Below are 96,673 nucleotides of genomic sequence, written 5' to 3'. Positions count from 1 at the left end.
GTCGTCGTCTCCTCGCAGCACGCGTCCGACATCGACCTGGACTCGCTGCTCGCGCCCGACATCCGCGAGTTCGTCGTCGAGCACGTCCTCAAGCAGCTCGTCGAGGACGGCATCAAGCTGGACACCGAGGGCTACCGCCTCCTGGTGAACCCGACCGGCCGCTTCGAGATCGGCGGCCCGATGGGCGACGCCGGCCTCACCGGCCGCAAGATCATCATCGACACGTACGGCGGCATGGCCCGTCACGGCGGCGGCGCCTTCTCGGGCAAGGACCCGTCCAAGGTCGACCGCTCGGCCGCGTACGCGATGCGCTGGGTCGCCAAGAATGTCGTGGCCGCCGGTCTCGCGGCCCGCTGCGAGGTCCAGGTCGCGTACGCGATCGGCAAGGCCGAGCCGGTCGGTCTCTTCGTCGAGACCTTCGGCACCGCCACCATCGACACCGACCGGATCGAGCACGCCATCGCCGAGGTCTTCGACCTCCGCCCGGCCGCGATCATCCGCGACCTCGACCTGCTGCGCCCGATCTACGCGCAGACCGCCGCGTACGGCCACTTCGGCCGTGAGCTGCCCGACTTCACGTGGGAGCGCACGGACCGCGTGGAGGCCCTGAAGAAGGCCGCGGGCCTGTAGAGCCTCACAGTCCTCGCTTGCGCGACGGCCCCGGACCGCTGGAACGCGGTGCGGGGCCGTCGCGCTTTTCCGTACGTACGCAAAAGCCGTGGGCGGACGGTCAGTCGGGCCCTAGGCTGGGCGCAGCCCGGTGCGCAGACGAGCGGATACTTCTTGGGCGCAAGCCCTCGCGGGTTCGAATCCCGCCGCCGGTTCCTTCGGGGCCGGTGTGGCCGAGTGGACCAAGGCACGAGACGCCCTGCGGGGCGTGAGCCGCTTGTCGCTCGGATCTCGGGCGTTTCCCGAAGTGGAGGGAACCTGATTCATTTCGTGCCGGCGATACGGCGAATTCGGGCGGTGCGGGGCAGGCTCGGACAGGTCGGTTGTCAGAGGGGGGTGGTAACTATGGGGCTGTGAGCAGCAACGACGAGCAGGAGCAGGAGCAGAGTCCGGTGGAGGGGCCGCCCGAGCAGCTTGCGCTGATGCGGGAGTTCCTTCGGCACGAGAAGCAGGTGCCGAAGGCCAAGCCGAGGACCTGGCGGGGGGCGCCGCTGGCCAAGGAGCTGCCCGTCGCGCGGGTCATGGTGAACAAGGGTGTGCTGCATCTCGACCGGTACTTCGACTACGCCGTGACCGAGGAGCTGGACGCCGAGGCGCAGCCAGGGGTGCGGGTGCGGGTGCGGTTCGGGGCCGGGGCGCACCGGGTGCGGGACGGGCGCAGGGAGGGCGGGGGGCTCATCGACGGGTTCATCGTCGAGCGGGTCGCCGAGTCGGACTACCACGGGCCGTTGGCCGCGCTCGCGCAGGTGGTGTCGCCGGAGCCGGTGCTGAGCGCGGAGCTGCTGGGGCTGGCGCGGGCGGTCGCCGACCGGTACGCGGGGAGCCTGGCGGATGTGCTGCAGTTGGCGATTCCGCCGAGGAACGCGAAGGCGGAGAAGAAGGAGCTTCCGGCGCCGCTGACCCCGCCCGGGGTGCCTGAGGCGGGGAGTTGGGGGCGGTACGAGCAGGGGGCGGCCTTTCTGGACGCGCTGGCCCGTGGGGGCGCGCCCCGGGCCGTGTGGACGGCGTTGCCGGGGCCGTTGTGGGCCGAGGAGATCGCGCGGGCGGTCGGGGCGACGCTTGCTTCCGGGCGGGGGGCTGTTGTCGTCGTGCCGGACGGGCGGAGTGTGGAGCGGGTGGACGCCGCGCTCCGTGGAGTGCTCGGGGAGGGGCGCCATGCGGTACTCACCGCCGATGCCGGGCCGGAGAAGCGGTACCGGGAGTGGCTCGCCGTACGACGCGGGGCCGTGCGGGCGGTGGTGGGGACCAGGTCGGCGATGTTCGCGCCGGTCCGGGACCTGGGGCTGGTCGTGGTGTGGGACGACGGGGATTCCAATTTGAGCGAGCTGCATGCTCCGCTGCCGCATGCGCGGGAAGTGCTGGAGCTGCGGGCGACGCTCGACAAGTGCGCGTTCCTGCTGGGGAGTACGAGCTGCACGGTCGAGGCCGCGCAGCTGGTGGCCGGCGGGTGGGCGCGGCCGTTGGCGGCCTCCCGGGAGCAGGTGCGCAGGGCTGCTCCGCTCGTACGGACCGTGGGCGACCAGGAGTTGGCGCGCGACGAGGCGGCGCGGGCCGCGCGGCTGCCGAGCCTGGCCTGGCAGACCGTGCGGGAGGGGCTGAAAACCGGTCCCGTGCTGGTGCAGGTGCCGAGGCGTGGGTATGTCCCGAGGTTGGCGTGCGAGCGGTGCCGGACGCCCGCCCGGTGCCGGCACTGTGCCGGGCCCCTGGAGGCCCCGGACGCGCGGGACTTGCAGTGCGGGTGGTGCGGGCGGACCGAGAGCGAGTGGCGGTGCGTGGAGTGCGGGTTCAACCGGCTGCGGGCGCAGATCGTCGGGGCGCGGAGGACGGCCGAGGAGCTGGGACGGGCGTTTCCGGCGGTGCCGGTGCGGACCTCGGGGCGGGATCACGTGCTGGACGTGGTGCCGGGGGCTCCGGCGCTGGTCGTGAGCACGCCGGGGGCCGAACCGGTGGCCGAGGGCGGGTACGCGGCGGCGCTGCTGCTCGACGGGTGGGCCATGCTCGGGCGGCCCGACCTGCGGGCCGGGGAGGACGCGCTGCGGCGGTGGATCGCGGCGGCCTCTCTGGTGCGGGGGCAGGAGGCGGGCGGGGTCGTGGTCGTCGTCGCCGAGCCGACGCTGCGGCCCGTGCAGGCGCTGGTGCGGTGGGACCCCGTGGGCAACGCACAGCGGGAGTTGGCTGAGCGGGCCGAGCTGGGGTTTCCGCCGGTGTCGCGGATGGCGGCGGTCAGCGGGCGCGCGGAGGACCTGGAGGAGTTCCTGCGGGTCGCGGAACTGCCCGTGGAGGCGGAGGTGTTGGGGCCGATCCCGCTGCCGGTGACGGAGGCGGGGAGGCCGCGGCGGGCGCAGGATCCGCCGGTGGGGGAGCGGTGGGAGAGGGCGCTGGTGAGGGTGCCGCAGGGGAAGGGGGCGGCGTTGGCGGGGGCGTTGAAGGTGGCGCAGGCGGCGCGGATGGCGAAGGGGGGTGGGGGAGAGGGGGTGCGGATCAGGGTGGATCCGCCGGACATCGGGTGAGGGGTGGGGCGGTGGGCCGGTGGCCGGGGGTGCGGGCCCTCGGGCCGGGAGGGGGCGGGCCGGTACCGGGGGGTGCGGGCCCGGGCCGGTGGCGAGAGGGCCGGAACGGGGCTGGGCCCGGATCGGGCGTACCGCCCCCTTGCCCGCCCGTTCCGCCCCCGGGGGGGGGCGGCCCCGCCGCCCAAGGGGGCTAGGGGGAGGGAAGGGGGGCGGCTTCACAGCCAGGGGCAGGGGGCCCCTGCCGGGAGGGAGCAGGGGGAAGGCCCCTGCCGGGAGGGGGCAGGGAGAAGGCCCCCGCCGGGGGTGGGCGGGGGCCTTGGAGGGGAGGAGGGGGGTCAGCCGTTGCGGGGGCTGGGGAAGGGGGGTGGCGTGGGCCGGGACTCCTCGCGGAGCGACTGGCTGGAGGCCGTCGGCTGCGGCGGCATCGACCGAGCAGCGGGAACCGCCGGAAGCATCCCCGGCATCGTCCGCGTCACCGTCGGAGCCGGCGCGGTCGTGACCGCCCCGTTCGACGCCGCCGCGGGGGAGGCGGGGGAGATCGAGCCCCCGGAGGACGCGGTGTCCGCGCTGGTCGGGTCCTGGGTGGCCCCGGCCGCGGACTGTGCGGTCGCCCGGCGCGCACCGTACCGGCGGTGCACCGCCTGCTTGGTGACCCCGAGCGCCGAACCCACCGCGTCCCACGAGAATCCGAGCGAGCGGTCGAAGTCCACGGCGGCGGTCACCAGGGTCTCGACGCTGTCCCGCAGTTCCTGCGCGAGGCGGACGGTCGGGGCAGGGGCCCGCCCGTACACGACGAAGCCCGTGGAGGGACCCGATCGGCGCGGGCGGTAGACGTTGCCCAGCTGGGCGGTGAGGGTACGCAGTGCGTCCACCTGCCGGCGGACCCGCTCGATGTCCCGTACCAACAGGTGCAGGCTGGCCCGCGCTTGGGCGTCATGGGTTGCGTGGTCGGCCATGAAAAAGCCTCTCGAACCGGCGTTGAATGAAGAAGGACGAAGAAGGACGGGGCCGTCAGGTCGACGACCCGTTTCGGTCAATCTCTTTTGACCAACGCGCCACCCGGTGTTGTGGTCACGCTCCAGGGGCGTGTCCGCATATGCGCGGGGCGCACGGACATGCGTACGCCCCCGGCCGCCGGAGCGTTCGAAGCCGCCGGGGCGCGGGTGGGTCCGCTGCCGTTGACGCCCGCCGGGGCGGTCCGGGGGACACGCCCATAGACTGGTGCGCTGCCCGCGTCCGCACCGCCGCCGGGCCGTTCATTCGCCCGAACGAGAGGCTCGTACCCCCATGAAGCTCGTCTTCGCCGGCACCCCCGAGGTCGCCGTCCCCGCTCTGGACGCCCTGATCGCCTCGCGGCACGAGGTGGTCGCCGTCGTCACCCGGCCCGACGCCCCGGCCGGGCGCGGTCGGCGCCTCGTCGCGAGCCCCGTCGCGGAGCGTGCGCAGGAGGCGGGCATCGAGGTGCTCAAGCCGGTGAAGCCGCGCGACGAGGAGTTCCAGGCGCGGCTGCGCGAGATCGGCCCGGACTGCTGCCCGGTCGTCGCGTACGGCGCGCTGCTGCCCAAGTCCGCGCTGGAGATCCCCACGCACGGCTGGGTCAACCTGCACTTCTCGCTGCTGCCCGCCTGGCGCGGCGCGGCCCCGGTCCAGCACTCGGTGATGGCGGGCGACGAGGTGACGGGCGCTTCCACCTTCCAGATCGAGCAGGGGCTCGACTCCGGTCCCGTGTACGGGGTCATCACGGAAGACGTACGGCCGACGGACACCAGCGGTGACCTGCTGACGCGCCTCGCCTTCGCCGGGTCGGGGCTGCTCGTGGCCACCATGGACGGCATCGAGGACGGCTCGCTCAAGCCCGTTCCGCAGCCCGCCGACGGCATCACGCTCGCCCCGAAGATCACCGTCGAGGACGCACAGGTGGACTGGGCGGCGCCCGCACTGCGCGTCGACCGCATCGTGCGCGGCTGCACGCCCGCGCCCGGTGCGTGGACCGTCTTCCGGAACGAGCGGCTGAAGCTGGTGCAGACGGGACTGGTCACCGACCGCGCCGACCTCGCCCCCGGCGAGCTGTCCGCGGGCAAGAACAACGTGTACGTCGGCACCGGCTCGCACGCCGTCGAGCTGCTCTGGGTGCAGCCGCAGGGCAAGAAGCCGATGAAGGCCGCCGACTGGGCGCGCGGCGTACGCATCACCGCGGGCGAGCTCCTGACCAGGGCCGCGACCGCCTGACCAGGGCCGGGGCCGCCTGACCAGGGCCGGGGCCGCGACCGAGCGGGCCGCCCGCCGAGACAGACGTAACCTGAGGGGGAACCACCCTTCACCTAAGCGGAGCACCTTTTGAGCGACCAGAAGTCCCAGCAGAACCGTCCCCGCAAGCAGGGCGGGCCGGGCAAGCAAGGCCACCAGGGCGGGCCGGGCAAACAGCCCTACAAGCCGCACCGCAAGCCCGACAAGGATCCCGTGCGCTTCCTCGCCTTCGAGGCGCTGCGGGCCGTCGACGAGCGGGACGCGTACGCGAACCTGGTGCTGCCGCCGCTGCTGAAGAAGGCCCGCGAGAAGTACGAGGGCTTCGACGGACGCGACGCCGCCCTCGCCACCGAGCTCGTCTACGGCACCCTGCGCCGCCAGGGCACGTACGACGCGATCATCGCGGCCTGCATCGACCGGCCGCTGCGCGAGGTCGACCCGCCCGTCCTCGACGTGCTCGCCCTCGGCGCGCACCAGCTCCTGGGCACCCGCATCCCCACCCACGCCGCCGTCTCGGCCAGCGTGGACCTGGCGCGGCTGGTGCTCGGCGAGGGCCGGGCGAAGTTCGTCAACGCGGTGCTGCGGAAGATCTCCCGGCAGGACCTGGACACGTGGGTGGAGCAGGTCGCCCCGCCGTACGACGAGGACGCCGAGCAGCACCTCGCCGTCGTGCACTCCCACCCGCGCTGGATCGTCTCCGCGCTCTGGGACTCCCTCGGCGGCGGCCGGGCGGGCATCGAGGACCTCCTGGAGGCCGACAACGAGCGGCCCGAGGTGACGCTCGTCGCCCGTCCCGGCAGGTCCACCACCGACGAGCTGCTGGACGTGCTGGGCGAGGAGTCCGGGCTGCCCGGCCGCTGGTCCCCGTACGCCGTACGGATGGCCGAGGGCGGCGAACCGGGCGCGCTGGAAGCCGTACGGGAAGGGCGGGCCGGAGTACAGGACGAAGGCAGCCAGCTCGTCGCGGCTGCCCTCGCGAACGCGCCCGTCGAGGGCCGCGACGAGCGCTGGCTCGACGGCTGCGCGGGCCCCGGCGGCAAGGCGGCGCTGCTCGCGGCGCTCGCCTCCGAGCGGGGTGCGGTGCTGCTGGCGTCGGAGAAGCAGCCGCACCGGGCGCGGCTCGTCGAGCAGGCGCTCGCCGGGAATCCGGGCCCGTACCAGGTCATCGCCGCCGACGGCACGCGCCCGCCGTGGCTGCCGGGGACCTTCGACCGCGTCCTGATGGACGTGCCGTGCTCGGGTCTCGGCGCGCTGCGGCGCCGTCCCGAGGCGCGGTGGCGGCGTCGGCCGGAGGACCTGGAGGGCTTCGCTCCGCTCCAGCGGGGGCTGCTGCGGGAGGCCTTGAAGGCCGTACGGATCGGAGGCGTGGTCGGGTACGCGACGTGCTCGCCGCACCTCGCGGAGACGCGGACCGTCGTCGACGACGTGATCCGGGGGCGGGGTGCGGGGAACGCGCCCTTCGAGGTGGAGTGGGTGGACGCCCGGCCGCTCATGCCGGGGGTGGCGGCGCTGGGCGACGGCCCTGACGTGCAGCTGTGGCCGCATGTGCACGGGACGGACGCGATGTACCTGGCGGTGCTGAGGCGTCTGGCGTAGGGAGCTCTTCCGCTGCCGCGAGCGGGAGTTCCGGCCCCGCACGGTCCCGGGAGGAACCACCTCCCCGGGACCTGCGGGACGGGTCCGTGCATCCGGGGCCCCGCCCCGTCCGTGAAGTGGTGGGCGGCATGGCAGTCTTGGGGCATGGCAGCGCAGATCAACCCCAGCATCCTGTCCGCGGACTTCGCCCGGCTCGCCGACGAGGCCAAAGCCGTCGAGGGCGCCGACTGGCTCCATGTCGACGTCATGGACAACCACTTCGTCCCGAACCTCACCCTCGGGGTTCCGATCGTGGAGTCGCTCAGCAGGGCCACGGACATCCCGTTGGACTGCCACCTGATGATCGAGGACCCGGACCGGTGGGCTCCGCAGTACGTGGAGGCGGGTGCCGGGTCGGTGACCTTCCACGCGGAGGCGGCGGCCGCCCCGGTGCGCACCGCCCGCGAGATCCGCGCCAAGGGCGCCCGCGCGTCCATGGCGCTCAAGCCGGCCACGCCCATCGAGCCGTACGAGGACCTGCTTCCCGAGCTCGACATGCTGTTGATCATGACGGTTGAGCCGGGGTTCGGGGGGCAGTCGTTCCTGGACATCATGCTGCCGAAGATCCGCCGTACCCGGCAGCTGATCGCCAAGCACGGGCTCGAGCTGTGGCTCCAGGTGGACGGCGGGGTTTCCGCGTCCACCATCGAGCGTTGTGCGGAGGCGGGTGCGGATGTCTTCGTGGCGGGTTCGGCCGTGTACAACACGGACGACCCGGCGGCCGCCGTGCGCATGCTGCGGCACCAGGCCGACGAGGCCACCGCGAAGGCTCCCTGGGCCTGCGCCCACTGAGCGTCGCCGCAGCGTCGGGGCGGCCACAGTAATAAGACGGCAAAATGAACGTGGGCCCACAGGGCTGATCAAGGTCCGTCGCATCTGACAGGATGAACGACGAACCATTGTGTGAAAGTGAACCAAGGTTAAGGAGATCGCGGTGTCTGCGATGTCAGCGGGCCGGTCGGCCATGCGGATGGGACCCGCTGAACTGGTGCAGGCGGCGGCCATGGCCCGCCGCTTCTACCTGGAGGGCAAGTCCAAGATCCAGATCGCCGAGGAGTTCGGCGTCAGCCGCTTCAAGGTGGCCCGGGTGCTGGAGACCGCCCTGGAGCGCGATCTCGTACGGATCGAGATCCGCGTCCCCGCCGAACTGGACGCGGAGCGTTCCGACGCCCTGCGCGCCCGGTACGGTCTGCGGCACGCGGTCGTCGTGGAGTCCCCGGCGGATGCCGCCGAGGACGCCCCCGATCCGGAGAACCTGGGCGAGGTCGCGGCCGACCTGCTGGGCGAGCTGGTGAACGAGGGGGATGTCCTCGGGCTGGCGTGGGGGCGCTCGACCATTCACATGGCTGCCGCCCTGCACCACCTGCCGCCGTGCACGGTCGTACAGCTCACCGGTGTGTACGACGCGGGGACCGCCGAGCGTGGCTCGGTGGAGGCGGTCCGGCGGGCCGCCCAGGTGTCGGGCGGTGAGGCGCACCCCATCTACGCGCCGATGCTGCTGCCCGATCCGGCGACGGCCGCCGCCCTGCGCAACCAGACGGGCATCGCCCGGGCCTTCGAGTACTTCGACAAGGTGACGGTGGCGTGCGTGTCCATCGGGTCGTGGGAGCCGGGGATTTCCACGGTGCACGACATGCTGACGGACGAGGAGCGGGCGCACTACGCCTCGCTCGGTGTCGCCGCCGAGACGTCCGCGCATCTCTTCGACGCGCAGGGGCGCCGGGTCGGCCGTGACCTCGGCGAGCGCTGCATCACCGTCGAGGCCGACCGGCTCCGCCGCATACCCGAGGTCGTCGCCATCGCGGGCGGGCTGCGCAAAGCGGCGGCCATCGACGCGGTGCTCCGCTCCGGACTCGTGACCAGCCTCGTCACGGACACCGCTGCCGCCGACTACCTGCTGAGCGCGGGCGGCCCGCCGCCGCGGCCGGCCCTGGACCGGGCCGACCCGGACGACTGAGGTACGGCGTGCAGTAGCGGGAAGGGGCGACCGGCATGATGCCGGTCGCCCCTTTTGTGTACCCAGTAATGATCGATGATCGATCATTACTGGGCGGTAACCGTTGACCGGGTCCCGGGCCGCCCCCTACGTTCGTTGGGCAGCGGAAAACAACTTCCGTTGAGTGGAAATCGCGTACAGGCGGCGGGAGTTGCCGCCTGATCGGGTCGGCCCATCCTGATGCCGCCCGAACGTCCGAGCCCCAGTGGCATCGCCCCATCGGGCGGCGTCCCGGCTCCACCCCGGAACGTGAAAGGGGATCACTCGTGTTCCGAGAGAACCTTCCCAGCCAGCTGGACCAGCTTCCCGACCAGGACCCCGCCGAGCTCGCCGAATGGCGTGAATCCCTCGATGCGGCAACGGAGTTCGGCGGTCCGCACCGTGCCGCCCACCTGGTCCGCCGGGTCGCCGGGCACGCACGGGCGACCGGCCTGGACGTGCCGGAGTTCCTGGAGACTCCGTACGTCAATACGATTCCCACCGCCGCCGAGCCCGACTTCCCCGGTGACGAGGCGCTGGAGGCCCGCATCACCGCGTGGAACCGGTGGAACGCCGCCGCCATGGTCACCCGGGGCAACCAGCGGGGCGGCCTCGGCGGGCACATGGCCACCTACGCCTCGGCGGCCTGGCTGTACGAGGTCGGCTTCCAGCACTTCTTCCGGGGGAAGGAGGGCGACGGGAGCGGGGACCAGCTGTATGTGCAGGGGCACGCCTCGCCCGGCGTGTACGCGCGGGCCTTCCTCGAAGGGCGCATCGGGGAGGGGCAGTTGGACCTCTTCCGGCAGGAGGCCGGAGGGAAGGGGCTGCCGTCGTACCCGCATCCGCGGCGGTTGCCGTGGCTGTGGGAGTTCCCGACCGTGTCGATGGGGCTCGGGCCGCTGTCGGCCGTCTACCAGGCCCGTTTCAACCGGTACTTGCATGCGCGGGGGATCAAGGACACGTCCGGGTCCCGGGTGTGGGCCTTCCTCGGGGACGGGGAGATGGACGAGCCCGAGGCCACGGCGGCGCTCGCGCTGGCGGCCCGGGAGCGGCTCGACAACCTCACCTTCGTGGTCAACTGCAACCTCCAGCGCCTTGACGGCCCGGTCCGCGGCAACTTCAAGATCGTGCAGGAGCTGGAGCGGCAGTTCCGGGCCGCCGGCTGGAACGTCGTCAAGTCGCTGTGGGGCGGCGCCTGGGACGAGCTGATCGCCCGGGACGTCGACGGGGCGCTCGTCCGCAGGCTCGGCGAGGTGCCGGACGGGCAGTTCCAGACGTACGCCGCGAGGGACGGGGCGTACGTACGGGAGCACTTCTTCGGTGCGGATCCGGCGCTGCGGGCCATGGCGGAGGGGCTGAGTGACGCGCGTATCCAGGAGATCTTCGGGACGTCGCGCGCCGGGCACGAACCGCGCAAGGTGTACGCCGCCTACCGTGCCGCCGTGGAGCACGAGGGGGCGCCGACCGTGGTGCTCGTGCAGACCGTGAAGGGGTGGACGCTGGGGCCCGGCTTCGAGTCGCGCAATGCCAACCACCAGATGAAGAAGCTGTCGGGCAAGGAGTTCCGGGCGATGCGGGACCTGCTCGAACTCCCCATCCCCGACAGTGCGTTGAGCGGGGACGAGGTGCCGTACTGGCATCCCGGCAACGACTCGCCCGAGGCGCGGTACCTGCGGGACCGGCGGCATGTCCTCGGCGGGCCCGCACCCGCCCGCAGGGTGGTGGGCAGGCCGCTGCCCGCGCCCGCGGACAAGCCCTTCGAGCTGCTGAAGAAGGGGTCGGGGAACCAGGAGATCGCCACGACCATGGCCTTCGTCCGGCTGGTCAAGGACCTGATGCGGGACAAGGAGACGGGGCGGCGCTGGGTGCCGATCGTGCCGGACGAGGCGCGGACCTTCGGCATGGAGTCGCTGTTCCCGACGGCCGGGATCTACTCGCCGCTGGGGCAGACGTACGACCCGGTGGACCGCGACCAGCTGCTGTACTACAAGGAGTCGGGTGACGGGCAGATCCTCAACGAGGGGATCACCGAGGCCGGTTCGCTGGCCTCGCTGACGGCGGCGGCGACCTCGTACGCCACGCACGGCGAGCCGATGATCCCCTTCTATATCTTCTACTCGATGTTCGGGTGGCAGCGGACGGCCGATCAATTCTGGGCGCTGGGCGACCAGTTGGGGCGTGGGTTCGTGGTCGGGGCCACCGCCGGGCGGACGACGATGACGGGGGAGGGGCTGCAGCACGCCGACGGGCACTCGCACCTCATCGCGTCGACGAATCCGGCGGCGATCTCGTACGACCCGGCGTTCGCGTACGAGGTCGGGGTGATCGTCAAGGACGGGCTGCGGAGGATGTTCGGGCCGGACGCCGAGGACGTCTTCTACTACCTGACCGTCTACAACGAGACCGTGAAGCAGCCGCCGATGCCGGAGGGCGTCGAGGAAGGCATCCTGCGGGGGCTGTACCGGTGCAAGGAGGCGGAGAGCGGAGGGGCGCCGGTGCAGCTGCTGGCGTCCGGGACCGCCATCCACTGGGTGCTGCGGGCGCAGCAACTGCTCGCCGAGGAGTGGGGGGTCGCCGCCGACGTGTGGTCCGCGCCGTCGTGGACGGAGCTGCGGCGCGAGGCGATGGACTGCGACGCGGCGAACCTGCGGGCGGTCATGGCCGGGGACGGCGGCGAGCGGCGGATGCCGTACGTGACGCGGGCCCTGGCCGGGGTGCCCGGACCCGTGGTCGCGGTCAGCGACTGGATGCGGGCCGTGCCGGACCAGATCAGGCCGTGGGTCGAGCAGGAGTGGTTCTCGGTGGGCACGGACGGCTTCGGCCTCTCCGACAGCCGGGAGAACGTACGGCGGTACTTCGGCGTCGACGCGGAGTCGGTGGTGGTCGCTGTGCTCGGGGTGCTGGCGGGGCGCGGGGAGATCGACGCGGGGGTCGTACGGGAGGCGGCGGCCGGGTACGGGCTGCTCGACGGGTCCGGCGCTGCGGCTCCCGCTTCCGCCCCCGCTCCTGAGGAGATCTACGCCTCCCCGCTGGTGCGCAGGCTGGCGGCGGCGGAGGGGGTCGACCTCGGGCGGGTCCGGGGGACGGGGGTCGGAGGGCGCGTCCGGCGGGAGGACGTGCGGGCGTCGGCCGGCTGATACGGGGGCGCCCGGAGGGGAAGGCGGGTTGCCTGTCCGGGGCTCCTGGCGGAGGCTGCGCCTCCCGGATCCGGGTGCCCGCCAGGGGGCTCCTGACTGCTGGGCTCCGGGGCCCTGGCAGAGGTCGCGCCTTCCGGGCCTCCGGCAGGGGATGCGCCCTCGGGCTCCGGGGTCCGGCAGAAGGCGCGCCCTGCCAGGGGCCGGGCGCTGGTCCCGTGCCCGGGCAGCCTCCAGGACCGGCAGTCCGCGCCGTTGTGCCCGGGCGTCCTCTGGCCCCGGGTGCCGCCCTCAGCCCCGAGGACCCGCCTCGGCCGGGCAGCCCGCGCCCCCCGGCCCGCCCGGACCCGTACGCGCTCTTGGAGCATCGGCCAGGAGGAATTCGGTGCACCTGGAGGATCCCCCCAGGGCACAAACCCGGACACTCGTGGGACAATCAAGTACGTGCGTTTTCCCCCGGGCTGAAATGCCCCGGGGCCAACACCGAACGACTGGATGTTCCGCGCGTGCGTTTCCTCAACGATCTCAAGCCGCCGTACGACCTCACGTACGACGACGTCTTCATGGTGCCGAGCCGCTCCGCGGTCGGTTCCCGCCAGGGTGTGGACCTCTCCGCCCCCGACGGCACCGGCACCACGATCCCGCTGGTCGTCGCCAACATGACCGCCATCGCGGGCCGCCGCATGGCCGAGACGCTGGCCCGCCGCGGCGGGCTCGTCGTCATCCCGCAGGACATCCCGATCGAGGTCGTCACCGAGGTCGTGGCCTGGGTGAAGACCCGCCACCTCGTCCTCGACACGCCGATCGTGCTGGCCCCGACCCAGACCGTCGCCGACGCCCTGTCGCTGCTGCCCAAGCGGGCGCACAACGCCGGTGTCGTCGTGGACGGGGAGCAGCGGCCCATCGGTGTCGTGACCGACCAGGACCTCGCCGGGGTGGACCGCTTCACCCAGCTGTCCGAGGTCATGTCCAAGGACCTGGTGCTCCTCGACGCGGACATCGACCCGCGCGAGGCCTTCAACAAGCTGGACGCCGCCAACCGCCGCTACGCCCCGGCCGTGGACGCCGAGGGCCGCCTCGCAGGCATCCTGACCCGCAAGGGCGCGCTGCGCGCCACCCTCTACACCCCGGCCGTCGACGCCAACGGCAAGCTGCGCATCGCCGCCGCCGTCGGCATCAACGGCGACGTCGCCGGCAAGGCCAAGCAGCTCCTCGACGCCGGTGTCGACACCCTCGTCGTGGACACCGCGCACGGCCACCAGGAGTCGATGATCGCCGCGGTCAAGGCCGTGCGCGCCCTCGACCCGCAGGTCCCGATCGTGGCGGGCAACATCGTCGCCGCGGAGGGTGTCCGGGACCTCATCGAGGCCGGTGCCGACATCATCAAGGTGGGTGTGGGTCCGGGTGCCATGTGCACGACCCGCATGATGACCGGCGTCGGCCGGCCGCAGTTCTCCGCCGTCATGGAGTGCGCCGCCGAGGCCAAGAAGTTCGGCAAGCACGTGTGGGCCGACGGCGGTGTCCGTCACCCGCGCGACGTGGCGATGGCGCTGGCCGCCGGTGCGTCCAACGTGATGATCGGTTCCTGGTTCGCCGGTACGTACGAGTCCCCCGGCGACCTCCAGCAGAGCGCCGACGGCCGCTGGTACAAGGAGTCCTTCGGCATGGCCTCCGCCCGCGCGGTCAAGAACCGCACGAGTGAGGAGTCGGCCTACGACCGCGCTCGCAAGGCGATCTTCGAAGAGGGCATCTCGACGTCCAGGATGTTCCTGGACCCGGCCCGCCCGGGCGTCGAGGACCTGATCGACTCGATCGTCGCCGGTGTGCGGTCCTCCTGCACCTATGCCGGTGCGGCCTCCCTGGAGGAGTTCGCCGAGAAGGCGATCGTCGGTGTGCAGAGCGCCGCCGGTTACGCCGAGGGCAAGCCGCTGCACGCCAGCTGGAGCTAGTCCCCGTCCGTGCCGTACGGGCCCGCTTCCCCGCGACAGGGGAGGCGGGCCCGTTCCGTTTCCCGGGGGCGGGATAGCGTTCCCGGGAAACACGAGGACGGAAACGCGGGGGAGCCGAAGTGATCCGGGTGCTGCTGGCCGACGACGAAGCGATGATGCGGGCCGGAGTGCGGGCCATCCTCTCCTCGGCGGACGACATCGAGACCGTCGCCGAGGCCGGTGACGGGCACGAGGCCGTCGAGCTCGCCCTCAAGCACCGGCCCGACGTCTGTCTGCTCGACATCCGGATGCCCCGCCTCGACGGGCTCCGGGCCGCCGAGGAGCTGCGCACGCTCCTTCCGGAGACGGCCGTCGTGATGCTGACGACGTTCTCCGAGGACGAGTACATCGCGAGCGCGCTGGGCTCGGGCGCCGCCGGGTTCGTCCTCAAGTCCGGGGACCCGCGCGAACTGGTCTCCGGGGTGCGGGCCGTCGCCGAAGGCGGCGCGTACCTCTCCCCGACGGTCGCCCGCCGCGTCCTCACCCACTTCGGCACCGGACAGCTCGGCCGGCGGACCGCCGCCCGCACCCGCATCGCCGAACTCACCGCCCGGGAGCAGGAGGTGCTCGCCCTCGTCGGGGCGGGGCTCGCCAACGCCGAGATCGCCCGCAGGCTGCATGTCGTCGAGGGCACGGTGAAGGCGTACGTCAGCCAGATCCTCGCCCGGCTCGACGTCAAGAACCGTGTCCAGGCGGCGATCCTCGCGTACGAGGCGGGACTTGTCGGCGAGGAGTGATCCGCCCCCCGGCGAGGTGTGACCCGCCCCTCCGCGAGGAGTGACCCGCGCCGCCGTTCGTGGCACGCTGGGGGAAAGGCCGGTTTGGGGCGACTTGATGCGGGGAGGCGGTGGTAAATCCGCGATGTGAAGGTGGTGTTGAATAAATTAGCGGTGCGTGACCACGAATGGCTGGCTGCCCTCCGGGTACACGCGCCCTTGCGCTGATACACCGATGAAGGGGAGGACACCGTGTCCATGGCGACCGCAGTCCCGACGGGAACCACGCGGGGAGTGACCGAGACCGCACCGGCGGAGCAGGAACTCCCGTACGTGGCGAACCCGTCGGAGGTAGCCCCGAAGGACGCCCGTGAGCTGTCCAGGCTTTTCTTTGCCCGGCTCGCAGTCCTCGAAGAGGGCACGCACGAGTACCAGTACGCCCGCAACACCCTGATCGAGCTGAACCTGGCCCTGGTCAAGTACGCCGCGACCCGCTTCCGCAACCGCGCCGACCAGATGGAGGACATCGTCCAGGTCGGCACGATCGGCCTGATCAAGGCGATCGACCGGTTCGAGCTGACCCGCGAGGTCGAGTTCGCCACCTTCGCCATGCCGTGCATCGTCGGCGAGATCAAGCGGTTCTTCCGTGACACCAGCTGGTCGGTGCACGTGCCGCGGCGCCTCCAGGAGCTGCGGATAGACCTCGCGAAGGCGTCCGACGTGCTGTTCCAGCAGCTCGACCGGGCCCCCACGACCAGCGAGCTGGCCGCCTACCTCGACATGGAGGAGGACGAGATCGTCGAGGGTCTCGTCGCCTCCAACGGCTACACGGCGGGCTCCATCGACATCCCGCTCGACGACGGTGCGGACTCCGGTGCGCAGACCCTCGCGGACCGGCTCGGCGACACCGACGCCGACATGGAGATCGTCGAGAACATCCAGGCGCTCAAGCCCCTCATCGACGAACTGGACGAGCGCGACAAGCGCATCCTGAGCATGAGGTACGGCGCGGAGATGACGCAGTCGCAGATCGGAGCCGAACTGGGCGTGTCCCAGATGCAGGTGTCCCGGCTGCTGACGCGCATCACCAAGCGGCTGCGGGAAGGACTGCTCACCCAGGAGTGAGTGCAGGGGAAGGGCCCGGACTCCGTGGTGGGGTCCGGGCCCTTCTTGCGTCCCGCCCGGTTCGTCGCGTCCGGCCCGGTTCGGTACGGTCCCGGCTTCAGCAGGCCGCGTCCGCAGGCCGCGACCAGGTCGCCCGTACCCGCTTGCCGTCCGGCAGGGGACGTACCTCCACATGACCCGCGAGCCGCTGCACCATGTGCCAGCCGAAGCCGCCGCCGCCCGCGAAGTCCGGCTCCCGGGGGACGGGCGGCTCCCGGCTGGAGTCCTCCATGTCGACCACCAACTGGCCCGGGCCGACGCGCAGCCGCAGCCGCCACCAGCCGGAGGTGTGCCGCACGGCGTTGGTGACCAGCTCGCTCACCACCAGCAGCACCGCGTCGAGATCCGCCCAGGGACAGTGCTGGGCGAGATACACGGCGGCGGCGTCTCGGGCGGATGCGCTGTCTCCCTGCGCTCCTTGTGGCGAATCCAGGACAACCACGGGCGGCTCCTCAGTCATCAACCGCTCGCATACCCCGACATCCTCCTCTCATGGCCCCTGTCCTCGTTCAGTTGCGCACGCTGTCGGCGAACGCCGCTTCGGGGTCGGCGTAGGTGCGGAAGACCTCGTCCAGGCCGGTGATGCGGAATATCTTCGCCACCATCGGCGTGATCCCGGTGACGACGATCTCCGCGTCCGCGGCCTGCGCCACCTTGCGGGCGATGATCAGCATCGTCACGCCGCTGGAGTCGAAGAAGGTCACCTCGGCCAGGTCCATCACCATGAGGTCGCCGGGGTCGAGCGCGAGCCGGTTCAGCGCGGTGCGCAGCCGGGGCGAGTTGTCGAAGTCCAGGTCGCCCGCGACGGCCAGCACCACGCCGGCGTCACGGCTGCGGACGTCGACGGTCAGCTTCCGGGCGGGGGAGAGGTCGTGCCGGGGGGCGGGGTCGTGCGTGGGGGAGGGGCCGTGCGTGGGGGAGAGGTCACTGTTCATGCGCTGTCCTCGCGGGTTCTGCGTACGGTCAGGGCCACGGTGTCGTCGGGATGCAGGATCACCGTGTGCATGTCTGCGGCGATCGCGCCGGGGATCTTCTCTATGGGCAGGTGGCGGTGGGCGCGGGCGGCCTCCAGGAGGCGCTGCTCGCCCTCGCGGGGGTCCCGGCGGCTCTCGGTGAGGCCGTCGGTGTACAGGACCAGGAGGTCGCCGGGGGCCAGCTCGTCGTACAGGAGCTGTTCGCTGCCCGGCAGCGGGTAGCCGATGCCCCGGCCGCGCACCTCCCGGAACTCGGCGCTGCCGTCCTCGCGGACCAGCAGGGCGGGCGGATGGCTGCCGTTGGCGAGCGAGAAGGCGCCGCTCGCCGGGTCGATCCGCATCAGCAGGACGGTCGCCATCAGGTCCCGGTCGAAGGGCAGCAGGATCTCGTCCGTACGGGCCACGATCGACTCCAGCGGGTGGCCCTCCAGCGCCAGGGTGCGCACCGCGTGGGTGACGTTGAGGGCGCTGCGGGTGCTGGTGACGCCGTGGCCGAGCGCGTCGACGAGGGTGATGTGCACCCGGCCGTCGGGCAGCAGGAACCAGTCGTAGAGGTCGCCGCCGGTGGGCGCGTCGGTGCCGGCGGGTTCGTAGTGCACCGCCATCTCCAGCCCGGGCACCCGCACCGGCGAGGGCCGCAGGGCGTCCTCCAGCTCGCGCAGCATCTGGCCGTGCGCCCGTCTCAACTGCTCGTCCCGCTCCTCCAGTTGTACGTAGAGGGCGAGCACCCCGCTGTTGGTCTCGGCCAGTTCGTGCTTGAGCCGCTTGTGGTCCTCGGCGAGGGTGTCCGCGCGGGCGACGGCGGCGCGCAGCTCCTCCTCCAGGAGTTCCGTCGTCGCGGGCGTCCCCCCGGGCCGGGCCGGGAGCGGGGGCCCCGGGTGCGGCAGCCGCCACACCGCCGCCGAGCCCGGCAGCCGCTCGGCGGGCAGCGGGAGGTCCCGCAACGCCTGCATCGAGGGCGGGCGCGGGGCCAGCGGCGTGCGCAGCCGCACGGTGAGGACCTCCTCCCCGTCCTGCGGGTCGGCCTCCCGGGAGGCGTGCAGGGTGACCGAGCGGCCCGCGCCCAGCTCCCCCGCGGCCACCTGCGTCACCGCCAGCGCGAGCCGGGCGCGCTGCTCCACCGGCAGGTCCAGCTGGTGGGCGAGGCGGCGCAGGGTGGTGCGCAGCCCGGGCAGGGAGTGGTGGGTGGTGCTGTGGGGGATCATGCGTCTCTCTTCGGAGCGGCCGCGGGGCCGCTCGGCGGGGTCGGGGCACCGGTCGCGAGCACCGTGGCGTCGTCGCGGCTGCGCCGGAAGTCGTGGGCGAGCGCGGCCACCAGCAGCGGCGGCGGCAGGCGCAGCAGGAACGGCGACGGGTCGTGCGTCCAGCGCGGGTCGACGCCGTCGCTGTGCAGGACCAGCGTCGAGCCCGGCGGCACCGGAATCCGGCGCACCCGGGGCTGCGGCATGTTCCAGCCGACCACCCCCGGCTGCCCGGTGGCCCGGGAGTGCACCCCGTCGAAGCCGACCGTCTGGGCCCGTACGTTGCCCACCGAGCAGTGGTCGGCGTCCCCGTCGGGCCGCAGCCGCAGCAGCCCCACGGCCGCGCCCCGGGTGTGCCGCAGTGCCCGGTGCAGGGCCAACAGCAGCTCAGGAAGCGGCAGTTGAGGGTCGCGGTGGAAGGTGCGCAGTGCGGCGCCGGTGGCTTCGGCGGCGCTGTCGCCGTGCCCGAGACCGTCCACGACCGCCACCGTGCGCCGCCCGTCCCCGGTGTCGGCGACCGCCCAGCCGTCGCCGCAGTGCTGCTCGCTCTCCAGCGGCAGGCACAGGGCCGCCAGATCGGGGCCGGCGGGCGGCGGGGCCCCGGGGGCGAAGACACGGGCGCAGATCAAGGTGCCCGCGCCCGGCCTCGTACGCAGAGTGAACTCGGAGGCGATGCGGCGGGCCGCGCCGAGGCCCGCGCCGAGGGTTTTGGTGGTGGTCCAGCCGTCGGTGAGGGCGGCGTCCAGGTCAGGGATGCCGGGGCCGCGGTCGGCGGCGACGATCTCCACGCCGGGGCGCAGCGGCAGCGGCTGCACGAACACCGAACCGTCCCTCGCGTGCTTGGCTATGTTGGCGGCCAGTTCGCTGGCGAGGACCGCCGCCCGGTCGGGCAGCGCCCCCGGCAGTCCGCAGTCCACGGCGATCCGGCGGGCGGTGGTGGCGGCCAGGTGGACGGCGCTGTAGTGGTCGATCCGGATGCGGGTGGAGACGGGTGGCGTCGGCGTGCCCAGGGTCCCGGTCCCCTGGGGGGCCCGGGCGCCGGGTGTCCCCGCCTCGCCCCGCATCAGCGTCCGTTCCAGCGGGTGGCGACGACGGTGGTGCCCTCGCCGGCGTCACTGTCCACCGCGAACTCGTGCATCAGCCGCCGGGCCCCGCCCAGGCCGTGGCCCAGGCCCGCCCCGGTGGTGTAGCCGTCGGTGAGCGCCGCCTCCAGGTCCGGGATGCCGGGTCCCTCGTCGCGCATGGTGAGCCGCAGACCGGTGCGGGCGCCGTCGCGCACCAGCTCCACGGTGAGGCTGCCGCCGCCGCCGTGGATGTAGGCGTTGCGGGCCAGTTCGCTGGCGGCGGTGACGATGCGGGTCTGGTCGACCAGGCCGAAGCCCGCCTCGACGGTGGCCGACCGTACCGCATGACGGATCGTCAGAAGGTCTTCCTCGGTGACGACTTCGTACGTCGAGGCGCCGGGCGCCTCCGATCCCCGGGCGCCCGCGCCCCTGGTGAGCTGTTCATCGTAGAGAGACACGAGGGGCCTCCCCGGAAGGCTGGGGCATGCGCTGCCAGCCCAGCGCGACGAGACCCGCCTCCGCGTTGAGGGCGGTCTCCACGCCGGTCAGTCGCAGTCCGAGTTCGACCAAGGTGATCGCCACGGCCGGCCGCATGCCCGCCACGATCACCCGGGCGCCCAACAGCCGTGCCATGGTGGTGAGTTCCATCAGCGTACGGGCGACGAACGAGTCGATGAGTTCGAGCCGCGAGATGTCGATCAGCACGCCGCGCGCCGAGTCGGCGACGATCCGCTCCGTCAGCTCGTCGGTGAAGGCCACCGCCGACTTGTCGTCCAGCTCGTTCAGCAGACCCGTCACCAGCACGTCGCCGAGCCGCAGGATCGGCACCCCGCCGTCCCGGGGGTAGGGGGTACTCACGGACCCGCCGGTGCGTACGGCGTCGGGGCCGAGCTCTGGTCGGTGAGGCGGACCGCCGCGGCCAGCGCGTCGGCCAGCGTCGAGCGGGTCAGGATGGTGGACAGGTCGATGCCGAGCTGGGCGATGGTCTGCGCGATCGGCGGCCGGATGCCGGAGATGACGCAGTCCGCGCCCATCAGCCGTACCGCGTTGACGGTGTGCATCAGGTGCTGGGCGACGGCGGTGTCGACGGCCGGGACGCCGGTGATGTCGATGATGGCGACCTTGGCCTCGTTGTCCTGGATGGCCTGGAGGAGGTTCTCCATCACGACCTGGGTGCGGGCCGTGTCCAGGGTGCCGATCAGCGGGACCGCGAGCACGTCGTGCCACAGCCGCACGACCGGCGTGGACAGCTCCATCAGCTGCCGCGACTGCCGCTGGATGATCTCCTCGCGGCCCTCGACGTACGTCTCGAAGGAGAGCGCGCCCGCCGCGTCCAGCAGCCGGTTGACCAGTACCGCCGCCCGGAACAGCTCGCTCGCGTCCCGGGTGGTGTGCTGCACCGCCTCCAGGAGGGCCTCCTTGAGCGAGAGCACCGCGAGGGACGTCGCCGTGGGGGTGGCGCCCGCGCGGGCCCGGCGCAGCGACAGCTCTATGACCGTTCTGCGCAGCTCGTGCTGGGAGGCCACCAGCCGCTGCACGGGCACGTCACTGGCGAGGCCCGCGCCGAGGGCGGCGATCAGCAGGTCCGCCTCCTCGCGCAGTTCGTGCTCGCCCAGGTCGCCGCCCGGGTTCGACTGCTCCAGTTGAAGCCGGACCCAGCGATCCGCGATCTCCTGCTCCCGTTCGCGCAGGGCGTCCAGAAGGCGTTCCCGCACGGTGGTCTCGCTGGTACTCAACCCTCACCTCTCGCCGTTGGCATCGCTTGCCGGGCGGCAGCCTGCCGGAGGCTGCCCGCTGACCGGCCGTTCGGCCGAACGATGCTAGTCGCATCGGCCGAACGGCCCGAACCACGCAGCCCACGGGGCCCCGGTTACCCCGCCCGACGCGAACCATGCGTGCCGCGACGGCCCCGGAACGACGGGCTTCTCGCGTACGAACGAGATGCCGGTCACTCCAGCGCGCGCCCGGTGTCCACGACCGGCCTGAGCGCGCGCCCGGCGTCCCCCAGCAGTTTGGCCAGCGCCTCCGCCACCGCCGCCGCGATCAGCGCATGCCCCGTGTCGTCGGGGTGCAGTCCGTCGGCGAGGTGTTCGGGCCCGAGCAGGCCGAGGCCCGGCAGCAGGGCCAGCCGCCCGTCCCCGGCCGCCACTTCCTGCCGTACGACGTCCTCCATCGCGGCCCGCAGCGCGCCCAGCGTCGCGCCGGCCGCGTTCGGGGCGTCCTCGGCGGCGGGGCGCAGCACGGGGGAGACCACCAGGAGCGGAGTGTCCGGGTGGCCCCCGCGCACGAGCGCCAGGAAGGCGCGCACCGTCTCGCGCAGCAGCGGTACGTCGAAGGGGGCGCGCCCCCAGCAGTTGGTGCCGAACGCCAGCGTGAGGACGTCCGCCGGGAGTCCGGCGAGCTGCTGCGCCACCGCCAGCTCGGCCCGGCCCGCGCCCGCATGCCCCAGGTTCACCGGCTCCAGGCCGAGAAGGCGTCCGGCGGCGGCGGGCCAGGCGTGCGCGGGCCGCGTCGACCACCAGCCCTCGGTGATGGAGTCGCCGTGCACCACCCAGCGGGGGCGCGGCGGGGCGGGGGCGATGCGGCCGCCCCGGGCCCGTATCCCGAGCAGGCGAGGCGACTGCGTCTCGGGCGGATGGACGGTGAACGGGCCGTGCCCCGGCGGGAGTCGGAGGGTCACCGTGGCTTCGCCCGCGACCGGGTCGGTGAGCACCTCGGTGAGCTGCCCGCCGTCCGCCCAGAGCCCGAAGGCGTGAGGGACTTCTCCCGGTTCGGCCCGAAAACGTATCTCCACGGCCTTCGTCCCGTACGCGAGGAACTCCAGCGTGACGCCGACGGGCACCCGGGCGCGCTCCAGGACGTCCCAGGGGAGGCGGTCCAGATCGGCCGGGTTCGCCCGCAGCGGCAGGCCGTCCTCGTCGCGCCAGGCCACCCCGCGCAGAAAGGGTCCGGCGTCCAGCCAGGTCATCGGCGACTCCCCTCGACTCGTCCCCGACAACCTGCCCAGACAGGGACCCGAACATGAGTGCGCCCGTACCGGACAAAAGGGAAATCGAAAAAGCAGGCGCAACGAACTGCCGCGACCGGGCATTGCACGCAATGATCATCCGTCGATGCGCAAGGTTGCTGCATTACGACCGGGAACTGACACCTCATAGGCTTCACCGCTGTACGTGGAGTGGCGGGGACCGCCTGCTCGGCGGTCCCCGGGCTTTCGGCTGCTTCGCCGTGCCTTCGAGAGGGGCCGTCGCGGTCGCCCGCCGCCCGATGAGGCAGCAGAAGGAGCCACCCCCGTGTTGGACCAAGGCGCACCGCCAACCGCCGTACCCCCGGCGTCCCCCGGCAACCCGTTGTGGCGGCGCAAGCCCGTCGAGCGGCTGGTCAGCGAGGGTGGACAGGGTGAGGGCGGCACGCTGCGGCGCACGCTCTCCATGTGGCAGCTGACGATGATCAGCATCGGTGCCACGCTCGGCACCGGTATCTTCGTGGTGCTCGGCACGGCCGTCCCCAAGGCCGGTCCCGCCGTCACGATCTCGTTCGTGATCGCCGGTCTCACCGCGCTCTTCTCGGCCCTGTCCTACGCCGAACTCGCGGGCAGCATCCCGGTCTCCGGCTCCTCGTACTCGTATGCGTACGCAACGATGGGCGAATTCATCGCCTGGATCTGCGGCTGGTGCCTGGTCCTGGAGTACGGCGTCTCGGTGGCGGCGGTGGCCGTCGGCTGGGGCGAGTACCTCAACGAGTTCCTCGACGGGACGATCGGCGTCACCATCCCCGACGCCCTGTCCGCCCCGCCCGGCGACGGCGGCGTCTTCAACCTCCCCGCGCTGGTCGTCGTACTCCTCGCGATGGTCTTCCTGCTCGGCGGCGCCAAGGAGTCGGCCCGCGCCAACACGATCATGGTCGCGGTGAAGATCGGCGCGCTGCTGCTCTTCTGTGTGATCGGCTTCCTCGGTTTCAAGTCCGGCAACTACGCCGACTTCATGCCGCTCGGCATGGCGGGCGTCAGCGCCGCCGGCGCCTCGCTGTTCTTCTCCTACATCGGCTTCGACGCCGCCTCCACCGCCGGTGAGGAGGCGAAGAACCCGCAGCGCGACCTGCCGCGCGCGATCATGCTCTCGCTGCTCATCGTCACCGTGCTGTACGTCCTGGTCGCGGCCGTCGCCGTCGGCGCCCGCAACTGGAAGGGCTTCGAGGGCTCGGAAGCCGCGCTCGCCGGGATCATGAAGGACGTCACCGGGCAGGCCTTCTGGGGCACCCTGCTCGCCGCCGGTGCGGTCATCGCCATCGCGAGCGTCGTCCTGACCGTGCTGTACGGCCAGACCCGCGTGCTCTTCGCGATGTCCCGCGACGGTCTGGTCCCCAAGGCCTTCTCCAAGGTCAGCCCGAAGACCGGCACGCCGCGCGTCAACACGATCATCGTGTCCCTCTTCTGCGGGATCCTGGCCGCGGCGATTCCGCTCGGCAACCTCGTGGACGCCACCAGCATCGGCACGCTCTTCGCGTTCGGTCTGGTCAACATCGCGGTGATCATCCTGCGCCGGACCCGCCCGGACATGAACCGCACCTTCAAGGTGCCGCTCGGCCCGCTCTTCCCGATCCTGGGCTTCGGCTTCTGCGTCTACAACATGTTCGGGCTCGGAACCGCCACCTGGGTGTACTTCGGAATCTGGATGGCCGTCGGTCTCGTGTTCTACTTCGGATACGGCATTCGTCACTCGCGGCTGGCGAAGGACGCGCCGGAGAAGGTTTCCGCAGACGCGTAGAAAAGTGAACGACCCGCAGTGCGACTCAACGATCTCGACGAGCGAATCGTCCACGCCCTGGCGGCGGACGCCCGCCGTTCCTATGCCGACATCGGCTCCCTGGTCGGGCTCTCCGCTCCCGCAGTGAAGCGCAGGGTCGACCGGCTGCGCGCGGAAGGCGCCATCACGGGCTTCACCGTCCGGGTGGACCCGGCGGCGCTGGGCTGGGAGACCGAGGGCTTCATCGAGATCTACTGCCGTCGCAACACCTCGCCCGAGGCGATCAACCGAGGGCTGGAGCGGTACCCGGAGATCGCGTCCGCCTCCACCGTCACCGGTGAGGCGGACGCGATCGTCCAGGTCTTCGCCTCCGACATGCGGCACTTCGAGCGGGTCCTGGAGCGGATCGCGGGGGAGCCGTTCGTGGAGCGGACGAAGTCGGTGCTGGTGCTCTCCCCGCTGCTGCGGAGGTATTCGTCGGGGTCTCCCGCGTAGGCGTGATTCCTCGGGTCCCGGGGCGTCCCGCAGACGTCCAGAAGGCGTCCAGTCGGCGCTCCTAGCTTGGTGTCTCCACCACTCACGGGGAGAAAAAACACCATGGCCTTCTCGAACTTCCAGGTCGGCATCCAGCTCGTCGACCGCGGCGGAATCGCCGAACAGGGGCCGGTCGGCCGCACTCCGTTCCTCAGCGACGGCGGCGGCACCTCGCCCTTCACCAGCGACGCCAACTTCTTCGACCCGGACGGGGCCCGGCTGCTGCTCGCCTCCACCGGCCTGCCCGTCAACCTCGACTTCCGGATCGGCGGCCAGGCCTTCGACCGGCCCAACCGGGTGGGCCTCGTCGTCTACACCCCCTGGGCCAGCGACGGCGGCGGCAGGACGCCGCTGATCACCGACGACAACCGGTTCGACCCGGACGCCTTCCGCGTCATCCTCGAGGCCCGGGCCCTGCCGGCCGGCGCCCAGATCAACGACGTCCGGCTGAACATCACGGCCGTCGACAACAACGTCGCGGGCATCACCCAGTTCACCCCGTGGCTGAGCGGGGGCGGCGGGTTCAGCCCGTACGCCTTCGACGACAACAAGTTCGACCCGGACGGCTACATCATCGGCTTCGAGGTCCGCTAGCAGCAGCCGTCACGGGCCGGGCCACGGCCCGGACCACAGTCCGGATCACAGCCCGTCGACCACAGCGGTCCGGGGCTCCGCGGGAGGGGCCCCGGACCGCTGCACGTCCTGATCGGGTACGTCGTCCACGGGACCCGCACTCACCCGGCCGGCCGTACGCGCCGCATCCTGTGCCTGCTGCCGGGCGCGGACCGTGCCCGCGCGAGCCCTCGCCCGCTCCTCGTGGTCCCCGGTCGCGGCGGCTACCTCACCCGCCCGGACGTGGTGCCGCAGCCCCTCCTCGGCACGTCCGGCACCGCACAGCGCCTCGCCGAGCCCGTTGAGCGCCGCCGCCTCGCCGGAGCGCTCTCCCGTCGTACGGAACAGGCTCAGCGCCCGTCGGTGGTGGGCGACGGCCAGGTCGTACCGGCCCTGCCGCAGGCATACGTCGCCGAGTCCCGTCAGGGCGTTGGCCTCGCCGCCCCGGTGGCCGAGCGCGGCGAACAGGGCGACGGCCCGGCCCAGGTTCCCGGCGGCGGCCCCGGTGCGGCCCCGGCGCAGGTCGACGTTGCCGAGGAAGGTCAGGGTCCGGGCCCGGCCCAGCCGGTCCCCGGTGACGGCATGCAGGGCGAGCGCCCGGTGCTGGTGGTCGGCGGCGGTGTCCAGTTCCCCGCGCCGCATGCAGACATTGCCGAGGTTGGTGAGGGTCCGGGCCTGGCCCACGAGGTCACCGGCCTCCTCGTACAGGGCCAGCGCCCGCCGCTGGCAGGCGGCGGCCGAGGAGTGGCGGCCGAGCCGCCAGTGGACGTTGCCGAGGTTGGACAGCGTCCGGGCCTGCCCCGCCAGGTCACCGGTCTCCTCGTGCAGGGCGAGGGCCCGTTGCAGATACCGGTCCGCCGCCCCGTGCTCGCCGAGGCGCCAGTGCACCGCGCCCAGGTTGGTCACGGCGTGGGCCTGCCCGGCGAGGTCCCGGGTGCGCTCGGCGGCGCGCAGCGCGTGGGTGTGGAAGGACAGCGCCTCGGCGTGCCGCCCCCCGTCGAGGTGCCGGAAGAGCACGGCCGCGAGCCGGACCGCGTACTGCGGCCGGAGCCCGTCGGCCGCCGCGGCGCACAGACAGCCCAGCGACGGCAGCTCGGCGGCCAGCCAGGCGCGCGCGGTGGCGGGGTCGTGCACCGGGGCGGGGCCGGCCGGGCCGGGGGCGGCGGGCCGGTGGTGGCGCTCGGCCGGGTGGAGCTGGTCCATCGCGGCCGTCGCGCCCGCCAGGCAGTGGTCGAGCAGCCGGATGTGCGCCCGCAGCCGCCCCGCCTCCGCGTCGTGCTCGCGGGACAGCTCGTCGGCGTACGCCCGCAGCAGGTCGTGCATCGTGACGCGCCCCGGAGCCGTGCACTGCACCAGATGGGCCTGCGACAGAACGTCGAGCACCCCGGTCGCCTCGTCCACGCCCGCACCGAGCAGGGCGGCGGTGGCCGGGACGCCGACGTCGGGCCCCGGATGCAGCGACAGCAGCCGGAAGCCGCGGGCGGCGTCCGCCGGCAGATTCCGGTACGACCACGAGAACACCGACCGCACGGCGGCCCGCGGGTCCCCCGCCGCGTCCAGCCGCCGCAACCGCTGCCGCTGGTCCGCGAGGCCCGCCACCAGCTCCGCCAGGGGCACCCCGACCCTGGCCACGGCCAGCTCCGCCGCGACCCGCAGGGCCAGCGGCAGCCGTGCGCACTGCTCGGCGAGGGCGGCGCAGGCGGCCCGGTCGGCACGGGCCCGCTCGCCGATGAGCAGGCACAGCAGTGCGGTCGCCTCGCCGGCGGAGAGTGGGCCGAGGTCCATCCGGCGGGCCCCGTTGCGGGCCACGAGCCCGCCGAGGCTGTGGCGGCTGGTGACGACGACGGCACAGGACGCCGAGCCCGGCAGCAGCGGACGCACCTGCTCCGCCGACAGCGCGTTGTCCAGGACCAGGAGCATGTCCCGCCCCGCCGTCCGCGTACGGAACAGCGCGGCCCGCTCGTCCGGGTCGAGCGGAATGTTCGCCCCGTCGAGCCCGAGGGCACGCAGGAACCCGGCGAGCGCGTCGGCCCAGGGCATCGGCCGGCCGAGGTCGAAACCGCGCAGGTCGACGTACAGCTGCCCCTCGGGATAGCGCGCGCTGACGCGGTGCGCCCAGTGCACGGCAAACGCGGTCTTGCCGACCCCGGCGGTACCCGAGACCACGACGAGCGGCACGGTGCCGGGCGCCCCGCCCAACAGCCCGTCGAGCATCCGCAGATCGGCCGCACGCCCGCTGAACCCGTAGACTTCGGGGGGCAGTTGGGCGGGCGGGGCGGGTGCGGACGCGGGAGCGGGAGCGGACGGGAAGGGGGCAGGTGCCGATGAGGTGGTGGACGGCGAGGGCGCCGGTGCTGACGAGGGCGTGGACGGCGCGGGATTCCGGTCGGTCTCTTTCCGGCCTGCCCCCCCGCCCCTCCAGCAGCCCCTCGTACGCCGCCGTCAGTTCCGGGCCCGGGTCGACGCCCAGTTCCTCCACCAGCCTGCGGCGCGTGTCCAGGTAGGCGGCGAATGCCGCGTCCCGGCGGCCGACCGCCTCGTAGGCCCGTACGAGACGGGCCTGCGCGCCCTCGTCCAGCGGATGGCTGCCCGCGTCCTCCGCCAGCACGCGCAGCGCCCCCGCCGCCCCGCCCGCCGCCAGCATGGCCTCCCCGTAGGCGGCGATCGCCGTCCGCCGCTCCCCGGCCAGCGCGACCACCGCCGGGTGCACGGCCAGGGACGGCAGGTCGGCGAGCGGCGGGCCACGCCACAGCCGCAGCGCCTCGTCGAGCAGCACGGCGGCCCGCTGCGGGCCCTGCTCCCGGTGTGCGGCCTCCGCCCGTCCGGCGAGGCGGCGGAAGCGGGAGACGTCGACGCAGTCCTCGGGGACGTGCAGGGCGTACCCCTCGCCCACCCGGGGCAGCAGCACGCTCGCCCCGCGCGGCGGGCGGTCGGGTTCGAGGAGGAGCCGCAGCCGCTTCACGTACGTCTGGATCAGGTTGGCCACGCTGGGCGGCGGCCGGTCGCCCCACAGTGCGTCGGCCAGTTCCCCGCGCGACAGCGGGCGGCCGTCCGCGAGGAGCAGCAGGCCGAGGACGGTGCGCTGGTGCGGGGTGCCGAGGCCGACCCGTACCCCTTCGCGCCACCACCCCAGAGGCCCCAGCACCTGCACCCGCATCGCCCGTCCCCCTCCGGCCCGCCACCGGGCGCCGGGCCACTTCACAGCATGCTCAGGCCCGCCGGGGACGTCCAGCGCGAGGGTCCGTGCGCCGCCTCGCGGGCCGACCGGCCGGGCGCACTCCGCACCTGGCGCCCCGTACGCAACGAATCGCCGCCGCACCCCCCTCCCGCGCAATGGATCAGCCGCCGGTCCGCAACGCTCGCGCCTTGTCCGGGGCGAAGGCCGGACCGTACCGTCAAGGGGTCTTTCCCCCACCCTCCCCACCCGCCCGAGGTCCCCCATGCCGTCGTCCCTGCCCGCGCAGCCCCTGCGCATCGCCCTGCTCCAGAGCTCCGGGCGTCCCGGCTCCGTGGCCACGAACCTGAAGGTCCTCGACGAGGCCGCCGGGCGGGCCGCAGCGGCGGGTGCGGGGCTGCTGGTCTGCCCGGAGATGTTCCTGACCGGGTACGCGATCGGCCGCGACGAGGTGCACCGGCTGGCGGAGGCCGCCGACGGGGAGGGCGCCGACGCCGTCGCGGACATCGCCGTACGGCACGGCCTGGCGATCCACTACGGCTACCCCGAGCGCGACGGCGACGCGGTCTTCAACTCCGCCCAGCTCATCGACGCCACCGGCACCCGCCGCGCCAACTACCGCAAGACCCACCTCTTCGGCGGCTTCGAGCAGGAGGTCTTCACGGCCGGTGAACAGCCCGTCGTCCAGGCCGAGTTGGACGGCCTGAAGCTCGGCCTCATGATCTGCTACGACGTGGAGTTCCCGGAGAACGTCCGGGCGCACGCCCTCGCGGGCACCGACCTCCTCCTCGTGCCGACCGCCCAGATGCACCCCTTCGAGTTCGTCGCCGAGTCCCTCGTCCCGGTCCGCGCCTTCGAGAGCCAGATGTACATCGCGTACGTCAACAGGACCGGACCCGAGGGCGAGGGGGCCGCCGGGGACGCAGCCTTCGAGTTCGTCGGCCTGAGCTGCCTGGCGAGCCCCGACGGGGCCACCCGGGTCCGCGCCGGGCGCGGCGAGGAACTCGTCCTCGGCGAGGTGGACGCGGCCCTGCTGCACGCCTCCCGGGAGACCAACCCGTATCTGCGTGACCGCCGCCCCGGGCTGTACGGCTCGCTGAGCTGACCCTCCCCGTACGCCCGTCTTCTCTTCCCGTTCCACCCCCGCAAGGAGTCCGTACCCCATGACGTCCACGGTGCCCACCGCCGTCCAGCACACCGACGCGCAGCCGCCGATCACCATGTTCGGGCCGGACTTCCCGTACGCGTACGACGACTTCCTCGCCCACCCGGCGGGCCTCGGGCAGATACCCGCGGCCGAGCACGGGGCCGAGGTCGCGGTCATCGGCGGCGGTCTTTCGGGCATCGTGGCGGCGTACGAGCTGATGAAGATGGGCCTCAAGCCCGTCGTGTACGAGGCCGACCAGATCGGCGGCCGACTGCGCACGGTCGGCTTCGACGGGCCGAGCACCGAGGGCCTGACGGCCGAGATGGGCGCGATGCGCTTCCCGCCGTCCTCGACCGCGCTCCAGCACTACATCGACCTGGTGGGGCTCACCACCAAGCCGTTCCCGAACCCCCTCGCCCCGGAGACCCCCTCCACGGTCGTCGACCTCAAGGGCGAGTCGCACTACGCGGAGACCGTCGCCGACCTCCCGCAGGTCTACCGCGACGTCGCCGCCGCCTGGAACGCCTGTCTCGAAGAGGGCGCCGACTTCTCCGACATGAACCAGGCCATGCGCGAGCGCGACGTCCCGCGCATCCGCGAGATCTGGGCCAAGCTCGTCGAGAAGCTCGACAACCAGACCTTCTACGGCTTCCTCTGCGACTCCGAGGCCTTCAAGTCCTTCCGGCACCGCGAGATCTTCGGCCAGGTCGGCTTCGGCACGGGCGGCTGGGACACCGACTTCCCGAACTCCATCCTGGAGATCCTGCGCGTCGTCTACACCGAGGCCGACGACCACCACCGCGGCATCGAGGGCGGCAGCCAGCAGCTCCCGCTGCGCCTGTGGGAGCGCGAGCCGCAGAAGCTCGTGCACTGGCCGCTCGGCACCTCGCTGAAGTCGCTGCACGGCGGCTACCCGAAGCCCGCCGTGACCCGCCTCAACCGCACCGCGGGCAACGGCATCACCGTCACCGACTCCTCCGGCGACATTCGCACCTACCGGGCGGCGATCTTCACCGCCCAGTCCTGGCTGCTCCTGTCGAAGATCGACTGCGACGACTCGCTCTTCCCCATCGACCACTGGACGGCGATGGAGCGGACCCACTACATGGAGTCCTCGAAGCTCTTCGTGCCCGTGGACCGGCCGTTCTGGCTGGACAAGGACGAGGAGACCGGCCGGGACGTCATGTCGATGACGCTGACGGACCGCATGACGCGCGGCACGTACCTCCTGGACGACGGCCCGGACAAGCCCGCCACCATCTGCCTCTCCTACACCTGGTGCGACGACAGCCTGAAGTGGCTGCCGCTGACCGCGCAGGAGCGGATGGAGGTCATGCTGAAGTCGCTCGGCGAGATCTACCCGAAGGTCGACATCCGCAAGCACATCATCGGCAACCCGGTGACCGTGTCCTGGGAGAACGAGCCGTACTTCATGGGCGCGTTCAAGGCCAACCTGCCGGGCCACTACCGCTACCAGCGCCGCCTGTTCACCCACTTCATGCAGGACCGCCTGCCCGAGGACAAGCGCGGCATCTTCCTCGCGGGCGACGACATCTCCTGGACGGCGGGCTGGGCCGAGGGCGCCGTGCAGACCGCGCTGAACGCGGTCTGGGGCGTCATGCACCACTTCGGCGGCACGACGGACACGGCCAACCCGGGTCCGGGCGACGTGTACGACGAGATCGCGCCGGTGGAACTGCCGGAGGACTGATCCTCGTACGTCCCCTTGTATGTACTTGTATGTACGCGGGGACTCACCTCAGCGGGGTGAGCAGGCACCTCCCCACCAGCCCGACCCCCGCGTCCATCCGCTGCGTGAACTCCCGTGCCAGATCCGGGAGTTCACGCAGTCCCCAGAGCACCCGGGCCGCCGCCCACGCCGCCTCCCTGGCCCGCTCCAGGCTCCAGGTGCCGATCAGGTGGGTGAGCGGGTCCGCGATCTCCAGCAGGTCCGGGCCCGGCATCAGGTCCTCCCGGATCCGCTCCTCCAGCGCCACCAGCGTCTCGCCGACCCGGTCGAAGTCCGCCTCCACCTCGGCGGGCGCACACGCCAGCGCCTGGCAGGTGTCGACCACCGCCAGCGCCAGGTCGTGCCCGATGTGCGCGTTGATCCCCGCGAGCGCGAACTGCAGGGGCCGCACCCCCGGATGTCTGCGGTACTGGAACAGCGGCCGCCAGCACGCGGCCGGCCGCCGTCCCGCGGCCGTCGCGTCGACCGCCGCCAGATAACGTTCCGCGAACAACACGTCGAGAGCGGCCGCGGCGGCCGGATCGGGGAAGCGTCCGGCGTCGATCTGCCGGGAGACCTCCTCCGTCACTGTGAGATACACCCGGTTGAACACCGCGACCCCGTCGCTCTCGGGCCACTCTTCACGGACCGTCCGCATACGCTCCATCACGGAGTGCACGGAGCCCGTAAATCCCGGGGTTTTTGGGGCGGACCGTGCGGTGCGCGGGTGCGTGGGCCGTGTACGGTCCCTCTCAACTGTGAAGTGTGTGAAGTGCTCGATCTGTGACATGGGGGCAGCGTCCCAGTCGCGGAGCGTGCACGAGGCAGCCGGGCCGGGGCTTCCCCAGAACGAGGGAACGGAACGCCTCCGGCGCCGGGGGAAAGGGGGAGGGTCACGGTGTCAGGCATACCGGGCCAGCGCCGCAGGGGCCGTGCCGAAGGACGGCACGGGGCCCACGGCAGCAAGAGAGGCAGCGGTACCGACAGCAGCGGTACGAGCAGCCCGGCGGGCGAGGAGCCCGCAGGAGACCTCACGGAGGTGTCCGGGGCGTCCGGCGAGTCCGGTGTGCCCGACGCGTCCGGCGGTACGGAACCGTTGGTCACCGTCGGCCGGGCGGAGTCCCGCAGGGCCTCCCGGCGGGGCGTCCGGGGCTCCCACGGCTCCCGAGATGAAAAGCGTGTGAACTCCTCCGCGCTGCGCGGCGCCATGGCCGTCGTCGCCTCCGCGGTCGTCGCCGTCGGCGGCGTCACCGGAGTGGTCTCCGCGACCTCCGGCGAGGGCGAACGCTCCACCGCGATACCCGACGTGACACGGACGCCCGTAGTGCCGCCCCTGCCCGCGGTGCCCAGCCCGTCCGCCACCACGCCGTCGCCCTCGCCCAGCGCGTCGGCGACCAAGAAGGCGGAGAAGAAGCCGCCGAAGAAGGCCGAGCCGCCGCGCAGCCAGAGCTCCGCGGTCTCCGGCAGCCTCTACCTGCACCCGGAGTCGCAGGTGCTGGACTGGGTGCGCTCCAACCGGGGCGACCCGCGCCAGCAGCTCATCCAGTCGCGGATCGCCGCCCAGCCGGCGGCGGTCTGGTTCGCCGAGTACAACCCCGGCACCATCACCAGCAGGGTCCGCGCGGTGACCTCCGGCGCGGCGGCCGCCGGGCGCGTCCCGGTCGTCGTCCCGTACGCGATCCCCGAGCGGGACTGCGGCGGGGCCTCGCAGGGCGGTGCGCCGAGCTTCGGGGCGTACGACTCCTGGATAGCGAAGTTCGCCGCCGGGCTGGGCAAGGGCGACGTCATCGTCATCCTCGAACCCGACTCCATCGCCCAGACCGACTGCCTCGACGACGGCCAGCGGGCCAACCGCTTCGGGGCGCTGTCCCGGGCGGGCAAGGCCATCAAGGCGGCCAACCCCAACGCACGCGTGTACTTCGACGCGGGGCACTCGGGGTGGCACGCGCCGTCCAAGATGGCGGGCTTCCTGCGCCAGGCCGACGCAGCGACCAGCAGCGACGGCATCTTCACCAACGTCTCCAACTTCCACCGCACGGCCGACGAGGTCGCCTACGCGCGCCGCGTCCTCTCCGCCCTCGGCGGCCCCTCCTCGCTCGGCGCGGTGATCGACACCAGCCGCAACGGCAACGGCGCCCCGGCGGCGGGCCAGTGGTGCGACCCCTCGGGCCGGGCCCTGGGCCGCCCCCCGACGACGAAGACGGGGGAGTCCCGCATCGACGCCTACCTCTGGGTCAAGCTCCCCGGAGAGTCGGACGGCTGCAAGGGCGCGGCGGGCAGCTTCACCCCCGACTACGCGGTCGAACTGGCCCGCGGCTGAACGCGCTCGTTTCGTACGGGACAGGGGCCGCCCCCGGCACCGTTTGGCGTCGGGCGCGGCCCCTGCTGCGTTTCCGTCCCCGGTACCGGGGTGATTTCGCCCCGGCCCCGCCCCTTCACCTAAAGCGCTCGGCCGCGCGGCTGGGTGGGTGGCCGGCGTCTTGCGCAGTTCCCCGCGCCCCTTTTGGGGGCGCGGGGAACTGCGCGAGCAACCACAACGCACCCGCACAGAACCGGTCCCCGCCCCGCAGGGTTACGGGAAGGGGCGGGTAGGGGAGAAAACCGCCCCGGCACCGGGTGCCGATCCCACCACCGGCCCCGCGCAGCGGCCCGCCCCGCAGAGAGCTGAACCAACCCGGCCCCACCCCCTCGGCGGGAAGCCCTACCGCCCCGCCGCCCCCTCGTCGTACGACGACGTCCCCGCATCCAGCAGCGGCTCCCGCTCCCCAGCACCCCCGGAAGCCTCCTTCATGTGCGCCGGCGCCAAAGCCCTCAGCACGTGGTACCCGGTGATCACCACGATCGTCCCCAGCGCGATCCCGCTCAGCTCAAAGCTGTCCGTGAACTTCAGGCTCACCCCACCGACCCCGATGATGATCCCCGCGGCCGCCGGCACCAGGTTCAGCGGGTTCCGCAGATCCACCTTCGCGTTGATCCAGATCTGCGCACCGAGCAGCCCGATCATGCCGTACAGGATGACGGTGATCCCTCCGAGCACACCCCCGGGAATCGCCGCCACGACCGCCCCGAACTTCGGGCACAGCCCGAACAGCAACGCGAAGAACGCGGCAGCCCAGTAGGCCGCCGTCGAGTAGACCCGCGTCGCCGCCATCACCCCGATGTTCTCGGAGTACGTCGTGTTCGGCGGCCCGCCCACCGCCGTGGACAGCATCGAGGCCGCACCGTCCGCCGCGATCGCCGTGCCCAGCTTGTCGTCGATGTTGTCGCCGGTCATCTCCCCGACGGCCTTCACATGCCCCGCGTTCTCCGCGATGAGCGCGATCACCACGGGCAGCGCGACCAGGATCGCCGACCACTCGAAGCTCGGCCCGTGGAACGAGGGAAGCCCGATCCAGTCCGCCTTCGCCACACCCGACAGGTCCAGCCGCCAGTGATCAACGGCAGCACCCCCGCCGACCGGCGAATTGATCTTGCCGAAGACCTGGTCGAAGACCCACGAGATCCCGTACCCGAAAATGAGCCCCAGGAAGATCGCGATCCGCGACAGGAAACCGCGCAGCCCCACCACCGCCAAACCGGTGAAGAGCATCACCAGCAGCGCCGTCCACTGGTCCTGCGGCCAGTACGTGGAGGCCGTCACCGGCGCCAGGTTGAAGCCGATCAGCATCACCACCGCGCCCGTCACCACCGGCGGCATCGCCGCGTGGATGATCCGCGCCCCGAACCGCTGCACGGCCAGACCTGCCAGGAACAGCGCCGCACCGACCACGAACACCGCACCGGTGACCGTCGCACTGTCGCCGCCGGTCGCCCGGATCGCCGCCGCCACACCGACGAACGACAGCGAACAGCCGAGGTAGGAAGGGACCTTGCCCTTCGTCGCGAGGAGGAAGATCGCCGTCGCGACACCCGACATCATGATGGCGAGATTCGGGTCAAGACCCATCAAAACGGGCGCTACAAAACTCGCCCCGAACATGGCCACCACATGCTGCGCGCCCAGTCCCGCCGTCCTCGGCCACGACAGCCGTTCGTCGGGTCGGACGACGGCTCCGGGCGCGGGAGTGCGCCCGTCGCCGTGCAAGGTCCAGCGGACGCCGAGGCCCATGGGTGCTCCCGTTCAGCTCTGTTCTGCTCTGCAAGTGGTCCGGCTCGGTCGAGATCGATCGAGCCGGACCAAATGCTATGGCTGAAAAGGAGCGCTCACTTCCCGGCCGGCTCCAGCGTCGCCGCCTCCCGGCCCGCCCCGCGCAGCACCTGTGCCCCGACCACCAGGCCGAACGCCAGCACCGTGACCAGCCCGAACGACACCACCAGCGACGTCGCGTCCGCGACCGCGCCGATTGCCGAGGGGGCGATCAGTCCCGAGGTGTACGTGATCGTCGCGACGCCCGCGATCGCCTGACTGGGGTTCGGCCCACTGCGACCCGCCGCCGCGAACGCCAGCGGCACCACGACCGCCACCCCGAGCCCGATCAGCGCGAACCCGGCCAGCGCGAGCGGGACGTTGGGGGCGAAGACCACCAGCAGCCCGCCGACCGTCGCCGCCACACCGCCGACCCGTACCGTCGGCACCGGACCGAACCGGTCCACCACCTTGTCGCCCGCGATCCGTGCGATCGCCATCGTCAGCGCGAAGGCCGTCGTGGAGGCGGCCGCGATGCCGGGGTCCGTCGAGAGCACGTCCCGCAGGTAGACCGCCGACCAGTCCAGGCTCGCGCCCTCCGCGAACACCGCGCAGAAGCCCACTGCGCCGATGATCAGCGCCGACTTCGGCGGCAGCGTGAAGTGCGCCGGCGCCTCCGCGTCGGGAGCGCTGCGCAGGTCCAGTACGCCCTGGCAGGCGGCCAGGCCCAGTGCTGTGAGGACCAGCGCGGCCAGCAGGTGGTGCAGCCGGGCGTCACTGCCCAGGTGCGCGGCGAGCGTGCCGCCCGCCGAGCCGATCAGCGCGCCCAGGCTCCACATGCCGTGCAGCCCCGACATGATCGACTTCCCGAGCCGGTTCTCCACCTCCACACCCAGCGCGTTCATCGCCACGTCCGACATCCCGGCCGTCGCCCCGTACACGAACAGCGCCGCGCACAGCGTCCAGATGTTGGGCGCGAGGGAGGGCAGGATCAGGACCAGCGTCCACAGCGCGAGCAGCCCGCGCAGCGCGTTGCGCGCCCCGAACCGGTGCGTGATCGCCCCCGACACCGGCATGGCCACCGCGGCGCCGAGCGCCGGGAAGGCCAGCGCCAGACCGAGCTGGCCCGCGCTGATCGAGGCGTGGTCCTGGATCCACGGGATGCGGGTCGCGAAGCTGCCGGTCACCGCCCCGTGCACACAGAAGACGGCCGCGATGGCGTACCTCGCCCGCTTCACCCGTTCCGTACCGAATTCCATGATTCCCCTTCGCCCCCGGGCAGCCTTCGTCTCCGTATCGCGCCGTAAACTATCAGGAAGCCTGCCTGATAAATAGTGCGGAAAGCAGTCCGCGATCTGAAAGGATCTGGCACATGCCCGCCTCACCGAGCACCGCCCGCGCCATCAACGACCGGCGCGCCCTCCACCTGCTCCAGGAGGAGGGACCGCTCACGGCGGGGCAGCTGAAGTCGCTCACCGGGCTGTCCAGGCCCTCCGTCGCCGACCTCGTCGAGCGGCTCCAGGGCGCGGGCCTGATCGCCGTCGTCGGCGAGAGCGGCGCCGAGCGGCGCGGGCCCAACGCCCGGGTGTACGGGATCGTCGCCGACCGTGCCCATCTGGCCGCACTGGACGTCCGTACCGACAGCGTCGGCGTGGGCGTCGCCGACCTCCTCGGCAACCCCCTCGCCGAGAAGACCCTCGCGGTCGCCGAGGACCTGCCCACCGACCGCGCGGTCGAGGCGGCCGTCGCCCTGCTGGAGCGCACCGCGCGCGAGGCGGGCACCGCGCCGCTGCACACGGTCGTCATCGGCGCGCCCGGCCTCATCGACCCCGCCTCCGGCGACCTGCGGGATTCGGCCAAGCTGCCGCTCTGGCACCGAAGACTGGTCGCCGTCCTCCAGGAACGCCTGCCGGCCACCGTCCTCGTCGAGAACGAGACCAACCTCGCCGCCGTCGCCGAACAGCGCCTCGGCGCGGCCCGCTCCCACGACACCTTTGTCTTCCTGTGGCTGGGCGAGGGCGTCGGCGCCGCCGTCGTGCTCGACGGCAAGGTGCGGCGGGGGGCCTCGGGCGGCGCGGGCGAGGTCGGCTTCCTGCCCGTCCCCGGTACGGCCGGACTGCCCTCCGCCACCGGCTGCGACGGCGGCTTCCACTCGCTGGTGGGCGGCGGCGCGGTCTGCCGGCTCGCGGCGGAGCACGGCCTGCCGGGCGGCCCCGACGGGCCCGCGGTCATCGCCGCCGCCCTGGAGGCGGGCGAGCGGGCCGAGCCCTTCCTGGACGCCCTCGCCGAACGCCTCGCCCTCGGGGCCGCGGCCGTGGTGGCCGTCATCGACCCCGGCTGCGTCGTCCTCGGCGGCGACATGGGCCTCGCGGGCGGCAAGGCCCTCGCCGCCCGCGTCGAGGCCCGGCTCGCGGAACTGTCCCCGCTGCACACGGAGGTACGGGCCGGGGAACTCGGCGGCGGGGCGGTCCTCAGCGGCGCCCTGCTCATCGCCCGCGAGGCCGCGCAGGACGACCTGTTCGCACCCCGCTAGGCAGCACTTCGCCCCGGCTCCCCAGGAGGGGAGGAAGCCGGGGCGAAGGGTGGGGGCGCGGTCCGGTGCGCAGGACCTCAGGGCCTCAGCAGGCGCCCAGGTCCTGCCACACGCCCCATTCGCCGGTGGTGCCGGGCTCGGCGCCCTGCGTCCACCACTTGGCCTTCCACTGGTGCCCCTTGTGCGAGACGGTCGCCCCGCCGCTGTAGGCGGTGGCCGCCGCGTAGGCCGGAGCCGTGCACGCACCCGGGGTCGGCGTGGGGGTCGGCGTCGGGTCCGGGCCGGGGCCCGTGCCGGGCTCGACCGTCTCCGTGCCGCGCGCCAGGTCACCGGCGAGCGCGTAGGACGTACCGCCGATGTTCACCGTCCAGTTCCACGGCGTGGAGACCGGCAGGTAGTAGTTGAAGGACAGGTCCACCGACGCGCCGGGGGCCAGCGACTGCCAGGCCGGGAGCTTCAGCGAGGCCCGGTGGAAGTCGCCCTTCAGACCGCCGACGTTGCTGCCGGTGTGGTCGCTGCTGATCACCTTCGTACCGAAGCCCGACTGGTCGGACGCGTTGTTGGGAGCCGCCGTCGAGTAGTCGAACTGGAACTCCGTGCCGCCCGGCAGCGCCGTCTTCGTGTTGTTGGTGATCTTCAGCTTCGGGGTGATCGGGTAGTTGGAGTCGCCCAGCTTGAAGTCGCCGAACTCCACGCCGATGTTCACGGCCTTCTTCGGCAGCGCCTTGTTCGAGACCGCCGCGCCGTAGGGCTTGGCCGCCTTGAACTTGTCGTACATCAGCGAGGTCAGCGTGGACCCGGTCTCGTACTGGCCCTTGGCCGCGTTCCAGCCGTAGTCGCCCGCCAGCTCCCAGATCATCGTGCCGCCGATGCCCCGGTCGACCACGTAGTCGGCCTTGGCGCCGATGGACTGGTCGTCCTCGGTCGACAGGAAGACCTTCTTCTCGGCGTTCCACAGCCACGGCGCGACCAGCGAGGAGTCGTACTTGCGGACGTAGGTGCCGGTCAGCTTGGTACCGGCCGGGAAGCCATACTTGCCCACGTAGTCGCCGACGATCCCCTTCTCCAGGTTCTTCGCGTGCCACATCGGGTTGGAGCCCGCCGGGGACTCCTTGCCGTTGTCGTCCTTGTCGTGCCACAGGTTGTCGATGCCGACCGCGCCGTCACCGCACTTGGTCAGACCGGAACCGGCCGGGCAGGTGGTCGCGGACGCCTTGCCCCACAGGCCGTCGGTGCCGCCCTGCACGTTCTTGTGGCCGCGTGTGTAGTACGGCAGGCCCACGTTGATGCGCCCCGACGGCATCGAGCCGCGGAAGTAGTGGTACGCCCAGTCCGTGTTCAGGTAGCCGATGCCGCCGTACTGCGCGCTGCCGTAGACGTTGGCGGCGGCCAGCTCGCCGTCCTTGCCGTTGTCGAAGAGCGCGGCGTTCGGGCCGACGTGCTCGTTCCAGGCGCCGTGCAGGTCGTACGACATGATGTTGACGTAGTCCAGGTACTTCTGGACCTGGAAGGTCTCCATGCCGCGCAGCAGATAGCCGGAGGAGGGGGCGGCGACGGTGAGCAGGTAGTGCTTGCCGTCGGCGGCGCCGGCCCGGTCCAGCTTCTCGCGCAGGGACTTCATCAAGGCGGCGTAGCCCTTGACCAGTCCGGCGCGGCGGGCGTTGGAGAGGGACCAGTCGAGCGGGTTGCCCGCGTCCTTCATGGTGGTCGGGTACTCGTAGTCGATGTCGACGCCGTTGAAGCCGTACTTCTTGATGAAGTCGACCGTCGAGGCGGCGAAGGTATCGATGCCCGCCTGGTTGACCGAGCCGTCGGCGTTGGTGGCCATGGAGTAGAAGCCGCCGGAGTTGACGCGCTTGCCGTCGTCGCCGAAGTAGCCGCCGGTCTCGGCCCAACCGCCCACGGAGACGAGCGTCTTGACGTTCGGGTGCTGCTTCTTGAACTTGTTCAGCAGGTTGAAGTGGCCCTTGTAGGGGAGCGCCGGGTCCATCTCCGCGCCCGCCACGCCCGGCCAGGTCATGCCGGTGGCGGCGTTCTTCTCGCCGTCCGCGCCGACCGAGATCTTGTTGTCGCCGCCGATGTGCGCGAAGGCGTAGTTGAGGTGGGTGACCTTGTCCCAGGGGATGTCGGACGCCAGGTAGGAGGGCAGACCGTCCTTGCCGGTGCGCCAGCCGGTGAAGTAGCCGATGATCCGGCGCTGGTGGTCGGCGCCCATCTTCTCGCGGCCCTCGGTGTCGTACACCGAGCAGTACGGGACGTCCACGCCCGGCGTCTTGTAGAGCCCGTCGGGGCGACAGGACTCGTTGTCCACGGCGGCGGGGGAAGGGTCCGCCGGGGCGGCGGTGGCGGAGAGGGTGCCGACGAGAAGCGCGGCGAGAGCGGTGGCCGCGGTTGTGGCGGCGAGCAGGGAAGCCCGGCCTCGGGAAGCGGCGGGTCTTGTGGGGGACAGCACGTCAGGTCCTCCTGGGGAGGCTCAGCGTCACACGGCGACGGTACGGGGGATGGTCCGTGGTGCGTGCCCGGGGTGTGCGCACACCGGCGGGCTGTCTCCTGGGAGGTGACGCAGACGTTAAAAGGACTAGACCAAGCCGTCAATAGGTCTGGACCAGTTAAAGGTGACCCGGCCCACACCGGTACCGGGATGTGACCCCGCCCACACGGCTGTGAGTCAGCCCACAGGCAATCCCTGGTATAGCCACCGATCAGTCGTGGCACACTGGCCCTGTACCAGCAGCAGCGCACTCCGGGGTCGGTGTAATTCCGAACCGGCGGTTATAGTCCGCGACCCGGTCACCTCCAGTGACCGGTTGACCAGGTGTAATTCCTGGACCGACGGTGAAAGTCCGGATGGGAGGCAGTGCGCGGCGGGCCGTCACAGGCTTTTTCGGTACGCCGCCGTCGGCGGGCTCGTACCCGGATTTTCCCGGGCACAGCTCTCTTTCCCGGCTCGGCGTGGCCGTTGTCGTACCCCCGTGACGCACCCGTTTTCTCTGTCGACATCGACAGGCCCCGGAGTCCGTGCCCGAAGAGGCAGGAGGACCCGGTGGCAACCGCCGCAGCCGAGCAGCCCGGTCGAAGCGACCAGGCCGACGAGAACGCCATGCGCCGAGCGATCGCGCTCGCCGCCCGCGCGCTCGGCGCCACCAGCCCCAACCCGGTCGTCGGATGTGTCATCACCGACGCCTCGGGCACCGTCGTCGGCGAGGGCTTCCACCAGCGCGCCGGCGGCCCCCACGCCGAGGTCCACGCCCTGCGCGACGCCGGGGACAAGGCCCGCGGCGGCACCGCGTACGTCACCCTGGAGCCCTGCAACCACACCGGCCGCACCGGCCCCTGCGCACAGGCCCTCATCGACGCCGGAATCGCCCGCGTCCACTACGCCGTCGGTGACCCGAACCCGCAGGCCACCGGGGGAGCGGACACTCTGCGCGCCGCCGGGATCGAGGTCACCCAGGGGCTCCTCGAAGCCGAGGCCGCCGCCGGGAACGCCGCCTGGCTCACCTCCGTACGACTGCACCGTCCGTACGTCCTGTTGAAGTACGCCGCCACCCTCGACGGGCGTATCGCCGCCGCCGACGGCACCAGCCGCTGGATCTCCTCCGCCGACTCCCGCGCCGACGTGCACCGGCTGCGCGCCGAGGCCGACGCGGTCGTGGTCGGCTCCGGCACCCTGCGCGCCGACGACCCGCACCTGGCCGTGCGCGGCATCGTCGGCGCGGTCCAGCCGCTGCGCGTCGTACTCGACACCAACGCCACGATCGAAGCCGGTGCCCGAGTCCTGGACGACGCCGCGCCCACCCTGATCGCGGTCGCCGAGGACGCCAAGACCGACCTTCCGGGCGTACTCAGGCTGCCCCGCGCGGTCACCGGACTCGACGTGAACGCCCTGCTCGGCGAGTTGTACGACCGGGGCGTCCGGTCCGTGCTGCTCGAAGGCGGGCCCACCCTCGCGGGCGCGTTCGTCGCCGCCGGGGCCGTCGACAAGGTCGTCGGCTACCTCGCCCCCGTACTCCTCGGCGCGGGCCCCGCAGCCCTCGCCGACGCAGGAATCACCACGATCGCGGACGCGTTGCGCCTCGATGTGACCGAGACGGTCCGCATCGGCCCCGACCTCCGCATCACCGCCGTCCCCACTGCCTCTAAGGAGCGCTGAGCGTGTTCACCGGAATCGTCGAAGAACTGGGTGAGGTCACCGCCGTCGAGAACCTCGGCGACTCCTCCCGCTTCCGCCTGCGCGGACCCCTCGTCACCGAGGACGCCAAGCACGGCGACTCGATCGCCGTCAACGGCGTCTGCCTCACCGTCGTCGACACCGCCGACGGCGAATTCACCGCCGACGTCATGGCCGAGACCCTGAACCGCTCCAGCCTCGGCGCCCTCGCCGTCGGCTCCCGGGTCAACCTGGAACGCCCCATGGCGCTCGGCGGACGCCTCGGCGGCCACCTCGTCCAGGGCCACGTCGACGGCACCGGCACCATCGTCGACCGCAAGCCCTCCGAGCACTGGGAGCTCGTCAAGGTCGCCCTCCCGGACGGCCTCTCCCGGTACGTCGTCGAGAAGGGCTCCATCACGGTCGACGGCGTCAGCCTCACCGTGGTCGACGCGGGCGACGACTACTTCACCATCAGCCTCATCCCCACCACCCTCGCGCTGACCACGCTCGGCATCAAGCAGGCCGGGGACCCGGTCAACCTCGAAGTGGACGTCCTGGCCAAGTACGTCGAGCGCCTGCTCGGCAGTCGTACCGATTCCGCATCCAAGGAGACCGTGAAGTGAGCGCCCTGTCCTGGCTCAACTCCGAAGCCTTCACGGCCTTCGGCCAGCACATCCTGTGGTCCGACATGATCGGCAACAGCATCGGCCTGCTCGCCCTGGCCCTCGGCTGGCGGCGCTCCATATGGACCTGGCCCGCCCAGTTCCTCTCCGGCGTCATCCTGGTCGCCGCGTACGCCTCCGTGCACCTCAGCGGCGGTGTCGGCAAGCAGCTGCTGGTCATCGGCGTCGCCCTGTGGGGCTGGCGGCAGTGGCAGCGCGGCAAGCAGCAGGCCCAGGACGGCACCATCGCCGTCCGCTTCGCCACCTGGCGCGAGCGCGGGATGCTGCTCGGCGGCGCGGCGCTCGGCACCCTCGCCGTCGGCGGGATCTTCACCCTCTACCCGTCGCTGTCCTGGAGCCCGTGGGCGGACGCGTACATCTTCGTCGGCACCCTCGCCGCGATGGTGGCGCAGGCCCGCGGTCTGGTCGAGTTCTGGTTCGCCTGGCTGCTGGTCGACCTGGTCGGTGTCCCGCTCGCCTTCTCCAGCGGCCTCGCCTTCTCCGGTTTCGTCTACGTCATCTACCTCGCCCTCGTCCTGTGGGGGATGCGGGACTGGTGGCTGCGCTCCCGCGCCGCCGCCGCGCCCGCACTGGAAGGAGCCACGGCATGACCACCGCCCTGACCCCCGCCCCGTACGACAGCCGGGAGGCACCCATGGACCTCCACGAAGACTTCGCCCTCGACCCCGTCGAGCAGGCGATCCGCGACATCGCGAACGGCCGCCCGATCGTGGTCGTCGACGACGAGGACCGCGAGAACGAGGGCGACCTGATCGTCGCCGCCGAACTCATCACGCCCGAGATCGTCGCGTTCATGATGAGCGAGTGCCGCGGCCTGATCTGCGCCCCCATGGAGGGCCCGGAGCTGGAGCGCCTCGCGCTGCCGCAGATGGTCGAGCACAACACCGAGTCCATGCGCACCGCCTTCACCGTCTCCGTCGACGCCTCCGCCGAGCACGGCGTGACCACCGGCATCTCCGCCGCCGACCGCGCCACCACCCTGCGGATGCTGGCCTCCGGCGAGAGCCACGCGGGCGACTTCGTCCGGCCCGGCCACATCTTCCCGCTGCGCGCCCGCGCCGGCGGAGTCCTGGTACGCAACGGCCACACCGAGGCCGCCGTCGACCTGGCCCGCCTCGCGGGACTGCGCCCCGCCGGGGCCATCGTGGAGATCGCCGACGAGAACGGCGTCATGCTCCGCCTCCCGGAGCTCATCCCCTTCGCCCGCAAGCACGGCCTGACGATCATCTCCATCGAGGACCTGATCGCCTACCGCCGTACCACCGAGACGCCCGCCCCCGTGGTGAAGCAGCCCCCCGCCGTCCTGCGCGAGGCGGCGGTCCACCTCCCCACCTCCTTCGGCGAGTTCACCGCCTACGGCTACCGCGCCCCCGACGGCGTCGAGCACGTCGCCCTCGTCCACGGCGACATCGGCGACGGCGAGGACGTCCTGGTCCGCCTGCACTCCGAGTGCCTGACCGGCGACATCTTCCACTCCCTGCGCTGCGACTGCGGCCCCCAGCTCGACGCCTCGCTCCGCAAGGTCACCGAAGCGGGCCGGGGCGTCGTCGTCTACCTGCGCGGCCACGAGGGCCGCGGCATCGGACTCCTGTCCAAGCTGCGTGCGTACGAACTCCAGGAGCGCGGCGTCGACACCCTCGACGCCAACCTCGAACTCGGCCTCCCCGCCGACGCCCGCGACTACGCCGCCGGCGCCCAGATCCTCACCGACCTCGGCGTCCGCAGCCTGCGTTTGATGACGAACAACCCGGACAAGATCACCGCGCTGGTACGAAACGGACTCACCGTCTCCGCGCGCGAGGCCATGCCCGTCACCGCCGGCGAGCACAACCTGCGCTACCTGCGCACCAAGCGGGACCGCATGGGCCACGACCTGCCCTGGCTGGACGGCGCAGCCGCCCCCACCTGCGGCAACCAGTAACCCCCCCCCCGAAACATCGAGGAAGAGAGAACAGCGTGAGCGGCAAGGGTGCACCCGAACTGAGCGTCAAGAACTGCAACGACCTGCGGGTGGCAGTCATCGCGGCCCAGTGGCACGAGAAGATCATGGACGGCCTCGTCGACGGCGCCCTGCGCGCCCTGCACGAGCTGGGCATCGACGAGCCCACCCTGCTGCGCGTCCCCGGCAGCTTCGAGCTCCCCGTCGTCGCCAAGGTCCTCGCGGGCCGCGGCTACGACGCGATCGTGGCCCTCGGGGTCGTCATCCGCGGCGGCACTCCCCACTTCGAGTACGTGTGCCAGGGCGTCACCAACGGCCTCACCCAGGTCTCCGTCGACACCGGCGTCCCCGTCGGCTTCGGCGTGCTGACCTGCGACACCGAGGAGCAGGCCCTCGACCGCGCCGGACTCCTCGGCTCGACCGAGGACAAGGGCCACGAGGCCGTCACCGCCGCCGTCGCCACCGCCACCACGCTGCGCACGGTCGCCGAACCCTGGCGCTGAGTGGCCGCCCCCTGGCGCTGAGTGCCGTAGGGGGACCCCGTACTCTAAGGACCATCATGGCCAACAAGACTTTCGAAGAGCTCTTCACCGAGCTCCAGCAGAAGGCCGCCAACGGCGACCCCACCACCTCCCGCACCGCCGAGCTGGTGGACAAGGGCGTGCATGCCATCGGCAAGAAGGTCGTCGAGGAGGCCGCCGAAGTCTGGATGGCCGCCGAGTACGAGGGCAAGGAAGCCGCCGCCGAGGAGATCTCGCAGCTGCTGTACCACGTCCAGGTGATGATGGTCGCGCGCGGGATCTCGCTCGACGACGTCTACGCCCACCTCTGAGCACGCCCCTCACTCCACCCGCTTTTCCCTTCGCATCAAAGGAAGCTGACCTCATGCTGCGCATCGCCATCCCGAACAAGGGCTCCCTCTCCGGACCTGCGTCGGCGATGCTCCATGAGGCCGGCTACCAGCAGCGCAAGGAATCCAAAGAGCTCGTCCTCGTCGACCCGGCCAACGAGGTGGAGTTCTTCTACCTCCGCCCCAAGGACATCGCGATCTACGTCTCGGCCGGCCGCCTCGACATCGGCATCACCGGCGAGGACCTCCTGATCGACTCCGGCGCAGGCGCCGAGCCGATCCTCCCGCTCGGCTTCGCCCGCTCCACCTTCCGCTTCGCCGCCAAGCCGGGCACCGCCACCTCCCTGGAGGACCTGGCGGGCAAGACGATCGCCACCTCGTACGAGGGCATCGTCGCCAAGTTCCTCGCCGAGCGCGGCATCGAGGCGTCCGTCGTCCACCTGGACGGCGCCGTCGAGACCGCCATCGAGCTGGGCGTCGCCCAGGTCATCGCGGACGTCGTGGAGACCGGCACCTCGCTGCGCAACGCGGGCCTGGAGGTCTTCGGCGAGCCGATCATGACCTCCGAGGCCGTCGTCATCCGCCGCACCGGCGCCGAGACCGACGACCCCAAGGTCCAGCAGTTCCTGCGCCGCCTCCAGGGCGTCCTGGTGGCCAGGTCGTACGTGATGATGGACTACGACTGCCGGGTCGAGCACCTGGAGAAGGCCGTGGCCCTCACTCCCGGCCTGGAGTCCCCGACCGTCTCCCCCCTCCACCACGAGGGCTGGGTCGCGGTCCGCTCCATGGTCGCCGCCAAGGAGGCCCAGCGGATCATGGACGACCTCTACGAGCTGGGCGCGCGCGCCATCCTCACCACGGCCATCCACGCCTGCCGTCTCTGACCGACCCTCTTTCTTGTACGTACGAAGGATGCCGCCCGCCGTGTCGCAGCCCCAGCTCCCCGCCCTCCCGGTCACCTTCCGGCCGAACCGGACCAGGGCGGTGCTGCTGACCGTGGGCACCGCGATGTTCGTGGTCGTCTCGGCGATCGGGTTCCTGCTGGAGGGGCTCGGCCCCGGCGAGCGGCTCACCTTCGTCTTCACCGGCGCGCTGTTCTTCGGCGTACTGCTGCTGCTCAGCCGCCCCAAGGTGGTCGCCGACGAGGACGGCGTCACCGTCGTGAACCTCACCACCAAGCGTCGCCTCGCCTGGGCGGAGATCCTCAAGGTCAACCTGCGCCCCGGCGACGCCTGGGTCTTCCTCGACCTCAGCGACGGCACCAGCCTGCCCGCGCTCGGCATCCAGCCGGGCGTCGCCAAGGAGAAGGCCATCCGCGACGCCCGCGCGCTGCGCGACCTGGTCGAGGCACGGGGCACGCACGCGGGCTGACCGTCCCCGCACACACGGGATGTGCACCTGCCCATCGGGGTGCCTTGTTGATTACTCTGGGGGGTGGTGCGCCAAGTGCGCGCCACCCCGCCTCTGACGGCCCTCCGGGGCCCGCGGGGTCGCACCTTCGACCCGAGGAGTGACTCCTTCCAGCAATGGACGGATCGTCCGGTAGTACCTGCGCCGCCCCCTCTTCTTCTGAGGCGGCGGCATGACCATCCCGCTTCTGCTGCTCGCCGCAGCGTTCCTCCTGATCCTCGCCAACGGCTTCTTCGTGGCGGCCGAGTTCGGCCTCGTCACGGTGGAGCGGCCCGACGCCGAACGTGCCGCCGCCGAAGGCGACAAACGTGCCCGCACGGTCGTGAACTCCCTGCGTGAGCTGTCCTTCCAGCTCTCCGGCACCCAGCTCGGCATCACCCTCACCTCGCTCGTCGTGGGCATGCTCGCCGAGCCCGCCCTCGCCCAGCTCCTGGACGGCCCGCTGACCGCCGTCGGCATCCCGGCGGGTGCCGTCTCCGGCGTCAGCGTCGTCATCGGCATGCTGCTGGCGTCCGCCGTGCAGATGGTGATCGGCGAACTCGTGCCGAAGAACTGGGCGGTGTCCAAACCGCTCCAGGTCGCCCGCTTCGTGGCAGGCCCCCAGCACCGCTTCTCCACCCTCTTCCGCCCGGTGATCACCCTGCTCAACGCCACCGCCAACCGTCTCGTACGGATGCTGGGCGTCGAGCCGACGGACGAGCTGGCCTCCGCCCGCACGCCCGGCGAACTGGTCTCCCTGGCCCGCCACTCGGCGCAGGCCGGAACCCTGGAGCAGGACACCGCGGACCTCTTCGTCCGCACCCTCTCCCTCGGCCACCTCACCGCGCAGCACGTGATGACGCCGCGCGTGAAGGTCGCCTCCCTCCAGTCGACCGCCACCGCCGCCGACGTCCTCAACCTCACCCGGGCCACCGGGCTTTCGCGCTTCCCCGTCTACCGGGAGCGCATCGACGAGATCGTCGGCATGGTCCACCTCAAGGACGCGCTCGCGGTCCCGGTGCACGAACGCATCCGGGTCCCGGTCGGCCGGATCGCCGTCGCGCCCCTCCTCGTACCCGAGACCCTGCCCGTACAGCAGCTCCTGGAACGGCTGCGCAGCGAACAGCCGATAGCGGTCGTGGTCGACGAGTACGGCGGCACGGCCGGGGTGGTCACCCTGGAGGACATCGTCGAGGAACTCGTCGGCGAGGTACGCGACGAGCACGACGCCGAGGGCGCGGACCGGCCCGAACTGGCCGCCGTCGCCCCCGCCGAGGACGGCAGCCCGTCCTGGGAGGCCGACGGCAGCTGCCGGGTCCTGACCCTGCGCCGGATAGGACTCGACGTCCCCGACGGCCCGTACGAAACGGTGGCCGGCCTCGTCGCCGACCTCCTCGGCCGCATCCCCGCCCCCGGCGACCGGGCCGAACTCCCCGGCTGGAAGCTCTCCGTCCGCCAGGTGGACCGCTACCGGGCGGAGCGGGTGCGGCTGGTGCGCACGTCCGCCGCGAAGCAGCTCACGGAGGCGGCCCGATGAGCGCCCTGCAACTCCTCTTCGCCCTCCTCCTGGTCCTCGCCAACGGCTTCTTCGTCGGTGCGGAATTCGCGCTCGTCTCCGTCCGCCGCAGCCAGATCGAACCGCTCGCGGCGGGCGGTTCGGCCCGCGCCAAGCAGGTCATGTACGGCCTGGAGCACCTGCCGCAGATGATGGCGGCGGCCCAATTCGGCATCACCGTCTGCTCGTTGACACTGGGCGCGGTGGCCGAGCCGACGGTCGCCCACCTCCTGGAGCCGGTCTTCCACGCGGCCCACGTGCCGGACGCTCTCGTCCACCCCCTGGGATACGCGATCGCCCTGGCCGTGGTCGTCGCCCTCCATCTCGTCATCGGCGAGATGGTGCCGAAGAACCTGGCGATGACGGCCCCGGAGAAGACCGCGCTGTGGTTCAGCCCGGGCCTGGTGGCCTTCGCCCGCCTGTGCAGGCCGGTCACGGCGGCGCTGGGCTGGTGCGCCCGCATGGTCCTGAAGCTCTTCCGGGTCGAACCCAAGGAAGAGGTCGAGTCCGTCTTCACCAGCGAGCAGCTCAACCGCCTGGTGGAGGACTCGGGCCAGGCGGGCCTGCTCGACCCCGGCGCGCAGGAGCGCCTGGAGGACGCGCTGGAGCTGGGCAGCCGCCCCATCACGGACGTCCTGCTGCGCCGGCCGTCACTCGTGACGGTCGACCCGTCCGTCACCCCGCGCGAGATCGAGGAGCTGACGGTCCGCACGGGCTACTCGCGCTTCCCGGTCTGCGCGCCGGGGCCTCTCGGTGCCTTCATGGGATACGTGCACGTGAAGGACGTCCTGGACCTGGAGGAGGCGGAACGGGCGGTGCCGCAGCAGGTGTGGCGTGCACTGCCGACGCTGCGGGCCGAACTTCCCCTCGACGACGCCCTGTCCGTCATGCGCCGGGCAGCGACGCACCTGGCGCAGGTGGCGGATGCTTCGGGGAAGGTGCTGGGGCTGGTGGCCCTGGAGGACGTCCTGGAGAAACTGGTGGGCGAGGTCCGCGACCCGGCCCACCGGGACCTCCCGGTGTCCCCGCAGGTCCCGCGCCCGGCGGAGCGCCGGGGCGTCCGCCTGCCGGAGGCGATGGCGGGGTAGGGGGTCGGCACCCGGTGCCGGGGCGGATTTCTCCCCTACCCGCCCCTTCCCGTAACCCTGCGGGCGCGTTGTGGTTGCTCGCGCAGTTCCCCGCGCCCCTAAAAGGGGCGCGGGGAACTGCGCAAAACCCCAGCCCCCCACCCAGCCGCGCGGCCGAGCGCTTTAGGTGAAGGGGCGGGACCGGGGCGAAAACACCCCGGTGCCGGGCAACGGCACACGAGGCCCCGCCCCCCGGGGGGGGGGCTTACAACCCGCCCCCGGGAGGCTCCGCCGTGCGAGGCCCTCTCCCTGAGAGCACCTCCCCGTACGCCTGCATCAGGTCAGGCAGCCGCAGAGTCGACAAGTCGTCCCGCGTCGGCGTCGCCGCATACCCCGAAAGACGCAAGTCCCGATACGCACAGCTCTTCTCGTACAGCGTCCGCAGAAACCGCCCGTTCCCCAGCTCGTCGATCCACCCCTGATCGACCACATGCCCGGAAATGCTCCGCAGCTCCTCCAGCGCCTCCTCGTCCCACACGTCCCCGTTGTCCCCCGCCAGCACCTCTCCGATGCTGGTCAGCTCCAGCGGCCGGTAGCTCGGGAAGTCGACCCGGGTCGTGAAGCGGGACGACAGCCCGGGGTTGGCGGCCAGCAGCCGGTCCATCCCCTCCGGATAGCCCGCCAGGATCACCACCAGGTGGTCCCGGTTGTCCTCCGCCCGCTTCAGCAGCACCTGAAGCGCCTCGTCCCCGTACGCATCGCCCTTGCTGTAACCGGAGTTGGCGAGGCTGTACGCCTCGTCCACGAAGAGCACGCCTCCCATCGCGGAGTCGATCAGCTCATTCGCCTTCACCGCCGTCTGGCCGAGGAACTCCCCGACCAGATCCGCCCGTTGGGCCTCGACCAGATGGTCCCCGCCCAGCAGCCCCAGTGCGTAGAACACCCGCCCCAGAATCCGCGCCACCGTCGTCTTCCCCGTCCCCGAAGGACCCGAGAAGACAAAGTGACGTTTCGGCGGCTGCACCGGCAGCCCCTGACCGGCCCGCAGCCGCGCCATGTTCAGCTGCGCCGACAGCGCCCGCACCTGCCGCTTGACCGGCTCCATCCCCACCATCCGGTCCAGCTCCCCGAGCGCCTGCTCCAGGAGCGCCGGGTCGGAGGGCCCGGCCGGGAAGGGCGGCAGCCCGGTGGGCCGGGGCGGGCCGGCCTTCTCCCGTACGCCACTGCGCGGACCCGGCGGCGCCGCGCCGCCGAACGGCAGGCTCCCGTCGCCGCTCAGCCGCAGGTCGCCGCCGCCCTCCAGGGTGTCCAGCTCGCCCTGCGACTCCACGGAGTCCTGGCTGGCCAGCGACACCGTCGCCAGACCGGCCGCCGACTCGTCGTACCCGTCGAGGCCGTCGCCCTCGGAGATCGCCGCAAGCCGTGCCGCCGTGTCCATGAACGCCGGGTCCACCCGGTGCACCGCCCGGTACAGGGGGAGCGCGGCGGCCGAGCGCCCCGTGCCCTCGTGCGCCCGCGCCAGCCAGTACCGCAGCTCCTTGCGCTGCGGCTGCTCACTGCGGCAGCGCATCAGCGAGGCGGACAGCAGCGGCTCCGCCTGCCCGAACATCTCCAGCCGTACGCGCGCCATCCCGCCGAAGAGCCCCGACTCGATGCCAAGCAGTGGATCGTCCACCAGCGAGTCCGTGTGCCGGACCAACTGCTCCCAGTCCTTGACCAGATACGCCCGGCACGCGTGCAGGAACCGCACCTGGTTGTCCGTGTCCACGGGCGGCAGGCCCGCCAACGCCCGGTCCAGCTCCGGCACATGGCGGCCGTCCAGCCAGTGCGAGGCGTGCGCGAGGAGCAGGTCGCGCGGGCTCTCCAGCACCGGCTGCACCCACCAGCCCAGCCAGTACCAGGAGTTGAGCGTCCGCCGGTGCCGGGCGCGCTGCTCGCCGAACCGCTCCCGGTGGCGGTACATCCGTAACAGCGCCGTCGTCGTGTCGATGCGCAGGGCGTGCAGGCCGAGCCAGCCGTCCGCCATGCCGGGATCGAGCCGTACCGCCGCCCGGAATTCCTCCTCCGCCTGCGGGTACGCCCCCATCGTGTAGGCGTCCACGCCGCGCAGCCAGGCGAGGTCGGCCGGGGCGTGCGTGCCCTGCGTGCCGAAGTCCATCACGTCCCCCACAGACCGTGCCCCCCGTGATGTGCGCCGGGCCTGTGCCAGTGACCCTTTGTCGTTGGCATATGCCCGAACCGCTGTGTCCCGGACGGGAATTGACCGCACCGAAGGGCATCGTACCTGGGCAGGGGGCACCTGAATAAGGGTGGCGCGAGGGGTGCGGTGATGGTGACCCTGGGTGAGCGAAGTGGCTCCGAAGGCACCCGTGTTGGGGGAGTGAGGGCAGAACGAAGCCCCCGATCACGGGGGAACAACCGGGGGCTTCGTGTCTGCGGGCGACTCCGGAAAGCCGCACATTGAGAACGTAAGACCTGTACGCCCCCCGGGTCAAGCGGAGTTGGGGCACTCGCGGGGGCGGTTTTCCGGCCGTTCCGCAAGGCCCGGACGGGTGGTCACGGGGAGTGACGGATCGGTTCGCTCACGCGGTCGCGGGGGTCCCCTCACGCCACTCGTACCCCTCGCGCACCTGACGTATCAGGGCGTCGGCGAACGGACGGGACGGGTCCGCCGAGAAATGGCGCGTCTCGGCCCGCGTCCAGCCGTCCCAGAAGGCGGACTGCGCCGTTCCGTCCCGTTCGCGACCGCGCGCCCAGGACCGCTCGGCGTCCAGATCCATCCAGAGGAGGTGCGCCAACAGCGGTCTGAGCTCCCTGCGCCCCGCGCCGACGCCCTCCATGACGACGACGGGCGCGGGCGGCAGCTCGTACCGTTCGGGTCCGAAGCGCCGGTGCGTCCAGTCGTACGGCGCGTACCGCGCGCGCTCACCCCGCGCGAGGGGCTCCAGGACCTGTGCGCGCAGCCGGTCCGTCCAGGCGAACAGGGCGTCGTGGCTGGCCAGATCGTCGAGATGCAGGACGGGAGCACCGCCGAGCGCGTCGGCCAGACGTCCGGCGAAGGTGCTCTTGCCGGAGCCCGCGTGCCCGTCGACGGCGATCAGCCGGACCGGGCCGAGGGACGGGGGGAGGGCGCTCAGCCGGGCGGCGAGCGGGGCGATGCTGTTCACCCTGGCCACCCTACGAGTGCCGTGCTCCGCGCGCCGCCGCAGGTCAGGGGGTGGGCGGTCGCAGTATGGGGCGCGGCCCGGGTGCAGCAGGGTCTGGCGGGGCGGCCATGTCGTCCCGTGCGGACCGTGCGCGTCCCTGCCTGGAGCCACGTTCCGGAGCCCTCGCCGGAGCGGTGCACACGCCCGTACCCGTCCGTCCGACCGGGAGGTTACGCCCATGACCACACCCCCACCGCGCCCCGAACCCGCCGCCCGCCCCGAGCCCTCCGCCCGGCCGGGCCCCGGCAGCGCCTCGCGCCGGGCCGTGCTCGCCGCCGTCCTCGCGACCGCCGCCGTCCCCGCGCTCCCGGCCGCAGCCGCCGTCCCGCCCCCGGGCACCATGAACACCGTGGACAACCGCTTCTGGACCAGCGGCGACGACTGGCGTTCCGGCACCGGCCCCGGCACCCGCGTCGTGGAAGGCCGCCGCCCCGGGCTGACGATCGGCACACCGGACGGTGTGACGACCTACCTCGACCCGCACACCGGGCGCACCGGCACCTACGAGTACGCCGTGTGGACCTCGCCGTTCCACCGCAGCCGCACCCCCGCCACCGAGATCGTCCCCTCCTGGAACGCGGAGACGCCGCCCGGCACCTGGCTCGCCGTCGAACTGTGCGGCGCGTACGAGGACGGCTCCCGCACGCCCTGGTACGTCATGGGGCGCTGGGCGTCGGGCGAGAGCGAGATCCGGCGCACCTCCGTGGACGGCCAGGGCGACGGACGCAGCAGCGTCTCGACGGACACCGTCGGGGCCACCGACCCGGCCTCCGCGAAGAACCGCCTCAGCGGGTACCAGCTGCGGGTGATCCTGTACCGGCTGCCGGGCAGCGGTGCCGCCCCCATCCTGTGGCGCGTCGGGGCGATGTCCTCCGCCGTGCCGGACCGCTTCACCGTCCCCGCGTCGGCGCCCCGGCGCGCGGGCGAGCTGAAGGTGCCGCGCCACTCCCAGGAGATCCACCTCGGCCAGTACCCGGAGTACGACAACGGGGGAGAGGCCTGGTGCAGCCCCACCTCCTCGACGATGGTCCTGGAGCACTGGGGGCGCGGCCCGAGCGCCGCGGACCTGGCCTGGGTGAACCCCGCGTACGCCGACCCCCAGGTGTGCCACGCGGCCCGGTACACCTACGACCACCAGTACGACGGCTGCGGGAACTGGCCCTTCAACGCCGCCTACGCCGCCGGCTACCGGGACATGAACGCCGTGATCACCCGGTTGGGATCGTTGAACGATCTGGAGAACCTGATCCGGGCGGGCATCCCCGCCATGACGTCACAGTCCTTCCTCAAGGGGGAACTCACCGGCGCCGGCTACGGCACCTCCGGCCACCTGATGACCGTCGTCGGTTTCACCGGCACCGGTGACGTGATCGTCCACGACCCGGCGGCCCCCACCAACGACGCCGTGCGCCGCGTCTACAAGAGGCGCGAGTTCGAGAACGTCTGGCTGCGCACCAAGCGCCGGGGCACCGACGGCAAGGTGGCGTCCGCCACAGGGGGCGTCTGCTACCTGTACTGGCCGCTGGAGGCGACCTCCGCCCAGCACAGGGCACTTGAGGCGATCGGCGTGCGCTGACACGGTATTCCGGCCCCGGGGCGGTGACCTATGTCATCTGTTCCGGGGCCGGTCCCGCTGGCACTGTGGACGGGCGCGGGCATCCCGCGACCCTCCACCGCCTCCCGTACTGCGAGTTCCTGATGACTGCCGCCTCCGCCGCCCTGTTCTCCCGCCTCCAGACCCGTACCGGCGGCCCCGACGACCAGGACGGGCCCAAGCTCCTGGAGCACGTGCTCGGCTGGACGCTGGTCGTCGTCGTGGCGATGTTCGTCACGGGCGCGGGTCTGCTGTGACGCCGTAGTCCGGTGCCGGAGGCCCGTGCGGTACGTTCTCGCCCGCCCGCCAGTGCTGGTCCGGGACGCCCACCAGCCCGTACAGGAAACGCACCGGACTGCGGCGTGGCAGCAGCACGAGAGCTGCCCCGACGGCGAACAGGGCGAGCCCCAGCGGCCACCCCAGCAGCCGGACCAGCAGGCTCGCCACCAGCGCGCCGAAGAACGGCAGGGCGTACACGCCGGCCCCGGCGATCAGCACGGCGACGAACCGGCCGACCCTGCGGTCCGCATCCGCGCCCGGCAGCCGCCAGCCCTCGGCCAGCCAGCCGATCTCGGTGACCAGCATGGTGCCGACGACGGCGACACCGAGCACCAGCAGGGCGAGGAAGGTGCCGGAGGTCAGGAAGTCCAGCACGTTGTTGACCACGCTCTCGCGCGGCCAGTCGCGGTAGGCGCGTGTGCTGGCCGTCAGCAGGCGGCGGTAGCCGTCGCCGTCCCAGCCGTGGACCAGCGTCCCGAAGAGCAGGAAGTACCCGCCGACGCTCTGGAGGTACGCCCAGTAGCCCGCGCCCACCAGGACCAGCAGCCGGGCCGCCAGGTAGCCCAGCAGGGCGCCGACGACGAGCGAGCCCGCGTAGAACAGCACGAACCCGGCCCACAGGCCCTGGTGCCCGTCCACGACGTGCATGGTGGCCCAGGACGGGTTCTGCCACAGCAGGAACAGCCCCGTCGGGACCAGCAGCACCGCCGCGTAGAGCACCGTGAGCGCCAGGTACGGGTCGGCGGCCCGGCTGCGGGTGCGGACGCCCTCGCCGCGCACCGAGCGCTCCCACCACTGGAGCTGGCGGCCCGCGGACACCGCGAAGGTCGCCCCGATCGCGTACGCCCAGAAGGGCGCGGCCTGAAGCTGGATCACGGAACCCTCCGGGAGTGGTGGGCCGGGCGCGGGCGGCTCAGGAGGCGCCGAGCGTCAGCCCGTCGGTGACGATCAGGTCCGAGGTGACCATGGCCTGTTCGGCGCTGACGTCCGTCATGTAGACGAACGGCGGGACCACCGGGGGCACCGGCAGCCCGTCCGGGGTGAAGGTCAGGCACAGCAGCCCTTCGAGGCAGCCGCTGAACTTCGTCAGGTAGAGCGTGACGTTTCCGCTGAGGTCCAGGCTGTCGGCGCCCAGGGCGAGTTCGTCGCGGCCGTCGCGGGTCTTCAGCCGGTAGTCGGTGAGGGAGGCCGCCTTCATCCGCAGCACCATCACCTTCAGCGGCCCGTCGGCGGTCCGTACCTCCGTCACCCCGGCGATCAGGAAGCCCTGGGGTGCGAAACGGGTCGTGGTGACGGTGGGCGGCACCCGTGGCGCGAGGGCGTCGGGGGCCGCCTGGGCCCGTTGTACGGGTGCCGCGACGGACGCCAGCAGGGCGACGGGGAGGGCGACCGCAAGGGTGCGAGGGCCCCGGTGGTCGCGCACCCGGGGAGGGGTGCGGGTGCCGTCCACCGCTTCCGTGCTTTCCGTGCTTTCCGTACGGTCGTCCCGGTCGTCGTCCGCGGGCTCCACGACCGGCGACCAGCCGAAGCCCAGGGCGCTGCCCGCGATGCCGAGGAGGGTGCCCACCAGGAAGCCGCCCAGGTTGGTGGCGGCGAACGACAGCACCGACAGGATCAGCGCGTTGATGCTGACGTAGTGGCGGGTGTGCGGCAGGAACCACAGGAAGAGGCCCGCGGCGACCAGCGCGAGACCGATGCCGATGGCGGCGATGCCGCCGAGCCCGAGGCTCACCAGCACCGTCAGTGGTGACAGGGGGACCAGCAGCAGCTCGGTGCCCGCGAGCACCAGCAGCAGCCCCGCCCAGAACGGTCTGCGCCGCCGCCAGGCCCGGAAGCGGTGCCGGGACTCGGGCCAGGGGAGGCGGGAGTCGAGCCATCCGCGCCAGGGGCGTCCGTTTCTGTCACCGGTGCTGGTGCTCGCGCTGTCACCGGTGTTGGCGCTTGTGCTGTCACCGGCGCTGGTGCCAGGGCTGCGTCGGCCGGTGCCGGGGCCAGTGCCGCGTCGGCCGGGCCCGGTGCTTGCGCCCCACCGGCTCAGAAGCACTGTTTGCCGTCCAGGCTCACATCCAGCTTGAGCCCCTTCAGCCGGAAGTTGCCGCCCGTCGCCGACCAGGCGTGCGACCGCACTCCGACGACCTCGATGTTCCCCGCCTGGAGGCCGAACTTGCCGGGCTCGCCCTTCACGCCCTGCACGGCGTCCAGGGTGGAGGCGTCCCGGCCGATCTGCGCCGTGCCGAAGCGGGCGTCACCGGTCAGGTCCTCGCCGTCGATGATCAGGTTGCTGGCGGTCACCTCGCCCGCATCGCCGCCCGCCGTCAGCTTGAACACCACCGTGCCGACCGGGGTCTTGACCCGCGCCGACTGGCAGATGTCGGAGAGCCTGGCGTCCCCGATGCCCAGCAGGGCCACCGGGTGCCCCTTGCCGTCCACGGACCTGTCGGTCTGGACGTACGACGACAGGCCGCTGCTCGTCAGCTTCCCCGAGGAGACCTGAAAACTTGTGCCCGAGACGGCGAACGACGCGGCCAGTGCGCCCTGGCCCATCATCGCCGCCATCGCCCCGACCGCGAGGACCGCCGGAACGGCGACCACGGCGCTCCTGCGCCACCCCGTTCTGCCCTCCGGCAGTGGTGCTCGTTTCTTCGGCTTCCTGGCTGCTGCGCTCACTGGGTCCTCCCGTACGTCGCAGAGATTGCGCAGGGGACGTGCATGCGGTGCATCAGTGACGGAAGGCGCACAGGGCCGTGGAATACTGCGGCGGCGATCCTTCCGGACTGGGAGAGTAGGACCTAATTTGAATAAGAGTCAACAGCGCGGAACCACCGGGAAATCCCAGGCGCGCAGGGCAGAACTCATCGCAACAGGCCGGAAGTTGTTCGCCGACACGTCCTACGACGCGCTCTCCATGGACGACATCGCACGCCACGCGGGCGTCGCCAAGGGCTTGATCTACTACTACTTCACCAACAAGCGCGGCTACTACCTGGCCATCGTCGAGGAGTCCGTCGCCGAACTCGTCGCCAGGGCCGGCAGCCACCCCGAACTCCCGCGCGCGCAACGGGTCCAGCGCACCGTCGACGGCTATCTGCTCTACGCCCGCCACCACCAGGCCGCGTACCGCACCATCGTCACCGGGGGCGTCGGCTTCGACGTACAGGTGCAGTCGATCCGTGACACGGTGCGCGCACAGCTCCTGGCCACCCTCGCGGAGGGTGCGTACGGGCGCACGGACATCCCCGCGACCGCGCGGCTCGCACTGCTCGGCTGGATGACCGCCGTGGAGGGCATCACCCTCGACTGGATCGGCGACCCCCTGCTGCCCCAGGAAGAGGTGCGCGAGCTCCTCGTACGGCTGCTGCGGGCCACCCTGGAGACCATCGGCGAACTCGTGCCCCAGTGCCCGGCTCCGCCGCCGGACGACACGGTCGCGTAACACCCCGCCGCCCTGCCCGGCCTGCGGCTTTTCGACCGGTGACGGAACGGGCGCGATCGGGCATACTCAGCCGCCACAGTCCCGGACAGTCCGCTTCCGCAACCCGGAGCGGTGCTTCAGGCTGGGACGTGAGTCACCTCGGCGGCGCCGCCACACCCTGCGCGTGCGCCCGCTGCCGCGCCCGTACCGGGCCCGAGATGCAAGGAGAGCGCCGCAATGGCCGACCGCGCCCCGCAGCCGGTGGAACGACAGCTGCCCACCGAGGAGTCCCGCGACCTGCTCGCGCTCGTACGCGACATGATCCAGCGGGAAATCGCCCCCAAGGCGGCCGACGAGGAGGAGGCCGGGCGCTTCCCGCGCGAGGTCTTCGCGCTCCTTTCCGAATCCGGGCTGCTCGGTCTGCCGTACGACTCCGAGCACGGCGGCGGCGACCAGCCGTACGAGGTCTACCTCCAGGTCCTCGAGGAGCTCGCGGCGGCCCGGCTGACCGTGGGCCTCGGCGTCAGCGTGCACAGCCTCGCCTGCCACGGGCTCGCCGGGTACGGCACCAAGGAGCAGAAGGCCGCCCACCTGCCCGCCATGCTCGGCGGCGGCCTCCTGGGCGCCTACTGCCTCTCCGAGCCCGCCTCCGGCTCCGACGCCGCGTCCCTGCGCACCAAGGCCGTCCGTGACGGCGACGACTGGGTGATCACCGGCACCAAGGCGTGGATCACCCACGGCGGCGTCGCCGACTTCTACACCGTCCTCGCCCGCACCGGCGTCGAGGGCCCGCGCGGCATCACCGCCTTCCTGGTTCCCGGCGACGCTCCGGGCCTCTCGGCGGCCGCCCCCGAGAAGAAGATGGGCATGAAGGGCTCGCCCACCGCCCAGCTCCACTTCGACGGTGTACGGGTCCCGGACTCCCGCCGGATCGGCGACGAGGGCCAGGGCTTCGCCATCGCCCTCTCCGCGCTGGACTCCGGCCGCCTGGGCATCGCCGCCTGCGCGATCGGCGTCGCCCAGGCGGCCCTCGCCGAAGCCCTCTCCTACGCCACGGGCCGCGAACAGTTCGGCCGCCCGATCGCAGACTTCCAGGGCTTGCGCTTCATGCTGGCCGACATGGCGACCCAGATCGAGGCAGGCCGTGCGCTCTACCTGGCAGCCGCCCGCCTGCGCGACGCGGGCCGCCCCTTCTCCCGCGAAGCGGCGATGGCGAAGCTCTTCTGCACGGACACGGCGATGAAGGTCGCGACGGACGCCGTCCAGGTCCTCGGTGGCTACGGCTACACCGTCGACTTCCCGGTCGAGCGCTACATGCGCGAGGCGAAGGTCCTCCAGATCGTCGAGGGCACGAACCAGATCCAACGCATGGTCATCGCCCGCCACCTCGCGGGCCCCGAATCCCGCTGATCCCCTCCGGGGGGGGGCTTCGGGTGGGGGTCGTTGCGCGGGGGCGGCCGGGTGGTGGGCCGCTGTCCCCGACGGGGCTACGCCCCTCGCCCCCTGCACGGGCTGCGCCCGCGCGTCCTCAATCGCCCGACGGGCTGAATGATGCCGCCCGAAGGGCAGGCATCCAGGGGCGCGGGGAACTGCGCGCCCAGCCACCCACCCAGCCGCGCGGCTGAGCGCTTTAGGTGAAGGGGCGGGGCTGGGGCGAAACCCGCCCCGGCACCGGGTGCCGACGCCCCACCGGCCCCGCCCAGCGACCCCGCCCCCCGGAGGGTCCGCGCACCCGGTGCCGCCCCGCCCCCGCCGCAAGCCCCCGCCCCAACTCTGGCCCTCACCAAGCCACCTGACGTACCGTCAGACTCCGCCGAAGCGGGGACCGGGGCACCCCCAGGACAGGGAGAACCAGGCACCCGGCCCCCACCCCGGCGCACCGCCCACCCCGCGCCCCCGGAGGACCCCGTGCCCCAGGACCGCCCCATCCCCCTCGACGAATACCCCATCCACCAAGCCCCCCTCTCGATGAAGCACGTCGCGACCGGCGACCGCAACGCCTACGACCGCTGCATCTTCCACCTCGTCGACCACACCGGCCACGCCCTCCTCATCGTGGGCCTCGGCGTCTATCCCAACACCGGTGTCATCGACGCCTACGCCACCCTCCGCCTCGGCGACACCCTGCACGCCGTCCGCGCCTCCGACGCCCTCGGCGACGACCGGATGAACATGTCCGTCGGACCCCTGCGCATCACCGTCGACGAGCCCCTGCACCGCTTCACCCTCACCTGCGACGCCGACCCCGCCGACCCGGACTCCCTCTCGTACGAGATCAGTTGGACGGCGGAGTTCCCCGCCGTGTGGGAGCCGCACCACGTCCAGTACCGCGGCGACCGCCTCATGCTCGAAGGCCGCCGCTTCGTCCAGGCCGGAGGCTGCTCCGGCGAGATCCGCATCGGCGGCGAGCGGATCCGCCTCGACCCCGCCCACTGGACCGGCACCCGCGACCGCAGCTGGGGCGTGCGGCCCATCCCGGGGGAGGAGGGCGGGCGCGCCGCCGAGGAGCACCGGCCGGAGGGCTTCCACTGGCTCTGGATACCGGCCCGCTTCGACGACCGCTTCGTCATGATCGTCGCCCAGGAGGACGCCGACGGGCACCGCACCCTCAACGAGGCGCTCCTCGTCGACAAGGAGGGGCGCCACACCCAACTCGGCTGGCCCCACACCGACATCACCTACCGCCCCGGCACCCGCCACCCCGAACGCGCCGTCGTCCACCTCACCGACCCCGCCCGCAAGCCCCTCGAACTGGGCGTCGAGATCCTCGCCTCCTCCCCGCTCGCCGTCGGCGCCGGATACCCGCCGGCCGACGACTGGCAGCACGGCACCTGGCAGGGGCGCGGCTGGACCGACCGGCGCGCCTACGACCTCTCCGACCCCGCCGCCCACCCCATGGCCGCGTACGGCGTGATCGACCACGCCGCCCGGTTCACCCTCGACGGGCGCACCGGCCACGGCATCTTCGAGCACGGCACCTTCGGCCGCCACGACCCCAGCGGCTTCACCGGCTACGCGTCCACCGCACCCTGAGCAGCCACTCACCCCGCGAGCAGAGGAGTACGGAGACATGGCCACCGCACCCCGACCCCGCACCACCACCCGCGACCCCGAGGAACTCGGCCGGCGGCTCACCGCCTGGCTGGCCCCCCGCCTCCCGGGAGCACGTGTCACCGACGTCCGCGTGCCCGGCTCCAACGGCATGTCCAGCGAGACCCTGCTCTTCGACCTCGACCACCCCGAGGCCCCCGTCACCGCCTGCGCCCTGCGACTGGCCGCCGACCCGGCCGCGTACACCGTCTTCCCCGTGTACGACATGGCCCGCCAGCACCGGGTCATGAGCCTGGTGGGCGCCCACACCGACCTGCCCGTCCCGCACGTCCTGTGGCTGGAGGAGGACCCCGCCCCTCTCGGCGCGCCCTTCTTCGTGATGGCGCGCGCCGAGGGCCGCGTGCCGCCGGACGTCATGCCGTACACGTACGAAGGCAACTGGCTGCACGCGGCGAGCGACGAGGAGCGCGCCGCACTGGAGGCCGCGAGCATCGGCGTCGTCGCACGGTTGCACCAGCAATTCCCCGCCAAGGAGGCAGAGTTCCTGCTGCCCGATGTCGAAGGGAGCCCGCTGCGACGTCATGTGACGGCCCAGCAGGTCTATTACGAGTGGGTCGTCGACGGACTGCCGCGCTCACCGCTCATCGAGGAGGCCTTCCGGTGGCTGGAGGACCACTGGCCCGAGGAGGAGGGCGAGCCGGTGCTGTGCTGGGGGGACGCGCGGATCGGCAACATCATCTACGACGGCTTCGAGCCCGCCGCCGTCCTCGACTGGGAGATGGCCGCCTGCGGGCCCCGCGAACTCGACCTGGGATGGGCGGTCTACCTGCACCGCTTCTTCCAGGACCTGACCGTCTCCTTCGGCCAGGCCGGGCTGCCCGACTTCCTGCGGCGCGAGGCGATCGAGGAGCGGTACGCGCGCCTGACCGGACACACTCCGCAGCACATGGAGTTCCACACCCTGTACGCCGCCCTGCGGCACGCCGTGGTGATGCTGCGGATCGCCTACCGGCAGGTGCACTTCGGCGAGGTCCGGGTCCCCGAGGACCCGGACGCGCTCATCATGCACCGGGCGTCGCTGGACGCCATGGTGCGCGGAACGTACTGGAGGGAGGCGGGGTACGCGCAGTAGCTAGGCGGCGCGCTGGCGCGGCACCTTCAGCGGGCGCGACCCCGGGCCGCCCACGTGACTGAAGGGCTGGGTGCGCCAGTCGAGGCCCTGGGGGAGGGTGAGCAGCAGCGCGGTGTCCTGCTCCAGCACCTCCAGGGTCTCGTCCGCCGGCTTCGCGTCGGCGGCGGGACGGCCCGTACCGGAGCAGGCGGTCAGACCGAAGGGGTTCCACGGGGTGGGGCACTTGGCGTGCTCCGGCAGGACGTCCTCGTCGGCGAGCAGCGCGATGGGCTGCGCGCAGTCGGGGCACAGGACCCGGTACATCTCGAAGGTGTCGTACGCGTCGGAGCCGGAGTCCTCGGAATCGTCGAGGGCCAACGCCGTGACGTCGGCGGGTTCCGGTTCGGTACGTCCGGTGCGCTTCAGGCTCTGCATGGAGACACTCCCCCTAGAGGTGGGCCACAAGGCGCTGCGGGCCTCGACCACACCAAGCACTTCCCTGCGCGCCTGCGCGATAACCCCACAAAGAAGAAGGACACGGGGCGCGGGGTGTGGCCTTCGTCACATGCCTGTCGCAGGTGCCGCGTGTGCGCCCCCTACGAGCCCCTCGCGCGCCCCCGTCGTTCCACCAGGCAAGACGCACGCCGCTCAGGTGCCACAAGGGCCCCGCGCCCTGTAGGTTCTCCGTCCATGGAGGAGTTGGATCGTCAGATCGTGGACCTGCTCGTCAAGGACGGGCGGATGAGCTACACCGACCTGGGCAAGGCCACCGGCCTGTCCACCTCGGCGGTGCATCAGCGCGTCCGCAGGCTGGAGCAGCGCGGAGTGATCCGCGGATACGCCGCGGTCGTGGACCCCGAGGCGGTCGGGCTGCCGCTCACCGCGTTCATCTCGGTGGCGCCCTTCGACCCCAGCGCCCCCGACGACATCGCCGAACGGCTCGCGGGCGTCGACGAGATCGAGGCCTGCCACAGCGTCGCGGGCGACGAGAACTACATCCTCAAGGTGCGCGTCGCCACCCCGCTGGAGCTGGAGCACCTGCTCACCCGCATCCGCACCCTGGCCGGCGTCTCCACCCGCACCACCGTCGTCCTCTCCACCCCGTACGAGGCGCGCCCGCCGCGCATCTGAACCCACCCGTGTCACGGGCGGCGCGGGCGCTGCGCGAGACTGGTCCCCATGACCGAGCGCACCGCCCCCTCTTCCCCGGCCGACCCCGCCGCCCCCTCCGACCGCACCGTGCTGCTGCGCGGAGGCGAGGTCCACAGCCCCGCCGACCCCTTCGCCACCGCCATGGTCGTCGAGCGCGGACACGTCGCCTGGGTGGGCTCCGAGGGGGCCGCCGACGCCTTCGCGACCGGCGTCGACGAGGTGCTCGACCTCGAAGGCGCGCTCGTCACCCCGGCGTTCACGGACGCACACGTGCACACGACGTCCACGGGCCTGGCCCTCACCGGCCTGGACCTGTCCGCCGCCCGCACCCTCGACGAGGCGCTGGCTCTCGTACGCTCCCACGCCGCCGGACGCCCGGCCGGCGAGGTCCTCCTCGGCGGCGGCTGGGACGCCTCCCGGTGGCCCGAGCAGCGCCACCCCTCGCGCGCCGAACTCGACGCCGCAGCCGGCGGACGCCCCCTCTACCTGCCCCGCATCGACGTCCACTCGGCCGTCGTCTCCACCGCCCTGCTCGACCTCGTGCCCGGCATCACCGGCCTGACCGGCTACCACCCCGACGAGCCGCTCACCGCCGCCGCCCACCACGCGGTACGGGCCGCCGCCCACGGCGCGATCAGCCCCGCCCAGCGCGTCGACGCCCAGCGCGCCGCCCTCGCGCACGCCGCCTCGCTCGGCATCGGCACCGTCCACGAGTGCGCCGGCCCCGAGATCTCCGACGAGGAGGACCTCGTCGGCCTGCTGAGGCTCGCCGCCGACACCCCGGGCCCGCGCGTCTTCGGCTACTGGGCCGAACAGGTCGGGAACGCGAAGGACGCCCAGCGGATCCGGGAGCTGGGCGCCATCGGCGCCGCCGGGGACCTCTTCGTCGACGGCTCCCTCGGCTCCCACACCGCCTGCCTGCACCAGCCCTACGCCGACGCCCCGCACACCGGCACCGCCCACCTCGACGCCGCGGCCGTCGCCGCCCATGTCGCCGCCTGCACCGAGCAGGGCCTCCAGGCGGGGTTCCACGCCATCGGGGACGCCGCGATCAGCGCCGTCGTCGACGGGGTGCGCGCCGCCGCCGAGAAGGTCGGCCTCGCCCGGGTGCGGGCCGCCCGCCACCGGGTCGAGCACGCCGAGATGATGACCCCCGAGACCATCGCCGCCTTCGCGGAGCTCGGCCTCACCGCCTCCGTCCAGCCCGTCTTCGACGCGCTCTGGGGCGGCGACGAGGGCATGTACGCCCAGCGCCTGGGCGTCGAGCGGGCCCGCACCCTCAACCCGTACGCAGCCCTGCTCAAGGCCGGTGTGCCGCTCGCCTTCGGCTCCGACAGCCCGGTCACCCCGCTCGACCCCTGGGGCACCGTCCGCGCCGCGGCCTTCCACCGCACGCTCGACCACCGGGTCTCCGTCCGAGCCGGGTTCACCGCCCACACCCGCGGCGGCTGGCGGGCCGTCGGCCGCGACGACGCGGGCGTCCTGGTCCCCGGCGCACCCGCCGACTACGCGATCTGGCGCACCGGTGACCTGGTCGTGCAGGCCCCCGACGACCGGGTCGCCCGCTGGTCCACCGATCCCCGCTCCGGCACGCCCGGCCTGCCCGACCTGGCACCCGGCGTCCCGCTGCCGGTCTGCCTGCGCACGGTCGTTTCCGGCGAGACCGTGTACGTACGGCCGAACGCATGACGTGAGACGGGCGCGTACCGCCGATCGGTGCGGCCGGGGCCGCCCGGGGGTTCTTCGCCCCGTCGCCACTGACCAGCGGATTTGAAGAATCGCCGCAGGTCGCACAGGTGTTGACAGGGAGCGGCCACCGGCGGGTAGGTTCGGCCGGGTCCACCACGAAACGTCCGGCCGGAAAACCTCCACGCAGTCGTCGAACGCCGCTGGGTCATGGACGGGTCGCCGCACCGGCGCCCCGCCCGGGAACCAGGTTCAGCGCCCGCGCCTCGGGGGCGAGGGAAGGTTTTTTCCGGTCGACGGTGCGACCCGGGTAGGGCCCCGGCGTTCAGTAGACAACGGCGAGGATGTCCGCAGCCGGCGGCCACCTGGTCGGCCCGAAGGACGCCGGGCCCCCATCCGCAGAATCCGCCCGGCTCCCACCGGCCGGACCCTCGGCCTCTTCCCCGTACCCGCTCGCTATGGTGGGTCCTTCCGAGTACGGACATTAAAGGGGAAGCAGTGAACGACGGCGGTCAGAAGCGTTACGGCCCGCTCGGCAGTGCTTTGGTGATCATCCCGACCTACAACGAGGCCGAGAACATCAAGCCGATCGTCGCGCGGGTCCGGGAAGCGGTTCCCGAGGCGCACGTCCTGGTCGCCGACGACAACAGCCCCGACGGCACCGGAAAGCTCGCCGACGAGCTCGCCGCCGCCGACGACCACGTCCACGTCCTGCACCGCAAGGGCAAGGAGGGCCTCGGCGCCGCCTACATGGCCGGCTTCCGCTGGGGCATCGACAACGGCTACGGCGTCCTGGTCGAGATGGACGCCGACGGCTCCCACCAGCCCGAGGAACTGCCCCGCCTGCTCACCGCGCTCAAGGGTGCCGACCTGGTGCTCGGCTCGCGCTGGGTGCCCGGCGGGCGGATCGTGAACTGGCCCAAGTCCCGCGAGTTCATCTCCCGGGGCGGCAGCCTCTACTCCCGGATGCTGCTGGGCGTACCGATCCGGGACGTCACCGGAGGCTTCCGTGCGTTCCGCGCCGAGACCCTCGAAGGCCTCGGCCTCGACGAGGTCGCCTCGCAGGGCTACTGCTTCCAGGTCGACCTGGCGCGCCGCGCCGTCGAGTCCGGCTTCCACGTGGTCGAGGTGCCGATCACGTTCGTGGAGCGGGAGATCGGCGAGTCGAAGATGAGCAACGACATCCTCATCGAGGCACTGTGGCGGGTCACCGCCTGGGGCGTCGGCACGCGCGCCAACAAGCTGCTCGGCCGCAAGCCCCTGTAAGGGCCTGTCACCCGGCCCGGCGGCCCGGGGCACTCACGCGCTCTTTACGCCGTTCAGGCGGCCTGCCAGGCACACTGGAGGCATGACCACCGGCACTCCGCCCCCGACCATGACTCCGACCCCTCGCAAGCGCTCGCGCGCCCGCACCTTCGTGCCTCTCGGCATCGCCGCCTGGCTGGTGCTGGAGATCTGGCTGCTGACCCTCGTGGCCGGCTGGGCGGGCGGGCTCACCGTCTTCCTGCTGCTGGTCGGGGCGGTCGTGCTCGGCGGTGCCGTGATCAAGCGGGCCGGCCGCCGCGCCTTCAAGAACCTCAGCGAGACGATCCAGCGCCAGCAGCAGTCCGGCGGCGCCTACGACCCGGCCGCCGACGAGCAGGGCAAGAAGGGCTCCGGCAACGGCTTCGTCATGCTGGGCGGGCTGCTCCTGATCCTCCCCGGCCTGATCTCCGACGTGCTGGGCCTGCTGGTCCTGGTGCCGCCGGTGCGCAAGGCGCTGGGCCGGTACGCGGAGAAGTCCCTCCAGAAGCGCATGGACGCCGTGCAGCAGCCCGGCAGCTTGGGCGACATGTTCCAGCAGGCCCGGATGCACCGCCCCGACGGCAAGGTCGTCCAGGGCGAGGTCGTCCGCGACGATGCGACGCAGCCCTACCCGCCGCGTCGCGAGGACGGGCCGCGCACGCCGCTGACGCCCTGATCCTCGTCCGTACGGGAGGTCCGGCTCCGTACGAGGATCAGGACCTCCCGTACGGACGACAAAAGCCGAGGGGCTCCGGCGCACACAGTGTGCGCCGGAGCCCCTCGGCTCTTGCGGGGTACTTCTCCCGTGCCCTTCGCCCGTTGCCGGACGTCAGGCGGACTTGCGGCTGTCCCGCGGATGCACCGCGATGTTCATGGCGCCGGAACGCAGTACCGCGAGCCTTTCGGCCAGGACCTCTTCGAGTTCCTCGCGGGTGCGTCGCTCCATGAGCATGTCCCAGTGCGTGCGCGCGGGCTTGCCCTTCTTCTCCTCCGGCCCATCGCCGTCCACCAGGAGTGCCTGGGTCCCGCAGACCTTGCACTCCCACTCCGGCGGAATTTCCGCTTCCACGGAGAAGGGCATCTCAAAGCGATGACCCTTCTCACATGCGTACTCCACCGCCTGGCGCGGGGCCAGATCGATGCCGCGGTCCGTCTCGTAGCTGGTCACCACGAGCCGCGTACCGCGGAGAGCTCGCTCACTCATGAATCGTGCCTCCCGGGCTTGTCGCCCACAGGACAGGTATTTGTCGCTGTCGTCGTCATCCGGTCAACGTCCGGTCGGCGGTAAAGATTCCCGTTGCGGGTCAGTGCGTCGCCCGTCGTGCCGCCCCTTGTTGTACCCACCAGTGACCGCTTTGTCACATCTGACAGCAGATGTCACCCAGTCTTTTTCCTGCGAAGGTTCGCAGTAACGGTCCGCCTGGCAGGCCAAAGGCGTACACTACCGGCCTTTTACTTCAAGGTCTAAATTCTTTCCGGAACCGGGTTCCCCGCCGCCGCGACGGCCTGTCTCACGGGTACCCGCGCGAGCAGAACAAATCCCACCGCGAAGAACACCACCAGGGACACGATCGCGTCCCGGTAGCTGCCCGTGAGCTGGAAGGCGAGCCCGAACACCAGGGGCCCCAGCCAGCTCATGCCCCGGTCGCTCATCTCGTACGCGGCGAAGTACTCGGCCTCCTTGCCGCGCGGCACCAGGTGCGAGAACAGCGACCGCGACAGGGCCTGGCTGCCGCCCAGCACCAGCCCGATGGCGCTCGCCAGGACGAAGAACCAGACGGGCTCCCCGGCCGGCAGGAAATAGCCCACGCCGATCGTCGCCGTCCACGCGACGAGTGAACCGAGAATGGTCCGCTTGGCTCCGTACGTCTGGGCCAGACGCCCCATCCCCAGCGCGCCGAAGACCGCCAGGATCTGCACCAGCATGATGGAGGTGATCAGCGTCGTCTGGGTGAGCTTCAGCTCCTCGGAGCCGTAGACCGACGCCTGGGAGATCACCGTCTGCACGCCGTCGTTGTAGATCAGATAGGCCAGCAGGAACGACAGCGTCAGCGGATGGCGGCGCATGTCCTTGAGCGTGGCGAGCAACTGGCGCCAGCCCTGCCCCATGCTGAGCCGGGTGCCGTCGGTGGCCACCTTGCGGTCCCGCAGCCGCCGCAGCGGCACGAGTGCGAACGCACCCCACCAGACACCCGCGGAGGCGAGACAGATCCGTACCGCCGTCGCCTCGTCCACACCGAAACTGTCGTGACCGGTGTACAGCACCAGATTCAGTACGAGCACCAGTGCGCCGGAGGTGTACCCGAAGGCCCATCCGCGCGAGGAGACCCGGTCCCGCTCGTGCGGCTCGGCGATCTGCGGCAGATAGGCGTTGTAGAGCGACATCGAGACCGACAGCGCGGCGTTCGCGACGATCAGCAGCACCGCGCCCAGCGCGTAGCGGTCGCCCTCCAGGAAGAACATGCCCGCCGTCGCGCCGGCCCCGATGTACGCGGAGACGGCCAGCAGCGGCTTCTTGCGGCCCGTACGGTCGGCGAACGCGCCCACGAAGGGCATCACCACGACCGCCAGGATGACCGACGCCGACACCGCGTACGCGAACAGGGAGCCCGCGCGCACCGGTATGCCCAGCGGATGGACGAAGCCCTCGGCGTCGGCGGCGGCCTTGGCGACCGTCGTCAGGTACGGGCCGAGGAAGACGGAGACGACACTGGTCGAGTAGACGGAGACGGCGAAGTCGTAGAAGTACCAGCCCCGTTGTTCGCGCTTGCGTTCCGCGTCCGGACCGGCGGGCCGATCCGTTGGTTCCGTTCCCACGCCCATGCCCCGTTTTCCCCGCTCCAGCCCCGTGCCGACGCGCGGGCGGGCGGAAGGGGGCGGGTCAGGCCCAGGCCCCCCGCTCGGTCAGCACCGACCGCAGCGCAGCGATCCGGTCCGTCATGATGCCATCCACGCCGAGATCCACAAGGGCTTCCATCCGGGCGGGATCGTTGACGGTCCAGACGTGCACCTGGAGGCCCAGGGCGTGCGCGGTCGTCACGAAGCGCCGGTCGACCACCCGCAGCCCGTTCTGCGTCTCCGGCACCTGTGCGCACACCGCGCCGCGCCGCAGCGGCACGGGGACACCCAGCGAGCGCAGCCGCAGCGCGAGGACGCCCCGCACGCCGTACGACGTCGCCAGGACCGGGCCCATGAGCCGCTGCGCCCGGGCGACCCGTTCCTCGCTGAAGGAGCTGACGCAGATCCGGTCCCAGGCACGGGTGCGGCGCATCAGGTTGAGAAGAGGCAGCAGGGCGGGCTCGGCCTTGACGTCGACGTTCCAGCGGGCGTCCGGGAACTCCTCCAGCAGCTCCTCGAACAGGGGCAGCGGCTCGGTGCCCCCCACCCGCGCCTCGCGCACCTGGCTCCACGGCAGCTCCGCGATCCTGCCCCGGGCGTCGGTGACGCGGTCCAGGGTCGGGTCGTGGAAGGCGACCAGCTTGCCGTCGGCGGTCGCGTGGACGTCCGTCTCGAAGTACCGGTACCCCTCGTTGGCGGCCCGGCGGAAGGCCGTCGTGGTGTTCTCCAGGCCGTCGGCGGCACCGCCGCGGTGCGCGAAGGGGATCACCGGTCCCGGATGGTCGAGGTAGCTGTGCCGGATTGCGTCGTTCACCCGGGCAGTATCGCCCGGGGCTGCCGGGGGTCGGCGACCGGCCCGGGCTCGGGCACGGCGGCCGTCTCCTCAGGCTTCGTCTCCGGCTTCTCCGGTACGGCGAACAGGCGCAGGAAGTACTGCGAGAGGGGGCCGATCGACAGGGCGTAGGCGACGGTGCCCGCCCCCAGGGTGCCGCCGAGCAGGAACCCGGTCGCCACGACGGCGATCTCGATGCAGGTCCGCACCAGCCGGATGGAGCGCCCGGTCACCTTGTGCATGCCGGTCATCAGACCGTCTCGGGGGCCGGGGCCGAAGCGGGCCGCAATGTACAGGCCGCCGGCGAGGCCGTTGAGGACGATTCCGCCGATCATCAGGGGGATCCGGGCGCCCAGGGAGTGCACCTCGGGCATCAGGGCGAGGGTGCCGTCCATGGCGAGCCCGATCACCACCACGTTGGAGACGGTGCCGAGACCGGGACGCTGTCGCATCGGGATCCACAGCAGCAGGACGAGCGCCCCGACGATGATCGACACGACGCCGATGGCGAGCCCGGTGCGCTCGGCGAGGCCCTGGTGCAGCACGCCCCAGGGCTCCAGTCCGAGGTTCGCGCGCACCAGCACCGCCGAGCTCACCCCATACAGCGCCAGGCCGACGTACAGCTGTGTCAGCCGTCGGAAGAGATGGGTGGACGACCGCGGTGAACCGGGCATGGATGCGCCCCCTGTGTAGTGGTGGTGGACCGATGCATGACACTCTGTGGCCCGTAAGGACAAGCCATCCATGGCCAATCCGGGGAAGGTGGACTGATTTCATGGCGCAGTGGACTTCGGCGGTGGGAGCGGCTCAGCTCGCCCGCCAGCTCAACTCCCAGTCCCGCCCCTCCGGCCCAGGCGTCCGCAAGCCGCCCGCCTACCGGGCGCTCGCCGACGGGGTGCGGCTGCTGGTCCTGGAGGGCCGGGTCCCGGTCGCCGCCCGCCTGCCCGCCGAGCGGGAACTCGCGGTGGCGCTCGCGGTGAGCCGTACGACCGTCGCAGCCGCCTACGAGGCGCTGCGCGCCGAGGGCTTCCTGGAGTCCCGCAGGGGCGCCGGCAGCTGGACGGCGGTCCCGGCGGGCAACCCGCTGCCCGCGCGCGGCCTGGAACCCCTGCCGCCCGAGTCGCTCGGCTCCGTCATCGACCTCGGCACGGCCGCCCTGCCCGCACCCGAGCCCTGGCTCACCCGGGCCGTGCAGGGTGCGCTGGAAGAGCTTCCGCCGTACGCCCACACGCACGGCGACTACCCGGCCGGGCTGCCCGCGCTGCGGCAGATGCTGGCCGACCGGTACACCGCGCGCGGCATCCCCACCATGCCCGAGCAGATCATGGTCACCACCGGTGCGATGGGCGCCATGGACGCCATCTGCCATCTGTTCGCCGGACGTGGTGAGCGCATCGCCGTGGAGTCCCCCTCGTACGCGAACATCCTCCAGCTCATGCGCGAGGCGGGCGCCCGGCTGGTGCCCGTCGCCATGGCGGAAGGGCTCACCGGCTGGGACCTCCCGCGCTGGCGCCAGGTCCTGCGCGACGCCGCGCCCCGACTGGCGTACGTCGTCGCCGACTTCCACAACCCCACCGGAGCCCTCGCCGACGACGACCAGCGCCGGGCCCTGGTGGAGGCGGCCCGCTCGGCGGGCACCGTGCTGGTCGCCGACGAGACCATGACCGAGCTCCATCTCGACGACGACTACGCGATGCCGCGCCCGGTGTGCTCCTTCGACCCGGCCGGCTCCACCGTGCTCACCGTCGGCTCCGCCAGCAAGGCGTTCTGGGCCGGGATGCGCATCGGCTGGGTGCGGGCCGCGCCCGAGGTGATCCGCAGCCTGGTCGCGGCACGCGCGTACGCCGACCTCGGCACCCCGGTCCTTGAGCAGCTCGCCATCAACTGGCTGATGAACACCGGCGGCTGGGAGCAGGCCGTCTCGGTGCGCCGCACCCAGGCCAGGGAGAACCGGGACGCCCTGGTGGCCGCGGTGCGCCGGGAGCTGCCCGACTGGGAGTTCGACGTGCCGGACGGCGGGCTCACCCTGTGGGTGCGCACGGGCGGGCTCTCCGGGTCGCGGATCGCGGCGGTGGGGGAGCGGGTCGGCGTACGGGTGCCGTCGGGGCCCCGGTTCGGCGTCGACGGGGCCTTCGAGGGGTACGTGCGGCTGCCGTTCACGGTGGGCGGTCCGGTGGCGGAGGAGGCGGCCGTACGCCTGGCCGCCGCCGCGCGGCTCGTGGAGTCGGGCGCCGGCTCCGGGTCGGAGACACCGCGTACGTCCGTGGCGTAACCCTGGAGCGCAGGAGTGCCCCGCACACCTCTTGAGGTGTGCGGGGCACCGTCACAGCGGTCAGCCTTCGGCAGGCACCGGATCGACGCTTCTGACGTCCTCGACGGGCACCGAGCGCTCGGGCAGCAGTTCCAGCACCGCCTGCCGGTGCGCGTCGCTGGTGGCGTCGTCGTACGGGTCGGGGGTGACCGGCACCTGGAGGCGCATCACCTGACCCGTGCCGAGACGCGCGTAGCCGCGCCCGGGCGGGACGTCGGGGGTGGGGGTGGTGTGCGGGGGAGCGCCGAGGACGTGCTCCACCTCGTCCGGCACCGCGGGGCCGAGCACCACGCGGGCGCGCGTGTGGGCGCGTACCGACTCGCTCAGCGTGTCCAGGGTGTCGAACTGCTCGGCGACCACGACGGTGACGTTCGCCGCCCGGCCGTGCCGCAGGGGCACCTGGAGGAGCTGCTGCGGGTCCGTGCGTCCGTCGGCGGCGGTCAGGTGGGCGAAGACGCTGGGGCGGTCCAGCAGGATCCACAGCGGGCGCCGAGTGTCCTCGGGGGCGGGCCGGCCCGCCTGCCGGGCCCGGTTGGCGGAGATCAGCCGGCGCTCGGTCTCGGCGGCGGCCCACTCCAGACCGGCCAGCGCACCGGACAGACCGCACTCGACGGCCAGCACACCGGTGCGGCCGGTCAGGCACGCGTACTCGCCGGTGCCGCTGCCCTCCGCGATCAGGACGTCGCCGTCCTCCAGCGCCTGGAGCGCGATCGAGCGCAACAAAGTGGTGGTGCCGCTGCCGGGCTGGCCGACGACCAGCAGGTGCGGCTCGGTGGAACGCGGGCCCGTGCGCCAGATCACCGGGGTGGCGTCGTACGCGTCGTCGCCCCCCTGGACGGGGACGGTGCGGGGCACCGCGTCGGCGTCCGTGAAGCCGAGCACGGTCTCACCGGGGGCGGTGACGAAGCGCTGGGCGGCGATCGTCGTGGGGAGTGCGTCCAGCACCGTCATGACGAGCTGGTTGCCCTCCTCGTCCCAGTCGAAGCGGTACTCGCGGCCGCGCCCGGACTTGGCGCCGAGCAACTGCTCGATACGGGCCCGGGAGGAGGCCTCGCCGTCCGGGAAGTAGGCGGGGTAGCGGATCAGCAGCCGCGAGGGACGGTTGCCGTCGTCGAACTCGTACTCGCTGAAGGCCTTGTCCCACGCGCCGCCGTGGGCGAAGAGCGGGTCGGGGTCCTCGGGGACGGAGAAGTACGGCACCAGCGCCTCGTAGAGGGACTGGAGCCGCTCCGTCTGTGCGGGGGCGGGGCCGGTCTGCACCGGGGCGCGTTCGTGCCCCTTCCAGGCGGCCGCGGCCATCACCGTGATCAGGGCGAGCAGCGGCCCGTACGGGATGAGCGCGACCACGAGGACGACGGCGCCCGCCAGGAACAGCGCGGGTCCGCGCTTGTCCTTCGGGGTCGCCGACCACTTGGCGCGACCTGCCGCGGCGAGCTTGCGCAGGCCGCGGCTGATCGTGATGAGCGGATGGAGCACGTCCGTGGCACTGTCGGCGGCAGTGCGCGCCAGCTCGCGGCTGCGGGCCACCGAGGCACTGCTGCTGCTCAGAATGCGGGGGAGGGGACGCCGGGCCACGTCGGACTCCTGTGGTGGGAAGAGTGGGGGACGCGGGGTCAGAACTTGATCCCGCCCAAGAGGCTGGCGAGGCTCGCCCCTCCGGCCTTGATGCTCGGGGCGATGGCGGTGCCCGCGAGATAGAAGCCGAAGAGGGCGCAGACCAGTGCGTGCGACGCCTTGAGCCCGTCCTTGCGGAAGAACAGGAAGACGATGATGCCGAGCAGCACGACACCCGAAATGGACAGGATCATGAGGATTCTCCTGGTTGGTGGGGACAGTCACCATGAGTTCTTCCAGGCTCACAGAAAGTATCTATGCCGCAAATCGTGCGATCGGGTTAATTTTCGTCTTTTTCACTGGACCGGCCGAGCCTGCCGGCCTCGGAGTGATCTTTGCCGTACGGAGCCCGGGTCATGTCGCGACGGGGGCAGTACCCTGTCGATTCACTCGTACGGCTCTCACGCCGTGCGCCCAGGTCACCGCATGTGAAAGGCAGGCAGTCCGCGATGAGCGAAGCTGTGGACCCCGAGGTCGTCGAACTGGCGAGCAAGATCTTCGACCTTGCGCGGCAGGGCGGCACCGAGGCGCTCGCCGCCTACGTCGACGCGGGCGTCTCGCCGGACCTCACCAACGAGAACGGCCAGACGCTGGTGATGCTCGCCGCGTACCACGGGCACGCGGAGACGGTGCAGGCCCTCCTGGAGCGCGGCGCGGACGCGAACCGGGCCAACGACCGGGGGCAGACGCCGCTCGCCGGAGCGGTCTTCAAGGGTGAGGACGCGGTCGTGCGGGTACTCGTCGCGGGCGGGGCCGACCCGGCCGCGGGAACGCCGTCCGCGGTCGACACCGCCCGGATGTTCGACAAGAAGGACCTGCTGGGGCTGTTCGGCGCCCAGTGAGGCGCTCCTGGTGAGGGAGTCCCGGGGGGCGTCGGAAATGTGGTCGCGGCGGCGAAATCGCTGGGCCATGATGACGACGGATTCACAAACATCAGGTGCGGGCAGGATTCGCCGCATTACGGATATGTGGAACGGGCCCACTCGGGGCCACCGATCGAGAGGCAGAGGAAGATGGTCTACATCAAGCGGAAGACTGTGACGGGCGGCCGGGCATGTTGGCGCACCGCGTAGGAACGGCACGTTTCCCCGGTTGCGTCGACAGCTTGATGTGAGGCCTTTTCCCATGTTCGAACCAGTCATAGCGCCGAGCGGCACCCTGCTCGGCCTCCTGCAAAGGGGCAGGGGTGACGGCACGCTGCACGCGCTCGCCGCACCCCGCCCGGAAGCCCTCGCGGCCCTCAACCACTGTGTGCTGAGCGACCCCCGCCACGACTGGCAGGTCGAGAACCGCTCGCTCTACTACGCCCGTCTCTACCTGGACCTCGACGGCGGTCTGGAGGAGATCGAGCGCCATCTCTTCGACGTCGAGGACGTCCTGGACACCGAGGAGAACCGCACCGGGCTCGCGCTCGCCGTCCTGGGGCACCTCGCCTCGTACGGCAGGGACGACGCCCTGATGCTCCTTCGTACGTACGCCAGGACCGGCGCCAACTGGACCTGGGCGCTGGACGAGCTCGCCCTGCGCGACGACGACAAGGGGCTGCGCTCGCTGGCGGGACCCGTGCTGTCCCGGTTCGCGGCCACGCCCGAGGGCGACGCCGAGCTGGCCGCGGCCGTCCGGGACGCCTTCGAGCCCCGGCCCTGGCGCCTGTGGGCCGAGGATCCGCGGGAGTCCGTCGGCGGCCGGGTGCGCGCGGCGCAGGAGCAGGGCTCCTTCGACCGGTGGCAGCGCCAGATGCGACCTTCCGGGCCCCGTCCGGGGTGGAGTGTCGCGGCCGTCTTCGAGTGGGCGCAGCAGGGGCTGGAGCGCGGATCCGTGCTGCACGTGCCCGCTGCCCGGTGCCTGACCGCGGTCGCCGGACCCGAGGATCGTTCAACGATCCTCCAGGTGGCACGTGACGGTGCCGACGGTGCGCGCTGCACGGCGCTGCACTACCTCGCCGAGTCACGGGACCCGGCCGTCCTCGACCTGATCGAAGCGGCCGCCGACAGCCCGTCCCCGACCGTCGCCGAAGCAGCCGTCGCCGCCTTCGAGCGGATGTGCGGCCCCGAAGCGGTGGACCGGGCGCGTGGCTGGGTGCACCGGCCGGACGCCCTCGGAGCCTCCGCCGCCGGAGTGCTCTCCTGCCGGGGCGGGGCGCAGGACGCGCCCCTGGTCCTGGGCGCACTGCGCGAGTCCGTCCGGTCCGACGGCCCCGACGCCCCCCTGTTGTGGACCCTGGTCGACGGCGCCGGACGGCTCGGCATCTGCGCCGCGGCCCCCGTACTGCGCCACATCTACCGGGAGACCGCCTCCTCCCACTTGCGGCAGCGCGCGGCAGGCGCCCTGGCCGCCACCGATCCGTCCTTCGCCTCCGGCTTCGCCGTCGAGTGCCTGTGGGACTGCGAGGAGACGACACGGGAAGTCGCCGCCCGGCACGCCGAGACCGGCGACGCACGCGTGGTGGAGCGGCTGCGGCGGCTGGCCGCCGACCCGGCCGAGGAGGCCGAGGTGCAGACCGCGGTGCGCAGCAGGATGGGCCCGGACACGACGGCCGTATGAGCGCAGGGGCGGTGGCCCCTCAATGAGCGCGGGGGCGGTGGTCCCGGACGGAATCCGGGACCACCGCCCGCCTTGCGCACCGGGAGTACCCCGACCACCCGGTACGGCTCGTCTCAGGCCACCCGGTTCTGCTCGTCCCGGGCGTCTGTGACGAACATCTGCCCCGGCGCGTGCGTCAGCGCGAACGGGGGCCTGGACGCCGCGACCACGGCCTGCAGCGTCACCCCGCACGTCCAGAACACCGGGATGTCCCCGGGCGCGGCCTCCACCGCGTCCCCGAAGTCGGGCCGCGACAGGTCCGCGATGCCCAGCCCGCCGGGCTCCCCGCAGTGCACCGGCCCGCCGTGCACGGCCGGCAGCAGCGCGCTCTCGGAGATCGCCGCACCCAGCAGCTCCGGCGGCACGGGGCGCATCGACACCACCATCGGCCCGTGCAGCCGCCCGGCCGGACGGCACGGCCGCCGGGTCGTGTACATCGGCACGGTCCGCCCCTGCTCGACGTGGCGCATCGGCACCCCCGCCGCGACCAGCGCCGTCTCGAAGGTGAAGCTGCACCCGATCAGGAACGACACCAAATTTTTGCGCCAGTGCCGGAGCACGTCCGTCGGCTCCTCGACCGGCACACCGTGCCGCCAGACCCGGTAGCCCGGCAGATCCGTCCGCAGGTCCGCGCCCGGCGCCAGCGGCGTCGTCCACGCACCGGCGTCGGTGACGTCCAGCACCGGGCACGGCTTCGGGTTGCGCTGGCAGAACAGCAGCACGTCGTACGCCCAGTCCGCCGGCACCGCCAGGAGGTTGGCCTGCGCGAAGCCGGGCGCCCACCCCGCCGTCGTGGCCCGCAGGCCCCTGCGGAATCGTTCCCGGGCCTCGCGCGGCGCCCGCGCCGTCCGCACGGCCGTCACGCTCACACCAGCTCCCGGCCGCGCGTCTCCGGCAGCCCGAGCAGGGCGATCACGGCCAGGCCGTAGCCCACCGCGCCGAACACCAGCGCCCCGCCCACACCCCAGCTGCCCGAGAGGAACCCGACCAGGGTGGGGAAGAACGCGCCCACGGCACGGCCCGTGTTGTACGTGAAGCCCTGGCCCGTGCCGCGCACCGCCGTCGGGTACAGCTCGCTCAGGAACGAGCCGAAGCCGCTGAAGATGGCCGACATGCAGAACCCCAGCGGGAAACCGAGCACCAGGATGAGCCCGTTCGCACCGGTGGGGATGTTCGTGTACGCCAGGATGCAGCCCGCCGAGAGCACCGCGAACAGGGCGATGTTCTTCTTCCGGCCGAGCACGTCGGTGAGATACCCGCCGCACAGGTAGCCGATGAAGGCGCCGGAGATCAGGAACGTCAGATACGCGCCCGTGCCGACCACCGTCAGACCGCGCTCCGTCTTGAGGTACGTCGGAACCCAGGTCGCCAGGGTGTAGTAGCCGCCCTGCACACCCGTCGACAGCAGCACGCCGAAGAGGGTGGTGCGCAGCAGGTCCCGGCGGAAGATGGCGGCGAAGGAGCCCTTGTCGGCGCTCTCGCGCCGCTGCGCCGCCGCCTCGGGGGCGTCCTGGACGTTGCGGCGCACGTACACCAGCAGCAGTGCCGGCAGCGCACCCGTCCAGAACAGCACCCGCCAGGCGGTGTCCTGGTCGAGGAACTGGAACACCAGCGTGGAGACGACCACCGCGAGGGCCCAGCCCGCCGCCCACGCGCTCTGCACCGCGCCCAGGGTGCGCCCGCGGTTCTTGGCGGTGGCGTACTCGGCGACCAGGATCGCCCCGACCGCCCACTCGCCGCCGAAGCCGAGCCCCTGGAGGGCCCGGAAGAGCAGCAGCGTCTCGTAGTTGGGGGCGAAACCGCACGCCACGGTGAACACCGCGTAGGTGCCCACCGTGATCATCAGGGCCCGCACCCGGCCGACGCGGTCGGCGACGATGCCCGCGATCGCGCCGCCCACCGCCGACACCACCAGGGTGACCGTGGTCAGCAGGCCCGTCTGCCCGTGGTCCAGGGCGAAGTACGCGGAGATCGCGAACATGCCCAGGGGGAGGGTGAAGAAGTCGTAGGAGTCGAGGGCGTACCCGCCGAACGCACCGCCGAAGGCCCGTCGTCCCTTCGGCCCCAGAGCGCTGAGCCAGCCGAACGGGCCACTGTCCTCGGGGAGTTCGCCCTGCTGCTTGTGTGCCTGTGTCGTACTCATCTGCGCCTCGCTCGTCAGGGGAGGGGAGAGCCGTTCAGGGACCGTGCACCTTCAGGGACCGTGCACTTTCGTCAACGTAGAGGATTGTTGAACGATCCGACAAGAGTCCTGTCCGCACATTCTTCGTTCCCACGAAGTCTTCTACGATGGGAGCACCCGCCGGAACACACCGGTGGGCAAAGGGAGTTGGGGGCACTGCCGTGACGACGGACACCGGAGTCAACAGCCTGGCGGACGACCGCCCACTGCTGGGCCGCACCAGCACCGCGGAACGCGTCGCCGACGTCCTGCGCACCCGGATCGCCGAGGGCTACTTCCCGCCGGGGGAGCGGCTCTCCGAGGACAGCATCGGCAAGGCGCTCGGGGTCTCCCGCAACACCCTCCGCGAGGCGTTCCGGCTGCTCACCCACGAGCGCCTGCTCGTCCACGAACTCAACCGGGGCGTCTTCGTCCGGGTGCTCGCCGTGCAGGACGTCGAGGACATCTACCGCACCCGCCGCCTGGTGGAGTGCGCCGTCGTACGGGGCCTGGGCGAGCCGCCCTACGCCGTCGACACCCTCGACGCGGCCGTCACCGAGGGCGAGAGGGCCGCCGCGACCGGTGACTGGAAGCGCGTATCGACCGCCAACATCCACTTCCACCGGGAACTGGTCGCCCTCGCGGGCAGCCCCCGCACCGACGAACTCATGCGCAGCGTCCTGGCCGAACTGCGCCTCGCCTTCCACGTCGTCTCCGACCCGCACGGGCTGCACCAGCCCTACCTCGTACGCAACCGCATGATCGTCGGCGCGCTCGGCCTCGGCGACAGGGCCCGCGCCGAGGAACTCCTCGCGCGCTACCTCGACGACTCGCGGGCCAATCTCGTGGAGGTGTACACCCGCCGCATCGAGAGCGGCGACTGGGTGATCTGAGCGGTCCGCACGGATCCGGAGCGGCCGGGGGGCGGGCCGGCAGCGGCCGGGGCCCGCAGGGCTCGGACAGGTGTCGGAGGCGGTCCCATCTGGGCCGTTTCGACCGTTGTCAGTGCGAGGACCTAATCTGTGGCACGTGACTTCGCCTGCCTCGACGGATACCGCCACGGAATTCGTTCCGCCCCAGCTCAGCGCGGGGCCGCGCCCCGCCCCGGGCCCGGCCGCCGACGAAGGGCTCGCGCGGCGACTGCGCGCCCTCGCGTGCACCGCGCCGCTGCACGACCTCGACGTGCGCAAGGCCAACCTGGCGGGCGAGTACACGGTCTACGCGATGGCCGAGGTGGCCCTCGCCGCGATCGACCTGATCACGCTCAACATGGACTTCGACACCGGCGCCGACCACGAGCAGATCGTCTCCCGGCTGCTGCCCCGCGTCGCCGCCCAGGCCCCCCGCCGCCCCGCGTCCGAGCACGAGCGCGTCGCCCGCTGGGTCCTGGAGAACCTCGTCAACGTAGGCAGCGTCGACCGCGGCTTCCGCGCCGTCTACGGCACCTTCTCCGCCGACGGCGTCTACACCCGCCGCGACTACGACTTCAAGCTCGTCGAAGAGGTCGCCGGATACGGCGGCGGGGTCTTCCTGCGCACCACCGACGAAGCCGTCAACGTGCTGGTCGGCGCCCTCGACACGGACGTCACCAGCGCCCAGATCGCCGCCGAGGTCAAGCTGGAGGTCCTGATCAACCGGGGCCGCCTCGCCGACGCCCAGCTCGCCGCCGAGCAGGCCCGCTACCGCACCGTGCAGTACGCCGAGACGCTCCGCCGCACCCTGGAGGCCACCCGGCGCAACGTCCGCGCGGTCGACTGGCTGAACGCCGTGCCCGACATGATCGCCGAGGCCCTCGACCACGTCGCCGACCGCTACCGGCACGAGAACGCGATCCTCACTAACATCCGCAAGGCCCGCGACGAGTCCGAGGACCCCGAGCAGAAGCGCCGCGCCGCCGAGCTGGTCGACATCGTCAAGGACTGCATCCGGCGGCACACCCAGCTCCAGTCCCGCCTGCTGGAGGCCGGGCCGCTGTTCCGCGCCGAGCAGGACCGCCAGGCCTTCGCACCGCTCTCCGCGCACTCCGGGCTCGATCTGTACGGTCAGCTGGTCGCCCCTCTGCTCCCGCTTCCCCTGGAGCGCGCCATCCGCGTCACGGACGCCTTCTTCGCCCACGGGGCGGGGCTGCGCACGCCGACCTCGGTGCGCGTGGGCGACCTCGTCGACATACTGCTCACCCCTCCCGTGGAGCGCGAGCACCTGGGTGCGGAGATGCCCGAGCCGGACCTGATCGCCACCCCGGACGACAGCCGCTTCAGCGAGGAGCAGCTCGCCGACGCGATGGTCCTGCTCGACCTCCCGCACGACGCCCCCCGCCGCCTCTCCGGCCTGCTGGACGAGGCCCGGCGCGCGGGCGGCCACGACCTGGCCTACCTGGTCGCCCTGCTCTCGGTGCACGCCGCCAGCCCGCCCGTCGGCACGGCCTACCGGCAGGGCGAGGAGCGCCTGCTCTTCGCCGTCGACGACGGCACCCAGCTCGACGACCCCGACTTCGGCGGCGCCGACCTGATCGTGGGCACGGCCCTCCTCGACACCGCCGGAATGGCCACAGGCCGCGCGGAGGCATCGTGACCACCCTGGCTTCCCGCCGCCCCCTCGCGCCCCGTAGCCCCCTTGGGCGGCGGGGCCGCCCCCCGGGGGCGAAGGGGGTACCCCCTGCTCGAGCGGAGCCGAGAGCTTGGGGGAGGGCGGGCAAGGGGGCGGCCCCCGGCGGAGCCGAACCCCCCGCCCCGGCCCACACCGGCACCGCCCCCGACGCCCCGGCACCCCGCACCCCCGAGGGCCCCCGCCCCCTCCCCGTACACCTCACCCTGACCAAGGAGCCCCACCCGTGAGCGACCCCCACGCAGAGCACACCCCCGCGTGGAGCGACCCCGTCGACACGGCGCCCCCCGCTCCCGCCCCCACCACGCTGACCCCCGCCGACGCCGCCGACGCCGCCCGCCTCGTCTCCTTCGGCCTCCAGCCCAAGCTCCTCCCGGCCCGCGACGCCGAATACGCCGACCTCCTGCGCCGCTACCGCGAGGAAGCCCCCTTCGCGCGCCTCGCCGACGCCGTCGCCACCGGCCTCGGCCTCGTCGTCCTCGAAGTGTCGACCCGCGCCGGAATGGCCGTCTCCGCCGACGAGGACTCCGTCTTCGCCGTCCGCATGGGCGACTACGCCCGCCGTGCCTCCGCCGAGTCCGCCGACCGCTTCCTGCACGGCCTTGCCCACCTCGCCGTGGCCGCCATGGCCTTCCCCCGCCCCGAGGACCTCGCCGACGACGGCTACATCGGCCGCCTCACCGTCAACGGCGTCGACGCCTTCGTCCGCCAGGCCTGCCGCCGCCTCGAAGAGCGCGCCGAGGAGGCCGGGGAGAACACCGACCCCGCCACCGACACCCCCGGCCTCGAATCCGCCTGGCGCGTCTACTCCCGCCGCAGCGCCACCGGCGCCACCAAGGACGCCCGCCGCCTCGCAGGTTCCACCACCGGCATCGTCGGCAAGGCCATGGCCTTCCTCACCGACTCCGGCTTCCTCCAGCGCACCGGCGACGACGCGGGCGGCTCCTACCGCACCACCGCCCGCTACCAGCTCCAGGTCCGCGACATGGCCGGCAACGCCGCCATGGCCGAACTCCTGGAACTCGGCGTCGTCCCCGTCACCGACGGCACCGCCACCCTCGTGCCGCCCACCGACACCGACGCCCTCGACCTGCCTGCCGACGCGGGCCTGCCCTTCCACGCGTAGTCCCCGAGACGACTGAGCAACGTAAAAGAGACTGAGCCGCCATGTACGAGTTGTCCCGGGTCCGCCTGTACTCCATCGGCCCCGCCGGAGCGCGCTACGCCGACACCGTCCTCGACCTGCGCGGAGTCGGCGCGCCCGTGCCGAACCCCGCGCCCACCCAGGCGGAGTTCTTCGAGGAGGAGCCGGTCGGCCCGCCGCGCCGCCCCGCACCGGCCGGCGTGCTCTTCCTGGAGAACGGCGGCGGCAAGTCCGTCCTGCTCAAGCTGATCTTCTCGGTGATGCTCCCCGGCCACCGCAACACCCTCGGCGGCGCCAGCTCCGGCGTGCTCCGCAAGTTCCTGCTCGCCGACGACTGCGGACACGTCGCCCTGGAGTGGCAGCACACCCTCACCGGCGAGTGCGTCGTCGTCGGCAAGGTCAGCGAGTGGCGCGGGCGGCAGGTCTCCAACGACCCGCGCAAGTTCGCCGAGGCCTGGTACTCCTTCCGCCCCGGCCCGGGCCTCAGCCTGGACAACCTCCCCGTCGCCGAGTCCACCGCCGTGCGCCGCCCCGCCGAGGGCGCGTCCGGCGCGCAGGGCCGCCGCCGCACCATGAAGGGCTTCCGCGACGCGATCACCGAGGCCGGGAAGTCGTACCCGCACCTCGACATCCACTGGGAAGAGATCCACGACCGCTGGAACGAGCACCTCACCGAGCTCGGACTCGACCCCGAACTCTTCCGCTACCAGCGCGAGATGAACGCCGACGAGGGCGAGGCCGCCGGCCTCTTCGCGGTCAAGAAGGACTCCGACTTCACCGACCTCCTGCTGCGCGCCGTCACCGACACCCGCGACACCGACGGCCTCGCCGACCTGGTGCACGGCTTCGGCAACAAGCTGGGCCGCCGCGCCGAGCTGATGGCCGAACGCGACTTCACCGCAGGCTCCGTGGACCTCCTCGGCCGCATCGTCGAGGCCGCCGACACGCGTGCGCGTGCCCGCGACATCCACAGCGGTGCCGAACGCCGCACCCGCACCCTCTCGCGCCGCCTCTCCGCCCGCGCCGCCGAAGAACGCGGTCGTACGGCAGAACTCGCACAACAAGTGGCGTCCGCCGCGCACACCGTCACGGAGGCCGAGACGGCCCGTGGTCACAGCGCCCTGATTTCCGCCGAACTGGCCTACCGGCACGCCTCGTTGTCGCTCGCCGCCGCCGAGAAGAGCGCCGCCGCCCAGCGCAAGGAGCTCGCCGACGCGCGCACCCTGCACTCCGCCTGGCAGGCCGCCGAGGCGGTGCTGCGCCACCGCGCCGCCGCCGACCGCTCCGCCCGCGTCGCCGTCGCCATCCGCGACGCCGAGCGCGACGCGGCCCCCGCGCTGGCCGCCCGCGCCACCGCTGCCGTCGATCTCGTACGAGCACTGCACAGCGCCGCCGAGGAAGGCGAGCGCGTCGCCGCCGAGCAGGAGGAACGCTCCGCCGCCCTCCAGGAGGCGGGCGAAACCGCCCACCGGGACGCCACCGTCGCCGCCACCGAGGCACAGCGCGCCCGCAGCGAGATCGGCCACCTGCGCCAGCGCCTGGCCGAGGTCGAGCAGGAGACCACCGAAGCGGTACGGGCCGGATGGCTCGACGACACCGCCCCCGACGCCGACCCGGCCCGCGCCGCCCTCGCCGCCACCGACGCCGAGAAGACCGCCGTCGCCGCCTGGGACACCGCACGCGAGGCCGCCCGTACCACCGCCGACCGGGCCCGCGAGGCCGCCGCCGAGGACACCCGCGCCGAACTCACCGCCGCCCGCGCGGCCGACGCCGCCAAGGCGGCCGCCGCCGCGTACGAGGCCGAGCACCGGGCAGCCGCCTCCATCGCCGCCGAGGAGCGCCTCGCGGAACTGCTCAGCCTGCCGACCGCACCCGCGACGCCCGGAGCCTCCGGCTTCCCGCAGCCCCGCAGCGGCGACACGGAGCGCACTTCAGACGACTCCGACGACGGACACGGATCCGGTACGTCGCCGGACGCCACCCCCGCCGACGACGCCCCCGGCACCCGTACCGCCCTCGGAACCCAGCGCACCGCCGCCGCCGACGGCACCCGGCACTCCGGCACCGCCACGGCCACCCGCACCCGGCGCACCCCCCGCCCCGCCGCGGAAGGCCCCCTCACCGTCGAGGAGCTGGACCGCAACGCCGAGGAACTCCTCGCCCTCCTGGACCGGGGCGTCACCGCCGCCGAACGCCAGCTCTTCGAGCTGCGCACCGCCGCCGCCGACGACTCCCGCATCCTCGGCGCACTCGGCGACGGCGGCCTGCTGCCGCCCAGCCCCGACGTCCTGGCCACCGTCGAGTACCTCGGCGAGCACGGCATCCCGGCCCTCCCCGGCTGGCGCTACCTCGCCCAGGCCGTCGACCCCGCCGACCACGCGGCCGTCCTCGCCGCCCGCCCGGAGCTGGTCGACGGCGTCGTCATCACCGACCCCGCCTCGCACGCCCGCGCGCGCGAAGTCCTCGCGGGCGCGGCCCTGCTGCCGCGTTCCGCCGTCGCCGTCGGCACCGCCTCCGCGCTGCTGGCGCCCGTACCCGGCACCACGTCCGGTGAGGGCGACCCGGGTGCCGTCTTCCTCGTACCGCCGAACCCGGCCATGCACGACGAGCACGCCGCCGACGAGGAGCGCCACGCGCTGCGCGAGCGGGCCGCCGCCCGCGACGAGGAGATCCGCACCCTCGCCGCCCGCCTGACCGGCGACCGCACCCTGGCCGCCCGGCTCGGCTCCTGGCGCGAGGACTGCCCGCCCGGCATGCTCGCCGAGCTGGCCGAGGCCGCCGAGAGTGCCCGCGAGGCCGCCGAAGCCGCCGAGGCCGTCCTCGCGGAGGCTCGTACGGTACGGGCCGAGGCCGACGAGGCCGCAGCCGACGCCGCCCGGGTGCGCGACGAACGGCAGGACGCCGCCCAGCGCGCCCGCCGGGTCGCCGACGCACTGGCCGGACTCGCCTACCGGCTGCGCGAACGCGCCGGCTGGCAGGCCAAGCTGCGCGAACTCGCCGACGAGGCCGCCGAGTCGGAGGCCCGCGCCGCCGCCCTCCTGGAGCGCGCCAAGGCCGCCGACGAGGACCGCCGCACTGCCCAGCGCACCGCCGACGACGCCCACCGCACCTCCCGCACCCTGCGCGCCGAACGCGCCGAGATCGCGGGCGCCCCCGAGACGCTCCCCGAGCCCGACCCCGACGCCCCGCGCGTCGCGCTGCCCGCACTGCGCGAGGCGTACCGGGCCGCGTCCCAGCTGTACGAGAAGGTCGGCGTCGGCGCCGACCTGCGCGCCGAGCAGGCGCGCGCGGAGAGCGACGAGAGCGCCGCGCTCGCCGAGCTCAACCGCCTCACCAACAAGGTCCGCAACCGGGCCGGCCAGCTCCTGGAGAGCAACGACGGCGCCGACGGCCCCTCCCGCCAGGCCGCCGCCGCCCGCGCCGAATCCCTCGTCCAGACCCTGGAGACCCGGACGTCCACCGCCAGCGAGCAACTCGGCCGCCTGCGCGGCGAGGCCGAACGCCTGGCCCCCGAGGACGGCGAGTCGCACACCGAGCTGGCCGAGGACCTCGTACCGTCCGACGCCGAGCACGCGCAGACCCTGCTGCGCACCGCCACCGCCCAACTGGCCGCCCGTACCGCCGCATTGGAAACCGCGCGTGCTGCCCACGGCGAACTGCTGCACGCGCACCGCGCCGCCGAGGACGCGGCCGGCGGCTTCGACGAGACGGCAGCCCTCCTGCGCGACCTGCTCCGCGACCACCACCAGGACGAGGAGGGCCAGGAGAACCCCGAGCCCTACCCCGGCACCCTGGAGGAGGCCCGCCACTCCGCCGCCGAGGCCCGGCGCTCCCTGCGCGGCTGCGCGGGCGACCTGTCCGCCGCCGAGGCCGCGGTGCGCGAGGCGAGCGACGTCCTCGTACGGCATGCCAACGCCACCCGGTACGAGCAGGTGCGCACCCCCGCCCGGCAGCAGATCCGGGAGCTGCCCGCAGCCTCACTGCCCGAGCACGCGGCCGCCTGGGAGGCGGCCTTCGCACCCCGACTGCGCGTCCTGACCGACGAGTTGGCGCAGCTGGAGCGCAACCGCGACAGCATCGTGGACCGGCTGCGCGGGCTCGTCGAGTCGGCGCTCGCCACCCTGCGCTCGGCGCAGCGGCTCTCGCAGCTGCCCGAGGGGCTGGGGGAGTGGTCGGGGCAGGAGTTCCTGCGGATCCGCTTCGAGGAGCCCGATCAGGCCACGCTCGTGGAGCGGCTCGGCGAGGTCGTCGACGAGGCGACCCGGGCCGCCGTGAAGAAGAACTCCGACATGCGACGCGACGGAATGTCGCTCCTGCTGCGCGGCGTCCAGGCGGCCCTGGAGCCCAAGGGCATCGCGGTGGAGATCCTCAAGCCGGACGCGGTGCTGCGCGCCGAGCGGGTGCCGGTCGGACAGATGGGCGACGTCTTCTCCGGCGGTCAGCTGCTCACCGCCGCCATCGCGCTGTACTGCACGATGGCCGCGCTGCGCAGCAACGACCGGGGCCGCGACAAGCACCGGCACGCCGGCACGCTCTTCCTCGACAATCCGATCGGGCGCGCCAACGCCACGTACCTGCTGGAACTCCAGCGAGCCGTCTCGGACGCGCTCGGCGTGCAGCTCCTGTACACGACCGGCCTGTTCGACACGACCGCCCTCGCCGAGTTCCCGCTGGTCATCCGGCTGCGCAACGACGCCGACCTCCGGGCGGGCCTGAAGTACATCAGCGTCGAGGAGCACCTGCGGCCCGGGCTGCCGCAGCAGAGCACCGAGGGCGAGACCATCCACGGCGAGATCACCGCCACCCGGATGTTCCGCCGGACGCCGACGGACGAGACGCAGGCCGAGTAGGGGTGTCACCGGGGGAGCGGCGTGACACGCCGCCCCCGCGGGTCACGCTTCCGAAAGCCGGTGCCCCCGGTGCCCCCGGTCCCGTATTCGCTCGTCCTTGCGCGCCGCGCGGCGCGCCCTGCGGCGCTCGCGGCGCAACTGCCGGGCCGTACTGCTCGGCACGGACACCACGCCCATCCGCTGGTTCCACACCTGCCGGGTGATCCACACGTCCAGCACGCCCCAGGTCGACGCCACCGTGCTCGCCACGGTGCTCATCACCATCGGGAACGCCAGCCAGGACCCCGCCAGCGTGCACAGGAACGCCACCACCGCCTGAGTCAGCGTCAGCGCCACTATGATCACCGCCCGCACCGCCGACGTACGCACCGGATCGGGCAGCCGCCACCGCACCGCGGGCTCCTCCACCCACAGGGGCCGCGGCCCCTCCCGTCCCCTGTCCGCCGGACCCGGACGCTCCTGCGTCTTCATGACCCACTCCCCACCGTTCAACTCAGGCCCGGAATACGCGCCTTCGGGAGTGACTGCCCGGCTTGTGCGGTTTCACGCAGTCGGCTCCCGCTCCGTTCGTCTCCCCGTACACAAGGACGACCATGCGGCCCGAAAGATTCCCGCACCGTGGACACGGAACGAACACATCCGGCCATCCCCAAATGCGCGGAACGAGTCGTTCCGGTGGGTGTCCTGTGCCACAGGCACGGTATTCAACTCCCGTGATTCCAGGACAAGTCATGATCACGCGGCAAGGTCGCGGCCGAAAATCGACCGGACGTGTCTTCGAGTTGCGTGTGGGGCAGTAGTAGGCTCACGCCGTTTGTTGACGCTTCGCGTTGACGAAAGGCAGGGAACGGGCCACCGCGGAGCGCCCGACGAGACGGAACACCACCCCGCCGCGCGGGGTTGAGCTGGGGGAGGCCATGCGCTTTCGCGGGAAGTCCATCCGCCGGAAGATCGTGGCGTTGCTGCTGGTGCCGCTCGTCTCCCTGACCGCCCTCTGGGGCTTCGCGACCGTCCTGACCGGACGCGAGGCCAGCGAACTCCTCGACGTCTCCTACGTGGTGGAGAAGATCGGCTCACCCGTCGAGGACGCCGTCCAGGTCCTCCAGGCCGAGCGCCGCCAGACCCTCGTCTACCTCGCCGACGAACGCGGCTCCGAGGCCCTCACCGACCTCACCGCCAAGCGCACGGCCACCGACACCGCACTGGCGAACCTGCGCCGCAGCGCCAAGGACCCCGATGTCGTCGGCGAGTTGAACCAGCAGTCGGCCGGCCGCCTGACCTCCGTCCTCGCCGCCTTCGACACCCTCCCGACGCTGCGCCGGCAGGTCCAGAACAGCACGATCACCCGCAAGGAAGCCCTGAACCGCTTCAACATGTTGGTCGATCCCTGCCACACCTTCCTCGCCAACCTGCACGTGGTGCGCGACGTCGAGATGGACAAGCAGGGCCGCGCCCTCGTCGGCGCCACCCGGGCCCGCGAACTCGTCTCCCGCGAGGACGCCCTCGTCGCCTCCGCGCTGGCCGCCGGACAGATCACGGCCGACGAGATACGCACCCTCACCGGGCTGATCGCGGGCCGCGACATCCTCTACAACACCAGCCTGGAGCAGCTCCCCGCCTTCGAGCGCGAGGCCTACGACACCCTGTGGAACGGCCCCGACACCGCCCCCCTGCGCGGCGCCGAGAAGGAACTCCTCGAACAGGGCGCCACCAAGCGGCCCACCGCCGTCAGCGCCCAGACCTGGAACGACTCCGCACCGCCCGTCCTGATCAGCCTCGCCCGCCGGGGCACCGAGGCCAGCGACAACTACCAGGACCGCGTCGAGCCCGTCGCGTTCAACGTGCTCCTCAAGGCGGGCGCGGCCGGTGTCCTCGGCTTCCTCGCCCTGGTCGTCTCCGTCGTCGTCTCCGTACGCATCGGCCGCTCCCTCGTCCGCGACCTGAACCGGCTCCGCAAGGAGGCCCACGAGGCCTCCGGCGTACGCCTGCCCGCCGTGATGCGCCGACTCGCCGCCGGCGAGACCGTCGACGTCGAGACCGAGGCGCCGCGCCTGAGTTACGAGAAGGACGAGATGGGCCAGGTCGGCCAGGCCCTCAACACCCTCCAGCGGGCCGCCGTCGAGTCCGCCGTCCGCCAGGCCGAGATGCGCCGCGGAGTCTCCGAGGTCTTCGTCAACCTCGCCCGCCGCAACCAGGTGCTCCTGCACCGCCAGTTGACGCTCCTGGACACCATGGAGCGCCGCACCGAGGACACCGACGAGCTGGCCGACCTCTTCCGCCTCGACCACCTCACCACCCGCATGCGCCGCCACGCCGAGGGCCTGGTGATCCTCTCCGGGGCCGCCCCGTCCCGCCAGTGGCGCAAGCCCGTGCAGCTGATGGACGTCGTACGGGCGGCCGTCGCCGAGGTCGAGGACTACGAGCGCATCGAGGTACGCCGCCTGCCGCGGATCGGCGTCGGCGGCCCGGCCGTCGCCGACCTCACCCACCTCATCGCCGAACTCCTGGAGAACGCCACGGTGTTCTCGCCCCCGCACACCGCCGTGCAGGTCCTCGGGGAGCGCGTCGCCAACGGCTTCACCCTGGAGATCCACGACCGGGGCCTGGGCATGGCCGCCGACCTCCTCCTCGACGCCAACCTCCGGCTCGCCGAGACCCCCGAGTTCGAACTCTCCGACACCGACCGGCTCGGCCTCTTCGTGGTCAGCCGCCTCGCCCAGCGGCAGAACGTCCGGGTCTCCCTCCAGCAGTCCCCGTACGGAGGCACCACCGCCGTCGTGTTCATCCCGGCGACCCTCCTCACCGAGGCCCCCGACACGGACGGTGCCGGCTTCAGCGTCGAACACGCCCCCGACCGGGGCCGCGCCGACGAGCCCACCGGGTCCGGCCGCCGCCAGAATCTCACCGCCGTCGGCCGCACCCCTGTGCCCCGCCCCGTCCTCGACGGCCCCGTCGAGCTGGAGGCCCCGCTCGGCACTCTGGGCCTGGAGCCCGCACCCGCCCTCGGCACCACCTCGCACGGCGGCCTCCTCGGCGACCTGGAGGACACCGAGAGCGAACGCGGCGGCATCTTCCGGGCCCGCGGCCTGGACAAGCCCCGCAAGGGCCAGGAGCGGCCGCGCGGCCGCTCCGCCGCAGACCTCCCCAAGGGCGGCCGCAAGGGCGCCCCCCGCCCCCGGATCGCCGACGCCGCCCGCGTCCAGCACCAGCAGGCCGCCGACCCCGCCCAGGACGGCACCGACACGGTCCGCCCGGACGCACCCGTGCCGCTGCCCCGCCGCAAGCCGTCCCTGGTGGCCGAGCACGGCCGCCGCATCGGCCCGCGCACCGAGCAGCCCGCCGCCCCCACGGACATCAGGCAGCCCGCCGCCCCCACGGACACCGAGGAGACGCCGGCCGCCGGCGCCCTCCCGCGCCGGGTGCGCCAGGCCAGCCTCGCCCCGCAGCTCAAGAAGGAGGGCGAGGCGTCCCGGACCGCCGAGACCCCCCGCCCGTCCGCCGACCCGGAGCCGGAGCGCGACGCCGAGGAAGTGCGCAGCAGGATGGCCTCCCTCCAGCGCGGCTGGCAGCGCGGCCGCCGCCAGAACGAGGCCGACGCCGGCCAGGACCGGGCCGTGCCGACGACGGACACCCCACCGGCCGAGCGGGCCCGGACGGCACCCGGCACACCACAAGCCGACCAGGCCGAGACGGCACCAGGAACGACAGCAGAGGGAGACGGTCGATGACCGCACCGAACGCCGCAGCACACAACGCCTCGGGCCGGGGTTCCGGCGAGCTCAACTGGCTCCTGGACGACCTCGTCGACCGGGTCCGGGCCATCCGCAAGGCTCTGGTCCTGTCCAGTGACGGCCTGCCCACCGGCGCCTCGCAGTCCCTGACCAGGGAGGACGGAGAGCACCTCGCCGCCGTCGCCTCCGGCTTCCACAGCCTCGCCAAGGGCGTCGGCAGTCACTTCGAGGCCGGCCGGGTCCGCCAGACCGTCGTGGAACTGGACGACGCCTTCCTGTTCGTCACCGCCGCGGGCGACGGCAGCTGCCTCGCCGTGCTCGCCGACGCCGACTCCGACGTCGGCCAGGTCGCGTACGAGATGACGCTCATGGTCAAGCGCGTCGGCGCCCACCTGGGGACCGCCCCCCGGACCGGCCTGCCCGTCAACGGGTGAGCGGAGCCGGGATGAACGACGCAGGCAGCCCCAGGAGCGCGGGCACCCCCGGGAGCCAGGAGCGCGAGACCGCCGCCCGCGGGCGCGCGGTCCCCGGCGCACGTCAGCAGGACGCGCACTTCTTCGACGCCGACGCGGGTCCCGTCGTACGCCCGTACGCCATGACCCGGGGCCGCACCAGCAGCGCGACCCGCCACCGGCTCGACCTGATCGCGATCGTCATCCCGGAACCCGCCGCCGACGACCCGGACGGCGACCACACGCTCGCCCCCGAGCACGTCGAGATCGTGCAGCTGTGCCAGGACAGCCCGCAGTCCATCGCCGAACTGGCCGCCACGCTCGACCTGCCCGTCGGCGTCGTACGCGTCCTGGTCGGCGACCTGGTCGAGGAGCAGCTCGTCCACGTCACCAGGCCGGTGGAACCCGCCGAGCTGCCGGACGAGAGCCTGCTGCGCGAAGTGATCGACGGGCTCAGGGCGCTCTGAGAGGCCGGTCCTGGACACTCCGGGCCGCAGCGAGATCGGGAGAGAAGAAGCGACATGGTGTTCGGGCGTTCCAGCCGCAAGCAGCGGCCCGTGGAGCCGGTGACGCTCAAGATCCTCGTCGCCGGCGGATTCGGGGTGGGCAAGACCACCCTGGTCGGCGCGGTCAGCGAGATCCGGCCGCTGCGCACCGAGGAGACCCTCAGCGAGGCGGGGCGGCCCGTGGACGACACCCACGGCGTCGAGTCCAAGACGACCACCACCGTCGCCATGGACTTCGGCCGCATCACCCTGCGCGAGGACCTGGTGCTGTACCTCTTCGGCACCCCCGGCCAGGACCGATTCTGGTTCCTGTGGGACGAGCTGGCGCAGGGCGCCCTCGGCGCGGTCGTCCTCGCGGACACCCGCCGCCTGGAGGACTGCTTCGCCGCCGTCGACTACTTCGAGCGCCGGCAGATTCCGTTCACGGTCGCCGTCAACTGCTTCGACGGCGCACCCCGGCACGCTGCCGAGAACGTCGCCGCCGCCCTCGACCTCGACCCGGACGTGCCGGTGATGCTGTGCGACGCCCGCGACCGGGAGTCCGCCAAGGAGGTGCTCATCGGCGTCGTGGAACACGCCCTGGAGGTCTCCGCGAGCCGCCGCCGCGCCGCCGCCACCTCCTAGCGGCGCAGGTCGCGGCACCGTACGGGTGTCAAGTGCGCGAAGCGGCCCGCACCCCCGCCGACTGGGGTGCGGACCGCGGCAGTTGCCCCTCCCGCGCGATGCGGTCGATCGACGGCGTGTACAACACAACGCATCGCGAGGTCGATCGTAGTGCTGGTTGCTCCTGTCCGTCCCGGCTTACTCCTGACCGTCCTCCTGCCAGCCGAAGCTGCGCTCCACCGCCTTGCGCCAATTCCGGTACTCGCTCTCGCGCTCCGGCGCCTTCATGCGCGGCGTCCACTCCGCGTCGCGCTGCCAGTGCGCCTTCAGCTCGTCCAGGTCCGACCACACCCCGGTGGCGAGCCCGGCCGCGTAGGCCGCGCCCAGACACGTCGTCTGGGACACCTTCGGCCTGATCACCGGCACGTCCAGGACGTCCGCCTGATGCTGCATGAGCAGGTTGTTGCCGGTCATCCCGCCGTCGACCTTCAGCGTGGTGATCCGCACCCCCGAGTCCTGGTACATCGCGTCCACGACCTCGCGGGTCTGCCAGCTCGTCGCCTCCAGCACCGCCCGCGCCAGGTGCGCCTTGGTGACGTACCGGGTCAGCCCGGTGATCACCCCGCGCGCGTCGGCCCGCCAGTAGGGCGCGTACAGGCCGGAGAACGCCGGGACGATGTACGCGCCGCCGTTGTCCTCCACGCTCGCGGCCAGGGGTTCGATCTCGTCGGCGCTGCGGATGATGCCGAGCTGGTCGCGGAACCACTGCACCAGCGCGCCCGTGATCGCGATCGAGCCCTCCAGGCAGTACACCGGGGCCTCGCTGCCGATCTTGTAGCCCATGGTGGTGAGCAGCCCGTTCTTCGACGGCACGGGCCGGTTGCCGGTGTTGAGGAGCAGGAAGCTGCCCGTTCCGTATGTGTTCTTGGCCGTCCCTGTGTCGTAGCAGGCCTGCCCGAAGACCGCCGCCTGCTGGTCGCCCAGCGCCGAGGCGACCGGCACGCCCGCGAGCTGGCCGACAGCCGTCCCGTACACCTCGGCGGACGACCTGATCTCCGGCAGTACGGCCTCGGGGACGCGCATCGCGGAGAGGATCTCCGCGTCCCACTGGAGGGTCTCCAGGTTCATCAGCATGGTGCGGCCCGCGTTGGTGACGTCCGTGACGTGGACGCCGCCCTGGGTGCCGCCGGTGAGGTTCCAGATCAGCCAGGAGTCGATCGTGCCGAAGGCTATCTCGCCCCGCTCGGCGCGATTGCGCAGTCCGGGTACGTTGTCGAGCAGCCAGGCCGCCTTGGGACCGGAGAAGTAACTCGCCAGCGGCAGACCGGTCTTGTCGCGGAACCTGTCCTGCCCGTCGGTGCCGCCGAGTTCGGTGCACAGGGCGGAGGTGCGGGTGTCCTGCCAGACGATCGCGTTGTGCACGGGCTTGCCGGTCGCCCGGTCCCACAGCACCGTTGTCTCGCGCTGGTTGGTGATGCCCAGCGCGCTGAGCTGCTCGGCGCGCATCCCGGCCTTGGCGAGCGCTCCCGCGACGACCGCCTGGACCTTCGACCAGATCTCGGTGGCGTCGTGCTCCACCCAGCCCGGCTTGGGGAAGATCTGGCGGTGCTCGCGCTGGTCGACGGCGACGATCGCGCCGTCGTGGTCGAAGATGATGCAGCGGCTGGACGTGGTGCCCTGGTCGATCGCCGCGACGAACTTCTCGCTGCTGTCGGTCATGAGGTCCCCTCGCTCAATCGGATGGCTGGAGCTGGTTTCAGAAGGCCAGGCGCTGGGGCCGGTTTCAGAAGGCCAGGTAGTGGACGAGACCGCCCAGCGCGCCGCCGACGAGCGGACCCGCGATCGGCACCCAGGCGTAACCCCAGTCGGACGTGCCCTTGTTCGGGATCGGCAGGACGGAGTGCACCAGCCGGGGCCCGAGGTCACGGGCCGGGTTGATGGCGTACCCCGTCGGGCCGCCGAGGGACAGACCGATGCCGACGACCAGGAAGGCGACGATCAGCGTCTGCGTTCCGGAAAGTCCCAGGCCCTTGGTGCCGCCGAACGCCAGGACCGGCAGGACCAGCGCGAACGTCGCGATGGCCTCGGTCATGAAGTTGGCGAACGGGTTCCGGATCTCCGGGATGGTGGAGAAGATCCCCAGCGTCGGGGTCGCCTCCGCGGTGTCCTTGTTGGCGCCGAACTGCGCGTAGTAGACCAGCCAGGCCAGCACGGCGCCGACCATCGCGCCGACCATCTGCCCGAGCACGTACACCCAGACCTGGCCCCACTTGCCGCTGTCGACGGCGATGCCGAGGGTCACCGCCGGATTCAGGTGCCCGCCGGACAGCGGGGCCGCGGTGTACGCGCCGGCCAGCACGCCGAATCCCCAGCCGAAGGCGATGACGATCCAGCCCGAGGCCTTCGCCTTGGAGAATCTGAGCGTGACAGCGGCGCACACGCCCGCGCCGAAGAGGATGAGGATCGCGGTGCCGATCAACTCACCGCGGAAGACTTCCCAGTTGCTCCAACTGACCATGAGACGGCGGCTCCTCGGCGTCGCCCGGGGCTGACCCCGGTCCTTGGGTGCAGGGGTGCGTACCCGGCGGCGGTGGCCGCGGAGCCGTAGGCAGGAGTTCCCGTTCCCCCACCCGGGGTCCGTGCGGTGTGCGCTGCCGGGCCGGTCGGGACCGCCGGTGGGGGAGGGCACGGCGCGGCGGAGCACCGCACACGCCGGGGCCGGTGGTGCGGCGACGCCGACTGACACCGGGAAGTGTTCACCGGTGGTGATGGAGCGTCAAGGAGCTGGACAGCAACGGCAGTTGAGTGCCGCAGCGGTTGGCGGGGAGCCGCATCAACGGTTTGCGGCGAGCCACTTCTGCGCGGTCTCGGCGAGCTCCGCGTCGCGCCCCGCGAGCATCATCCGGATCATCTGCGCGTCGCCGCGCAGCGACCAGGCGGGGTGGCCGAAGGTCGCCGGGTTGTTCTTCTCGATCAGGAAGTGGGCGGGCCAGGCCGTCCCGTACCCGATGAGCGGAAGCGCCAGCGCGTACCGCCTGCGCCCGCGCGCCAGGCCGTACGCGGAGACGGCGAGGCCGGTGAGCGTGCCGGTCAGGTGCACCCAGCGGGTGGCGGCGCGGGAGTGCATCGCCACGTAGTAGGGCCAGAATTCTTCGTACGAGTCGAAAACGCGCTCGGTGGTCTGCTGCATGACGGCACCGTATGCGGATCCGGAACATCGCGGAACCGGGTGCGGACTGCCGGGAACCCGCTGCGGATCCCGGAAAACTGCTGCGGATCCCGAGAACCGGACACCGGAATTCGGCGTCCGGTAGGAGTGAGCGGGCTGCCGGGGCCGACGGGGGTGGTCCTGGCGGTCCGCTCTTGACATGGTCAGTGCTTGCTCAGGGACCGTTTCGACACCGGGAAGTCGAAGTAGGTGTCGGGGAAGAGTTCGGGCTTGTGGGTGAAGTGCCACCACTCCTCGGGGAGGTTGGTGAAGCCCTGCGCCGCGAGGGTCTTCTTCAGCAGCTGCCGGTTCGCCTTCTGCGCACCCGTGACACGCGGGTCGTCCGTGTGGGAGAGGGTGTCGAAGCAGTCGTAACCGGTGCCCATGTCGAGGGAGTTGTCCCGGAAGCGCTCCTTCTGGGGGGCGAAGCAGGGCACGAGCTTCTCGCCGGGGACGTACGGCCGGGTGGGCCGGGCGGGCAGCTTCACGATCGTCAGGTCGACCGTGCTGCCCCGGCTGTGCCCGGACTTCTCGGCGATGTACCCGTCCGTGAACAGCCTCGACTTGTCGACCCGCGGATAGAACTCCCGCTTCATCCGGGTGTCGTCCAGGTCCTTCGCCCACCGTACGAAGTGGTCGACGGCCCGCTGCGGGCGGTAGCAGTCGTACACCTTGAGGCTCAGCCCTTGGCGCAACAGCTTCCGCTGTGCGGTGCGCAGCGCTTCGGCGGCGGGCCGGGTGAGCAGGCAGACGGGCTGCCGGTAGCCGGTCACCCGCTCGCCCATGAAGGTGTGGGAGGTGGCGTACCGCATGTCCTGGAGGATCGTCGGGTCGACGGACCGCAACGACACGAAGGCCGCCGGAGCCTTGGGCTCCGGCGGGGCGGCGCCCACCGAGAGGAGCGCGA

Annotated in this window: 81 protein-coding genes, 1 pseudogene and 1 riboswitch; of the genes and pseudogenes, 48 read left to right on the top strand and 34 right to left on the bottom strand. The window is 72.4% G+C overall.

Annotated elements, in window-relative coordinates; translation table 11 throughout:
• Together IE269_RS37880 and IE269_RS37875 are read left to right on the top strand one after the other, a co-directional pair.
• On the top strand, positions 1–630 hold a 630-nt coding region (locus IE269_RS37880), incomplete at its 5' end, for a methionine adenosyltransferase domain-containing protein (protein ID WP_189827861.1).
• Positions 631–1,022: 392 nt separating this feature from the next.
• Complete coding sequence (locus IE269_RS37875; protein WP_189827860.1) at positions 1,023–3,179, top strand: primosomal protein N'; 2,157 nt, start codon at positions 1,023–1,025, stop codon at positions 3,177–3,179.
• A gap of 335 nt (positions 3,180–3,514) precedes the next feature.
• Here the strand turns inward: IE269_RS37875 and IE269_RS37870 are convergent, their stop codons facing one another.
• Complete coding sequence (locus tag IE269_RS37870; RefSeq protein WP_189827859.1) at positions 3,515–4,135, bottom strand: hypothetical protein; 621 nt, start codon at positions 4,133–4,135, stop codon at positions 3,515–3,517.
• A gap of 331 nt (positions 4,136–4,466) precedes the next feature.
• Between IE269_RS37870 and fmt the strand changes: the two genes are divergently transcribed.
• The 8 genes from fmt to IE269_RS37830 all read left to right on the top strand — a co-directional run bounded on the left by fmt (position 4,467) and on the right by IE269_RS37830 (position 15,999).
• A complete protein-coding gene (fmt, locus tag IE269_RS37865) occupies positions 4,467–5,408 on the top strand; it encodes a methionyl-tRNA formyltransferase (protein WP_189827858.1) in 942 nt (313 codons plus the stop codon).
• A 231-nt stretch (positions 5,409–5,639) separates the two neighbouring features.
• On the top strand, positions 5,640–7,022 hold the full coding sequence (locus tag IE269_RS37860; protein ID WP_229898555.1) for an RsmB/NOP family class I SAM-dependent RNA methyltransferase: 1,383 nt from the start codon (positions 5,640–5,642) through the stop codon (positions 7,020–7,022).
• Positions 7,023–7,166: 144 nt separating this feature from the next.
• The gene (gene rpe, locus IE269_RS37855; RefSeq protein WP_189827856.1) at positions 7,167–7,853 is read left to right on the top strand and encodes a ribulose-phosphate 3-epimerase; all 687 of its coding nucleotides are present in this window, start codon (positions 7,167–7,169) and stop codon (positions 7,851–7,853) included.
• 151 nt (positions 7,854–8,004) lie between these two features.
• The gene (locus IE269_RS37850; RefSeq protein WP_189827867.1) at positions 8,005–9,018 is read left to right on the top strand and encodes a sugar-binding transcriptional regulator; all 1,014 of its coding nucleotides are present in this window, start codon (positions 8,005–8,007) and stop codon (positions 9,016–9,018) included.
• Positions 9,019–9,323: 305 nt separating this feature from the next.
• A complete protein-coding gene (aceE, locus tag IE269_RS37845; protein ID WP_189827855.1) occupies positions 9,324–12,173 on the top strand; it encodes a pyruvate dehydrogenase (acetyl-transferring), homodimeric type in 2,850 nt (949 codons plus the stop codon).
• A gap of 503 nt (positions 12,174–12,676) precedes the next feature.
• Positions 12,677–14,119 carry a GuaB1 family IMP dehydrogenase-related protein gene (locus IE269_RS37840; RefSeq protein WP_189827854.1) on the top strand — a complete coding sequence of 481 codons (1,443 nt, stop codon included), beginning with the start codon at positions 12,677–12,679 and terminating at the stop codon, positions 14,117–14,119.
• Positions 14,120–14,238: 119 nt separating this feature from the next.
• Positions 14,239–14,895 carry a response regulator gene (locus IE269_RS37835; protein WP_189827853.1) on the top strand — a complete coding sequence of 219 codons (657 nt, stop codon included), beginning with the start codon at positions 14,239–14,241 and terminating at the stop codon, positions 14,893–14,895.
• Positions 14,896–15,132: 237 nt separating this feature from the next.
• Complete coding sequence (locus IE269_RS37830) at positions 15,133–15,999, top strand: RNA polymerase sigma factor SigF (protein ID WP_189827852.1); 867 nt, start codon at positions 15,133–15,135, stop codon at positions 15,997–15,999.
• Positions 16,000–16,096: 97 nt separating this feature from the next.
• On the opposite strand, the gene IE269_RS37825 is transcribed toward IE269_RS37830, so the two are convergent.
• The 8 genes from IE269_RS37825 to IE269_RS37790 all read right to left on the bottom strand — a co-directional run bounded on the left by IE269_RS37825 (position 16,097) and on the right by IE269_RS37790 (position 22,285).
• Positions 16,097–16,480: an ATP-binding protein gene (locus IE269_RS37825; protein WP_229898548.1), complete on the bottom strand. Its 384-nt coding sequence runs from the start codon at positions 16,478–16,480 to the stop codon at positions 16,097–16,099.
• A 67-nt stretch (positions 16,481–16,547) separates the two neighbouring features.
• Positions 16,548–16,973, bottom strand: a complete 426-nt coding sequence (locus IE269_RS37820; RefSeq protein WP_189827850.1) for an STAS domain-containing protein — start codon at positions 16,971–16,973, stop codon at positions 16,548–16,550.
• Positions 16,970–18,217 (bottom strand): PP2C family protein-serine/threonine phosphatase, encoded by a 1,248-nt coding sequence (locus IE269_RS37815; protein ID WP_189827849.1) that lies wholly within the window; start codon positions 18,215–18,217, stop codon positions 16,970–16,972. Before IE269_RS37815 ends, IE269_RS37820 begins: the two co-directional genes overlap by 4 nt.
• Positions 18,214–19,317: a SpoIIE family protein phosphatase gene (locus IE269_RS37810; protein WP_189827848.1), complete on the bottom strand. Its 1,104-nt coding sequence runs from the start codon at positions 19,315–19,317 to the stop codon at positions 18,214–18,216. The genes IE269_RS37815 and IE269_RS37810 overlap by 4 nt, the downstream gene beginning before the upstream one ends.
• The gene (locus IE269_RS37805; protein ID WP_308437012.1) at positions 19,317–19,676 is read right to left on the bottom strand and encodes an anti-sigma regulatory factor; all 360 of its coding nucleotides are present in this window, start codon (positions 19,674–19,676) and stop codon (positions 19,317–19,319) included. Before IE269_RS37805 ends, IE269_RS37810 begins: the two co-directional genes overlap by 1 nt.
• 82 nt (positions 19,677–19,758) lie before the next feature.
• A complete protein-coding gene (locus IE269_RS37800) occupies positions 19,759–20,175 on the bottom strand; it encodes an STAS domain-containing protein (RefSeq protein ID WP_189827846.1) in 417 nt (138 codons plus the stop codon).
• Complete coding sequence (locus IE269_RS37795) at positions 20,172–21,053, bottom strand: STAS domain-containing protein (protein WP_189827845.1); 882 nt, start codon at positions 21,051–21,053, stop codon at positions 20,172–20,174. Before IE269_RS37795 ends, IE269_RS37800 begins: the two co-directional genes overlap by 4 nt.
• A gap of 212 nt (positions 21,054–21,265) precedes the next feature.
• Complete coding sequence (locus tag IE269_RS37790) at positions 21,266–22,285, bottom strand: GDSL-type esterase/lipase family protein (RefSeq protein WP_189827844.1); 1,020 nt, start codon at positions 22,283–22,285, stop codon at positions 21,266–21,268.
• 325 nt (positions 22,286–22,610) lie between these two features.
• Between IE269_RS37790 and IE269_RS37785 the strand changes: the two genes are divergently transcribed.
• From IE269_RS37785 to IE269_RS37775, 3 genes are all read left to right on the top strand, one after another.
• Entirely contained in the window at positions 22,611–24,083 is a 1,473-nt protein-coding gene (locus tag IE269_RS37785) for an amino acid permease (protein ID WP_189827843.1), read from the top strand.
• Between the two features lie 18 nt (positions 24,084–24,101).
• Positions 24,102–24,557: an Lrp/AsnC family transcriptional regulator gene (locus tag IE269_RS37780; RefSeq protein ID WP_189827842.1), complete on the top strand. Its 456-nt coding sequence runs from the start codon at positions 24,102–24,104 to the stop codon at positions 24,555–24,557.
• A gap of 102 nt (positions 24,558–24,659) precedes the next feature.
• Positions 24,660–25,190, top strand: a complete 531-nt coding sequence (locus IE269_RS37775) for a hypothetical protein (protein ID WP_189827841.1) — start codon at positions 24,660–24,662, stop codon at positions 25,188–25,190.
• A gap of 45 nt (positions 25,191–25,235) precedes the next feature.
• Here the strand turns inward: IE269_RS37775 and IE269_RS43480 are convergent, their stop codons facing one another.
• Complete coding sequence (locus IE269_RS43480; RefSeq protein WP_268253651.1) at positions 25,236–27,422, bottom strand: ATP-binding protein; 2,187 nt, start codon at positions 27,420–27,422, stop codon at positions 25,236–25,238.
• Positions 27,423–27,639: 217 nt separating this feature from the next.
• Positions 27,640–28,365: pseudogene (locus tag IE269_RS43880) on the bottom strand (AfsR/SARP family transcriptional regulator); the annotation flags it as partial.
• 283 nt (positions 28,366–28,648) lie between these two features.
• Here IE269_RS43880 and IE269_RS37755 point away from each other — a divergent pair.
• A complete protein-coding gene (locus IE269_RS37755; protein ID WP_189827840.1) occupies positions 28,649–29,488 on the top strand; it encodes a carbon-nitrogen hydrolase family protein in 840 nt (279 codons plus the stop codon).
• Between the two features lie 58 nt (positions 29,489–29,546).
• Entirely contained in the window at positions 29,547–31,241 is a 1,695-nt protein-coding gene (locus IE269_RS37750; RefSeq protein ID WP_189827839.1) for a flavin monoamine oxidase family protein, read from the top strand.
• A 43-nt stretch (positions 31,242–31,284) separates the two neighbouring features.
• On the opposite strand, the gene IE269_RS37745 is transcribed toward IE269_RS37750, so the two are convergent.
• Entirely contained in the window at positions 31,285–31,926 is a 642-nt protein-coding gene (locus IE269_RS37745; protein ID WP_189827866.1) for a DUF5995 family protein, read from the bottom strand.
• A gap of 231 nt (positions 31,927–32,157) precedes the next feature.
• Here IE269_RS37745 and IE269_RS37740 point away from each other — a divergent pair, with 231 nt between their 5' ends.
• Positions 32,158–33,579 (top strand): glycoside hydrolase family 6 protein, encoded by a 1,422-nt coding sequence (locus IE269_RS37740; RefSeq protein ID WP_438817676.1) that lies wholly within the window; start codon positions 32,158–32,160, stop codon positions 33,577–33,579.
• A gap of 381 nt (positions 33,580–33,960) precedes the next feature.
• Here the strand turns inward: IE269_RS37740 and IE269_RS37735 are convergent, their stop codons facing one another.
• Complete coding sequence (locus IE269_RS37735; RefSeq protein WP_189827838.1) at positions 33,961–35,367, bottom strand: uracil-xanthine permease family protein; 1,407 nt, start codon at positions 35,365–35,367, stop codon at positions 33,961–33,963.
• 95 nt (positions 35,368–35,462) lie between these two features.
• Positions 35,463–36,644, bottom strand: coding sequence for an MFS transporter (locus tag IE269_RS37730; RefSeq protein ID WP_189827837.1), 1,182 nt, complete (start codon positions 36,642–36,644; stop codon positions 35,463–35,465).
• Between the two features lie 113 nt (positions 36,645–36,757).
• Here IE269_RS37730 and IE269_RS37725 point away from each other — a divergent pair, with 113 nt between their 5' ends.
• On the top strand, positions 36,758–37,918 hold the full coding sequence (locus tag IE269_RS37725) for an ROK family transcriptional regulator (protein ID WP_189827836.1): 1,161 nt from the start codon (positions 36,758–36,760) through the stop codon (positions 37,916–37,918).
• A gap of 85 nt (positions 37,919–38,003) precedes the next feature.
• On the opposite strand, the gene IE269_RS37720 is transcribed toward IE269_RS37725, so the two are convergent.
• Complete coding sequence (locus tag IE269_RS37720; RefSeq protein WP_189827835.1) at positions 38,004–40,370, bottom strand: chitinase C-terminal domain-containing protein; 2,367 nt, start codon at positions 40,368–40,370, stop codon at positions 38,004–38,006.
• Between the two features lie 282 nt (positions 40,371–40,652).
• A riboswitch (FMN riboswitch) is annotated at positions 40,653–40,783 on the top strand.
• 178 nt (positions 40,784–40,961) lie between these two features.
• Here IE269_RS37720 and ribD point away from each other — a divergent pair.
• The 10 genes from ribD (at position 40,962) to IE269_RS37670 (ending at position 49,575) form a co-directional block, all read left to right on the top strand.
• A complete protein-coding gene (ribD, locus tag IE269_RS37715; protein WP_268253652.1) occupies positions 40,962–42,071 on the top strand; it encodes a bifunctional diaminohydroxyphosphoribosylaminopyrimidine deaminase/5-amino-6-(5-phosphoribosylamino)uracil reductase RibD in 1,110 nt (369 codons plus the stop codon).
• 2 nt (positions 42,072–42,073) lie between these two features.
• Complete coding sequence (locus tag IE269_RS37710; RefSeq protein WP_189827834.1) at positions 42,074–42,694, top strand: riboflavin synthase; 621 nt, start codon at positions 42,074–42,076, stop codon at positions 42,692–42,694.
• The gene (locus IE269_RS37705) at positions 42,691–43,344 is read left to right on the top strand and encodes a nicotinamide mononucleotide transporter family protein (RefSeq protein WP_189827833.1); all 654 of its coding nucleotides are present in this window, start codon (positions 42,691–42,693) and stop codon (positions 43,342–43,344) included. Before IE269_RS37710 ends, IE269_RS37705 begins: the two co-directional genes overlap by 4 nt.
• Entirely contained in the window at positions 43,341–44,675 is a 1,335-nt protein-coding gene (locus IE269_RS37700; RefSeq protein WP_189827832.1) for a bifunctional 3,4-dihydroxy-2-butanone-4-phosphate synthase/GTP cyclohydrolase II, read from the top strand. Before IE269_RS37705 ends, IE269_RS37700 begins: the two co-directional genes overlap by 4 nt.
• Before the next feature lie 35 nt (positions 44,676–44,710).
• Positions 44,711–45,196, top strand: a complete 486-nt coding sequence (ribH, locus tag IE269_RS37695) for a 6,7-dimethyl-8-ribityllumazine synthase (protein WP_189827831.1) — start codon at positions 44,711–44,713, stop codon at positions 45,194–45,196.
• A gap of 56 nt (positions 45,197–45,252) precedes the next feature.
• Positions 45,253–45,525 carry a phosphoribosyl-ATP diphosphatase gene (locus tag IE269_RS37690; RefSeq protein WP_189827830.1) on the top strand — a complete coding sequence of 91 codons (273 nt, stop codon included), beginning with the start codon at positions 45,253–45,255 and terminating at the stop codon, positions 45,523–45,525.
• Between the two features lie 53 nt (positions 45,526–45,578).
• Entirely contained in the window at positions 45,579–46,427 is an 849-nt protein-coding gene (hisG, locus tag IE269_RS37685) for an ATP phosphoribosyltransferase (RefSeq protein WP_189827829.1), read from the top strand.
• Positions 46,428–46,455: 28 nt separating this feature from the next.
• Complete coding sequence (locus tag IE269_RS37680; protein ID WP_189827828.1) at positions 46,456–46,914, top strand: PH domain-containing protein; 459 nt, start codon at positions 46,456–46,458, stop codon at positions 46,912–46,914.
• 211 nt (positions 46,915–47,125) lie between these two features.
• The gene (locus tag IE269_RS37675; protein WP_189827827.1) at positions 47,126–48,469 is read left to right on the top strand and encodes a hemolysin family protein; all 1,344 of its coding nucleotides are present in this window, start codon (positions 47,126–47,128) and stop codon (positions 48,467–48,469) included.
• Entirely contained in the window at positions 48,466–49,575 is a 1,110-nt protein-coding gene (locus tag IE269_RS37670) for a hemolysin family protein (protein ID WP_189827826.1), read from the top strand. Before IE269_RS37675 ends, IE269_RS37670 begins: the two co-directional genes overlap by 4 nt.
• A 244-nt stretch (positions 49,576–49,819) precedes the next feature.
• Here the strand turns inward: IE269_RS37670 and IE269_RS37665 are convergent, their stop codons facing one another.
• Positions 49,820–51,712, bottom strand: coding sequence for an AAA family ATPase (locus tag IE269_RS37665; RefSeq protein WP_189827825.1), 1,893 nt, complete (start codon positions 51,710–51,712; stop codon positions 49,820–49,822).
• Positions 51,713–52,136: 424 nt separating this feature from the next.
• The gene (locus IE269_RS37660; protein ID WP_189827824.1) at positions 52,137–52,721 is read right to left on the bottom strand and encodes a uridine kinase family protein; all 585 of its coding nucleotides are present in this window, start codon (positions 52,719–52,721) and stop codon (positions 52,137–52,139) included.
• A gap of 217 nt (positions 52,722–52,938) precedes the next feature.
• Between IE269_RS37660 and IE269_RS37655 the strand changes: the two genes are divergently transcribed.
• Entirely contained in the window at positions 52,939–54,336 is a 1,398-nt protein-coding gene (locus IE269_RS37655; RefSeq protein WP_189827823.1) for a peptidase C39 family protein, read from the top strand.
• 122 nt (positions 54,337–54,458) lie between these two features.
• Positions 54,459–54,611: an SCO1431 family membrane protein gene (locus tag IE269_RS37650; protein ID WP_189827822.1), complete on the top strand. Its 153-nt coding sequence runs from the start codon at positions 54,459–54,461 to the stop codon at positions 54,609–54,611.
• Here the strand turns inward: IE269_RS37650 and IE269_RS37645 are convergent.
• From IE269_RS37645 to IE269_RS37635, 3 genes are read right to left on the bottom strand one after another with little or no spacing between them, the layout of a single operon-like run.
• Positions 54,589–55,509: a hypothetical protein gene (locus IE269_RS37645; RefSeq protein ID WP_189827821.1), complete on the bottom strand. Its 921-nt coding sequence runs from the start codon at positions 55,507–55,509 to the stop codon at positions 54,589–54,591. The two genes, IE269_RS37650 and IE269_RS37645, sit on opposite strands and share 23 nt — an antisense overlap.
• A 37-nt stretch (positions 55,510–55,546) precedes the next feature.
• Entirely contained in the window at positions 55,547–56,677 is a 1,131-nt protein-coding gene (locus IE269_RS37640) for a DUF6114 domain-containing protein (RefSeq protein ID WP_229898549.1), read from the bottom strand.
• Positions 56,668–57,189, bottom strand: coding sequence for a DUF6230 family protein (locus IE269_RS37635; RefSeq protein ID WP_229898559.1), 522 nt, complete (start codon positions 57,187–57,189; stop codon positions 56,668–56,670). Before IE269_RS37635 ends, IE269_RS37640 begins: the two co-directional genes overlap by 10 nt.
• A gap of 238 nt (positions 57,190–57,427) precedes the next feature.
• On the opposite strand from IE269_RS37635, the gene IE269_RS37630 reads away from it, so the two are divergent.
• From IE269_RS37630 to IE269_RS37615, 4 genes are all read left to right on the top strand, one after another.
• Complete coding sequence (locus IE269_RS37630) at positions 57,428–58,066, top strand: TetR/AcrR family transcriptional regulator (protein ID WP_189827820.1); 639 nt, start codon at positions 57,428–57,430, stop codon at positions 58,064–58,066.
• Positions 58,067–58,282: 216 nt separating this feature from the next.
• Complete coding sequence (locus IE269_RS37625) at positions 58,283–59,455, top strand: acyl-CoA dehydrogenase family protein (protein WP_189827819.1); 1,173 nt, start codon at positions 58,283–58,285, stop codon at positions 59,453–59,455.
• Positions 59,456–59,953: 498 nt separating this feature from the next.
• Positions 59,954–61,078, top strand: coding sequence for an Rv3169 family protein (locus IE269_RS37620; protein ID WP_189827818.1), 1,125 nt, complete (start codon positions 59,954–59,956; stop codon positions 61,076–61,078).
• Between the two features lie 37 nt (positions 61,079–61,115).
• The gene (locus tag IE269_RS37615; RefSeq protein ID WP_189827817.1) at positions 61,116–62,228 is read left to right on the top strand and encodes a phosphotransferase family protein; all 1,113 of its coding nucleotides are present in this window, start codon (positions 61,116–61,118) and stop codon (positions 62,226–62,228) included.
• Here the strand turns inward: IE269_RS37615 and IE269_RS37610 are convergent, their stop codons facing one another.
• The gene (locus IE269_RS37610) at positions 62,229–62,642 is read right to left on the bottom strand and encodes a hypothetical protein (RefSeq protein ID WP_189827816.1); all 414 of its coding nucleotides are present in this window, start codon (positions 62,640–62,642) and stop codon (positions 62,229–62,231) included. It abuts the gene before it with no gap.
• 255 nt (positions 62,643–62,897) lie between these two features.
• On the opposite strand from IE269_RS37610, the gene IE269_RS37605 reads away from it, so the two are divergent.
• From IE269_RS37605 to fxsA, 4 genes are all read left to right on the top strand, one after another.
• A complete protein-coding gene (locus IE269_RS37605) occupies positions 62,898–63,338 on the top strand; it encodes an Lrp/AsnC family transcriptional regulator (protein WP_189827815.1) in 441 nt (146 codons plus the stop codon).
• Positions 63,339–63,386: 48 nt separating this feature from the next.
• Positions 63,387–65,048: an amidohydrolase gene (locus IE269_RS37600; protein WP_189827814.1), complete on the top strand. Its 1,662-nt coding sequence runs from the start codon at positions 63,387–63,389 to the stop codon at positions 65,046–65,048.
• A gap of 495 nt (positions 65,049–65,543) precedes the next feature.
• Positions 65,544–66,311, top strand: a complete 768-nt coding sequence (locus IE269_RS37595) for a polyprenol monophosphomannose synthase (RefSeq protein ID WP_189827813.1) — start codon at positions 65,544–65,546, stop codon at positions 66,309–66,311.
• Positions 66,312–66,393: 82 nt separating this feature from the next.
• On the top strand, positions 66,394–67,005 hold the full coding sequence (gene fxsA / locus IE269_RS37590; protein WP_189827812.1) for an FxsA family membrane protein: 612 nt from the start codon (positions 66,394–66,396) through the stop codon (positions 67,003–67,005).
• 153 nt (positions 67,006–67,158) lie between these two features.
• Here fxsA and IE269_RS37585 read toward each other — a convergent pair whose 3' ends face one another.
• The 4 genes from IE269_RS37585 to yczE all read right to left on the bottom strand — a co-directional run bounded on the left by IE269_RS37585 (position 67,159) and on the right by yczE (position 70,673).
• A complete protein-coding gene (locus IE269_RS37585) occupies positions 67,159–67,533 on the bottom strand; it encodes an RNA polymerase-binding protein RbpA (protein WP_142215978.1) in 375 nt (124 codons plus the stop codon).
• Positions 67,534–67,793: 260 nt separating this feature from the next.
• Positions 67,794–69,152: an MFS transporter gene (locus IE269_RS37580; protein WP_189827811.1), complete on the bottom strand. Its 1,359-nt coding sequence runs from the start codon at positions 69,150–69,152 to the stop codon at positions 67,794–67,796.
• A gap of 58 nt (positions 69,153–69,210) precedes the next feature.
• Positions 69,211–69,981, bottom strand: coding sequence for a glycerophosphodiester phosphodiesterase family protein (locus IE269_RS37575; RefSeq protein ID WP_189827810.1), 771 nt, complete (start codon positions 69,979–69,981; stop codon positions 69,211–69,213).
• A complete protein-coding gene (gene yczE / locus IE269_RS37570; RefSeq protein WP_189827809.1) occupies positions 69,978–70,673 on the bottom strand; it encodes a membrane protein YczE in 696 nt (231 codons plus the stop codon). The genes IE269_RS37575 and yczE overlap by 4 nt, the downstream gene beginning before the upstream one ends.
• A 101-nt stretch (positions 70,674–70,774) precedes the next feature.
• Between yczE and IE269_RS37565 the strand changes: the two genes are divergently transcribed.
• Positions 70,775–72,271: an SCO1417 family PLP biosynthesis transcription factor gene (locus IE269_RS37565; protein ID WP_189827808.1), complete on the top strand. Its 1,497-nt coding sequence runs from the start codon at positions 70,775–70,777 to the stop codon at positions 72,269–72,271.
• Between the two features lie 60 nt (positions 72,272–72,331).
• On the opposite strand, the gene IE269_RS37560 is transcribed toward IE269_RS37565, so the two are convergent.
• Positions 72,332–73,885, bottom strand: coding sequence for an ATP-binding protein (locus tag IE269_RS37560; RefSeq protein ID WP_189827807.1), 1,554 nt, complete (start codon positions 73,883–73,885; stop codon positions 72,332–72,334).
• A gap of 38 nt (positions 73,886–73,923) precedes the next feature.
• Entirely contained in the window at positions 73,924–74,118 is a 195-nt protein-coding gene (locus IE269_RS37555; protein ID WP_018534760.1) for a hypothetical protein, read from the bottom strand.
• A gap of 255 nt (positions 74,119–74,373) precedes the next feature.
• Here IE269_RS37555 and IE269_RS37550 point away from each other — a divergent pair, with 255 nt between their 5' ends.
• Both IE269_RS37550 and IE269_RS37545 read left to right on the top strand, forming a co-directional pair.
• On the top strand, positions 74,374–74,766 hold the full coding sequence (locus IE269_RS37550; RefSeq protein WP_189827806.1) for an ankyrin repeat domain-containing protein: 393 nt from the start codon (positions 74,374–74,376) through the stop codon (positions 74,764–74,766).
• Positions 74,767–75,049: 283 nt separating this feature from the next.
• Positions 75,050–76,468, top strand: coding sequence for a HEAT repeat domain-containing protein (locus tag IE269_RS37545; protein WP_189827805.1), 1,419 nt, complete (start codon positions 75,050–75,052; stop codon positions 76,466–76,468).
• 113 nt (positions 76,469–76,581) lie between these two features.
• Here IE269_RS37545 and IE269_RS37540 read toward each other — a convergent pair whose 3' ends face one another.
• Positions 76,582–77,376 (bottom strand): putative hydro-lyase, encoded by a 795-nt coding sequence (locus tag IE269_RS37540; RefSeq protein WP_229898550.1) that lies wholly within the window; start codon positions 77,374–77,376, stop codon positions 76,582–76,584.
• Positions 77,373–78,650 carry an MFS transporter gene (locus tag IE269_RS37535; RefSeq protein ID WP_189827804.1) on the bottom strand — a complete coding sequence of 426 codons (1,278 nt, stop codon included), beginning with the start codon at positions 78,648–78,650 and terminating at the stop codon, positions 77,373–77,375. The genes IE269_RS37540 and IE269_RS37535 overlap by 4 nt, the downstream gene beginning before the upstream one ends.
• Before the next feature lie 200 nt (positions 78,651–78,850).
• Between IE269_RS37535 and IE269_RS37530 the strand changes: the two genes are divergently transcribed.
• The 4 genes from IE269_RS37530 (at position 78,851) to IE269_RS37515 (ending at position 87,266) form a co-directional block, all read left to right on the top strand.
• A complete protein-coding gene (locus IE269_RS37530) occupies positions 78,851–79,561 on the top strand; it encodes a GntR family transcriptional regulator (RefSeq protein ID WP_229898551.1) in 711 nt (236 codons plus the stop codon).
• A gap of 136 nt (positions 79,562–79,697) precedes the next feature.
• Positions 79,698–81,239 (top strand): hypothetical protein, encoded by a 1,542-nt coding sequence (locus IE269_RS37525; protein ID WP_189827802.1) that lies wholly within the window; start codon positions 79,698–79,700, stop codon positions 81,237–81,239.
• 259 nt (positions 81,240–81,498) lie between these two features.
• Positions 81,499–82,398, top strand: a complete 900-nt coding sequence (locus IE269_RS37520) for a hypothetical protein (RefSeq protein WP_189827801.1) — start codon at positions 81,499–81,501, stop codon at positions 82,396–82,398.
• Between the two features lie 41 nt (positions 82,399–82,439).
• A complete protein-coding gene (locus IE269_RS37515) occupies positions 82,440–87,266 on the top strand; it encodes a hypothetical protein (protein WP_189827800.1) in 4,827 nt (1,608 codons plus the stop codon).
• A 42-nt stretch (positions 87,267–87,308) separates the two neighbouring features.
• Here IE269_RS37515 and IE269_RS37510 read toward each other — a convergent pair whose 3' ends face one another.
• Positions 87,309–87,737 (bottom strand): hypothetical protein, encoded by a 429-nt coding sequence (locus IE269_RS37510; protein ID WP_229898552.1) that lies wholly within the window; start codon positions 87,735–87,737, stop codon positions 87,309–87,311.
• A gap of 446 nt (positions 87,738–88,183) precedes the next feature.
• On the opposite strand from IE269_RS37510, the gene IE269_RS37505 reads away from it, so the two are divergent.
• Genes IE269_RS37505 through IE269_RS37490 form a run of 4 tightly spaced genes read left to right on the top strand, consistent with a single transcriptional unit; the run spans position 88,184 to position 92,579 of the window.
• Positions 88,184–90,994 (top strand): nitrate- and nitrite sensing domain-containing protein, encoded by a 2,811-nt coding sequence (locus IE269_RS37505; protein ID WP_189827799.1) that lies wholly within the window; start codon positions 88,184–88,186, stop codon positions 90,992–90,994.
• The gene (locus IE269_RS37500; RefSeq protein ID WP_189827798.1) at positions 90,991–91,431 is read left to right on the top strand and encodes a roadblock/LC7 domain-containing protein; all 441 of its coding nucleotides are present in this window, start codon (positions 90,991–90,993) and stop codon (positions 91,429–91,431) included. Before IE269_RS37505 ends, IE269_RS37500 begins: the two co-directional genes overlap by 4 nt.
• 11 nt (positions 91,432–91,442) lie before the next feature.
• A complete protein-coding gene (locus IE269_RS37495) occupies positions 91,443–91,916 on the top strand; it encodes a DUF742 domain-containing protein (protein ID WP_189827797.1) in 474 nt (157 codons plus the stop codon).
• A gap of 54 nt (positions 91,917–91,970) precedes the next feature.
• Entirely contained in the window at positions 91,971–92,579 is a 609-nt protein-coding gene (locus IE269_RS37490; protein WP_189827796.1) for a GTP-binding protein, read from the top strand.
• A 177-nt stretch (positions 92,580–92,756) separates the two neighbouring features.
• Here IE269_RS37490 and glpK read toward each other — a convergent pair whose 3' ends face one another.
• The 4 genes from glpK to IE269_RS37470 form a co-directional block, all read right to left on the bottom strand.
• Positions 92,757–94,277, bottom strand: coding sequence for a glycerol kinase GlpK (glpK, locus tag IE269_RS37485; protein ID WP_189827795.1), 1,521 nt, complete (start codon positions 94,275–94,277; stop codon positions 92,757–92,759).
• A 64-nt stretch (positions 94,278–94,341) separates the two neighbouring features.
• On the bottom strand, positions 94,342–95,076 hold the full coding sequence (locus tag IE269_RS37480; protein ID WP_189827794.1) for an MIP/aquaporin family protein: 735 nt from the start codon (positions 95,074–95,076) through the stop codon (positions 94,342–94,344).
• Between the two features lie 315 nt (positions 95,077–95,391).
• On the bottom strand, positions 95,392–95,748 hold the full coding sequence (locus IE269_RS37475) for an Mpo1-like protein (RefSeq protein ID WP_189827793.1): 357 nt from the start codon (positions 95,746–95,748) through the stop codon (positions 95,392–95,394).
• Positions 95,749–95,930: 182 nt separating this feature from the next.
• On the bottom strand, positions 95,931–96,673 hold a 743-nt coding region (locus tag IE269_RS37470; protein ID WP_189827792.1), incomplete at its 5' end, for a M15 family metallopeptidase.

Origin of the sequence: Streptomyces spiroverticillatus, assembly GCA_014650415.1 — a bacterium.
In the GTDB taxonomy this organism is placed as follows: Bacteria; Actinomycetota; Actinomycetes; order Streptomycetales; family Streptomycetaceae; genus Streptomyces; species Streptomyces spiroverticillatus.
The sequence above is the reverse complement of the archived record's forward strand: the minus strand, read 5'-3'. Positions and strand labels throughout refer to the sequence as shown.

Coding starts and splice junctions, on each gene's coding strand:
- IE269_RS37870 (WP_189827859.1), bottom strand. CDS start 4,135: ATGGCCGACCACGCAACCCATGACGCCCAAGCGCGGGCCAGCCTGCAC.
- fmt (WP_189827858.1), top strand. CDS start 4,467: ATGAAGCTCGTCTTCGCCGGCACCCCCGAGGTCGCCGTCCCCGCTCTG.
- rpe (WP_189827856.1), top strand. CDS start 7,167: ATGGCAGCGCAGATCAACCCCAGCATCCTGTCCGCGGACTTCGCCCGG.
- IE269_RS37850 (WP_189827867.1), top strand. CDS start 8,005: ATGTCAGCGGGCCGGTCGGCCATGCGGATGGGACCCGCTGAACTGGTG.
- IE269_RS37830 (WP_189827852.1), top strand. CDS start 15,133: ATGGCGACCGCAGTCCCGACGGGAACCACGCGGGGAGTGACCGAGACC.
- IE269_RS37820 (WP_189827850.1), bottom strand. CDS start 16,973: ATGAACAGTGACCTCTCCCCCACGCACGGCCCCTCCCCCACGCACGAC.
- IE269_RS37815 (WP_189827849.1), bottom strand. CDS start 18,217: ATGATCCCCCACAGCACCACCCACCACTCCCTGCCCGGGCTGCGCACC.
- IE269_RS37810 (WP_189827848.1), bottom strand. CDS start 19,317: ATGCGGGGCGAGGCGGGGACACCCGGCGCCCGGGCCCCCCAGGGGACC.
- IE269_RS37790 (WP_189827844.1), bottom strand. CDS start 22,285: ATGACCTGGCTGGACGCCGGACCCTTTCTGCGCGGGGTGGCCTGGCGC.
- IE269_RS37775 (WP_189827841.1), top strand. CDS start 24,660: ATGGCCTTCTCGAACTTCCAGGTCGGCATCCAGCTCGTCGACCGCGGC.
- IE269_RS43480 (WP_268253651.1), bottom strand. CDS start 27,422: ATGCTCGACGGGCTGTTGGGCGGGGCGCCCGGCACCGTGCCGCTCGTC.
- IE269_RS37755 (WP_189827840.1), top strand. CDS start 28,649: ATGCCGTCGTCCCTGCCCGCGCAGCCCCTGCGCATCGCCCTGCTCCAG.
- IE269_RS37750 (WP_189827839.1), top strand. CDS start 29,547: ATGACGTCCACGGTGCCCACCGCCGTCCAGCACACCGACGCGCAGCCG.
- IE269_RS37745 (WP_189827866.1), bottom strand. CDS start 31,926: ATGGAGCGTATGCGGACGGTCCGTGAAGAGTGGCCCGAGAGCGACGGG.
- IE269_RS37735 (WP_189827838.1), bottom strand. CDS start 35,367: ATGGGCCTCGGCGTCCGCTGGACCTTGCACGGCGACGGGCGCACTCCC.
- IE269_RS37730 (WP_189827837.1), bottom strand. CDS start 36,644: ATGGAATTCGGTACGGAACGGGTGAAGCGGGCGAGGTACGCCATCGCG.
- IE269_RS37725 (WP_189827836.1), top strand. CDS start 36,758: ATGCCCGCCTCACCGAGCACCGCCCGCGCCATCAACGACCGGCGCGCC.
- IE269_RS37700 (WP_189827832.1), top strand. CDS start 43,341: ATGACCACCGCCCTGACCCCCGCCCCGTACGACAGCCGGGAGGCACCC.
- IE269_RS37690 (WP_189827830.1), top strand. CDS start 45,253: ATGGCCAACAAGACTTTCGAAGAGCTCTTCACCGAGCTCCAGCAGAAG.
- hisG (WP_189827829.1), top strand. CDS start 45,579: ATGCTGCGCATCGCCATCCCGAACAAGGGCTCCCTCTCCGGACCTGCG.
- IE269_RS37680 (WP_189827828.1), top strand. CDS start 46,456: ATGCCGCCCGCCGTGTCGCAGCCCCAGCTCCCCGCCCTCCCGGTCACC.
- IE269_RS37675 (WP_189827827.1), top strand. CDS start 47,126: ATGACCATCCCGCTTCTGCTGCTCGCCGCAGCGTTCCTCCTGATCCTC.
- IE269_RS37670 (WP_189827826.1), top strand. CDS start 48,466: ATGAGCGCCCTGCAACTCCTCTTCGCCCTCCTCCTGGTCCTCGCCAAC.
- IE269_RS37665 (WP_189827825.1), bottom strand. CDS start 51,712: ATGGACTTCGGCACGCAGGGCACGCACGCCCCGGCCGACCTCGCCTGG.
- IE269_RS37655 (WP_189827823.1), top strand. CDS start 52,939: ATGACCACACCCCCACCGCGCCCCGAACCCGCCGCCCGCCCCGAGCCC.
- IE269_RS37650 (WP_189827822.1), top strand. CDS start 54,459: ATGACTGCCGCCTCCGCCGCCCTGTTCTCCCGCCTCCAGACCCGTACC.
- IE269_RS37635 (WP_229898559.1), bottom strand. CDS start 57,189: ATGGCGGCGATGATGGGCCAGGGCGCACTGGCCGCGTCGTTCGCCGTC.
- IE269_RS37625 (WP_189827819.1), top strand. CDS start 58,283: ATGGCCGACCGCGCCCCGCAGCCGGTGGAACGACAGCTGCCCACCGAG.
- IE269_RS37615 (WP_189827817.1), top strand. CDS start 61,116: ATGGCCACCGCACCCCGACCCCGCACCACCACCCGCGACCCCGAGGAA.
- IE269_RS37610 (WP_189827816.1), bottom strand. CDS start 62,642: ATGCAGAGCCTGAAGCGCACCGGACGTACCGAACCGGAACCCGCCGAC.
- IE269_RS37605 (WP_189827815.1), top strand. CDS start 62,898: ATGGAGGAGTTGGATCGTCAGATCGTGGACCTGCTCGTCAAGGACGGG.
- IE269_RS37600 (WP_189827814.1), top strand. CDS start 63,387: ATGACCGAGCGCACCGCCCCCTCTTCCCCGGCCGACCCCGCCGCCCCC.
- fxsA (WP_189827812.1), top strand. CDS start 66,394: ATGACCACCGGCACTCCGCCCCCGACCATGACTCCGACCCCTCGCAAG.
- IE269_RS37585 (WP_142215978.1), bottom strand. CDS start 67,533: ATGAGTGAGCGAGCTCTCCGCGGTACGCGGCTCGTGGTGACCAGCTAC.
- IE269_RS37580 (WP_189827811.1), bottom strand. CDS start 69,152: ATGGGCGTGGGAACGGAACCAACGGATCGGCCCGCCGGTCCGGACGCG.
- yczE (WP_189827809.1), bottom strand. CDS start 70,673: ATGCCCGGTTCACCGCGGTCGTCCACCCATCTCTTCCGACGGCTGACA.
- IE269_RS37565 (WP_189827808.1), top strand. CDS start 70,775: ATGGCGCAGTGGACTTCGGCGGTGGGAGCGGCTCAGCTCGCCCGCCAG.
- IE269_RS37555 (WP_018534760.1), bottom strand. CDS start 74,118: ATGATCCTGTCCATTTCGGGTGTCGTGCTGCTCGGCATCATCGTCTTC.
- IE269_RS37550 (WP_189827806.1), top strand. CDS start 74,374: ATGAGCGAAGCTGTGGACCCCGAGGTCGTCGAACTGGCGAGCAAGATC.
- IE269_RS37545 (WP_189827805.1), top strand. CDS start 75,050: ATGTTCGAACCAGTCATAGCGCCGAGCGGCACCCTGCTCGGCCTCCTG.
- IE269_RS37535 (WP_189827804.1), bottom strand. CDS start 78,650: ATGAGTACGACACAGGCACACAAGCAGCAGGGCGAACTCCCCGAGGAC.
- IE269_RS37515 (WP_189827800.1), top strand. CDS start 82,440: ATGTACGAGTTGTCCCGGGTCCGCCTGTACTCCATCGGCCCCGCCGGA.
- IE269_RS37510 (WP_229898552.1), bottom strand. CDS start 87,737: ATGAAGACGCAGGAGCGTCCGGGTCCGGCGGACAGGGGACGGGAGGGG.
- IE269_RS37505 (WP_189827799.1), top strand. CDS start 88,184: ATGCGCTTTCGCGGGAAGTCCATCCGCCGGAAGATCGTGGCGTTGCTG.
- IE269_RS37500 (WP_189827798.1), top strand. CDS start 90,991: ATGACCGCACCGAACGCCGCAGCACACAACGCCTCGGGCCGGGGTTCC.
- IE269_RS37495 (WP_189827797.1), top strand. CDS start 91,443: ATGAACGACGCAGGCAGCCCCAGGAGCGCGGGCACCCCCGGGAGCCAG.
- IE269_RS37490 (WP_189827796.1), top strand. CDS start 91,971: ATGGTGTTCGGGCGTTCCAGCCGCAAGCAGCGGCCCGTGGAGCCGGTG.
- glpK (WP_189827795.1), bottom strand. CDS start 94,277: ATGACCGACAGCAGCGAGAAGTTCGTCGCGGCGATCGACCAGGGCACC.
- IE269_RS37480 (WP_189827794.1), bottom strand. CDS start 95,076: ATGGTCAGTTGGAGCAACTGGGAAGTCTTCCGCGGTGAGTTGATCGGC.
- IE269_RS37475 (WP_189827793.1), bottom strand. CDS start 95,748: ATGCAGCAGACCACCGAGCGCGTTTTCGACTCGTACGAAGAATTCTGG.